Origin of the sequence: Yoonia sp. 72, assembly GCF_034652275.1 — a bacterium.
Taxonomy (GTDB): Bacteria; Pseudomonadota; Alphaproteobacteria; order Rhodobacterales; family Rhodobacteraceae; genus Yoonia.
Map to the genome: position 1 here is coordinate 333,848 of NZ_JAXIWG010000003.1, position 111,362 is coordinate 445,209.

General features: G+C 62.1%; 116 protein-coding genes (2 of these 116 running past the window's edge). 56 read left to right on the plus strand and 60 right to left on the minus strand.

The window, feature by feature from the left end:
- The 9 genes from lpdA to mdh form a co-directional block, all read right to left on the minus strand.
- Positions 1-789: the 5' portion of a dihydrolipoyl dehydrogenase gene (gene lpdA / locus VCK47_RS14010; protein ID WP_322890261.1), read on the minus strand. The gene continues 600 nt to the left of window position 1, outside the view; the window shows 789 of its 1,389 coding nt (coding positions 1-789); it begins with the start codon at positions 787-789; its stop codon lies off the left edge, out of view.
- A 16-nt stretch (positions 790-805) separates the two neighbouring features.
- Positions 806-1,216 carry an MAPEG family protein gene (locus tag VCK47_RS14015; RefSeq protein WP_322890260.1) on the minus strand — a complete coding sequence of 137 codons (411 nt, stop codon included), beginning with the start codon at positions 1,214-1,216 and terminating at the stop codon, positions 806-808.
- The gene (locus VCK47_RS14020) at positions 1,213-1,680 is read right to left on the minus strand and encodes a hypothetical protein (protein WP_322890259.1); all 468 of its coding nucleotides are present in this window, start codon (positions 1,678-1,680) and stop codon (positions 1,213-1,215) included. The genes VCK47_RS14015 and VCK47_RS14020 overlap by 4 nt, the downstream gene beginning before the upstream one ends.
- A gap of 25 nt (positions 1,681-1,705) precedes the next feature.
- Complete coding sequence (gene odhB / locus VCK47_RS14025; protein WP_322890258.1) at positions 1,706-2,923, minus strand: 2-oxoglutarate dehydrogenase complex dihydrolipoyllysine-residue succinyltransferase; 1,218 nt, start codon at positions 2,921-2,923, stop codon at positions 1,706-1,708.
- A complete protein-coding gene (locus VCK47_RS14030) occupies positions 2,920-5,883 on the minus strand; it encodes a 2-oxoglutarate dehydrogenase E1 component (RefSeq protein ID WP_322890257.1) in 2,964 nt (987 codons plus the stop codon). The genes odhB and VCK47_RS14030 overlap by 4 nt, the downstream gene beginning before the upstream one ends.
- Before the next feature lie 76 nt (positions 5,884-5,959).
- The gene (gene sucD / locus VCK47_RS14035) at positions 5,960-6,841 is read right to left on the minus strand and encodes a succinate--CoA ligase subunit alpha (RefSeq protein WP_322890256.1); all 882 of its coding nucleotides are present in this window, start codon (positions 6,839-6,841) and stop codon (positions 5,960-5,962) included.
- Between the two features lie 56 nt (positions 6,842-6,897).
- Entirely contained in the window at positions 6,898-8,091 is a 1,194-nt protein-coding gene (gene sucC, locus VCK47_RS14040; RefSeq protein WP_322890255.1) for an ADP-forming succinate--CoA ligase subunit beta, read from the minus strand.
- Between the two features lie 339 nt (positions 8,092-8,430).
- Positions 8,431-9,657 (minus strand): hypothetical protein, encoded by a 1,227-nt coding sequence (locus tag VCK47_RS14045; protein ID WP_322890254.1) that lies wholly within the window; start codon positions 9,655-9,657, stop codon positions 8,431-8,433.
- Positions 9,658-9,795: 138 nt separating this feature from the next.
- Positions 9,796-10,758 carry a malate dehydrogenase gene (gene mdh / locus VCK47_RS14050; protein WP_322890253.1) on the minus strand — a complete coding sequence of 321 codons (963 nt, stop codon included), beginning with the start codon at positions 10,756-10,758 and terminating at the stop codon, positions 9,796-9,798.
- A gap of 157 nt (positions 10,759-10,915) precedes the next feature.
- Between mdh and VCK47_RS14055 the strand changes: the two genes are divergently transcribed.
- Positions 10,916-11,671, plus strand: coding sequence for a sulfite exporter TauE/SafE family protein (locus VCK47_RS14055; RefSeq protein ID WP_322890252.1), 756 nt, complete (start codon positions 10,916-10,918; stop codon positions 11,669-11,671).
- Here VCK47_RS14055 and VCK47_RS14060 read toward each other — a convergent pair whose 3' ends face one another.
- A complete protein-coding gene (locus VCK47_RS14060; RefSeq protein ID WP_322890251.1) occupies positions 11,672-11,974 on the minus strand; it encodes a hypothetical protein in 303 nt (100 codons plus the stop codon).
- Positions 11,975-12,148: 174 nt separating this feature from the next.
- On the opposite strand from VCK47_RS14060, the gene VCK47_RS14065 reads away from it, so the two are divergent.
- The 8 genes from VCK47_RS14065 to VCK47_RS14100 all read left to right on the plus strand — a co-directional run bounded on the left by VCK47_RS14065 (position 12,149) and on the right by VCK47_RS14100 (position 17,857).
- The gene (locus VCK47_RS14065; protein WP_322890250.1) at positions 12,149-12,988 is read left to right on the plus strand and encodes a CoA ester lyase; all 840 of its coding nucleotides are present in this window, start codon (positions 12,149-12,151) and stop codon (positions 12,986-12,988) included.
- On the plus strand, positions 12,985-13,530 hold the full coding sequence (locus VCK47_RS14070) for an NnrU family protein (RefSeq protein ID WP_322890249.1): 546 nt from the start codon (positions 12,985-12,987) through the stop codon (positions 13,528-13,530). Before VCK47_RS14065 ends, VCK47_RS14070 begins: the two co-directional genes overlap by 4 nt.
- A 4-nt stretch (positions 13,531-13,534) precedes the next feature.
- Positions 13,535-13,738: a DUF1737 domain-containing protein gene (locus VCK47_RS14075; RefSeq protein ID WP_019954630.1), complete on the plus strand. Its 204-nt coding sequence runs from the start codon at positions 13,535-13,537 to the stop codon at positions 13,736-13,738.
- Positions 13,735-14,760: a MaoC family dehydratase gene (locus tag VCK47_RS14080; protein WP_322890248.1), complete on the plus strand. Its 1,026-nt coding sequence runs from the start codon at positions 13,735-13,737 to the stop codon at positions 14,758-14,760. The genes VCK47_RS14075 and VCK47_RS14080 overlap by 4 nt, the downstream gene beginning before the upstream one ends.
- Positions 14,761-14,990: 230 nt before the next feature.
- Positions 14,991-15,374, plus strand: a complete 384-nt coding sequence (sdhC, locus tag VCK47_RS14085; RefSeq protein WP_322890247.1) for a succinate dehydrogenase, cytochrome b556 subunit — start codon at positions 14,991-14,993, stop codon at positions 15,372-15,374.
- Positions 15,375-15,386: 12 nt separating this feature from the next.
- Positions 15,387-15,758 (plus strand): succinate dehydrogenase, hydrophobic membrane anchor protein, encoded by a 372-nt coding sequence (sdhD, locus tag VCK47_RS14090; protein WP_322890246.1) that lies wholly within the window; start codon positions 15,387-15,389, stop codon positions 15,756-15,758.
- Positions 15,759-15,776: 18 nt separating this feature from the next.
- Entirely contained in the window at positions 15,777-17,582 is a 1,806-nt protein-coding gene (gene sdhA / locus VCK47_RS14095) for a succinate dehydrogenase flavoprotein subunit (RefSeq protein ID WP_322892293.1), read from the plus strand.
- The gene (locus tag VCK47_RS14100) at positions 17,582-17,857 is read left to right on the plus strand and encodes a hypothetical protein (protein WP_322890244.1); all 276 of its coding nucleotides are present in this window, start codon (positions 17,582-17,584) and stop codon (positions 17,855-17,857) included. Before sdhA ends, VCK47_RS14100 begins: the two co-directional genes overlap by 1 nt.
- Positions 17,858-17,880: 23 nt before the next feature.
- On the opposite strand, the gene VCK47_RS14105 is transcribed toward VCK47_RS14100, so the two are convergent.
- The gene (locus VCK47_RS14105) at positions 17,881-18,675 is read right to left on the minus strand and encodes an FkbM family methyltransferase (RefSeq protein WP_322890243.1); all 795 of its coding nucleotides are present in this window, start codon (positions 18,673-18,675) and stop codon (positions 17,881-17,883) included.
- A 13-nt stretch (positions 18,676-18,688) separates the two neighbouring features.
- Positions 18,689-19,684: a glycosyltransferase family 4 protein gene (locus VCK47_RS14110; protein WP_322890242.1), complete on the minus strand. Its 996-nt coding sequence runs from the start codon at positions 19,682-19,684 to the stop codon at positions 18,689-18,691.
- Positions 19,685-19,927: 243 nt separating this feature from the next.
- On the opposite strand from VCK47_RS14110, the gene VCK47_RS14115 reads away from it, so the two are divergent.
- A complete protein-coding gene (locus tag VCK47_RS14115; protein WP_322890241.1) occupies positions 19,928-20,707 on the plus strand; it encodes a succinate dehydrogenase iron-sulfur subunit in 780 nt (259 codons plus the stop codon).
- A gap of 39 nt (positions 20,708-20,746) precedes the next feature.
- Positions 20,747-21,592 (plus strand): urea carboxylase-associated family protein, encoded by an 846-nt coding sequence (locus tag VCK47_RS14120; protein ID WP_322890240.1) that lies wholly within the window; start codon positions 20,747-20,749, stop codon positions 21,590-21,592.
- A gap of 45 nt (positions 21,593-21,637) precedes the next feature.
- On the opposite strand, the gene VCK47_RS14125 is transcribed toward VCK47_RS14120, so the two are convergent.
- From VCK47_RS14125 to VCK47_RS14140, 4 genes are all read right to left on the minus strand, one after another.
- A complete protein-coding gene (locus tag VCK47_RS14125) occupies positions 21,638-22,219 on the minus strand; it encodes a hypothetical protein (RefSeq protein ID WP_322890239.1) in 582 nt (193 codons plus the stop codon).
- Between the two features lie 119 nt (positions 22,220-22,338).
- Entirely contained in the window at positions 22,339-23,043 is a 705-nt protein-coding gene (gene deoD, locus VCK47_RS14130) for a purine-nucleoside phosphorylase (protein ID WP_322890238.1), read from the minus strand.
- A gap of 81 nt (positions 23,044-23,124) precedes the next feature.
- The gene (locus tag VCK47_RS14135; RefSeq protein WP_322890237.1) at positions 23,125-23,451 is read right to left on the minus strand and encodes an H-NS histone family protein; all 327 of its coding nucleotides are present in this window, start codon (positions 23,449-23,451) and stop codon (positions 23,125-23,127) included.
- Positions 23,452-23,547: 96 nt separating this feature from the next.
- On the minus strand, positions 23,548-25,515 hold the full coding sequence (locus tag VCK47_RS14140) for a protein meaA (RefSeq protein ID WP_322890236.1): 1,968 nt from the start codon (positions 25,513-25,515) through the stop codon (positions 23,548-23,550).
- Positions 25,516-25,653: 138 nt separating this feature from the next.
- Here VCK47_RS14140 and VCK47_RS14145 point away from each other — a divergent pair, with 138 nt between their 5' ends.
- From VCK47_RS14145 to VCK47_RS14160, 4 genes are all read left to right on the plus strand, one after another.
- Positions 25,654-27,051 carry a 1-acyl-sn-glycerol-3-phosphate acyltransferase gene (locus VCK47_RS14145; protein WP_322890235.1) on the plus strand — a complete coding sequence of 466 codons (1,398 nt, stop codon included), beginning with the start codon at positions 25,654-25,656 and terminating at the stop codon, positions 27,049-27,051.
- A gap of 115 nt (positions 27,052-27,166) precedes the next feature.
- Positions 27,167-28,462, plus strand: coding sequence for a crotonyl-CoA carboxylase/reductase (gene ccrA, locus VCK47_RS14150; protein ID WP_322890234.1), 1,296 nt, complete (start codon positions 27,167-27,169; stop codon positions 28,460-28,462).
- A gap of 133 nt (positions 28,463-28,595) precedes the next feature.
- Positions 28,596-30,122: an ATP-dependent DNA helicase gene (locus VCK47_RS14155; RefSeq protein ID WP_322890233.1), complete on the plus strand. Its 1,527-nt coding sequence runs from the start codon at positions 28,596-28,598 to the stop codon at positions 30,120-30,122.
- Complete coding sequence (locus VCK47_RS14160) at positions 30,119-30,829, plus strand: SDR family oxidoreductase (RefSeq protein ID WP_322890232.1); 711 nt, start codon at positions 30,119-30,121, stop codon at positions 30,827-30,829. The genes VCK47_RS14155 and VCK47_RS14160 overlap by 4 nt, the downstream gene beginning before the upstream one ends.
- On the opposite strand, the gene VCK47_RS14165 is transcribed toward VCK47_RS14160, so the two are convergent.
- From VCK47_RS14165 to trpS, 14 genes are all read right to left on the minus strand, one after another.
- On the minus strand, positions 30,826-31,575 hold the full coding sequence (locus tag VCK47_RS14165; protein ID WP_322890231.1) for a TIGR02186 family protein: 750 nt from the start codon (positions 31,573-31,575) through the stop codon (positions 30,826-30,828). The two genes, VCK47_RS14160 and VCK47_RS14165, sit on opposite strands and share 4 nt — an antisense overlap.
- Entirely contained in the window at positions 31,572-32,489 is a 918-nt protein-coding gene (locus VCK47_RS14170) for a sulfite exporter TauE/SafE family protein (protein WP_322890230.1), read from the minus strand. The genes VCK47_RS14165 and VCK47_RS14170 overlap by 4 nt, the downstream gene beginning before the upstream one ends.
- Before the next feature lie 120 nt (positions 32,490-32,609).
- Positions 32,610-33,416, minus strand: coding sequence for a purine-nucleoside phosphorylase (locus VCK47_RS14175; RefSeq protein ID WP_322890229.1), 807 nt, complete (start codon positions 33,414-33,416; stop codon positions 32,610-32,612).
- Positions 33,400-34,368 (minus strand): ABC transporter permease, encoded by a 969-nt coding sequence (locus tag VCK47_RS14180; protein WP_322890228.1) that lies wholly within the window; start codon positions 34,366-34,368, stop codon positions 33,400-33,402. Before VCK47_RS14180 ends, VCK47_RS14175 begins: the two co-directional genes overlap by 17 nt.
- Positions 34,369-34,788: a hypothetical protein gene (locus tag VCK47_RS14185; RefSeq protein ID WP_322892294.1), complete on the minus strand. Its 420-nt coding sequence runs from the start codon at positions 34,786-34,788 to the stop codon at positions 34,369-34,371.
- The gene (locus VCK47_RS14190; protein ID WP_322890227.1) at positions 34,788-35,882 is read right to left on the minus strand and encodes an ABC transporter permease; all 1,095 of its coding nucleotides are present in this window, start codon (positions 35,880-35,882) and stop codon (positions 34,788-34,790) included. Before VCK47_RS14190 ends, VCK47_RS14185 begins: the two co-directional genes overlap by 1 nt.
- A 2-nt stretch (positions 35,883-35,884) precedes the next feature.
- Positions 35,885-37,489, minus strand: a complete 1,605-nt coding sequence (locus tag VCK47_RS14195; RefSeq protein ID WP_322890226.1) for an ABC transporter ATP-binding protein — start codon at positions 37,487-37,489, stop codon at positions 35,885-35,887.
- 78 nt (positions 37,490-37,567) lie between these two features.
- Positions 37,568-38,563, minus strand: coding sequence for a BMP family ABC transporter substrate-binding protein (locus VCK47_RS14200; RefSeq protein WP_322890225.1), 996 nt, complete (start codon positions 38,561-38,563; stop codon positions 37,568-37,570).
- Between the two features lie 188 nt (positions 38,564-38,751).
- Complete coding sequence (locus VCK47_RS14205; protein ID WP_322890224.1) at positions 38,752-39,171, minus strand: GNAT family N-acetyltransferase; 420 nt, start codon at positions 39,169-39,171, stop codon at positions 38,752-38,754.
- Entirely contained in the window at positions 39,168-39,752 is a 585-nt protein-coding gene (gene tsaB, locus VCK47_RS14210) for a tRNA (adenosine(37)-N6)-threonylcarbamoyltransferase complex dimerization subunit type 1 TsaB (protein ID WP_322890223.1), read from the minus strand. Before tsaB ends, VCK47_RS14205 begins: the two co-directional genes overlap by 4 nt.
- Positions 39,742-40,305: a NifU family protein gene (locus tag VCK47_RS14215; protein WP_322890222.1), complete on the minus strand. Its 564-nt coding sequence runs from the start codon at positions 40,303-40,305 to the stop codon at positions 39,742-39,744. The genes tsaB and VCK47_RS14215 overlap by 11 nt, the downstream gene beginning before the upstream one ends.
- Before the next feature lie 86 nt (positions 40,306-40,391).
- A complete protein-coding gene (locus VCK47_RS14220) occupies positions 40,392-40,847 on the minus strand; it encodes a universal stress protein (RefSeq protein WP_322890221.1) in 456 nt (151 codons plus the stop codon).
- A 205-nt stretch (positions 40,848-41,052) separates the two neighbouring features.
- The gene (locus VCK47_RS14225; RefSeq protein ID WP_322890220.1) at positions 41,053-41,538 is read right to left on the minus strand and encodes a VOC family protein; all 486 of its coding nucleotides are present in this window, start codon (positions 41,536-41,538) and stop codon (positions 41,053-41,055) included.
- An 87-nt stretch (positions 41,539-41,625) separates the two neighbouring features.
- Entirely contained in the window at positions 41,626-42,642 is a 1,017-nt protein-coding gene (gene trpS / locus VCK47_RS14230; RefSeq protein ID WP_322890219.1) for a tryptophan--tRNA ligase, read from the minus strand.
- Between the two features lie 87 nt (positions 42,643-42,729).
- Here trpS and VCK47_RS14235 point away from each other — a divergent pair, with 87 nt between their 5' ends.
- Entirely contained in the window at positions 42,730-43,419 is a 690-nt protein-coding gene (locus VCK47_RS14235; RefSeq protein ID WP_322890218.1) for a rhomboid family intramembrane serine protease, read from the plus strand.
- 52 nt (positions 43,420-43,471) lie between these two features.
- Here the strand turns inward: VCK47_RS14235 and murJ are convergent, their stop codons facing one another.
- Genes murJ through VCK47_RS14250 form a run of 3 tightly spaced genes read right to left on the minus strand, consistent with a single transcriptional unit; the run spans position 43,472 to position 49,009 of the window.
- Entirely contained in the window at positions 43,472-45,034 is a 1,563-nt protein-coding gene (gene murJ, locus VCK47_RS14240; RefSeq protein WP_322890217.1) for a murein biosynthesis integral membrane protein MurJ, read from the minus strand.
- Between the two features lie 23 nt (positions 45,035-45,057).
- On the minus strand, positions 45,058-47,871 hold the full coding sequence (locus VCK47_RS14245) for a [protein-PII] uridylyltransferase (RefSeq protein ID WP_416236679.1): 2,814 nt from the start codon (positions 47,869-47,871) through the stop codon (positions 45,058-45,060).
- Complete coding sequence (locus tag VCK47_RS14250) at positions 47,831-49,009, minus strand: penicillin-binding protein activator (protein WP_322890216.1); 1,179 nt, start codon at positions 49,007-49,009, stop codon at positions 47,831-47,833. The genes VCK47_RS14245 and VCK47_RS14250 overlap by 41 nt, the downstream gene beginning before the upstream one ends.
- A gap of 104 nt (positions 49,010-49,113) precedes the next feature.
- On the opposite strand from VCK47_RS14250, the gene rsmI reads away from it, so the two are divergent.
- The 3 genes from rsmI (at position 49,114) to gshB (ending at position 51,348) form a co-directional block, all read left to right on the plus strand.
- The gene (rsmI, locus tag VCK47_RS14255; protein ID WP_322890215.1) at positions 49,114-49,974 is read left to right on the plus strand and encodes a 16S rRNA (cytidine(1402)-2'-O)-methyltransferase; all 861 of its coding nucleotides are present in this window, start codon (positions 49,114-49,116) and stop codon (positions 49,972-49,974) included.
- Positions 49,971-50,327 carry a YraN family protein gene (locus VCK47_RS14260; protein ID WP_322890214.1) on the plus strand — a complete coding sequence of 119 codons (357 nt, stop codon included), beginning with the start codon at positions 49,971-49,973 and terminating at the stop codon, positions 50,325-50,327. The genes rsmI and VCK47_RS14260 overlap by 4 nt, the downstream gene beginning before the upstream one ends.
- A gap of 67 nt (positions 50,328-50,394) precedes the next feature.
- On the plus strand, positions 50,395-51,348 hold the full coding sequence (gene gshB / locus VCK47_RS14265; protein ID WP_322890213.1) for a glutathione synthase: 954 nt from the start codon (positions 50,395-50,397) through the stop codon (positions 51,346-51,348).
- Between the two features lie 19 nt (positions 51,349-51,367).
- Here the strand turns inward: gshB and VCK47_RS14270 are convergent, their stop codons facing one another.
- Genes VCK47_RS14270 through cobU form a run of 4 tightly spaced genes read right to left on the minus strand, consistent with a single transcriptional unit; the run spans position 51,368 to position 54,763 of the window.
- On the minus strand, positions 51,368-52,882 hold the full coding sequence (locus tag VCK47_RS14270) for a YifB family Mg chelatase-like AAA ATPase (RefSeq protein ID WP_322890212.1): 1,515 nt from the start codon (positions 52,880-52,882) through the stop codon (positions 51,368-51,370).
- A 42-nt stretch (positions 52,883-52,924) separates the two neighbouring features.
- Positions 52,925-53,614, minus strand: a complete 690-nt coding sequence (locus VCK47_RS14275; RefSeq protein ID WP_322890211.1) for a glutathione S-transferase — start codon at positions 53,612-53,614, stop codon at positions 52,925-52,927.
- Between the two features lie 58 nt (positions 53,615-53,672).
- Positions 53,673-54,251: a histidine phosphatase family protein gene (locus VCK47_RS14280; RefSeq protein WP_322890210.1), complete on the minus strand. Its 579-nt coding sequence runs from the start codon at positions 54,249-54,251 to the stop codon at positions 53,673-53,675.
- Positions 54,248-54,763 (minus strand): bifunctional adenosylcobinamide kinase/adenosylcobinamide-phosphate guanylyltransferase, encoded by a 516-nt coding sequence (cobU, locus tag VCK47_RS14285; RefSeq protein ID WP_322890209.1) that lies wholly within the window; start codon positions 54,761-54,763, stop codon positions 54,248-54,250. The genes VCK47_RS14280 and cobU overlap by 4 nt, the downstream gene beginning before the upstream one ends.
- Positions 54,764-54,853: 90 nt before the next feature.
- Here cobU and VCK47_RS14290 point away from each other — a divergent pair, with 90 nt between their 5' ends.
- From VCK47_RS14290 to VCK47_RS14310, 5 genes are all read left to right on the plus strand, one after another.
- On the plus strand, positions 54,854-55,732 hold the full coding sequence (locus VCK47_RS14290) for an RNA polymerase factor sigma-32 (RefSeq protein ID WP_322890208.1): 879 nt from the start codon (positions 54,854-54,856) through the stop codon (positions 55,730-55,732).
- A gap of 66 nt (positions 55,733-55,798) precedes the next feature.
- A complete protein-coding gene (gene coaBC / locus VCK47_RS14295; protein WP_322890207.1) occupies positions 55,799-56,992 on the plus strand; it encodes a bifunctional phosphopantothenoylcysteine decarboxylase/phosphopantothenate--cysteine ligase CoaBC in 1,194 nt (397 codons plus the stop codon).
- Positions 56,989-57,444, plus strand: coding sequence for a dUTP diphosphatase (gene dut, locus VCK47_RS14300; protein WP_322890206.1), 456 nt, complete (start codon positions 56,989-56,991; stop codon positions 57,442-57,444). Before coaBC ends, dut begins: the two co-directional genes overlap by 4 nt.
- The gene (locus tag VCK47_RS14305) at positions 57,441-58,508 is read left to right on the plus strand and encodes a molybdopterin-synthase adenylyltransferase MoeB (protein WP_322890205.1); all 1,068 of its coding nucleotides are present in this window, start codon (positions 57,441-57,443) and stop codon (positions 58,506-58,508) included. The genes dut and VCK47_RS14305 overlap by 4 nt, the downstream gene beginning before the upstream one ends.
- A complete protein-coding gene (locus tag VCK47_RS14310; RefSeq protein ID WP_322890204.1) occupies positions 58,505-60,526 on the plus strand; it encodes a M3 family metallopeptidase in 2,022 nt (673 codons plus the stop codon). Before VCK47_RS14305 ends, VCK47_RS14310 begins: the two co-directional genes overlap by 4 nt.
- 66 nt (positions 60,527-60,592) lie before the next feature.
- On the opposite strand, the gene VCK47_RS14315 is transcribed toward VCK47_RS14310, so the two are convergent.
- Positions 60,593-61,501, minus strand: a complete 909-nt coding sequence (locus tag VCK47_RS14315; protein WP_322890203.1) for a cation diffusion facilitator family transporter — start codon at positions 61,499-61,501, stop codon at positions 60,593-60,595.
- Between the two features lie 45 nt (positions 61,502-61,546).
- The gene (locus VCK47_RS14320; protein WP_322890202.1) at positions 61,547-62,077 is read right to left on the minus strand and encodes an SH3 domain-containing protein; all 531 of its coding nucleotides are present in this window, start codon (positions 62,075-62,077) and stop codon (positions 61,547-61,549) included.
- Between the two features lie 107 nt (positions 62,078-62,184).
- Between VCK47_RS14320 and VCK47_RS14325 the strand changes: the two genes are divergently transcribed.
- From VCK47_RS14325 to VCK47_RS14335, 3 genes are all read left to right on the plus strand, one after another.
- Positions 62,185-63,171: a D-glycerate dehydrogenase gene (locus VCK47_RS14325; RefSeq protein WP_322890201.1), complete on the plus strand. Its 987-nt coding sequence runs from the start codon at positions 62,185-62,187 to the stop codon at positions 63,169-63,171.
- A gap of 107 nt (positions 63,172-63,278) precedes the next feature.
- Positions 63,279-64,490, plus strand: coding sequence for a hypothetical protein (locus VCK47_RS14330; protein ID WP_322890200.1), 1,212 nt, complete (start codon positions 63,279-63,281; stop codon positions 64,488-64,490).
- A 105-nt stretch (positions 64,491-64,595) separates the two neighbouring features.
- Positions 64,596-67,088: an FAD-dependent oxidoreductase gene (locus tag VCK47_RS14335; RefSeq protein ID WP_322890199.1), complete on the plus strand. Its 2,493-nt coding sequence runs from the start codon at positions 64,596-64,598 to the stop codon at positions 67,086-67,088.
- Here VCK47_RS14335 and VCK47_RS14340 read toward each other — a convergent pair.
- The 4 genes from VCK47_RS14340 to VCK47_RS14355 all read right to left on the minus strand — a co-directional run bounded on the left by VCK47_RS14340 (position 67,085) and on the right by VCK47_RS14355 (position 70,150).
- A complete protein-coding gene (locus tag VCK47_RS14340; RefSeq protein ID WP_322890198.1) occupies positions 67,085-67,312 on the minus strand; it encodes a hypothetical protein in 228 nt (75 codons plus the stop codon). The two genes, VCK47_RS14335 and VCK47_RS14340, sit on opposite strands and share 4 nt — an antisense overlap.
- A gap of 137 nt (positions 67,313-67,449) precedes the next feature.
- Positions 67,450-68,520, minus strand: a complete 1,071-nt coding sequence (locus VCK47_RS14345; RefSeq protein ID WP_322890197.1) for an FAD-dependent oxidoreductase — start codon at positions 68,518-68,520, stop codon at positions 67,450-67,452.
- Positions 68,517-69,449, minus strand: coding sequence for an aldo/keto reductase (locus tag VCK47_RS14350; protein ID WP_322890196.1), 933 nt, complete (start codon positions 69,447-69,449; stop codon positions 68,517-68,519). The genes VCK47_RS14345 and VCK47_RS14350 overlap by 4 nt, the downstream gene beginning before the upstream one ends.
- Positions 69,446-70,150, minus strand: a complete 705-nt coding sequence (locus VCK47_RS14355) for a DUF2306 domain-containing protein (protein WP_322892295.1) — start codon at positions 70,148-70,150, stop codon at positions 69,446-69,448. The genes VCK47_RS14350 and VCK47_RS14355 overlap by 4 nt, the downstream gene beginning before the upstream one ends.
- A gap of 83 nt (positions 70,151-70,233) precedes the next feature.
- Between VCK47_RS14355 and mgrA the strand changes: the two genes are divergently transcribed.
- Genes mgrA through dacB form a run of 5 tightly spaced genes read left to right on the plus strand, consistent with a single transcriptional unit; the run spans position 70,234 to position 75,791 of the window.
- Entirely contained in the window at positions 70,234-71,268 is a 1,035-nt protein-coding gene (gene mgrA / locus VCK47_RS14360; RefSeq protein ID WP_322890195.1) for an L-glyceraldehyde 3-phosphate reductase, read from the plus strand.
- The gene (locus tag VCK47_RS14365) at positions 71,265-72,851 is read left to right on the plus strand and encodes a glycoside hydrolase family 43 protein (RefSeq protein ID WP_322890194.1); all 1,587 of its coding nucleotides are present in this window, start codon (positions 71,265-71,267) and stop codon (positions 72,849-72,851) included. The genes mgrA and VCK47_RS14365 overlap by 4 nt, the downstream gene beginning before the upstream one ends.
- The gene (locus tag VCK47_RS14370; protein WP_322890193.1) at positions 72,851-73,669 is read left to right on the plus strand and encodes a hypothetical protein; all 819 of its coding nucleotides are present in this window, start codon (positions 72,851-72,853) and stop codon (positions 73,667-73,669) included. Before VCK47_RS14365 ends, VCK47_RS14370 begins: the two co-directional genes overlap by 1 nt.
- A gap of 44 nt (positions 73,670-73,713) precedes the next feature.
- The gene (locus VCK47_RS14375) at positions 73,714-74,325 is read left to right on the plus strand and encodes a nicotinate-nucleotide adenylyltransferase (protein WP_322890192.1); all 612 of its coding nucleotides are present in this window, start codon (positions 73,714-73,716) and stop codon (positions 74,323-74,325) included.
- Positions 74,325-75,791, plus strand: a complete 1,467-nt coding sequence (dacB, locus tag VCK47_RS14380; protein ID WP_322890191.1) for a D-alanyl-D-alanine carboxypeptidase/D-alanyl-D-alanine-endopeptidase — start codon at positions 74,325-74,327, stop codon at positions 75,789-75,791. Before VCK47_RS14375 ends, dacB begins: the two co-directional genes overlap by 1 nt.
- Before the next feature lie 52 nt (positions 75,792-75,843).
- On the opposite strand, the gene VCK47_RS14385 is transcribed toward dacB, so the two are convergent.
- The gene (locus tag VCK47_RS14385; protein ID WP_322890190.1) at positions 75,844-76,263 is read right to left on the minus strand and encodes a tellurite resistance TerB family protein; all 420 of its coding nucleotides are present in this window, start codon (positions 76,261-76,263) and stop codon (positions 75,844-75,846) included.
- 112 nt (positions 76,264-76,375) lie between these two features.
- Between VCK47_RS14385 and VCK47_RS14390 the strand changes: the two genes are divergently transcribed.
- From VCK47_RS14390 to ureG, 13 genes are all read left to right on the plus strand, one after another.
- The gene (locus tag VCK47_RS14390; RefSeq protein ID WP_322890189.1) at positions 76,376-77,950 is read left to right on the plus strand and encodes a lysine--tRNA ligase; all 1,575 of its coding nucleotides are present in this window, start codon (positions 76,376-76,378) and stop codon (positions 77,948-77,950) included.
- A gap of 126 nt (positions 77,951-78,076) precedes the next feature.
- Positions 78,077-78,481 (plus strand): DUF4864 domain-containing protein, encoded by a 405-nt coding sequence (locus VCK47_RS14395; protein ID WP_322890188.1) that lies wholly within the window; start codon positions 78,077-78,079, stop codon positions 78,479-78,481.
- A 102-nt stretch (positions 78,482-78,583) separates the two neighbouring features.
- Entirely contained in the window at positions 78,584-80,872 is a 2,289-nt protein-coding gene (locus tag VCK47_RS14400; RefSeq protein ID WP_322890187.1) for a glycosyl hydrolase family 28-related protein, read from the plus strand.
- A gap of 128 nt (positions 80,873-81,000) precedes the next feature.
- A complete protein-coding gene (locus VCK47_RS14405; protein WP_322890186.1) occupies positions 81,001-81,834 on the plus strand; it encodes an urease accessory protein UreD in 834 nt (277 codons plus the stop codon).
- A 3-nt stretch (positions 81,835-81,837) separates the two neighbouring features.
- Positions 81,838-82,140 (plus strand): urease subunit gamma, encoded by a 303-nt coding sequence (locus VCK47_RS14410; protein WP_322890185.1) that lies wholly within the window; start codon positions 81,838-81,840, stop codon positions 82,138-82,140.
- A gap of 45 nt (positions 82,141-82,185) precedes the next feature.
- Positions 82,186-82,491, plus strand: a complete 306-nt coding sequence (locus tag VCK47_RS14415; protein ID WP_322890184.1) for an urease subunit beta — start codon at positions 82,186-82,188, stop codon at positions 82,489-82,491.
- A 1-nt stretch (position 82,492) separates the two neighbouring features.
- Positions 82,493-84,253: an urease subunit alpha gene (ureC, locus tag VCK47_RS14420; protein WP_322890183.1), complete on the plus strand. Its 1,761-nt coding sequence runs from the start codon at positions 82,493-82,495 to the stop codon at positions 84,251-84,253.
- Between the two features lie 114 nt (positions 84,254-84,367).
- A complete protein-coding gene (locus VCK47_RS14425; RefSeq protein ID WP_322890182.1) occupies positions 84,368-84,592 on the plus strand; it encodes a DUF1127 domain-containing protein in 225 nt (74 codons plus the stop codon).
- 79 nt (positions 84,593-84,671) lie between these two features.
- Positions 84,672-85,265: a hypothetical protein gene (locus VCK47_RS14430; RefSeq protein ID WP_322890181.1), complete on the plus strand. Its 594-nt coding sequence runs from the start codon at positions 84,672-84,674 to the stop codon at positions 85,263-85,265.
- Positions 85,262-85,717, plus strand: coding sequence for an urease accessory protein UreE (locus VCK47_RS14435; RefSeq protein WP_322890180.1), 456 nt, complete (start codon positions 85,262-85,264; stop codon positions 85,715-85,717). Before VCK47_RS14430 ends, VCK47_RS14435 begins: the two co-directional genes overlap by 4 nt.
- Positions 85,710-86,345: an urease accessory protein UreF gene (locus VCK47_RS14440; protein ID WP_322890688.1), complete on the plus strand. Its 636-nt coding sequence runs from the start codon at positions 85,710-85,712 to the stop codon at positions 86,343-86,345. The genes VCK47_RS14435 and VCK47_RS14440 overlap by 8 nt, the downstream gene beginning before the upstream one ends.
- Entirely contained in the window at positions 86,342-86,743 is a 402-nt protein-coding gene (locus VCK47_RS14445) for a DUF3995 domain-containing protein (protein ID WP_322890179.1), read from the plus strand. Before VCK47_RS14440 ends, VCK47_RS14445 begins: the two co-directional genes overlap by 4 nt.
- On the plus strand, positions 86,744-87,352 hold the full coding sequence (gene ureG, locus VCK47_RS14450) for an urease accessory protein UreG (RefSeq protein ID WP_322890178.1): 609 nt from the start codon (positions 86,744-86,746) through the stop codon (positions 87,350-87,352).
- 89 nt (positions 87,353-87,441) lie between these two features.
- Here ureG and VCK47_RS14455 read toward each other — a convergent pair whose 3' ends face one another.
- Positions 87,442-87,756, minus strand: coding sequence for an HPF/RaiA family ribosome-associated protein (locus VCK47_RS14455; RefSeq protein WP_322890177.1), 315 nt, complete (start codon positions 87,754-87,756; stop codon positions 87,442-87,444).
- A 71-nt stretch (positions 87,757-87,827) separates the two neighbouring features.
- The gene (locus VCK47_RS14460) at positions 87,828-88,490 is read right to left on the minus strand and encodes a metalloregulator ArsR/SmtB family transcription factor (protein ID WP_322890176.1); all 663 of its coding nucleotides are present in this window, start codon (positions 88,488-88,490) and stop codon (positions 87,828-87,830) included.
- 82 nt (positions 88,491-88,572) lie between these two features.
- Between VCK47_RS14460 and VCK47_RS14465 the strand changes: the two genes are divergently transcribed.
- Positions 88,573-89,421 (plus strand): sterol desaturase family protein, encoded by an 849-nt coding sequence (locus tag VCK47_RS14465; protein WP_322890175.1) that lies wholly within the window; start codon positions 88,573-88,575, stop codon positions 89,419-89,421.
- Here the strand turns inward: VCK47_RS14465 and VCK47_RS14470 are convergent.
- Positions 89,418-90,785: a mechanosensitive ion channel family protein gene (locus tag VCK47_RS14470; RefSeq protein ID WP_322890174.1), complete on the minus strand. Its 1,368-nt coding sequence runs from the start codon at positions 90,783-90,785 to the stop codon at positions 89,418-89,420. The two genes, VCK47_RS14465 and VCK47_RS14470, sit on opposite strands and share 4 nt — an antisense overlap.
- Before the next feature lie 339 nt (positions 90,786-91,124).
- Here VCK47_RS14470 and leuC point away from each other — a divergent pair, with 339 nt between their 5' ends.
- From leuC to VCK47_RS14490, 4 genes are all read left to right on the plus strand, one after another.
- Positions 91,125-92,528: a 3-isopropylmalate dehydratase large subunit gene (gene leuC, locus VCK47_RS14475; RefSeq protein ID WP_322890173.1), complete on the plus strand. Its 1,404-nt coding sequence runs from the start codon at positions 91,125-91,127 to the stop codon at positions 92,526-92,528.
- The gene (leuD, locus tag VCK47_RS14480; protein ID WP_322890172.1) at positions 92,528-93,133 is read left to right on the plus strand and encodes a 3-isopropylmalate dehydratase small subunit; all 606 of its coding nucleotides are present in this window, start codon (positions 92,528-92,530) and stop codon (positions 93,131-93,133) included. Before leuC ends, leuD begins: the two co-directional genes overlap by 1 nt.
- 303 nt (positions 93,134-93,436) lie before the next feature.
- A complete protein-coding gene (locus VCK47_RS14485) occupies positions 93,437-94,228 on the plus strand; it encodes a hypothetical protein (protein WP_416236680.1) in 792 nt (263 codons plus the stop codon).
- An 89-nt stretch (positions 94,229-94,317) separates the two neighbouring features.
- Entirely contained in the window at positions 94,318-95,211 is an 894-nt protein-coding gene (locus VCK47_RS14490) for an endonuclease/exonuclease/phosphatase family protein (protein ID WP_416236681.1), read from the plus strand.
- Here the strand turns inward: VCK47_RS14490 and VCK47_RS14495 are convergent.
- On the minus strand, positions 95,149-96,057 hold the full coding sequence (locus VCK47_RS14495; RefSeq protein ID WP_322890170.1) for an NAD-dependent epimerase/dehydratase family protein: 909 nt from the start codon (positions 96,055-96,057) through the stop codon (positions 95,149-95,151). The two genes, VCK47_RS14490 and VCK47_RS14495, sit on opposite strands and share 63 nt — an antisense overlap.
- A 91-nt stretch (positions 96,058-96,148) precedes the next feature.
- Here VCK47_RS14495 and VCK47_RS14500 point away from each other — a divergent pair, with 91 nt between their 5' ends.
- The 3 genes from VCK47_RS14500 to VCK47_RS14510 are packed head-to-tail and all read left to right on the plus strand — an operon-like array spanning position 96,149 to position 99,182.
- Positions 96,149-97,045, plus strand: a complete 897-nt coding sequence (locus VCK47_RS14500) for a LysR family transcriptional regulator (protein ID WP_322890169.1) — start codon at positions 96,149-96,151, stop codon at positions 97,043-97,045.
- Between the two features lie 56 nt (positions 97,046-97,101).
- Entirely contained in the window at positions 97,102-98,205 is a 1,104-nt protein-coding gene (gene leuB, locus VCK47_RS14505; RefSeq protein WP_322890168.1) for a 3-isopropylmalate dehydrogenase, read from the plus strand.
- On the plus strand, positions 98,205-99,182 hold the full coding sequence (locus VCK47_RS14510) for a DMT family transporter (RefSeq protein WP_322890167.1): 978 nt from the start codon (positions 98,205-98,207) through the stop codon (positions 99,180-99,182). The genes leuB and VCK47_RS14510 overlap by 1 nt, the downstream gene beginning before the upstream one ends.
- A gap of 3 nt (positions 99,183-99,185) precedes the next feature.
- Here the strand turns inward: VCK47_RS14510 and VCK47_RS14515 are convergent, their stop codons facing one another.
- A complete protein-coding gene (locus tag VCK47_RS14515) occupies positions 99,186-99,995 on the minus strand; it encodes a division plane positioning ATPase MipZ (RefSeq protein ID WP_322890166.1) in 810 nt (269 codons plus the stop codon).
- A gap of 396 nt (positions 99,996-100,391) precedes the next feature.
- Here VCK47_RS14515 and VCK47_RS14520 point away from each other — a divergent pair, with 396 nt between their 5' ends.
- Positions 100,392-101,717, plus strand: coding sequence for a DEAD/DEAH box helicase (locus tag VCK47_RS14520; RefSeq protein WP_322890165.1), 1,326 nt, complete (start codon positions 100,392-100,394; stop codon positions 101,715-101,717).
- A gap of 298 nt (positions 101,718-102,015) precedes the next feature.
- On the opposite strand, the gene VCK47_RS14525 is transcribed toward VCK47_RS14520, so the two are convergent.
- From VCK47_RS14525 to VCK47_RS14575, 11 genes are all read right to left on the minus strand, one after another.
- Positions 102,016-103,818 carry a methyl-accepting chemotaxis protein gene (locus VCK47_RS14525; RefSeq protein ID WP_322890164.1) on the minus strand — a complete coding sequence of 601 codons (1,803 nt, stop codon included), beginning with the start codon at positions 103,816-103,818 and terminating at the stop codon, positions 102,016-102,018.
- A gap of 135 nt (positions 103,819-103,953) precedes the next feature.
- A complete protein-coding gene (gene rpmE / locus VCK47_RS14530) occupies positions 103,954-104,175 on the minus strand; it encodes a 50S ribosomal protein L31 (protein WP_322890163.1) in 222 nt (73 codons plus the stop codon).
- An 11-nt stretch (positions 104,176-104,186) separates the two neighbouring features.
- Entirely contained in the window at positions 104,187-104,570 is a 384-nt protein-coding gene (gene rplS / locus VCK47_RS14535; protein ID WP_019954536.1) for a 50S ribosomal protein L19, read from the minus strand.
- A 249-nt stretch (positions 104,571-104,819) separates the two neighbouring features.
- Positions 104,820-105,620, minus strand: a complete 801-nt coding sequence (gene trmD, locus VCK47_RS14540) for a tRNA (guanosine(37)-N1)-methyltransferase TrmD (RefSeq protein WP_322890162.1) — start codon at positions 105,618-105,620, stop codon at positions 104,820-104,822.
- Positions 105,613-106,128 (minus strand): ribosome maturation factor RimM, encoded by a 516-nt coding sequence (rimM, locus tag VCK47_RS14545; protein ID WP_322890161.1) that lies wholly within the window; start codon positions 106,126-106,128, stop codon positions 105,613-105,615. The genes trmD and rimM overlap by 8 nt, the downstream gene beginning before the upstream one ends.
- Positions 106,121-106,264 (minus strand): hypothetical protein, encoded by a 144-nt coding sequence (locus VCK47_RS14550; RefSeq protein ID WP_322890707.1) that lies wholly within the window; start codon positions 106,262-106,264, stop codon positions 106,121-106,123. The genes rimM and VCK47_RS14550 overlap by 8 nt, the downstream gene beginning before the upstream one ends.
- Before the next feature lie 60 nt (positions 106,265-106,324).
- The gene (gene rpsP / locus VCK47_RS14555; protein WP_322890160.1) at positions 106,325-106,711 is read right to left on the minus strand and encodes a 30S ribosomal protein S16; all 387 of its coding nucleotides are present in this window, start codon (positions 106,709-106,711) and stop codon (positions 106,325-106,327) included.
- Between the two features lie 48 nt (positions 106,712-106,759).
- On the minus strand, positions 106,760-107,056 hold the full coding sequence (locus VCK47_RS14560; protein WP_019954529.1) for a chorismate mutase: 297 nt from the start codon (positions 107,054-107,056) through the stop codon (positions 106,760-106,762).
- Positions 107,049-107,609, minus strand: coding sequence for a GNAT family N-acetyltransferase (locus VCK47_RS14565; RefSeq protein WP_322890159.1), 561 nt, complete (start codon positions 107,607-107,609; stop codon positions 107,049-107,051). Before VCK47_RS14565 ends, VCK47_RS14560 begins: the two co-directional genes overlap by 8 nt.
- On the minus strand, positions 107,606-109,096 hold the full coding sequence (gene ffh / locus VCK47_RS14570; RefSeq protein ID WP_322890158.1) for a signal recognition particle protein: 1,491 nt from the start codon (positions 109,094-109,096) through the stop codon (positions 107,606-107,608). The genes VCK47_RS14565 and ffh overlap by 4 nt, the downstream gene beginning before the upstream one ends.
- Positions 109,097-109,268: 172 nt before the next feature.
- Positions 109,269-109,640, minus strand: coding sequence for a hypothetical protein (locus VCK47_RS14575; RefSeq protein WP_322890157.1), 372 nt, complete (start codon positions 109,638-109,640; stop codon positions 109,269-109,271).
- 112 nt (positions 109,641-109,752) lie between these two features.
- On the opposite strand from VCK47_RS14575, the gene VCK47_RS14580 reads away from it, so the two are divergent.
- Together VCK47_RS14580 and VCK47_RS14585 are read left to right on the plus strand one after the other, a co-directional pair.
- Entirely contained in the window at positions 109,753-110,625 is an 873-nt protein-coding gene (locus tag VCK47_RS14580) for a LysR family transcriptional regulator (protein ID WP_322890156.1), read from the plus strand.
- On the plus strand, positions 110,622-111,362 hold the 5' portion of the coding sequence (locus tag VCK47_RS14585; protein WP_322890155.1) for a DMT family transporter. Its footprint extends 138 nt past the window's final position; only the first 741 of its 879 coding nucleotides appear in the window; it begins with the start codon at positions 110,622-110,624; its stop codon lies beyond the right edge, outside the window. Before VCK47_RS14580 ends, VCK47_RS14585 begins: the two co-directional genes overlap by 4 nt.

Consider the following 111,362-nt stretch of genomic DNA (forward strand, 5'->3'; position numbering starts at 1 on the left):
CACGGTGTCGGCGGTCATTTCGTGTTCGCTGTCGTCCTTGCGCAGCTTGAACGTCACAGTGGCCTTGCCGCCTTTGACGGTGACGCCCTGCACGGCGGCGCCAAGGGTGAATTTCAGCCCCTGTTTGGTCAGCACCTTCTGGAACTGGCGCGCGACTTCGGCATCCATGCCGGGTGTGATCGCGTCGAGATATTCGATCACGTTCACCTCTGCGCCGAGGCGTGCAAAGACCGACCCGAGTTCCAGCCCGATGACACCGGCACCGATCACGACCATCGTCTTGGGGATCTTGCCCAGCTCCAGCGCGCCGGTCGATGTGACGACGATCTTTTCGTCCACCTCGACACCCGGCAGGCTGGCCGACTGCGACCCTGTCGCGATCACGATATGCTTGGCGTCATGCACGTCGTCGCCGACCTTGACCTTGCCCGCTTCGGGGATGGTGGCCCAACCCTTGATCCAGTCGACCTTGTTCTTCTTGAACAGGAATTCGATGCCACCGGTGTTCTGGGCGATGGTTTCTTCCTTGTAGGTCAGCATCTGTTTCCAGTCGACCGTCGGCGCCTTGGCCTTCAGCCCCATGCCTGCGAAATTATGTTCCGCCTCATGCAGCATATGCGTGGCATGCAGCAGTGCCTTGGACGGGATGCAGCCGACGTTCAGGCAGGTGCCGCCCAAAGTGGCGCGCCCTTCGACGCAGGCGACCTTGAGGCCCAGTTGTGCCGCGCGGATCGCGCCGACATAGCCGCCGGGGCCGGACCCGATAAAGATGACATCATAGCTGGACATGGAAACTCCTTCAGATTCAGATCAGGGCCGAGACGATCATCAGCATGGTGGCCGCAAAACCGACCATCCAGATGACCGAACGCCAGGGCGTCAGGCCGAAATAGTATGCAGGCACATAAAGCACCCGCGCGCCAAGATAGACCCAGGCGCAGACCGCAGACAGACCCGTCGCCTTGTCGCCGAGCGTAACGACGACCACGGCGAGTGTGAACAGGATCAAACCTTCAAAATGGTTATTCAGCGCGCGGAACAGGCGGCCTGTCTTGGGGCTGACCTGTTCGATCAAGGGCTTGCCAAGGCGGCCGGGGTCGCGCGGCCCCGCTGTCTTGCCGAGCCCCAGTTCAAGGTTGGCGGGCACGGACAACAGGACGAATTGCAACCCTTGCAACAGACCCGCGAGGGCGAGGACGGTCAGTTCGGGGGTCATTGAGCCATTCCCTGTGTTGCTGCAAATGCTTTACCGATAACCAAGGAAATGAGTTCCCCCGTAGCTTTGTCACCCGCGTTTGAAATTAGACGTTTTAGCGTGCCACCGACGGTTTCCTGTTTGTCCGAAAGATTCAAGTTCAACACCGCTAACGACTTTGAAGACAAGACGTAGTCAAGCTTATAACCGCTGGTTGGATCTGGCCTGATGTAGTCCTCATCAACCATCCATAGCAGCATTTGCTTAGTATATAGCTTCCGCAATTCTTCGTTCTCCGACGCTTCAGTGACCGTAAGAACGCGGTGCCGCCGGTTGTACTTCAGCGCTAATACTCCGTCCTTGGCGATACTTTCAAATTCAGGCCAGATATCAACGTAAGTGATATGATACGCTGCCGGGAATGATGCCTGAAGTTGCTTCAATACAACTCCAAAGAAGACTTTGGCTGTATCGACATTTGTCATTTTACCATTCCCGACAGGCGCCAGCTCACAAATCCATCAACAAGCGGCGCGGATCTTCCAGCGCTTCTTTCACGCGCACAAGGAAGGTCACGGCCCCTTTGCCGTCCACGATCCGGTGGTCATAGGACAGCGCCAGATACATCATCGGCCGGATCACGACCTGACCGTTGATCGCCATCGGGCGGTCCTGGATCTTGTGCATGCCAAGGATACCCGACTGCGGGGGGTTCAGGATGGGCGAGGACATCAGCGAGCCGTAAACCCCACCGTTGGAGATGGTGAAGGTGCCGCCCTGCATTTCGGCCATCGACAGTTTGCCGTCGCGGGCTTTGGCGCCCATTTCGGCGATCGCTTTTTCGATAGCGGCGAATGACATCTGGTCGGCGTCGCGGATCACCGGCACCACAAGACCCGTGGGCGTGCCTGCGGCGATGCCCATATGGACGTAGTTTTTATAGACCACGTCGGTGCCGTCGATTTCGGCGTTCACTTCGGGGACTTCGTGCAGAGCGTGGATACAGGCCTTGGTGAAGAAGGACATGAAGCCCAGCTTCACGCCGTGTTTCTTGAAGAACAGGTCCTTGTAGGCGTCGCGCAGCGCCATCACCTCGGTCATGTCGACCTCGTTATAGGTGGTTAGCATCGCGGCGGTGTTCTGGCTGTCTTTCAGCCGCTTGGCGATGGTCTGACGCAGGCGGGTCATCTTGACGCGTTCTTCGCGGGCTTCGTCGCTGGCGGCCACAGGCGCGCGGGGGGCGGAGGCAGGGGCAGGGGCGTCAGACTTGGCAGTCAGCGCTTTCAGCACGTCCTCTTTCATCACGCGGCCGTCCTTGCCGGTGCCTTTGACATCCGAAAGTCCGTTGTCGGCCATCAGCTTTTTGGCCGAAGGCGCGTCTTCGGGATCGCGCGGTTTGGTCTCTTCGGGGCCTGCGTTGGTCTGGGTGGCGGCAGCTTCTGGCGCGGGTGCGGCTTTGGGGGCCTCTTTCACCGGGGCTGCGGCTGCGGCACCTTCGGAGATCTGGGCCAGCAGCGCATCGACGCCAACGGTTTCACCTTCGGCGGCGACGATTTCGGACAGGGTGCCGGCGACGGGGCTGGGCACCTCGACCGTGACCTTGTCGGTTTCCAGCTCGCACAGCATTTCGTCGACGGCGACGGCATCACCGGGTTTCTTGAACCACGTGGCGACGGTGGCCTCGGTCACGGATTCACCAAGCGTGGGGACGCGGACTTCGGTGCTCATTTCTTTGTTCCTTTGATGGTCAGCGCATCGTCAACCAGCGCTTCTTGTTCTGCTTTGTGCTTGCTTGCGAGGCCCGTCGCAGGGCTCGCCGCAGCGGCGCGGCCTGCATAGACAGGGCGGGTGTGCTTGGCCTTGATGCGGGTCAGCACCCATTCAAGGTTGGGTTCCATAAAGGCCCATGCGCCCTGGTTCTTGGGTTCTTCCTGACACCAGACCATTTCCGCGTTCTGGAACCGTTGCAGTTCCTTCATCGCGGATTGGGCGGGGAAGGGGTAGAATTGTTCGAACCGCAGGATATAGACATCGTCGATCCCGCGCGCATCGCGTTCTTCCAGAAGGTCGTAATAGACCTTGCCCGAACACATGATCACGCGCTTGATCTGGTCGTCTGCCACCAGCTTGGTTTCGGAATTGCCGTATTGCGCATCGTCCCACAGCACGCGGTGGAAGCTCGATCCTGTTGTGAACTCCTCTTTCTTGGACACGGCCAGTTTGTGCCGCAGCAAGGATTTCGGTGTCATCAGGATCAGCGGCTTGCGATAGGTCCGGTGCAGCTGGCGGCGCAGCAGGTGGAAATAGTTGGCTGGTGTGGTGCAATTGGCCACGATCCAGTTGTCGCCGCCACACATGGTCAGGAACCGTTCCAGACGCGCGCTGGAATGTTCCGGCCCTTGCCCTTCATAGCCATGCGGCAACAGGCAGACGAGGCCGGACATCCGCAACCATTTGCTTTCGCCCGACGAAATGAACTGGTCGAACATGATCTGCGCGCCGTTGGCGAAATCGCCGAACTGCGCTTCCCACAGGGTCAGGGCATTGGGTTCGGCCAGTGAATAGCCGTATTCAAAGCCCAGCACCGCATATTCCGACAGCATCGAATCGATGACTTCGTATTTGGCCTGACCTTCGCGGATGTTGTTCAGCGGGTAATAGCGGTCTTCGTTTTCCTGATTGATGAAAGCCGAATGCCGCTGGCTGAACGTGCCGCGCGTGCTGTCCTGACCGGACAGGCGGACAGGGAAGCCTTCCAGCAGCAAGGACCCGAACGCCAGCGCCTCGCCGGTGGCCCAGTCGATGCCGGTGCCATTTTCGAACATCTGCGCCTTGGCGTCGCGCAGGCGGTCGATGGTCTTATGCGTCGGGAAATTGTCCGGCAAAGTCGTCAACGCCTTGCCGACGGCGGCGAATGTGTCGTCGGAAATGGCGGTCTTGCCGCGCTGGTATTTCTTTTCCTTCATCCGGTCGAGATGTGACCAGCGCCCGTCCAGCCAGTCGGCCTTGTTGGGTTTATAGTTTTTGCCAGCCTCGAATTCCTCGTTCAGATGGGCCTGAAACGCGGCTTTCATATCCTCGATCTCGCCTTCGGGGATCAGGCCGTCCTTGACCAGACGCTCGGTATAAAGGGTCAGCGTGGTCTTTTGTTTCTTGATCTTTGTGTACATGACCGGGTTGGTGAACATCGGCTCGTCGCCTTCGTTGTGACCAAAGCGGCGGTAGCAGATGATATCCAGCACCACATCCTTGTGGAACTTCTGGCGGAATTCGGTTGCCACACGGGCGGCGTGAACCACGGCCTCTGGATCGTCGCCGTTGACGTGGAAAATCGGGGCTTCGACCATCAGCGCGATATCGGTGGGATAGGGGCTGGAGCGGCTGAAATGCGGCGCGGTGGTGAAACCGATCTGGTTGTTCACCACGATATGCATGGTGCCGCCGGTGCGGTGGCCGCGCAGACCGGACAGGCCGAACCCTTCGGCAACCACGCCTTGACCTGCGAATGCGGCATCGCCGTGCAGCAGGATCGCCATGACCTTGGTCTTGTCGGTGTCTTTCTTCTGGTCCTGCTTGGCGCGGACCTTGCCCAGAACAACGGGGTTTACCGCCTCCAGATGGCTGGGGTTGGCGGTCAACGACAGGTGCACGGTGTTGCCATCAAAGCTGCGGTCGTTGGATGCGCCGAGGTGGTATTTCACATCGCCCGATCCATCGACTTCTTCAGGTTTGAACGATCCGCCCTGGAATTCGTTGAAAATCGCGCGGTAGGGTTTCTGCATCACGTTGGCCAGAACCGACAACCGGCCACGGTGCGGCATCCCGATCACGATATCCTCAAGCCCCAGCTGGCCGCCGCGCTTGATGATCTGTTCCATCGCGGGGATCAGGCTTTCGCCGCCATCAAGGCCGAAACGCTTGGTCCCCATATATTTGACATGCAGGAACTTCTCGAACCCTTCGGCCTGCACGAGGCTGTTCAGGATCGCCTTGCGCCCGGTCTGGGTAAAGCTGATTTCCTTGCCGTAACCTTCGATGCGTTCTTTCAGCCAGCCCGCTTCTTCGGGGTTGGAGATATGCATGTATTGCAGCGCAAACGTGCCGCAATAGGTGCGCTGCACGATGGCGATGATCTCGGCCATCGTCGCGACTTCAAGGCCAAGCACGTTGTCGATGAAAATCGGACGGTCCATGTCCTTGGCGGTAAAGCCGTAATTCGCAGGGTCGAGTTCGGGATGCGGCACGGTTTCGCGCATGCCCAGCGGGTCAAGATCGGCGATCAGATGGCCGCGGATGCGGTAGGCGCGGATGATCATCAACGCGCGGATGCTGTCGAGCACGGCGTTGCGGACCTGCGCCTCTGACAGGCCGACGCCTTTTTCGGCTGCTTTCGCTTTGATCTTGTCTGCGGCGGCTGCGGGCTCCGCTGGCCACTGGCCATCAAGCGCTGCGGTCAGATCGTCATTGGGCACCGGCGGCCAGTCGCGGCGCGCCCAGCTTGGGCCTGCGGCCTCGGCCTGTGCGTCGGCGGGCGTATCGCCAAGGCTGCGGAAAAACGCCTGCCAGCTTTCATCGACCGCCCCCGGATTGTCGGCATAGCGCGCGTAAAGCTGTTCGACATAACCTGCATTGTGCCCCTGCAAAAAGCTGGAAGCGTGGAACAGGTCGTTGGGGGAGTGGTCGTTCATGACAAGGGACCTTTGTTGAATGTCGTCCGGCGGGGGCTGGCCCCCGCCGTAAAGTGGGTGTCGGGTGAACCCCGAGTTACCCGATGGCTTTCAGCACAGCCTCGCCCAGCGTCGCGGGGCTGTCGGCCACGATGATCCCTGCGGATTTCATCGCCTCGATCTTGCTTTCGGCGTCGCCTTTGCCGCCAGCGACGATCGCACCGGCATGGCCCATGCGACGGCCCGGAGGGGCGGTGCGGCCTGCGATGAAACCGGCGGTTGGTTTCCAACGGCCCTTTTTACGCTCGTCGGCAAGGAATTGCGCCGCTTCTTCTTCGGCGGACCCGCCGATTTCACCGATCATGATGATCGAATGTGTTTCTTCATCGGCCAGGAACATTTCGAGAATGTCGATATGTTCGGACCCTTTGATCGGATCGCCGCCGATACCGACAGCAGTGGACTGGCCAAGGCCGGAGTCGGAGGTCTGTTTCACAGCCTCATAGGTCAGCGTGCCAGAGCGCGACACAACACCGACCGACCCGCGGCGGTGGATGTGGCCCGGCATGATGCCGATCTTGCAGGCGTCGGGCGTGATGACACCGGGGCAGTTCGGCCCGATCAGGCGGGATTTGGACCCTTCCAGCGCGCGCTTGACCTTCATCATGTCGAGCACAGGGATGCCTTCGGTGATGCAGATGATCAGCTCCATTTCCGCATCGATGGCTTCCAGAATGGAGTCAGCGGCGAATGGCGGCGGCACATAGATCACGGAAGCATTGGCTTGCGTGACGTGGCGCGCTTCGTGGACCGAGTTGAAGACGGGCAGGTCCAGATGGGTGCTGCCGCCTTTGCCGGGGGTGACACCGCCGACCATCTTTGTGCCATAGGCGATGGCCTGTTCGGTGTGGAACGTGCCCTGCGAACCGGTCAGGCCCTGGCAGATCACGCGGGTGTTTTCGTTAACGAGAATGGCCATATTGGTGGCTCCTTGGGAAATCTGGGGGTGCGGCGGGGTGAACCCCGCCCTACGGGTTAACCTTTGACGGCTTTCACGATCTTCTGCGCGCCGTCTTTCAGGTCGTCGGCGGCGATCACGTCAAGGCCGGAATTGCGGATGATTTCCTTGCCCTTCTCGACGTTCGTCCCTTCAAGGCGGACGACCAGCGGCACTTTCAGCCCGACTTCTTTGACGGCGGCCAGCACGCCTTCGGCGATGACGTCGCAGCGCATGATGCCGCCGAAGATGTTGACCAGAATGCCTTTGACGTTGGGATCGGACGTGATGATCTTGAACGCCTCGGTGACCTTTTCCTTGGTCGCACCGCCGCCCACGTCAAGGAAGTTGGCAGGTTCGGCCCCGTAAAGCTTGATGATGTCCATCGTCGCCATGGCAAGGCCCGCGCCGTTCACCATACAGCCGATTTCACCGTCGAGCGCGATGTAGTTCAAATCGAACTTCGACGCAGCCAGTTCTTTTGAATCTTCTTCGGTCTCGTCGCGCAGGGCGGCGATATCAGCATGGCGGTACATCGCGTTGCCGTCGAACGACACCTTGGCATCCAGCACCTTCAGATCGCCCTTGTCGGTCACGATCAGCGGGTTGATTTCCAGCATCTCCATGTCTTTTTCGGTGAAGGCTTTGTAGAGCTGGCCCATCAGCGTGACGCATTGCTTGATCTGGTTGCCGGTCAGCCCCAGCGTGAACGCGACGCGGCGGCCGTGGAACGCCTGATAACCCGTGGCCGGATCAACGCTGAACGACAGGATCTTTTCGGGGGTCGCTTCTGCAACCTCTTCAATGTCCATGCCGCCTTCGGTCGAGACGACGAAACTGATCCGGCTGGTCTGGCGGTCCACCAGCAGGGCGAGGTACATTTCGGTCTCAATCCCCGAACCGTCCTCGATATAGATGCGGTTGACCTGCTTGCCTGCGGGGCCGGTCTGATGCGTGACCAGCGTGCGGCCCAGCATCTTTTTCGCCTCTTCGGCGGCTTCTTCCACGGACCGGCACAGGCGGACGCCGCCTTTGTCACCGGCATCGGCTTCTTTGAACTTGCCTTTGCCACGGCCACCGGCGTGGATCTGGGCCTTGACCACCCAGAGCGGGCCGTCAAGCTCGCCCGCGGCGGTTTTCGCGTCTTCGGCGCGGATCACGGGGCGGCCGTCGGAAACGGGCGCGCCGTAGCTGCGCAGCAAGGCTTTGGCCTGATATTCGTGGATATTCATAGGGCATGTCCAATTTGACTTCGGTTGGCACACCCTAAATCACATAAAAACAGGCTTTTCTAACTGAAAAGTGGGAAGGGTCCGGATAATCCGACATTTGTGATCACTTGTTTGAAAAGTGTGATCACAAAATTCGCACACGCATCGTTTCCGCGGATTTTGCACAATTTCGAAAGATTCGTGTCACCTGTAGCCTTGATCGTTCGCCTTGATGGAAAAGCGCGCGACAGGCGAAAACATCCGCAGCGGGTTTGCACCTTGCCGCAGTGAGAAAAACACTCTGTCGCGTTGCCGCATCCCATCCTCGGACAAGGACGGCGGTGCTGACGCCACGCGGACCTAGTTCAGCGTGAAAGCAAACAGTGCGAAATTGCCACCCGTCGCCGAAGAGAATTCGTTCATAGCTTCCGCAGAAGCAAGCGGCCCCCGTTCCATATACGGCGCAAGATCAGAGCCCGCGATAACGCCGATGACGTCCAGCGCGGACGGGTTTTGCAACCATTTGTTCAGGTTGATGCCGATGTTTTCGCCCGTGCGCCAGTGCGGGATCAGCAGTGTGCCTTCCAAGACTTGGGACACATCCATCAAAACGGCCTGCCATGCCGTGTCGATGTTCTGGGGGAACACCAAGCCAAGAGCGCTGACCTGCGATGCATTGGGAATGAATTCCATCTTGTTGTCGGTTTCCGCGCGCACCCTGTCCCAGAACACAAGGTTATGGGCAATCATCGCCCTGAAATCCGCAAGAGCGGCGCGGGTATGTGTGGCATCGGGTTCCTGTTCCAGCACCTTGAGCACGATTGTCACCAGATCGGCGATTGTCTCATCCTCTTGGGACAAGAAAAACGCGGGCCCCGGACCGTTGCGCATTTCAACGATGGCAGTGGCGTTGCTTTGGACCTCGGCGATGATGTCGGTCGGGTCAAACGCCATCACCATCTCGGCAGTGCCCGAAAAGACGTGGGTATAGGCCTGAAGCCAGGCTACGTCCGACGTGTCAAAGTTGATCGTCGGCGCCCCTCCAGCCGCAGCGAAATCGGCCAAGGTTTCGTCCACACGCCATGCGGGGACAAACAGCGGCACCATGATCGGCAGCAGGTCTTCGTTCGCATCCCGGGTGCCGTTTGCATTGATGTCGAACCAGATCTGGTTGAAATCCATCCTGACCAAGACAGTGTCATCGGATGTGATTGGTGCCAAAGTCTCTTGGGCGCGATCCATACGGGCCCCCAACTGCGTGAACAGGTTGATGATCACATCCGCAGTGAAGGGATCAGGGTCCGGATTGATCGCCAGATTTGTGCTCAGACCCGGCAGGTTGATGAAACTGTCGCCCAGCCCGACGCGGTAGCGTTCCTGAAAAGTTGTTTCGATCGCTTGCAGGAACAATGCGCCGCCAAGTGCAAAACGATCCGAGGCAGAGGGGTTTTGAATCGCAGCTAGCGCGTCTACGGTACCCGAAATCCCCAGTTCCCCGAACTGCGCGCTGTAATCCTGTGCCGCAGCGGCCTGTCCTGCCACGGCAAGGCAAAGTGCAACGGCGAATGATGGCATCAGGTGCGACATGTCATTTCTCCAACTAATCAATTTCTGAACGTAGTTCAGAAAATTGTGTGGGGAAAGAGGAAAGTTTGCCATCCCATTGCGCAAACCAAAACGGGCGCCCCGATCGGGACGCCCGCTCAATTGCTTGGGTTGCGCGGCTTATGCCAGCGAACCGTCGATACCTTTGCAAGCGTCGACGAGACCTTTGACGGCATCGACGGATTTGTCGAACATCGCCTGTTCGTCCTTGTTCATCTTGATCTCGACCACGCGCTCGATACCACCGGCACCGATCACGGTCGGCACGCCGACGTAGAACCCGTTGAGGCCGTAGGCACCGTCCACATGCGCGGCACAGGGCAGCACGCGTTTCTGGTCTTTCAGGAACGCCTCGGCCATCTCGATTGCAGAGGTTGCGGGGGCATAGAAGGCCGAACCGGTTTTCAGCAGGCCCACGATTTCGGCACCGCCGTCACGGGTGCGCTGCACGATCGCGTCCAGCTTGTCCTGCGTGGTCCAGCCCATCTCGACCAGATCGGGCAGGGGGATGCCTGCGACGGTGGAATAGCGCGTCAGTGGCACCATGGTGTCGCCATGGCCGCCAAGCACAAAGGCGGTCACATCACGCATCGAGACGTCGAATTCTTCGGCAAGGAAGTGGCGGAAGCGCGCCGAATCCAGCACGCCTGCCATGCCGCAGACCATGTGATGCGGCAGGCCGGAAAATTCGCGCAGCGCCCAGACCATCGCGTCCAGCGGGTTGGTGATGCAGATCACGAACGCATTCGGCGCGTGCGCGGCAATGCCTTCGCCCACGGATTTCATGACCTTTAGGTTGATCCCCAACAGATCGTCGCGCGACATGCCCGGCTTGCGCGGCACACCGGCGGTCACGATGCAGACATCGGCACCGGCGATATCGGCGTAATCGTTGGTGCCCTTGAAGCTGCCGTCGAATTTCGCGGCGGGGCCGGATTCGGCGATATCAAGCGCCTTGCCTTGCGGGATGCCTTCGGAAATGTCGAACAACACGACATCGCCGAGTTCTTTGACAGCCGCGAGGTGCGCGAGCGTGCCGCCGATCTGTCCGGCGCCGATAAGGGCGATCTTTGGTCTGGCCATGGGAATGGATCCTTTGGTGGTTTGGATTTGGCGCATTGGGTAAGCCTTTGCAGGCGCGCTGGCAAGTGTGCCGCGTCGCGGCATCACGGACGGGGTCATGGTCAGCATGGAACAAAGCCGCTAATCAGATCAAACAACAGGCATTTGGGGCAGTCGCGTGATCGCATTCGATTGGGTTTTCTTCGCGGTGGGCATCCCCGCGATCATTTTTGGCGGCATCTCCAAGGGTGGTTTCGGCTCTGGTGCGGCCTTTGTCGCGGGGGCGATTCTGGCGCTGGTGGTCCCGCCGGGGCTGGCCCTGGGGATCATCCTGCCATTGTTCATGCTGGTCGATGCGGCGACCTTGCGGCCTTATTGGGGGCAATGGCACTGGCCGTCGGCCAAGGGGATCATGCAGGGGGCCGTGCCGGGCTGCATCATCGGTGCGGTGCTTTACGCGCTGGTCGATGCCGATGTGTTCCGCCTGCTGATCGGGGTGATCTGTCTGGCTTTCGTGGCGTTCCAGATGGCGCGGTCGCTGGGCTGGCTGACGGTCCGGCACATGCCGTTTTCGCGCCCCTTCGCTTGGGCGGCAGGGCTTGTCGGCGGGTTCACCAGTTTTGTCAGCCATGCAGGTGGCCCGCCCACGGCGATTTTCCTGTTGTCGCAAGGGCTGAGCAAGACCGCGTTTCAGGCGACGACGGTGGTGTCGTTCTGGGCGATCAACTGGATGAAGGTCGTCCCCTACGCCTATCTGGGTATCTTCTCGCTCGAGACGCTGAAGGCCAGCGCGGTGCTTGCCCCCTTTGCGCTGATCGGCGCGTGGATCGGGGTCAGGGCGCACCGGCTGGTGCCGGAACGTGCGTTTTTTGCGCTGACCTATGTGCTGCTGGTGGCGACCGGCCTGCGGCTGATCTGGGTCGCGCTGGCCTGATTACGCATCACGCCCGAGGCTGAACAGCACGTCCTGCCAGTCAAAGGCCGCACCCGAGGCGACAAGGCAGGTCAAGCCATCCGGAAGGGTGATCGCGATGGTCCAGCTGCCGGTATCGGTGGCGGCGAACACCTCGGTCACAGCACCGTCGGGGCCGGGTGCCGCGAACTGCCTCCGTTCGCCATAGACCTGCGCCAGACGCTGCGCGACGACCGCATTGTCCGCGCAGGTCAGCGCCTGCGCCTGCGTCGCCCCGACAAAAGCCGCGAGGCAACCGAAACAGATGTAATACAAGTACCGCAAAATGATGCCCGCCTTCTGCCGGATGACCTATCCTTGCAGGTCTCACGTTCCGGCATAGGGTAAAGTGGTTAACATCCCGTAACCGGCCCCGGTGCTGCATCGCGGCAAGATCGGGGTTGAATCATCGGCACGACTCTGGCCATGTTCGCGCAATAATCTTGCGAGGAGGATTCGATGCACACCCGCCCCACACGGTCCGCGCTCTATATTCCGGGGTCGAAGGACCGCGCCCTCGAAAAGGCACGCAGCCTGCCCGTCGACGTGATCCTGTTCGATCTGGAGGACGCGGTCGCCCCCGACGCCAAGATCGCCGCGCGCGACACACTTTTTGCCGCGCTTGCAGGGGGCTATGGCCCGCGCCAGCGGATTGTGCGGATCAACGCGCTTGATACAGAGTGGGGCCGCGCCGATGCCGCAGCCGTCGCCGCGATGGACTGCGACGCGATCCTGCTGCCCAAAGTGAACAGCACGGCCGATGTCGATGCGCTGGCAGCCCTTGTCCCCGATCTGCCGATCTGGGCGATGATGGAAACCCCGCAAGGCGTGCTGAACGCCGCGAGCATCGCTGCCCATCCGCGCATGGCGGGGTTCGTGATGGGCACCAATGATCTGGCCAAGGATATGGGGTCGCGCGGGCGGCCTGCCTTGATGATGGCGTTGCAGATGTGTCTGCTGGCGGCCAAGGCGGCGGGGATCGCCGCACTCGACGGTGTCTACAACGCCTTTCAGGACGAGGACGGGCTGCGCGCCGAATGTGCCGAGGGACGCGACATGGGCTTTGACGGCAAGACGCTGATCCATCCCGCGCAGGTTGCTATCGCCAATGCCGCCTTCGGTCCGACCGAGGAGGAGATCGCCTTGGCCCACCGCCAGATCGCGGCCTTTGCCGAGGCTGCCGCACAAGGGCAGGGCGTCGCTGTCGTCGATGGCAAGATCGTCGAGAACTTGCATATCGTCACCGCAAAGGCGACTTTGGCCAAAGCAGAGGCCATCGCCGCATTGGAGAGCGCATGATTGTACTGATTCTGGGCCTTGCCCTTTGGTCGGGCGTCCATTTCTGGAAACGTCTTGCCCCTGCCAGCCGCGCGGGGTTTGGCGACAAGGGCAAGGGGATCGTCGCTGTTGGAGCAATCCTCGGGATCGTGCTGATGGTGATCGGTTACCGGATGGCTGATGGTGCGGTCTATTGGGGGCGCAGCCCCGCGATGACGGGCATCAACAACCTGCTGATGATCTTCGCGGTCTATCTTTACGCTGCAAGCGGCGCAAAAACGCGGATCACGCGCACCATCCGCCACCCCCAGCTGACCGCCGTCAAGGTCTGGGCGTTGGCGCATCTGCTGGTGAACGGGGATGTGCCGTCTTTCGTGCTGTTCGGCGGCTTGCTGGCCTGGGCCGTGGTCGAGGTGATCCTGATCAACCGCGCCAACCGCGACTGGACGCCGCCCCCTGTGGCACCCGCGAAAAAGGAAATCACCGCCATCGTGGCGACGGTGGTCGTTTATGCGATCATCGCGGCGATCCATGCATGGCTTGGCTATAACCCGTTTGGATAATCCGATGAAAATCTACCGCTTGCTGACTGAAGACGACACGTCCGCGTTCTGCCACAAAGTCTCCGAGGCTTTGTCCAAGGGCTGGGAGCTTTATGGCAGCCCGACCTATGCGTTCGATCAGGCCAATGGCGTGATGCGCTGCGGACAGGCCGTCACAAAAGACATCGACACGCCCTATTCCCCCGATATGAAACTGGGCCAGCAATGACCAAGACCAACGCGGGCCGGTTTTTCGAGGATTACGCCGTCGGTGATGTGATCACACATGCCGTGCCGCGCACGGTTCTGATGGGGGAAAGGGCGCTGTACCACGCGCTTTACCCTGCGCGGCATGCGCTGCATTCCTCGGATATGTTCGCGCAGGCCTGCGGTCTGCCGTTCAGCCCGCTCGATGATCTGGTGACGTTCCACACCGTGTTCGGCAAGACCGTGCCCGATGTGTCGCTGAACGCAGTCGCCAATCTTGGCTATGCGGAAGGGCGCTGGATCAACCCGCTCTGGCCCGGAGATACGATCACGGCAACATCCGAAGTGATCGGGATCAAGGAAAACTCGAACGGGACCTCGGGGGTTGTCTGGGTCCGCACGACGGGCCGCAACCAGCACGGCGAGGTGCTGTTGACCTATGTGCGCTGGGTGATGGTGCGCAAACGCGGGGCGGGACCCGCGCCAGAGGCGGTTGTGCCGGCGCTTGCGCCTGTCGTCGCGCCGTCCGATCTGGTAATCCCGGCGGGCCTCGATTTCAGCCGCTATGATTTCGCTCTGGCCGGCGAGCCGCACCGCTTGGGCGATTACGCCGTGGGCGAGGTGATCGACCATGTCGATGGCGTTACCATCGAAGAGGCCGAACATATGCTCGCCACCCGCCTGTGGCAGAACACCGCCAAGGTGCATTTCGACGCGACCAACCGTGCCGATGGCAAAAGGCTGATCTATGGCGGGCATGTCATATCGCTGGCGCGTGCTTTGTCGTTCAACGGGCTGGCCAATGCGCAGATGATCGTGGCGCTGAACGGCGGTGCGCATGCGAACCCCTGTTTTGCGGGGGATACAGTGCGCGCATGGTCGGAAGTGCTGGAGATTGCGCAGACCTCTGCCCCCGGCGTGGGCGCGATCCGGCTGCGACTGGTTGCGACCAAAGGGGTGGCTGGCGTGCTGCGCGGTGCGGACGGCAAATATGACGCGCATGTGCTGCTGGACCTTGATTACTGGGCCCTGATGCCGGTTTGACATCGCTGGCGCGATGCCAAGCCTCCGGCAGGGATATTTGGGCTCGAACGATGATGAGGGTGTGATCACACGCGAAAAATTCGTGATCACAAATCAAAAAAAGTGCCGGATCGCGGCAAATGGCCCGCAAAAAGCCCTTGTGCTGCGCGTGACTCTGGCACTGGAATGGTGCAAGTAGGAAGCCAATGCGCCGTCGAGCCGGACAGCGCGCGCCACTGAAGGGAACGACCATGGCCGATGTGAACCGGGGCAATCGCCCGCTTTCACCGCATCTGACGATCTATCGCCCGCAATGGACCTCGATCACCTCGATCCTTGTGCGGATCACGGGCAATGCCCTGCTGGTCGCGGGTCTGCTGATCGTGTGGTGGTTCGTCGCAGCCGCAACCGGCCCCGAGGCCTTTGAAGTTGCCGATGGCGTGCTGACCAGCTGGTTCGGCAAGCTGGTGATGCTCGGGTCGATCTGGGCGCTGTGGTATCACAGCCTTGGCGGGTTGCGGCATCTGGTCTGGGACAGCGGCCGGATGCTGGACGTGGCCAGTTCGGAACGCGCAGGTCAAGCGATGGTCGCCCTGTCGGTGGTGCTGACGGTCATCACCGTGATTATATTGTAAGGATCAACCGCTATGGCATTTTTGACAGATCGCAAACGCGCGGTGGGCATGGGGTCGGCCAAGACCGGCACGCATCATCATTGGCAGATGATGGTGACGTCGGTCGCCCTTCTGGTGCTGATCCCGCTGTTCGTTTTTACCTTCGGCATGATCCTTGGCGCGCCTTATGAAGACGTGATCGCCTATTATCAGCGCCCGTTTCCGGCGGTGGTGGCCATCCTGACGATGCTGGTGGGGTTTTTCCACTTCCGTCTGGGTGTCCAGACCGTGATCGAGGATTATGTTCATGGTTTCGCACGCAAGGCGGCGATCATTTTCATGATCTGCCTGTCTTATGCCGCGGCGGGGTTTGCGGTTTTCGCGATCATCCGCATCGCATTGTAATTTTCGGAGCAATACCAGATGGCCGCTTATGACTATGAGACACATACCTATGACGCGATCGTCGTAGGGGCGGGGGGCGCGGGACTGCGCGCGACTTTGGGGCTGGCCGAACAGGGCCTGCGCACCGCCTGTATCACCAAGGTGTTCCCGACACGGTCCCACACTGTTGCAGCCCAAGGCGGGATCGCTGCGTCATTGTCGAATATGGGCCCCGATCATTGGCAATGGCACATGTTCGACACGGTCAAAGGGTCGGATTATCTGGGCGATACGGATGCGATGGAATACCTTGCCCGTGAAGCGCCCAAGGCGGTTTACGAGCTCGAACATTACGGCGTGCCGTTCTCGCGCACCGAAGAAGGCAAGATCTACCAGCGCCCCTTTGGCGGGCACACAACCGAGTTCGGCGAAGGCCCCGCCGTGCAGCGCACCTGTGCTGCCGCCGACCGGACCGGCCACGCGATCCTGCACACGCTTTACGGTCAGTCGCTGAAACAGAAGGCCGAGTTCTATATCGAGTATTTCGCGCTGGACCTGATCATGTCCGATGACGGCGTGTGTCAGGGCGTGATCGCATGGAAGCTCGACGATGGCACCATGCATGTGTTCAACGCCAAGATGGTGGTGCTGGCCACGGGCGGCTATGGCCGCGCCTATTTCAGCGCGACATCCGCCCATACCTGCACCGGTGACGGTGGCGGCATGGTCGCGCGGCAGGGGCTGCCTTTGCAGGATATGGAATTCGTGCAGTTCCATCCCACCGGCATTTACGGCGCGGGCTGCCTGATCACCGAAGGCGCGCGCGGCGAAGGCGGCTATCTGACCAATTCCGAAGGCGAGCGGTTCATGGAACGCTATGCGCCGAACTACAAAGATCTGGCGCCGCGCGATTACGTCAGCCGCTGCATGACGATGGAAATTCGCGAAGGGCGCGGTGTGGGTGCGAATGGCGACCATATCCACCTGAATCTGAACCATCTGCCGAAAGAGGCCTTGGCCGAACGGCTGCCCGGTATTTCGGAAAGCGCCAAGATTTTCGCGGGCGTCGATGTGACCAAGGAACCGATACCCGTGCTGCCGACCGTGCATTACAACATGGGCGGTATCCCCACCAATTATCATGGCGAGGTGCTGAACCCGACCGCCGACAACCCGACCGCGATCGTGCCCGGCCTGATGGCCGTGGGCGAGGCGGGCTGTGCATCGGTCCATGGCGCGAACCGGCTGGGGTCGAACAGCCTCATCGATCTTGTGGTCTTTGGCCGCGCTGCCGCGATCCGGGATGGTCATGTCGTGGACCGAAAGGCTGCCAACCCCACGCTGAACAAAGTGTCGGTGGATGCAAGCTTTGCCCGCTTTGACCGCCTGCGCCATGCCAAGGGCAATGTCGGCACCGCCGAGCTGCGGCTGGAGATGCAGCGCGCGATGCAGGAAGACGCGGCCGTGTTCCGCACCGACAAGACGCTGGCCGAAGGTGTCGCCAAGATGACCGCGATTGCGGGCAAGATGGACGATCTGAAGGTCACCGACCGGTCTCTTGTCTGGAACAGCGACCTGATGGAAACGCTGGAGCTGGACAACCTGATGCCCAACGCGCTGGCAACGATTGTCGGGGCAGAGGCGCGCAAGGAAAGCCGTGGCGCGCATGCGCATGAGGATTACCCCGACCGCGACGACGCGAAATGGCGGGTCCACACGCTGGCCCATGTCGATGGCGCGAAAACCACGCTGAGCTATCGCCCTGTCATCACCAAGCCGCTCACCTCCGAGGCCGAAGGCGGCATCGCAGAAGACCGGATCAAGCCGAAAGTGCGGACCTTCTGATGCGCTGGGCGGCGGTTCTTTTGCTGGGGTTGGCGGCCTGCGGTCCGGTATCCCCGGAACGCGCCGCCGACCGCTGCGAGGAACGCGCCCGCGCAGCACAGGGGCCGACGGTAGGGTTGACGCTTGGTGCGAACAGCAACAGCGGGCCATTCGCCAGCGGCAGCATCGGGATCACGTCGGACGCGATCCGCGGGCGTGATCCACTGCAGCTCTATGATGAATGCGTGTTCCGGCTGACAGGCGAAATGCCGATCAGGCCGGTGCGGCTGCGGTAACGGGCCTGTTCATCCGTCTTCAATCAGAAATCGAAGCGATGACTATCGTATCGTGCGAAAAGAACGTCACAATCGACGGCATCGGGCCGTAAGGGGCGTAAGAAGTCTATCGGTTCAAACCCGCTTTCACCCATTTCGGCGATGAACTGGCTAAAGCGGTACCCATTGGCAAATCTGCGTTTGACCGACACTTCTGCAATGACGAATTCACATTTCGTCAGCATCGCGCGCGCGCCCTTGATGACTTCGAGCTCAAAACCTTCGGTGTCGATCTTGAGACCGAACGGGCCTTCGTAATTCTGTGCGATACTGTCGAGTGTCCGGATTTCCACGTCTCTTTGTTCGAACTGCGTAAACATGGAGGCGTTGGCATCGGTGAATGTGGCCAGCGATGCCCGTGCCAAACTCGTCTTGCCGGGGCGCATCGGAATATTGATCTGCATGCGCCCAGCCGCCGCCCCGACCCCGCAAACGAAAAAGTCGAAGTCGATCTTTTCTTTCCAAGGAGAGACGCGGTCGCGCGATTCCAGGACCGGATCGATCAGGACAAACTTTGCATCGGGAAAGGCGTCATAGATCAGCGGCGTGCCGGCATCGACACCGACGTCAAAGACGGTGGCAACCTGAAAGCCAAACTCTCTGAGGGCTTGGGTCGATGGCTTTGCCGTCTCAACCGTAAAACCTTGACGTTCCAGTTGGCGCAGCAGTGGTCGCGGCCTTTGATGCAGATCCTTTGCCTTCGCCGGATCTGTCGCAGCAAATTCTATGCCAAGCGCCTTCAAGGCGCGAAAAAAGGCAAAGGGATCGGCACGGCTCATGGAAACTTTCTTTCTAACTTTGAAGCGATCGCATCGTCTGGGTGAAAGCTTCGCATATCCTTTCGCTGCGGGTCTGGACAGCAAACTGCAAGCAGATCTCGCGCCGTTCCTGCAATTCATCATCAGGCATGTCGATCAGCCGCTTCATCATCTGGACCAGTGGCTTGGGCCGTTGGCCGTCATAAAGCAGGTCGTGGTTGGCAGGCGGCGTGATGGCGCGCATTTCTTCGCGGTCGGGTCCGATCACCGGCAGGCCGAAGGTTTGCGCTAGCATGACGCTGCCCGAGGTGAAGAAATCACCGAAAGGCGCCAGAAAAACCTGCCCCGCGGCAAAGATGGCGGGCACATCGGCATCGGGGATGAACCCGTCCCTGACGCTGACCTGCGGCAGATCAATCATTGGCTGCATCCGCCGCATCGCGCGGCGCATGGTCTTGCCTGCAATCAGCAGGTCAAAATCCGGCCGGTGTTTTGCCAGCCGCGCGATGGCCTCTGGCAGCAGTGCGATCCCCTTGTTGCCGCGCATCGTGCCAAAGAACACAAAGCGGCGGGTGGGCGAGGGCGGCAAAGGCCGCGCCAATGTGACCTCGGCGGGTTCGTAAGCGCCCAGATAGCTGGGATGGCGGATGATCCTGATCTTTTCAGGGGCGACGCCCCAATCCTCGATCATGTGACGGGCAGCATGCAGGGCATGGACATGCACCAGATCAGCCAATGCGCAAAGCTGGCCACGCCCCCAGGCAAAAGTCTCTGCATCCCGCTCGAAATGGGCGCGTTTGTTGTGGATCGTCCAAAAGATCTTGCCGCCTGCGTGCTTGAACGCTGTCAGGTGGTTGACCAGTGTTTGCGCGTGGGTCTGGTTCGCATCCGGCTCGTCATCGCGCCCGAACATCCGGTCGTCCCAATGCAGATGAAGAACGGGATTGTTCTGCCCTGCGGCATATTGTGCAAGCTGGCCCAGATCCTTGGCACCCGCCAGCGGAACATAAGGGCCGGCAGGTCCGTACAACAGCTTGTGATACGGGTTTCCATGCGCATAGGGTATGTTCAAGATACTGATAAGGATGATGAAATCCCGCTACCGGTGGCCCATGCTATCGCCGCTGGTCTGGCGTTGTCCAGCCGTCGCTCCCTCTGGCGGCTTCAGCTGTGATCACAGATCGAATACAGTACTTTTGATCCTGCTGGAAAGGTTATATATCATGCGAGACACCAGCAATCGACGATGACGACGCGGATAAAGGTCTGAAAAATGGTACAACTGACACTTCCCAAGAATTCCCGGATGACGACAGGCAAGACCTGGCCAAAGCCCGCGGGCGCGACCAATCTGCGCAAGGTGCAGATCTATCGCTGGAACCCCGAGGATGGGAAGAACCCGCAGCTTGATACCTATTTCGTCGATATGGACACCTGCGGGCCGATGGTTCTGGATGCGCTCATCAAGATCAAGAACGAGATCGACCCGACCCTGACATTCCGCCGGTCCTGCCGCGAGGGGATTTGCGGGTCCTGCGCGATGAACATCGACGGGATCAACACGCTGGCCTGTATCTATGGCATGGACGAGATCAAGGGCGACATCAAGATCTACCCCCTGCCGCATATGCCCGTCATCAAGGACCTGATCCCCGATCTGACGCATTTTTATGCCCAGCACGCCAGCATCATGCCGTGGCTGGAAACCAAGTCGAACACGCCTGCCAAGGAATGGAAGCAGTCGGTCGATGACCGCAAGAAGCTGGACGGCCTTTACGAATGCGTCATGTGTGCCTGCTGTTCGACATCCTGCCCGTCCTATTGGTGGAACGGCGACCGGTATCTGGGGCCAGCCGCGCTGCTGCATGCCTATCGCTGGATCGTGGACAGCCGTGACGAGGCCACGGGCGAGCGGCTCGACGAACTGGAAGATCCGTTCAAGCTCTATCGCTGCCACACGATCATGAACTGCGCCAAGACCTGCCCCAAGGGGTTGAACCCGGCCAAAGCCATTGCCAGCATCAAGGGCATGATGGTGGAGCGGGTCGTTTAAGAACTTTTTGCCTCCGGCGGGGATATTTAGGCTCGAACGATGATGAATATCCCCGATGATGCCGATGCGCGGCGCGCCGTCAAACCGGTGATCTGCTATCCGACCGATACTTTGCCGCGTCCTGACATGGCGCTGTTGCAGCGGGCGGCGGCAGGCGCGCAGGCTGGCGCGCGCGTGCTAGTTCCGCCACGTGATGCTGCCGCGATCCGCGTGCCTGCGGGGGCTGTGTTGCGGATTTCCTCGGTGGATGGGCCGCAGGTTGGCGATCTGAACCTCTTTGCTGCAGATAATCTCGACGAGCGGTTCTATTCGGGCAAGACCCGCGCGCTGCACGGAACCCATGTGACGACGGGCGACAGGCTGTGGTCGTCGTTTCCCTATCTGCGCCCCATGGCGACCATCGTAGCCGATACGCTGGGCTGGTACGGGATCGACGGTTTTGGCGGCTCGGTGCATGACGTGATCGGCACGCGCTGCGATCCTTACACGGGGCGGCTTTTGTCGGGCGTCGATTACCACCATTGCTGCCATTCCAACCTGACCCGCGCCTTGGCCGATGCGACAGAGCTGTCTTTGGCGCAGGCAGAGCGGCACGTGCATGACGTGCTGAATGTGTTCATGTGCACGGGCTTTACCCGCGACACCGGTCAGTATTTCATGAAAGCCAGCCCCGTGCGGCCGGGCGACTATCTTGATCTTTTTGCCGAGATCGACTTGCTCGCGGTGCTGAGCGCCTGTCCGGGAGGTGATTGCAGTGCCGAACATTCGTCGGACACGGCGGCCTGTTATCCGCTGCTGATGGAGGTCCGCACACCGCAGGCAGCGGACCTTGCCGGATGGGTGCCGCCCGCGGTCAACGCCTATGACGGGTCGCACGGGCGCTAGGCAGGATGGTCTTGCCGCGCCCGAGCGCGGCAAGACCCCTACTGCCTATCGTGGCGTGACGTAAAAGCCGCCCGCAAAGAGTTGCGTGGGTGATTCTCCGTGGAATGCCCCGACAGCCTTGTCGCCGCCGATGACACCGCGAAGATCGCCCGAGATACCCGAGTAGGTCACGTCACCTGACATTGTGTTGCCGACGAATGTCCCGTTCACCGCCAAGTTGCCCGATGTTCCACTGATCGTCCGCTCGGCGAAATTGACGCCGAGGCTGATGCTCCCGCTGACCGGGGTCTCTGTGCCCCGCAACAGTCCATTGTCCAGAGTGAACCCGCCCACACTCACCAGTCGGTATTGCCCAGCGTAAACGGTATTCCCGGTTGTCGGAATGGCCGTGACGGTGGTGCCGGGGATGATCCCGGCCACCGCGACGATGTCCTGATTGGACGCTACGCCTGCCTTGTACGCGAAGCCCTGGCCTGCGATGATGTAGTTCCGGTTCGTGCCGGAAGGGGAGCTGAACGTGCCGGCTGAGGATGGTGTCGCAAAGCGCGACACAGTCCTGTTGTCGATGATCTGGTCCGTGCAGCCTGATGCAAGTGCTATGGCAGCGATAGCAATTTTTACGCGCATGAGTTTAGTTCGTCCTTTTTTTGATATTAGCGCGTGTGTTTGAACAGGCAATTGTGTCGCGATCTGGACCATTTACCAGAAATGGCGATAAGGACGGTTTTTTCGAAGCTACGTCGCCTTCAGGCAAAAGCTGCCTGGAGCGCAATCTCCACCATGTCGCCGAAGCTGCGTTCGCGGTCCTCGGCGGGCAGGGCCTCGTGCGTGATGAGGTGGTCGCTGACGGTCAGCACAGCCAGCGCGCGGCGTTTGTAGCGCGCGGCGAGGATGTAGAGTTCGGCGGCCTCCATTTCGACGCCGAGGATGCCGTGGCGCATCATCTGTTCGTTCAGGTCGGGGCGTTCGTCGTAGAACACATCCGACGAATAAATCCCGCCGACATGGGTCGTTGTGCCTTTGGCACGGGCCGCCTGATGGGCTGCCGTCAAAAGGCCGAAATCGGCGCAGGGGGCAAAGTTCAGTTCCTTGAAGACGCCGCGCGAGGGGGTGGACAGCGTGGTCGCGGTCATGGCGAGAATCACGTCACGGATGCCGACATGGTCCTGCATACCACCGCAGGACCCGATACGAATCAGGGTTTGGGCGTCATAGTCGCGGATCAGTTCGTTGGCGTAGATCGACAGCGATGGCATCCCCATGCCTGACCCCTGGATCGTGACCGGATGGCCGCGCCATGTGCCGGTAAAGCCCAGCATGCCCCGCACCTGATTGATACAGCGCGCATCGTCGAGAAAGGTTTCAGCCGCCCATTTCGCGCGGTAGGGGTCGCCCGGCATCAGCACGGTCGGGGCGATATCGTCTTTTGCGGCACCAATATGAACTGTCATCAGCATCTCCTGTTATTGCGGGGACGCTAGCCTGCCGTGCCGGAAAGCGGGAGAGGGCAAAACCCTTTCCCGCGATTTTCTTCAGATTTCCATCGCTTCGGGCGATGTGCCATTGGCCAGCGCCTGCTTGAACCACGCAGGCTGGCGGCCTTTGCCGGTCCAGGTCTGGCTGGAATCGGAAGGATTGTGGTATTTCGCCGGTGCCGAGGATTTCGGGCCGGTCTTGCCCTTGCGAGCGGCACCGCCTGTGATTTCGGCCAAGGAAAAACCATGTTCGGCAGCGGCTTTTTCAGCGGCGGCCAAAGCGGCTTTTTTGTCTTTTTCTGCCACGTCAACCAAAGCTTTTTCGACTTGCCGCTTGAGCGTTTCCAGCTCGGTGCGTGTCATGGTGGAAAGGTCTTTATTCATCGATGCAATCCATTTTGGGTTTGTAACGCATCACATACAGATAATGGATTCCCGTGGAAATGAAAACGGATTGTGCATGTCCAAAAAGATATGGCCCTATTCCGCCGCTGTCGCCCGTGGATCGGCCAAAGTGATGATATCCGCCATGATCTTGTTCAGCTCGAAATCTTTTGGCGTATAGACTTTTGCGACACCCATGGCGCGCAATGCAATTGCGTCTTCGTCAGGAATAATGCCGCCAGCGACCACGGGAATGTCATCCAATCCCGCCGCGCGCAGTTTCGCCATCACATCACGCACAAGCGGGACATGCGATCCCGACAGGATCGACAGGCCGATCACATGGGCGCCGTTGTCGCGGGCCGAGGCGATGATTTCGTCAGGCGTCAGGCGGATGCCTTCATAGGCGATGTCCATGCCGCAATCGCGGGCGCGCGCGGCGATCTGTTCGGCCCCGTTGGAATGTCCGTCCAGCCCCGGTTTACCCATCATGAATTTCAACCGCCGTCCCAGTGCGGTGCTGACCTGATTGACCTGTTCGCGCAGATCATCCAGACCTTCGGTCCGGTTCGACGGATTGGCGCTGACCCCTGTGGGCGCGCGGTATTGGCCGAACACGGCGCGGATCACGTCGGCCCATTCGCCGGTCGTCACACCCGCGCGCGCGCAGGCGATCGAAGGGATCATAATGTTGGTGTCGCTCTTGGCCGCATCGCGCAACCCGGCCAGCGCGTCGCGCACCTGCCCGGGGTCGCGGGCGGCCTTCCATGCGGCAAGACGGGCAAGCTGGTCGGCCTCGGCCTCTGGATCGGCGATCATGATGGCGTCATCGCCCGCCGTCAGGGGCGAGGGTTCGCCCGCCTGCCATTTGTTCACGCCGACGACGGTCGTCGCGCCGCTTTCGATTCCCGCGATCCGCGCGGCATTGCTTTCGACCAGACGCGATTTCATATAGCCGATGGCATTCACCGCCCCGCCCATTCCGTCGATCTGTGCCAATTCGGCGCGCGCGCCTTCTTTCAATTCAGCGACCTTGCGGTCGATGGCCGGATTGCCGTCGAACAGATCGTCGAATTCCAGAAGGTCGGTTTCATAAGCCAGAATTTGTTGCATCCGCAAAGACCATTGCTGGTCCCAAGGGCGCGGCAGACCCAAGGCTTCGTTCCAAGCGGGCAATTGCACGGCGCGGGCGCGGGCGTTTTTCGACAAGGTCACGGCCAGCGTTTCCAGCAGAATGCGATAGACGTTGTTTTCCGGCTGCTGTTCGGTCAACCCAAGAGAGTTGACCTGTACGCCATATCGGAAGCGGCGGTATTTGGCATCCTCGACCCCGTAACGCGTGGCGCAGATTTCGTCCCACAATTCGACAAAGGCGCGCATCTTGCACAATTCGGTCACGAAACGGATGCCCGCATTCACGAAAAACGAAATGCGCCCGACCATTTCGGGGAAATGTTCGGCAGGCACCTTGCCGCGCAGATCGTCCAGCACGGCCGTGGCGGTGGCCAGCGCAAAGGCCAGTTCTTCTTCGGGCGTCGCACCCGCCTCTTGCAGGTGATAGGAACACACGTTCATCGGGTTCCATTTGGGCAGGTGTTCGCGGGTATAGGCGGCCACATCGGTAATCATGCGCAAGGATGGTTCCGGCGGGCAGATATAGGTCCCGCGCGAGAGGTATTCCTTGATGATGTCGTTCTGCACGGTGCCTTGCAGCGCGCTGACATCTGCGCCCTGTTCCTCGGCCACAGCGATATAAAGCGCCAGCAGCCACGGGGCGGTCGCGTTGATCGTCATCGAGGTGTTCATCTGATCCAGCGGGATATCCGCAAACAGCATCCGCATGTCGCCCAGATGCGCCACTGGCACGCCGACCTTGCCGACCTCGCCTTTGGCCAGAATATGGTCGCTGTCGTATCCTGTCTGCGTCGGCAGGTCGAAGGCCACCGACAGGCCGGTCTGCCCTTTCGCCAGATTGCCGCGATAGAGCGCGTTCGACGCCGCGGCGGTCGAATGGCCCGCATAGGTGCGGAACAGCCAAGGGCGGTCTTTTTGCATCTGCGACATCGGGCGTCTCTCCTGAATCATGTTGCGTAATTTAATTACGCGCTGGGCTATTTATCGGACATTTTGTGGCGCTGTCAATTCGCTGCGTTGCGGCATGACGGGATTTACCTTGGCACGGAACCCTGTCACTTTCGCCTGATGACGCAAACGATTTCCATGCCGGTCTGGGCTTTTGTCCTGATCATTCTGTTCGCGGGCGTCACGTTTGCGTCGCATTTCCTGTTTCCGTCTGTCCGCTGGTTTTTTCGCAAACGCGCCGAACGCGTGATTGCGCGGGTCAACAAGAAACTGCAACGCCCGATCGAGCCGTTCAAGCTCGCGCATCGTTATGACATGATCCAGCGCCTGATCTACGATCCAGAGGTCACGCAGGCCGTCGTGGACCATGCCCATGCCAACAACGTCCCCGAAAACGTGGCTTTCGAGAAGGCGCGCAGCTATGCCCGCGAGATCGTGCCGTCGTTTTCCGCGACCGCCTATTTCAGCATCGGGATCAGGCTGGCGCGGTGGCTGTCGAAATCGCTCTATCGCATCCAGCTTGGGCGTCTGGACCGCAAGCGCATGGCCGAGATCGACCCCGATGCGGCCGTGGTTTTCGTCATCAACCACCGCAGCAACATGGACTATGTGCTGGTGACCTATCTGGCCGCCAATGCAGGGGCGCTGTCTTATGCCGTGGGCGAATGGGCGCGGGTCTGGCCGTTGTCGCCGATCATCCGGTCGATGGGGGCCTATTTCATCCGGCGCAATTCGCGCGGCGCGCTCTATCGCAAGGTGCTTGCGCGCTATGTGCAGATGGCCACGCGCGCGGGCGTGACGCAGGCGGTGTTCCCCGAAGGTGGCCTGACGCTGGATGGCAGGCTGGCTGCGCCGCGCACAGGGCTGCTGAACTATATCGTCGAGGATTTCGACCCCGCACGGCGCGAGGTGATCTTTATTCCTGTTGCGCTGAACTATGACCGCGTTCTGGAGGATACAATCCTGATCTCGGCACATAAGGCGGGAAGACGGCGGTTCCGGCCGCCTTTGCTGAACGTGCTGCGGCGCGTGGTGCGGCATTTCTGGCAGCGGATCACGGGCCGGTTTCGCGGTTTCGGAACAGCTTCGGTCAGCTTCGGTGAACCGTTGGAGCTGTCCTCCTTTGTCGCGACCACAAAAGGTGACGTGACGCAGGCGCTGGCGGAAACGCTGATGCAGCGGATTGCCGAAGTGACACCGGTGCCCGGTGTGCCCCTTGTGGCGCGCCATTTGCTGGCTGCGGGGCCGATCACGGCGGACCAGTTGGTGCAGGATGTCACCGCATCGCTGGCGCTGTTGCAGGCGCGGCAGATACCCCGCCCGCGCCGCGCCCCCGAAGATATCGTCGCAGATGCATTGACCCGTCTAGAGGCACGCCGCCTGATTGCCCGCAACGGCAAGACCGTGCGCGTGACCGACCTTGGCGGACCGATCCTGACCTATTACGCCAATTCGATCGCGCATCATTTCGAAAGCGCTTTGGAGCCGGTGCCTGTTTCTGCGTCGCAGCAGACATAAAATTACAAAAAAGCTTCTTGTGGTGTTGCAATCTTGCGTAGCGCTTCGTATCAATCCGGTAAGCCCGCGTGATTCTGCACTGCGGCACACCGGATAGATCGCGATGGAGATGGAAATGGCCCTTGATCTGACCTCTGGCGAAGCGGCTTATGCGGCCGAACGCAAAGACCTTTATGCCATGGGCGAAATGCCCCCCTTGGGTCATCTGCCCGCGCAGATGCATGCCTGGGTGCTGCGGCGCGAACGGCATGGCGAACCTGAAACCGCGTTGCAGCTGGAAATCGTCGATTGCCCCAAGCCTGACAGCCACGAAGTCGTCATTCTGGTGATGGCGGCGGGGGTCAATTACAACGGCGTCTGGGCCTGTCTGGGCCAGCCTGTGTCGACCTTTGACGGCCACAAAGCCCCTTATGCGATCCTCGGGTCGGATGCTGCGGGCATCGTCTGGGCCGTGGGTGACAAGGTCAAGCGCTGGAAAGTCGGCGATGAGGTCGTGGTGCATTGCAATCAGGACGACGGCGACGACGAGGATTGCAACGGCGGCGACCCGATGTATTCGGCCAGCCAGCGGATCTGGGGCTATGAAACCGCCGACGGGTCATTCGCACAATTCACCCGCGTGCAATCACAGCAGCTGATGGCCCGTCCACAGCATCTGACATGGGAAGAAAGCGCCTGTTACACGCTGACGCTGGCTACCGCCTACCGGATGCTTTTCGGCCATGAACCGCATGACCTGAAACCCGGGCAGAACGTGTTGGTCTGGGGGGCGTCAGGCGGTCTGGGGTCTTATGCGATCCAGCTCATCAATACGGCGGGCGCGAATGCGATCGGTGTGATCAGCGACGAAAGCAAGCGCGAGTTTGTGATGTCGCTGGGTGCCAAAGGTGTCATCAATCGCAACGATTTTTCCTGCTGGGGGCAATTGCCCAAGGTCAACACCGCCGAATACGACGTCTGGCTGAAAGAGGCGCGTCGTTTCGGCAAGGCGATCTGGGACATCACCGGCAAAGGCAAGAACGTCGATATGGTGTTCGAACATCCGGGCGAGGCCACGTTCCCTGTCTCGTCGCTGGTCTGCAAGAAAGGCGGCATGGTCGTGATCTGCGCAGGCACCACGGGGTTCAACTGTACCTTTGACGTGCGGTACATGTGGATGCACCAGAAGCGGTTGCAGGGCAGCCATTTCGCCCATCTCAAGCAGGCGAGTGCGGCAAATAACCTGATGGTAGAACGCAGACTTGACCCCTGCATGTCGGAATGTTTCAGTTGGGCTGAAATTCCGCTGGCCCATGGCAAGATGCGCCGCAACGAACACAAGCCCGGCAATATGGCCGTGCTGGTACAGGCACCGGCGATGGGTCTGCGGACCTTTGCCGACACGATCGAAGCGTCACGGGAGGGGCGCTGAGATCACCCCCGCGCGCCATCGCCACCGGGTGGTGGCGCGCAAAGGGCAGGATGCGCTCCGCGCGGGGATATTTATGCTCGGAAGATGCGGAAGGCGGTGGTGACGGGGGGCGGGCGCGGCTAATGTCGCCGCCATGAACGCCCCCGTGATCACCTTTTCTGAAGACCAGGCCGAAGCCTGGGACAATGTCGCCATCGCCCTGCGTCAAGCGGGCGTCGATCTTGATGACCACCTGCTGCAACCGCCGCAAAGCGACAAATCCTCGGTTCTGGCCGTCATCGGCAAGGCGGGGTCGGGCAAGACCATGCTGCTGGCCCAGCTTTACAAGGCTTTGGCCGAGGCGGGCGTCGACGTGATTTCCGGCGATTGGGAAGGGCGCAAGCGCAAGGACCGCCGCACGCTCGCCATTCTTGCCCCCACCAACAAGGCGGCGAGCGTCTTGCGCAACCGCGGCGTGCCTGCGACCACGATCCACCGGATTCTTTACACCCCCGTCTATGACCCCGAATATGAAAAGATCGCCGAATGGCTGGCAGGGCAGGGCGAGAGGCCCGACATCGAAAGCCTGACCGATGTGGCGTTGGACCGCGCCTGGGCGTCCTATCAGGTCAATACCTCGGTGCCTGCGGCCCTTGCGGCGGCGGGTCTGCGGGGCAGCGATTTCATCACCGGCTGGAAACGGCGCGAAGAACCGCTGGATATCGGCTTTGTCGACGAAAGTTCCATGCTGGATGCCAAGCAGTTCGAGGACCTGAAAGAGATTTTCCCGACCCTGCTCTTGTTCGGTGATCCCGCGCAATTGCCGCCCGTGCAATCCAGCGGCGGCATGGTGTTCGAAACCCTGCCCAAATCCCGCGTGCTGACGCTGAGCCGGATTCACCGGCAGGATGCCGACAACCCGATCCTTGATCTGGCCCATGCCTTGGCCGATCCGATGCTGGATTTCTACGCCTTCGAGCGGATGGTGGCCGAGGCCGCCGCGCGGGACGAGCGTGTCGTCATGGCGCAACGGGTCGAGGCTGATCTGATGGCGCGCTCGCCCTGTCTGGTCTGGCGCAATGCGACGCGGATCAAGCTGATCCATGCATTCCGCGCCGCGTTCAACGCGCCACCCGATGCCTTGCTGCCGGGGGAACCCCTGATCTGCGACGGGATCGAATTGCCGTTAAAGCACCGTAAGAAACGGCTGGACCTTGAAGCGCGCGGGCTGATCAAAGGCGCGCAGGTCATCTATCTGGGACCCGGCCGCAAACCCGGCTTTTCGCGTCTTCATGTGATGGGCGCGGAAGACCCGCGCATTTCGGCGGCCAGCATCGTCAAGATCGAACTGGAAGGCGATGCAGAGCCGTTCATCCCCTTCGCCGCGCGGATGGGGGCAACGTTCCTGCACGGTGCTGCGGTCACGATCCACAAGGCGCAGGGGTCGCAATGGGACACGGTGCAGGTCTTTGCCCCCGATATCGAGGTAGCCAGCCGCATGGGCCGGATGGAGGCGGGCCAGCCCTTGTGGAAACGCCTTGCCTATGTCGCGATCACGCGGGCGGAAACGCAGTTGCGCTGGGTCGTGCGCAACCGGCTGGCGCGTCCCGACCTAGCGCTGGGGGTGGATGATCTGGACGTGCCGGTCTCGACACTGGAGTTGAAAGCGGAGGATTCATGAAAACCATCATCATCACCGGTGCGAGTGCGGGGATCGGGCGCGCCACGGCGCTGCATTTTCTGGATCAGGGCTGGCGGGTTGGCCTGATTGCCCGCAGGCCCGAGGTGCTGGCCGAAATGGCGCATCCCAATGCCGTGCCTTTGCCCTGTGATGTGACGGATGAGGGGGCTGTTGCTGCGGCCTTTACCGCGTTCGGTCATCTGGATGTCTTGTTCAACAACGCGGGCATGTTCGGCCCCCAGACCACGATTGACGAAATTGCGTTGGATGACTGGCGCGCGGTGCTGGATGTGAACCTGACGGGCATGTTCCTGTGCGCGCGCGCAGCCTTCCGCCAGATGCGCCACCAGACGCCGCAAGGCGGACGGATCATCAACAACGGGTCGATCTCCGCCCATACCCCGCGTGAAGGGTCGGTCTGCTATACCACCACCAAGCACGGCGTGTCAGGTCTGACCAAGACCCTGACCCTGGACGGGCGTGCGTTCGACATCGCCTGCGGGCAGATCGACATCGGCAATGCGCGCACCGAACTGGTGCAGGGGCTGGAGGTCAAGCGCGCCGCCGAAGGCTTGCCGCCTTTGCCGACAATGGCTGTGGAAGACGTGGCGCGCGCGGTGTTCCACATGGCATCACTGCCGCCCGAGGCCAATGTGCAGACCATGATGGTGATGGCCTCCAAGATGCCGCATATCGGGCGGGGTTAACGGCGCAGCAAGGTAAAGACGGCAGAGGCAAGCCAGCCCGCACCGATCGCGATCGCCAGCGACAGCAGGCCATAGATGAATGCCTGCTCATGCGCGAGATTGTATAGCCAGCGTTCCAGCCCGACCTTGTTGACCGGAATTGTGGTCGTGCAACTGTCGATCACGCTGCCATTGCGGGTCAGGTAGATGCGCACGTCATAATTGCCTTCGGTCAGGTTGGCGGGCATCGAAATCGCGCTGCGGAACAGCGTGTCCTGATCCAGCGTCACGGCACCTTCGCGCATCTGGTAGAGGTCCTGATCGGTCTTGACGCGGATCAGCGCCTCGGTGAAGGCAACGCTGTCCTCGACCACGGCCCCCGCCGACCGGATCGCGCGGGGAATCGTGATGCGGTGGCGCAGGTCCTCGACCTCGCGCAGGATTTCATTGATCGGGGCGCTGGTGGCGACCGCATAAAAGGACGGCGCGGAGTTGACGAAAACCGCGTCGGTGTTCACCCAGATGCCCATCTGTCGCGCCTTGCGCCGGACGGTGACGGGTTCGCTTGGGCCTGCGATGGTGACGATGACACCAAGGGTGCTGTCCTGTGGCGGAGGTGCCGTACGGCTGACCGCGCCGAAGACGATGATCTCTGACCCCTCGAACGTGACGGTAATGGCGACTTCGTCGCGGCTGAGGCCCAGTACGATTTCCTCGGCTTTGGCAGGCAGGGCAAGCAGCATCAAAATGGCAAACAGACGGATCATGAATGCCCCTCCACGCTGAGCGAATACAGCTCGGACGGCATCAGCAGAAGATCGAGAGCGATCTTGCCGCAGACGGCCAGCACCATGATCGCCAAGAGGATGCGCAGTTGTTCCGCCTTCATCTTGAGACCGATCCGCGTGCCAACCTGTGCGCCGATCACGCCACCGATCAGCAGCAAAAGCGCCAATAACACGTCAACTGTCTGGTTGGTCGTCGCATGCAGCATCGTGGTGAAACCCGCGACGAAGATGATCTGCAACAGCGACGTGCCGATCACGACCTTGGTCGGCATCCCGAGGATATAGATCATCGCAGGCACCATGATAAAGCCGCCGCCCACACCCATAACGGCGGCGAGGATCCCCACCAGCATCCCCACCATGACCGGCGGAATGACCGAGATATACAGCCCCGACACCCTGAATTTCATCTTGAAGGGCAGGTTGTGGACCCAGTTATGCTTGCGCCGCTGCGGCACGGCACTTGGCCCGCGGGACCGTCTGATCGCGCGCAGGCTTTCGACGAACATCAGTGTTCCGATAGCCCCCAGAAAGACGACATAGCACAGCTGCACCAGCAGATCGACCTGACCCAGCGATTTGAGGTAGTTGAAGATCACGATCCCGATCGCGGACCCGATCACCCCGCCGACCAGCAGCACCCCGCCCATGACCGGATCGACGGTCTTGCGCTTGAAATGCGCCAGCACGCCCGAAATGGACGACGCGACGATCTGGTTGGTGCTGGTGGCCACGGCGACCGCGGGCGGGATACCGATGAAAAACAGCAAAGGCGTGATCAGAAAGCCGCCGCCGACGCCGAACATGCCCGACAGCACGCCCACGATGCCGCCCAACCCGAGTAACAGGAAGGCATTCACCGAAACCTCGGCGATGGGAAGGTAGATGTACATGGGCTGTTCCGAGGGCTTGTGCCGCTGGCCGCACCAAAGACGACTCAAGGCCGCGTGTCAAACGCTCACATCGGTAAAAGGCGGCATTCGCTGCATTTCTGTCACGCGGCGGGGGTGGACCTAAGCCAGCCCGCGCAGATAGGCGCGCAGCACCGTTTCGAGCTTGGCCGCACCGATGGGTGCCATGGCCTTGGTATGTTCGTGGCTGATCGCCTCATCGCTTAATCCGGCGGCCATGTTGGTGATGGTGGAAATGGCGGCGGCTTTCAGGCCAAGGAAACGGGCAAGGATCACCTCTGGCACGGTGGACATGCCCACGGCATCTGCGCCCAGCATCGCAATGGCGCGGATTTCGGCAGGCGTTTCGAACGACGGGCCGGAGTACCATGCGTAAATCCCGTCAGCCATTTCGGTCCCGGTGCTGTCGGCCGCCGCGCGCAAGGCGGCGCGGATAGCAGGGTCATAGGCGTCCTTCATCGGGACAAAGCGCGCATCCGTGGGTTCCCCGATCAGCGGGTTCAGGCCGGAAAAGTTGATGTGATCGCTCAGGCACATGATCGACCCTGTGGGCATATCCGCCCGCATCGACCCTGCCGCATTGGTGGCGATCACCGCTTGCCCGCCAAGGGCGCGCAGCACTTCGAGCGGCAGGCGCATCACGTCGGGCACGCCCTTTTCATAGTAATGCGCGCGGCCGCCGAAGACCGCGACGCGCACACCTTCCAGATCACCGATGACCAGCTTGGGGTTATGCCCCGACACACCCGCATGGGGAAACCCCGGCAGATCGTCATAAGGGATCGCGACACCGTCCACGGCCTCTGCGATATGGCCAAGGCCGGAGCCGAGGATCAGGCCAAGCCGCACGGGCGCATCGCCCGCCAGCGCCTTGATCTGCGTGGCAAGGGCTTCAGCGTTCTTTGACATAGGGCGCGCCTCCGGCACGAGGTGGGATCGCCTTGCCGACAAAACCGGCAAGAATGATCACGGTCAGGATATAGGGCAGCACGTCAAGAAGTTGGCCATTGACGCGGAACCCGATCACGCCAGTGATGATATCGGGGCGCAGCGACAGGGCTTGCAGGAACCCGAACAGCAGGCAGGCGTAAAGCGCATACCACGGCCGCCACTTGGCAAAGATCAGCGCCGCCAGCGCGATATAGCCGCGCCCTGCGCTCATATCCTTGACGAAACCGGCCTGTAGCGCCGTCGCCAGATAGGCACCCGCGATGCCGCACAGCACGCCGCAAATGCCGACAGCGGCAAAGCGCAACCCCACCACCGACACGCCAGCTGTGTCGACAGCGGCTGGGTTTTCACCCACGGCGCGCAGGCGCAGGCCGAAACGGGTGCGATACAGCACCCACCACGTCAGCGGCACCGTCAAAAGCGCCACATAGACAAGGATCGTATGGCCGGAAATCAGCTCGAAATAGATCGGCCCAAGGATCGGCACATCGCGCAGCGTTTCCGCAAAGGGCAGGGTGATCGGGTTAAACCGCCCGTCGCCGGACAGTTGCGGGGTGCGCCCGCCTTGGCGGAACCAGCTTTGTGCGATCACAACGGTCAGACCGGCCGCCAGAAAATTGATCGCCACGCCTGAAATCAGCTGATTGCCGCGGAATGTGATTGACGCAACGCCATGCACCGCCGACAGGACCAGTGACGCGCCGATCCCCGCAAGAAGCCCCAGCCAGACATCGCCGGTGACGGCTGCAATCGCCGCCGACATAAAGGCGGCAGCCAGCATTTTCCCTTCCAGCCCGATATCGAAGATACCGGCCCGCTCTGAAAACAAACCGGCCAGACAGGCCAGCAAAAGCGGAGTTGCCAGACGCAATGTTGCGTCCAGCATCTGCAGAAGGGTCGCGAAATCCATTTAGGCAACAGCCTCCATCAGGAAAGGAAACAGCGCGAAGAAGCGGTCGGCGACTTCGGGGTTGCGGCGCAGGGCGGCCTCGGCCTCGGCTTGGGTGATGTCGTTCACCTGCGGCTTGTCGCGGCGCATGAAGAACTGCAAGCCCAGCATCGCGTCGAACCGGTCATCGGTGATGAACGGATCATGCGGGATGCGGCGCATCACGGCTTCGTTCGGGCGGAACACATTGGCGCGGTTCTTGACCGCGAGCAGTGCCACCAGATGCGGCGGCACGTCGCCACCGGGGGTTTGCGCGATCACATGGTGAATCCACTGGTGCAATTCGTCCATCGTGATCATACCAAGCGCCAGACAGCTCAGCACAAAGCCAAGGTCGGCGCCGGTGTCATCCTCGACACCGATCTTGAAAGGTCCTGCCATCATTGTTTTGCTCTCCTCATTGTCAGGAACAGCCGCTCGAGCGGCATACGCACCATATTGTCCAGTGCGCCCGTGAACAGGATCACCAAAGCCTGTATAACGATGATCAGTTCACGTGGAATCGACGTCCATAGGGCGAGTTCTGCGCCGCCTTGATACAGGAAGCCGAATAGAAGGGCCGCCAGCAGCACCCCGAAAGGATGGCTGCGCCCCATCAGTGCGACGGCGATGCCGATAAAGCCCGCCCCCTCCACTGCGTTCAGGACCAGCCGTTCGGCCTCGCCCTGCACGTTGTTGATGGCCATCATGCCGGCCAGTCCGCCGGAGATGAGCATGGTGACCATGATGATCTTGGTCGGGCTGATGCCCGCATATTTCGCGGCCGATTCCGAATGGCCGAAAGACCGCAATTCATACCCGAGCCGCGTGCGCCAGATCAGCGCCCAGATCGCGACGCAGGCGCCCACGGCCACGAAAAAGGTAACGTTGGCCGGTGCGCCACGGAAAAACGTGGTCTCGCCGAAATTGAACATTTCCTGAAACGACGGCAGGTTCGTGGCTGCGGGGAACCGTGCGGTGGCGGGTTCCATCGACCCTTGCATCTTGAGCGCGCCGATCAGCAGGTAGTTCAGCAGCGCCGCCGCGATGAAGTTGAACATGATCGTGGTGATCACGATATGGCTGCCGCGTTTGGCCTGCAAAAAGGCGGGGATCGCGGCCCAAGCCGCACCGAATGCCGCCGCCATCAGGCTTGCCCCCAGAAGTGCGACGGTCCAATGCGGCCAAGGGATGTAAAGACAGGCCAGCGCCACGCCCAAGCCGCCCAGCATGGCCTGACCTTCGCCGCCGATGTTGAACAGGCGCGCGTGGAACGCGACGGACACGGCAAGGCCCGTGAAGATGAAGTTCGTGGCGTAATAGAGCGTGTAGCCCCAGCCATAGGTGGACCCCAGCGCGCCTTCGACCATCAGCTTGAGCGCGGCCCACGGGTTTTCACCGATGGCAAGGATCACCACCGCCGACAGAACAGCCGCCAGCAGGATCGAGATCAGCGGGATCAGGATCACATCGGCCCATTTTGGCATCACGTCCATGCTCAGGCCCCCTTGCTGGCGTCGCCGCCTGCATAGGCAAGGTTTTCTGCTACCGCCTGAAAGGTATCGCCTGCAGGCTCGGTCGTCATGCCAGCCATGAGCAGACCCAGCTCTTTCTCATTCGTTTCTTGTGGCATCCGCTCGCCCATCATTTTTCCGTCAAACATAACGGCGATCCGGTCCGAAAGGGACAAAATTTCCTCTAATTCGACCGAAACCAGCAAGATTGCCTTGCCCTGATCCCTTAGTGCAACAATCTGCTGGTGGATGAACTCGATCGCGCCGATATCGACGCCGCGTGTGGGCTGGCCGATCAGCAACAGATCGGGGTTGCGCTCGATCTCGCGGGCAAGGACGATTTTCTGCTGGTTGCCGCCGGAAAAGTTCTTCGCGGCCAGTTTCGGATCAGGCGGGCGCACGTCGAAGCGGGCCATTTTTTCCTCGGTGTCCTTTAGGATCGCCTTATTATCCATGAACAGCTTTGATCGCTGATACCGCGCATCGTGGTGATAACCAAAGGCGGTGTTTTCCCATGCGTGGAAATCCATGATCAGCCCTTCGCGCTGGCGATCTTCGGGGACATGGGCGATGCCGTTGGCGCGCCTGCTTTGGCCGTCCGACCGCGCGCCGGTCAGGTCAATCTCGACCCCGTTCATCAGCACGGTGCCGGTGGCTTTTTCATATCCGCCTAGCACTTCGAGCAATTCGGACTGTCCGTTGCCCGCCACACCCGCGATGCCCAGAATTTCGCCTGCATGCACATCGAAACTGACATCCTTGACGCGGTGGACACCCTTGTTGTCGGTGACGTTCAGGTTGCGGACCTCGAGGATCTTGCGCCCGATCACGGGTGGCGTCTTGTCCACGCGCAGCAGAACCTTGCGGCCGACCATCAGTTCGGCCAGTTCGGCAGGGCTGGTTTCGGATGTCTTGACGGTCGCCGTCATCTCGCCACGGCGCATCACGCTGACGGTGTCGGTGATATCCATGATCTCGCGCAGTTTATGCGTGATCAGGATGATGGTCTTGCCTTCACGGCGCAGGTTTTCAAGGATGCGGAACAAATGGTCCGCCTCGGCGGGGGTCAGCACGCCGGTGGGTTCGTCCAGAATCAGGATGTCGGCCTGCCGGTAGAGCGCCTTGAGGATCTCGACACGCTGCTGCATGCCAACGCCCACATCCTCGATCACCGCATCGGGATCGACGTTGAGCTCGTATTCTTCCGCCAGCGCCTTCAATTCGCGCCGCGCGCGCGCCAGAGAGGGACGCAACAGTCCGCTGTCCTCGGCGCCAAGGATGATGTTTTCGAGAACGGTGAAGTTCTCGACCAGTTTGAAATGCTGGAACACCATGCCGATGCCCGCTGCGATGGCCGCTTGGCTGTCGGTGATGTTGGCCTTTTTGCCTGCGATGAAAATCTCGCCTTTGTCGGCCTTGTAGAACCCGTAAAGGATCGACATCAGCGTCGATTTGCCCGCGCCGTTTTCGCCGATGATCCCGTGGATCGTGCCGGGCATGACGCGGATGGAAATATCCTTGTTGGCCTGCACCGGGCCGAAGGCCTTGGAGATGCCTTTGAGTTCGATGGCGGGGGCTGTGGCGGTCATGCGGCACCTGTCTTTATGCAAAAAGGCCGCGCGGATGAATATCAGCGCGGCCCTGTCTGTTGTGGCCTGTCGGACGTCTTAGAACGTCAGGGCAGGGCAGGTTTCGTCGGATGTATAGTCATGCACGACCAGCGTGCCTGCCGCGATCTCGATGGCGGCTGCGTCGACAGCGGCCTGCATTTCAGCGGTGATCAGGTCTGCGTTGAATTCATCCAGCGCATAGCCCACGCCTTCGTTTGCAATGCCCATGACGTTAAAGCCTGTTTCCAGCTCGGTGCCTTGGGTAAAAGCGTCATAGACGGCGTTATCCACGCGCTTGAGCATGGAGGTCAGAACCTGGCCCGGATGCAGGAAGTTCTGGTTGGCATCGACGCCGATCGACAGGATGTCGCTGTCGGCGGCGGTTTGCAGAACGCCCACGCCGGTGCCGCCAGCGGCAGCGAAGACAACGTCAGACCCTTGGCTGATCTGTGCCAGCGTCAGTTCGGACCCGCGGACCGGATCGTTCCATGCGGCGGGTGTCGTGCCGGTCATGTTGGCGATGACGGTTGCATCGGGGTTCACGGCCATCACGCCCTGCGCATAGCCGCAGCCGAATTTGCGGATCAGCGGGATGTCCATGCCACCGATAAAGGATACGGTGCCGGATTCCGACGCCATCGCGGCCAGCATGCCGACCAGATAGGACCCTTCATGTTCATTGAACACGACGGAGCGGACGTTGGGCGCATCCACGACCATGTCGATGATCGCAAAGCGGGTGTCGGGGTAGTCCGGGGCGATCTGTTCCAGCGCGCTGGCCCATGCAAAGCCTGCCATAACGATCGGGTTAGCACCGGATTCGGCGAAACGGCGGATCGCCTGTTCACGCTGCGCATCGGACTGGATTTCAACCTCGGCATAGGTGCCGCCGGTTTCCTGTGCCCAACGCTCGGCTCCGTTGAAGGCGCTTTCGTTGAAGGATTTGTCGAACTTGCCGCCCAGATCGAACAGGATCGCAGGGTCGGCTGCCGCGGCACCCGCGGTCAGCGCCAGCGCCGCCGAAGCGCCAAGAAGTTTATGCATCATGGTCATTGTAGTCTCCCAAGTCGTTGTGCGAAGTCCAACCGGCTGTGCGCCCGCGCCTTCTGTTGATTACCGAGCCGATCATCGTCGGACCATCGCAAGATAAGGCATGGCCGCGCGGTGAAGATCAACAGGTTTTTGCGCGAAATCGGGCAGCTGTCACAGGATTGATCGCCCTTTTTCGGGCTGACGCGGCGTTAGCCTGCGGCAAGCGCCTTGCGCAGCACGAGTGCGGCGACTGGTGCTGCATCTTTGGGCAGATAATATCCCGGCCTGCGCCCGATCTGGGCATAGCCTGCCTGTTCATATAAGGCGCGCGCGGCATGGTTGTCTTCGGCCACCTCGAGAAAGATTTCGGTGGCCCCCGCCAGTTGTGCTGCTTGTTCGGCCTGCGCCAGTACGGCGCGCGCCAACCCCTTGCGACGATGCGCAGGTGCGGTGGCGATGGTCAGGATTTCCGCCTCGTCCAGCGTGATGCGCAGCAGGGCAAAGGCACGGTCATCGCCCGCAAGGATCGTACCCGGCTGACCTAGCAGGTTACGGAACTCCGCCGCCGACCATGATCGCGTGCTGGAAAACGCCTGCGCATGGATGTCCGCCAGTACCTCTGGCGTCATGGCAGGATCACGGGTGCTGCGTCACGCGCGGGGGCGGCATCGGCGGGGCGGACATAAAGCGGGGTAGGGCGGGGATTGTCCTCGCCAAGCCGGCGGGCCGCGATCTGCGCCATGCAGCCGATATGCGCCGCCGGGCTGTGTTCAGTCGAAAGCGCTACGGCGCCCAAGGCCGCAGAAGCGACGAGGACTGGCTTGGCCGCGCGGTCGAAATCCATCAGATAAGCCTGATCGCGCGGCGCAGGCACGGCGACCTGCGCCCAGCCAGACAGGTGCCGCGTGGTGTCAAACATCGACACACCCACCGCAGGCTTGCCCAGCCCCAAGGCCAGACCGCGCGCGGCACTGACCGAAATGCGGATACCCGTAAAATTGCCCGGCCCCGTGCCAACGCCGATCCCGTCCAGATCGCGCCATGTCAGTCCTTCGGCGGCGAGCATTTCCTCCAGCATCGGCATCAGATGTTCGGCCTGCCCTTTGGCCATGTCATCGACGCGGGTGACGATCCGGTCGCCCAACAACAAAGCGGCGGCGCAATGCGCCGCCGATGTGTCGAATGCGATCAGCTTGAGGTCAGGCCGCAACGGGCCGCACCTCGACCACCTCGGGGATGTAGTGGCGCAGCAGGTTCTCGATGCCCATCTTCAGCGTCAGCGTGGACGACGGACAGCCGGCACATGCGCCCTGCATATGCAGATAGACAATGCCACGGTCAAATCCGTGGAAGGTAATGTCGCCGCCGTCCTGCGCCACGGCAGGCCGCACGCGGGTGTCGAGCAATTCCTTGATCTGGGTGACGATCTCTGCGTCCTCGCCGCTGTGGTCTGCATGGCCACTGACGGGTTTGTGGTCTGCCGCCATCACCGATTGGCCGGACTGGTAGTGCTCCATGATCGCGCCAAGGATGCCGGGCTTGATATGGTCCCATTCCACGTCATCGGATTTGGTCACGGTGACAAAGTCGATCCCGAAGAACACGCCGGATACACCGCCCGCTGCAAAGATGCGCTTGGCCAGAGGCGAATTCTCGGCAGCCTCCACGCTGGGGAAATCGGCTGTGCCGACCTCCAGCACGTTCTGGCCGGGAAGGAATTTCAGCGTTGCGGGGTTCGGGGTCGATTCGGTCTGGATGAACATGGGGCCAACCTTTTCTGTCAGACTTTATATATGCGCGTCCGGCCAAGCGCTGTCAAGGTTTTGGAACGATTCTAAACTGCCTGCGGTCACGTGATCGATTCAAGCCGTTCCTTGGACAGATCGCCCGGCACGATGGTGATCGGCACGGGCAGACTGCCCGCCTGTCGGCTGAGCTGTGTCACCAGCGGGCCGGGGCCCTTGTTGTCGGTGCCTGCCCCCAGCACCAGAATACCGATTTCGGGGTTTTCGGTGATATGGGCGATAATTTCGTCAAGCGGTTCACCTTCACGGATCACCAGTTCGGGGTTCACATTCTGTTTGTCGCGCATCCATTTGGCGAAAACCTCGAAATGAACCTCGATCCGTTCGCGGGCTTCGGCGCGCATGATCTCGCCCACGCCGATCCAGTGGTTGAATTCATCGGGCGGAATCACTGAAAGGATCGTCACGCCCCCGCCTGTATGGGCCGCCCGCATTGCGGCGAACCGCATCGCGTTCAGACATTCGCGGCTGTCATCCAGCACCACCAGAAACTTGCGCATTATCACTCTCCCGTTCGGGGCATAGTGCAGCAGGACACTGGCACTGGCAACGGGCCTGTGTGTGGGCACCCGGTGCCGGGGAACACCGGGTGCCTGCAAGACCAAGGCGCCAAAGGGGCGGTATGACACCTAGCCGGGGCGGAGCAGAGCGAATCCATGCAGCGCACCGCCACCGTCCCACTGGCCGGATTCATTTTTGTGACAGCTATTGGGCGAGATCGACCAGCGCCTGCACGTTTAGCCTGTCGTTGACCATGCGCAATGCACCTGTCGCATCGCGCGGCCAGTCCGCCTGCGGCTTGTCGACATAAAGCTCGACCCCGTTCTGGTCCGGGTCGCGCAGGTAGACAGCCTCGCTCACGCCGTGATCGGCGGCACCGTCCAGCGGGATACCTGCCGCCAGCACCCGCGCGATGGCCGCACCCAGGGACGCGCGGTCAGGATACAGGATCGCCGTGTGATAAAGGCCCGTATGTCCGGCAGGTGGCGGCGTGGCCCCAAGGCTTTCCCATGTGTTCAGCCCGATATGGTGGTGATAATCGCCCGCCGCCAGAAAGGCCGCACCTGGCCCGTACCGCTGCGTGACGTGAAAACCCAGAACATCGCCATAAAAGGCGATCGCGCGGTCAAGGTCGGAGACACGCAGATGCACGTGTCCGATACGGGTGGTGGCGGGGGCGGACATGCTCATAATCCTTTCAGCTATGCTGTCAGGATAGGCATGTTCCGCCCTTTCGTCATCGGGCATGCAAACAGGGTGGCTGTGCGCCTTTGCAGATCAGCCGCGCAGCAGGCCCACGATGTCATAGGTCCGTTGCAACACCGGTTCCGCGATGGCGCGTGCCTTGTCCGCCCCTTGGGCAAGGATGCGGTCGATCTCGGCGGGGTCGTCCATGAACCGCGCCATGTCCTGCGAAATAGGGGCCAGTTTCGCCACCGCCAGATCGGCCAAGGCCGGCTTGAACGTGCCCCAGCCCGCGCCGGGATATTGCGCAATCACGGCCTCGGGCGTGGTGTCGTCAAGGGCTGCGTAGATTTCCACCAGATTGCGCGCCTCGGGGCGTGTTGCCAGCCCTTCGACGGTTTCAGGCAAAGGTTCGGGGTCGGTCTTGGCCTTCTTGAACTTCTTGGCGATCGTGTCGGCATCATCGAGCATGTTGATCCGTTCCATGTCGCTGTCGCCGGATTTGGACATTTTCTTGGTCCCGTCGCGCAGGTTCATCACCCGCGTGGCTGGTCCGTCGATCACGGGTTCGGTCAGCGGAAAGAAATCGACGCCGTAATCGTGGTTGAACTTGGCCGCGATGTCGCGGGTCAGTTCCACATGCTGTTTCTGGTCCTCGCCCACCGGCACATGGGTCGCGTGATAGAGCAGGATGTCGGCGGCCATCAGCGATGGATAGGCATAAAGCCCGAGCGACACCTTTTCCGCATTCGACCCTGCCTTGTCCTTGAACTGGGTCATGCGGTTCATCCAGCCCACGCGTGCGACGCAGTTGAAGATCCAGCCCAATTCGGCATGGGCGGACACACGGCTTTGGTTGAACAGGATGGATTTCGCAGGGTCCAGTCCGGCGGCCAGATAGCCCGCTGCGACTTCGCGTGTGCCGTGCGCCAGACCCTTGGGATCCTGCCAGACGGTGATTGCGTGCAGATCGACGACGCAATAGATCGTCTCCATCGTGCCCTGCATCCCGACAAAGCGCTTGATCGCGCCCAGATAATTGCCCAGTTGCAGGCCGCCCGAGGGTTTGATCCCGGAAAAGACGCGCGGGGTGAAGGTCGGCTGTGTCATAGGGCAACGTCCGGGCTGGATTTCGGGGCAAGCGTCGCATACCCATGCCAGACAGACCCGTCAACTTCAACTGCCCGAAGGTTCCCCATGTCCGACAACATGTCCGAGAAGCCGATCAATGACCTCTCGCCCGTCGTCATCGGGCTTGCCCTGCTGATCGTGGGCGCCGAGGTGGTGTTCCAGCTGGCCAATGCCGGGCTGATCGGCGGGCCGCGCGGCCTTGGCTGGCGGATGGAGGCGGTGGGCCGCTTCGGCTTTTCGCCCGCCGTACTGGACCGCGTGCTGGTGCAGGGCGATTGGTCGCCCGACATGCTGATGCGTTTTGTCACCTATCCTTTCGTCAATGGCGAGATCGTGCAGACCGCCTTTTGTGCCGCACTGACGCTGGCCTTGGGCAAGTTCACTTCGGAATATTTCGGCGGGCTGAAGGTGCTGGTGATCTATCTGGCCTGCGCGATCGCGGGCGCGATCGTCTACGGACTGCTGGTCACGGGCAATGCGCCGTTGCTTGGCGGGTTTACCCCTGTTTACGGCCTGATCGGGGCTTATACCTATGTGCTTTGGCTGCGGCTGGGGCAGGCGGGGCAGAACCAGTTGATGGCCTTCCGGTTGATCGGGTTCCTGCTGGCGCTGCAACTGGTGTTCGGGCTGATCTTTGGCGCAGGCCAGTCATGGATCGCGGAACTGGCAGGGTTCGCGGCTGGCTTCGTGCTGGCCGTGCCGCTGGCTCCGGGGGGCTGGGCCATGCTGCTGGCGCGGATGCGGGAGCGGTCGTAAAGGACTTTTAGGCCTCCGGCGGGGATATTTGTGCTCGGAAGATGAGGGGTGATCAGCGTTTCATCGCGCGGCGGAATTCGGCGAGTTTGAACGCGCCGATGATTTGACCTGTGCCAAAGTAGGTGGCGATGCCCGCGGCGATCAGGACCAGAAGCGCCAGATAGCGCCATGTCTGGATTTCGAAGAACGGTGCCATCACAGCGGCGAGTGCGGCCAGCACCAATCCCATGACGACCGAGGCCGCGATGATCCGTGGCAGGCGCGATTTGAACCTAGCATCGAAATCCGCGGCATCGCCCATGGTGCGGCTGCCACGCCAGAGCAGCCAGACCATCGCCCAAGCGGTGAGGCTGGTGCCCCATGCAGCGGCGATGAAGCCGATCAGGGGCGACAGCCCGATGGCAAGCGCCGCATTCAATACCAGCGCAACAAGGGCGTAATAGAACGGGCGCTTGGTGTCTTCACGCGCAAAGAACAAAGGTTGCAACGTCTTTTGCATTACGAAGGCAGGCAGGCCAAGGCCGTAGACCGCAACCGCGAGCGCCGTGGCGGCGGTGTCCGATGCGTCAAAGGCGCCGCGTTCGAACAGCACGCCGACCAAGGGCAGGGCGATGACCATCAGCGCCACGGCGGCGGGGATCGTCAGGGCGAGCGAGACTTCGCAGGCGCGGTTGAAGGCGTCCTTGCCACCCGCCATATCATTCGCGCGCAGACGGCGGGACAAGTCGGGCAGGAGCACGACACCGATCGCGATGCCGACGACGCCAAGCGGCAGTTGATACAGCCGGTCGGCATAGTTGAGCCATGCGACAGCGCCGTCGAAGTAGCTCGCGACCTGACGGCCCACCAGCAGGTTGATCTGCACCACACCGCCCGCCAGTGCTGCGGGGGCGGCGATGATGGCAAGCCGTTTCAGCGCGGGCGTCCAGCGTGGCTTGCCGATCCGCAGGGCAAAGCCTGCGCGTTTGGCGGCCCACCAGACCATCGCCAACTGCCCGATCCCCGCAAGTGGCACCGCATAGGCGAGCCAAAGACCCATCCGTTCGGGATTGTCGATCGCGGGGCCGTTGCCCGTTGCGGCCGCGATCAGCAAGGCCACGACGAAACCCGCGTTCAGGATCACGGGGGCGGCGGCGGCGGCGGTGAAACGGCCTGTCGCATTCAGCACGCCCGACAGAAGGGCCGTCAGCGAGATGAACAGGATATAGGGAAACGCGATCCGCCCGTAATAGACCGCGAGATCAAAGCGTTCGTCGCCGATGAACCCGCTGGCCATGGCGGCGACAAGGGCGGGCATCGCCACGATCCCGATCACGGTGAAAACCGACAGGATCACCCACATCGCCAGATAGGCATCCTGTGCAAACTGATGCGGGCCATCGTCGGCTTCGACCTTTTTGGCGAACATCGGCACAAAGGCCATGTTGAACGCCCCTTCGGCAAAGAACCGGCGAAAGAGGTTGGGCAGCGAGAAGGCGACCAGAAACGCCTCGGCCACGGGGCCTGTGCCCAGATAGGCCGCGATGAAGATATCGCGCACGAAGCCAGCGACACGGCTAAGCAGGGTCCAAAGCCCCACCGTGAAAAAGCCGGACATGAGACGCACCTGTTTCATTCAGTGCATCCGCAACGCAGCGATCACGAAATCGCCCGCTGCGCACCCTGCGTGATCGCATCGCGCAGTTTGCGTTCAAGGCTTTGGCGCTTGGCGTCCGAATAGTATTTCAACCCGACCATATCCTTGACGTAGAAGGTATCGACCACCTGTTCGCCGTAGGTCGCGATCACGGCGGATGCAATGTAGACATGCGCATTGGCCAAGGTCCGTGTCAGATCATAGAGCAGGCCGGGGCGGTCGCGGGTGTCGACCTCGATGATGGTGTAGATTTCGGACCCTTCGTTGTCGAAGGTGATTTTGGTATCCACCTTGAAGGCGCGTTCGCGTTTCTTGATCTTGTCCTTGTCTTTCAGCGCCTCGCGCGCCACGACCTCGCCGCGCAGGGTGCGCACGATCATCTGGCGCAGGCGTTGCAGGCGGCTTTCCTCGTAAGGATTGCCGTCGCCGTCCTGCACCCAGAACACCGCCGTCGCATAACCGTCCTTGGACGTGTAGGTGCGCGCATCGACGATATTGGCGCCCACCAGCGCGAGCGCGCCTGTCATCCGGCTGAAGAGGCCCGGATGGTCCACCATGGCGAAACAGGCGCGGGTCGCGTCGCGGTCGGCGTCGAGCATCAGGTCGATGCAGACCTGATTGTCGTCGATATCGCGCAACAGATTGGCAAAGATGACATGTGCGGCATTGGGCAGGCCCTGCCAATAGGGGCCGTAATGGCGGCCCACTTCGGTTTTCAATGCCTTTGCGTCCCATTCCGACAGGGCCGCGCGCAGGGCGCGTTTGGCCTCGGCCTCGCGGCTTTCGCGGTTGAGATCCTCAAGCCCGGTTTCAAGCGCGGCCTTGGTCGCCTTGTAGAGATTGCGGATCAGCACCGCTTTCCAGTTGTTCCATGTGCCGGGGCCAACGCCGCGGATGTCACAGACCGTCAGCACGGTCAAAAGGTCCAGCCGTTCCACCGATTTCACCGCATTGGCAAAGCCGCGCACGGTGCGCGGTTCGGCGATATCGCGTTTCTGTGCGACGTCCGACATCAGCAGGTGATAGCGGATCAGCCATTCGACCGTTTCGCATTCCTTCTTGTTCAACCCCAGCCGCGGACAGACTTTGCGCGCGATCTGCGCGCCTAGGATGGCGTGATCCTCGGGCCTGCCCTTGCCGATGTCGTGCAGCAAAAGCGCGACATAGAGCACCTTGCGGCTGATCCCGCGTTTGAGAATGCCAGAGGCGACCGGCAGTTCCTCGACCAGCTCGCCCCGTTCGATCTGGGCCAGGTTGCTGATGCACTGGATCGTGTGTTCGTCGACGGTGTAGTGGTGATACATATTGAACTGCATCATTGCGACGATCGGCGCGAATTCGGGCATGAAGGCCCCGAGCATCCCCAGTTCGTTCATCCGCCGCAGCCCGCGTTCAGGGTTGCCGTGCTTGAGCAGGATATCGAGGAAAATCCGGCTTGCCTCGCGGTTCTGGCGCAATTCGTCATCGACCAGATGCAGATGCGACGCGATCAGGCGCATGGCGTCCGGATGCAGCAGGGTGCCCGTGCGCAAGGCTTCCTCGAAGATACGCAGCATGTTCAGGTTGTCGGCAAAAAACGCTTTTTCATCGGCCACCGTCAGGCGGTTCTGCTTGATCGCATAGGGGGCCTTGGCGGCCTTGCGCCGCGCCAGCAGGCGGACCAGCATGGGTTCGGGCTTGGTATGTGTGGCCTCGAGTGCGGTCAGAAAGACGCGGGTCAGCTCTCCAACGCGGGTCGCTTCGCGGAAATAGGCCTGCATGAAGTGTTCGACCGCGCGCCTGCCGCCGTGATCGGTGTAGCCCATGGCGGAGGCCACCTCGACCTGCATGTCGAAGGTCAGTTGGTCGACCGCGCGGTTCGCGATCAGATGCAGGTGGCAGCGGACGGCCCACAGAAAATCCTCGGCCTTCACGAAAGTCTCGAATTCGTCCTGCGTGAACACGCCAAGGCCCACCAGTTCGGCGGCATCTTTCACGCCATTGACGTATTTGCTCATCCAAAACAGGGATTGCAGGTCGCGCAGCCCGCCTTTGCCTTCCTTGACGTTGGGTTCGACCATGTAGCGTTGGCCGCCTTGCTTGCGGTGCCGCTCGGCGCGTTCGGCCAGTTTCGCCTCGATGAAATCGCTGGCGGTGTTGCGGAAAAGATCCTGCCATAGCCGCTGGCCCAAAGATTTCGCCAGCGCCGCATCCCCCGCGAGATAGCGGTATTCGACCAGCGAGGTGCGGATCGTGTAATCCTCGCGGGCCAGACGCACGCAATCCTTCACGGTGCGGCTGGCATGGCCGATCTTCAGCTTGAGATCCCACAGCATGTAAAGCATGGATTCGATCACGCTCTCGGCCCAAGGGGTGATCTTGTAGGGCGTCAGGAACAGCAGATCGACGTCCGAATGGGGTGCCATCTCACCACGCCCGTAGCCGCCCACGGCAATCAGCGACAGCTTTTCCGCCTCGGTCGGGTTGGGGGCCGGATGCAGGCGGCGGGTGGCCACGTCAAGAATGATGGTGACGACCTGATCTGTCAGCCACGAATAAGCCCGCGTCGTGGGCCGCGAGGCAAAAGGCTGCATCGCAAAGGCGGTGCTGATCTCGGCCAGGCCCGCTTGCCGCGCCTCGGACAGGATGCGCACCGTGATGGCGCGCACCTCTTTTTCCGAAGCGACGCCGGCGGTTTCATCGTTGATGCGTGCGGTGACGGCGGCCGTGTCGAAAATCACGGACGCCGGACAGATCAATCCGTCCGGCGCTTCGACATGGCGGGCACGGACGGGCTCAGAGCCCGGCTGCGCCGAAGGTTCTAGGGGCTTGTTCAAGGATCACGACCTGATTTTGTTGGATGGTGGCAACGGCCAGCCCGCGTTCGTTCTGCCCGTTCGGCAGCAGGCGGAACACGCCCGAGGTGCCACGGAACCCTTGCGGTGTCGTCAGGGCAGAGCGTGTCAGCGCACCGTCGCCGGTCGCCATCAGCGCGCCGATCGCGGCGATCCCGTCATAGGCAAGACCCGCCAGCGGATGCGGCTGCGATCCATAGGTCGCGGCATAGCGGTTCTGGAACAGCGTCGCAGGTCCTTGATCTGGCATGGCGAAAAGCCCGCCTTGCACGCCCGGCAGCGAAAAGAGCTGCGGCACAGTATCCCAGCGCGTCAGCCCGACCAGCCGCGTTTCGGCGATGTCGAGGCCTGCTTCTGGCAGGCCGGTGGCGATAATCGGCAGGTCAGCATTTGCACCGGCTGTGGTAAAGATCGCCTGTGCACCATTCGAGTCTGCCGCACCCACCAGACGCCGCGTCGACGAGAAAATGCCCGCTTGCGACAGAGGATAGGATTCGGTGGCGACCACTTGCGATCCGTTCTGGCTGACCGCGCGGGCGATGGCATCGCGCCCCATCTCGCCGCCGATGTCCTGACCATGGGCGATCATGAACCGGTTCACGCCCTGCCGGCTGGCATATTGCACCAGTCTGCGGGCGGTATTGTCAAAGGTCTGGCCAAGGATAAAGACGTTGCCGCCCGCGATACTGGTGTTGTTGGAAAACGCGAGCACATTGACGTTGCTGCCCGCCACCGCGACGCCTGCCGCATTTGCGGCCTCGGCAAAGAGCGGCCCGAGAATGATCTGCGCGCCGTCATCGACGGCCATCCGCGCGACAGTGGCCGCCTGCGCCGGATCGGACCCCGTGTTGTAGACGCGCAGGTCGATCTGCGCGCCGTTGAGGTCCGCGATGGCCATACGCGCGGCATTTTCGAAATTCTGCGCCAGAAACGCGTCGCTACCGGCACTTGTCCCGCCTGGCACCAGCAGGGCTACCTGCACCGGCTGCGATGGATCGACCGTTGGGCCGACATCGGTTCCTTCCTGCAAGGTGGTTTCGCAAGCCGCGAGCCAAGCAAGGGACAAAAGGGCGAAAAGACGTGCTACCGGCTTGCAGGCCTGACGAAAAGGGGCGAACATCGTGGTATTCCTTCTGATTGCTGCACAAGGCGGCAGGTCCATCGGCCCGGCACGCTGCGCGTCGTTTGGGCGCATCATAAAGCAGGGGGGACAAGGGTCCAGCCATGAATCACCAGACCAAGCCACTCTCTGCCGGTCTTTACTTTGTCGCAACCCCGATCGGGTCGGCGCGCGACATCACGCTGCGCGCGCTCGATATCCTTGCGTCAGCCGACCTGATCGCGGCCGAGGATACGCGCACGGCCCGTAAACTGATGGAAATCCACGGCGTGCCGCTGAACGGACGCAAGGTCGTGGCCTTTCATGACCATAGCGGCGAAGGCGCGGTTGACCGGCTTGTTGCGGATATGGCGGCAGGCAGGTCTGTTGCCTATGTGTCAGAGGCGGGCACTCCGCTGGTCGCCGATCCGGGGTTCGAGCTGGGGCGCGCCGCCATCGCGGCAGGGGTGCCTGTCACGACGGCGCCGGGGGCTTCGGCGGTGCTTGCAGCCTTGACGGTATCCGGGCTGCCGACAGACAGGTTCGCCTTCGTGGGGTTCTTGCCCGCCGCGCGCCAGCAACGAGAAACCGATATCGCGGCCCTGCGCGACGTGCCCTTTACCTTGGTGTTTTATGAAAGCCCGAAACGCGTTGGGGAAATGTTAGCAAGTTTGCGCGATACATTGGGGGGTGAACGGCAGGCGGTCGTCTGCCGCGAACTGACCAAACGATTCGAGGAAACCACACGCGGCACGCTGGACGAGGTGGCACAGCATTATGCTGACCGCAGCGTCAAAGGCGAACTTGTCGTGCTGGTCGGGCGGGCCGGGGCCACGGATGTGGCCGACGGCGATGTGACAGAGGCATTGAAGGAAGCGATGAAAACCATGCGTGTGAAAGATGCAGCCACGGTCGTGGCGGGCGCGCTGGGTCTGCCACGGCGGCAGGTCTACCAGATCGCCTTGGGGCTGGGGTGCGAAGAGTGACAGGTCTGGTCAGCTATCACGGGGGTCTTGCCGCCGAAGATATCGTCGCGCGCGACTATGCTGCGCGTGCCCATCAGGTCGCGGCCCGGCGCTGGCGCGGCAAATCCGGTGAAATCGATCTGGTGATGCGCGATGGCGACACCGTCGTTTTCGTCGAGGTCAAGAAAAGCGCCAGTTTCGCGCAGGCTTCACTACGCATTGGGCGGCGGCAGATGGACCGACTTTGCGCAAGTGCGGCGGAATTTCTGGCAGGTGAACCGCGGGGCCAGCTCACCGATATGCGCTTTGATCTGGCGCTTGTCGATGGGCGTGGTGCCGTGAGTGTGATCGAAAACGCCTTCATGGAAGCCTGAACGCGGCATTGCACTGCGCTGCGCGCTGCGGCATGTAGCGGTATCACCCGCTGACAAAGGTTGCATCATGTCGTTGAAAGTTGCGTTCCAGATGGACCCGATCGGGCCGATCAACATCGATGCTGACAGCACGTTCCGCATCGCGGAAGAGGCGCAAGCGCGCGGGCATGAGTTGTTCTATTACACGCCTGACAAGCTGGCCTATGACCGCGGGCGCGTGATTGCGCGTGGTTGGCCGTTGCAGGTGCAGCGGATCAAGGGTGACCATTTCCGGCTGGGCGAGGCTGCCGAACTGGACCTGCGCGCCATGGATGTGGTCTGGTTGCGGCAGGACCCGCCCTTTGACATGGGCTATATCACGACGACGCATATTCTCGACATGATCCACCCCGCCACGTTGGTGGTGAATGACCCATTCTGGGTGCGCAATTCGCCTGAAAAACTGCTGGTGCTGAATTTCCCCGACCTAACGCCGCCCACGATGATCGCGCGTGATCTGCAGACCCTGCGTGCGTTCCGCGAGGAATATGGCGACGTGATCCTCAAGCCGCTTTACGGCAACGGCGGGGCGGGTGTGTTTAAGCTGGCGGGGGCGGACGCGAACCTTGCGTCGCTGCACGAACTTTTTTCGGGCATCAACCGCGAACCGCTGATCATGCAGCAATTCCTGCCCGCCGTGTCCAAGGGCGACAAGCGCATCATTCTTGTCGATGGGGAACCTGTGGGCGCGATCAACCGTGTGCCTGCCGCGGGCGAAACACGGTCCAACATGCATGTGGGCGGGCGGCCTGAAAAGGTCGCACTGACCGACCGCGACCGCGAAATCTGTGCCCGCATCGGGCCGCATTTGCGCGAAAAAGGGCAGGTTTTCGTTGGCATCGACGTGATCGGCGACTGGCTGACGGAAATCAACGTGACCTCGCCTACGGGTATTCAGGAACTGGAACGGTTTGACGGTGTCAACATCGCCGAAAAGATCTGGCAGGCGATCGAGAGCCGGCGCGCGCGCGATTTGACGTAATCCCGGGGGGGAGGTCTGCCTAGACCTCTTTCGCCATCGCCAGCCGGTAGCCGACAGCCTCGGCCACGTGGTTGCGGTGAACTTCGTCCGACCCGTCCAGATCGGCGATGGTGCGCGCCACGCGCAAAATCCGGTGATAACCGCGCGCTGACAGGCCGAATTTCTCGGCCACGCGCAACAACAGCACGCGCCCTTCGGCATCGGGTGTCGCGATCTGTTCGAGCAGGTGGCCTTCGGCATCGGCATTGACCCGCGCCTCGGTGTGCCCTGCGAACCGGGCCGCCTGCCGCCCCCGCGCTGCCGCTATGCGGGCCGCGATCACAGCAGAGCTGTCACCCGATTGCGGCAAATCGAGGTCCTGAAACGCGACCGGTGGTACCTCGACCCGCAGGTCGAAGCGGTCCATCAGGGGGCCGGAAATGCGGCCCATGTAATCCTCGCCGCAGACCGGCGCGCGGGTGCAGGCGCGGGCGGGGTCCGTCAAGTACCCGCATTTGCAGGGATTCGCGGCGGCGACCAGCATGAACCGGCAGGGATAGCGCACATGCGCATTCGCGCGGGCGACCACGACTTCGCCGGTCTCGATCGGCTGGCGCAGGGTTTCGAGCACGGTGCGGGGGAATTCGGGGAATTCGTCCATGAACAGCACGCCGTTATGCGCGAGCGAAATCTCGCCCGGTTTGGCACCACGTCCGCCGCCGACGATGGCCGCCATCGACGCCGTGTGATGCGGTTCGCGGAACGGGCGTTCGCGGTTGATTCCGCCATCGTCCAGTAACCCCGCCAGCGAATGGATCATCGAGGTTTCCAGCGCCTCGGCAGGGGACAGGGGTGGCAGGATACCCGCGATGCGCGCGGCGAGCATGGATTTGCCCGACCCCGGCGCGCCGACCAGCAACAGGTGATGCCGTCCGGCGGCCGCGATTTCCAGCGCGCGCTTGGCGCGTTCCTGGCCCTTCACTTCCGCGAAATCACGGCTGCGGCTGACCGTCTGCGCCTCGCCCGGGACCGAGGGCGCGATCACGCTTTGCCCCGTGAAATGGCGCACCATCGCGGCCAGACTACGGGGGGCGATGACATTCGCCTCTCCCACCCACGCTGCCTCTGCCCCGCAGGCGGCCGGACACAGCAGCATCCGCCCTTCGCTGGCCGCAGTCATCGCGGCGGGGAGGGCGCCCACGACCGGCACCAATGTACCGTCAAGCGACAATTCCCCCAAGGCCACGACCTGCGCCGCCTCGTCCCGCGGGATGATGTCAAGCGCCGCCAGCAGCGCCAGCGCGATGGGCAGGTCGAAATGCGACCCTTCCTTGGGCAGATCGGCGGGCGAGAGGTTGATGGTGATCCGCTTCGACGGCAGCGCGATGGCCATCGCGGTCAGGGCCGCGCGCACCCTTTCGCGGGCTTCAGAGACGGCCTTGTCCGGCAGGCCGACAATCGAAAAGGCGGGCACGCCGGGGGTGACGGCGCATTGCACCTCGACCAGACGGGCCTCGATCCCTTCAAAGGCCACTGTATAGGCGATGGCGACCATGCGCTGCTCCCCGCTTTTGGTTAACGGGTAGCCTGCGGCGGTTTACGAATGGTTAACGGGCCAGTCGCGGCGCGGGAGATCCATCGGATAGGGCCATGGATCGTGGATTTCTTCCAGCGCCGCGCGGCGCCAGTCCAGAAAAGCCGGATCGCGCAGATGGGCGTCGACATAGGCTTGCGCTGCCGCAGTGACCGGCAGACCGTAGGTGGTGATCCGCATCGCCACGGGGGCATAGAATACGTCCGCGAGCGTGTAGTCACCGAACAGCCACGGGCTGTCCGTGCTGTGCCGCGCGCGGGCCAGCGACCACAGCTCCTCGATCCGCGCCAGATCGGCTAGCACGGCGTCGGGCGGGGTGAACCCGTCCCAGACATGGGCAATCATATTCGGACATTCCCCGCGCAAGGCGCTGAAACCGCTGTGCATTTCGGCGCAGATCGACCGGGCCAGCGCGCGTGCTGCCGGATCGCGCGGATAAAGCGCTACGTCAGGATGGCGTTCCACCAATGTCTCGGCCATGGCAAGGCTGTCGGTCAAAACGAACCCTTCGGGCGTTGTCATCGCAGGCACGGTGCGTGCGGGGGCGATATGGGCCAGTTCCGCCGCCATTGTGCCCGCATAAAGCCCGACCATGCGGGTCTGGCAGGGCAGGCCGAATTTTTCCAGCATCAGCCAGCCGCGCAAGGACCAGCTGCTGAATGTCCGGTCACCGATGTAAACTGTATATGTCATGCGCAAAGGTTAGCAGCCAAGACGGGCACGGCAAAGCGACATCGCGTGATCCGGCCCATCACGGCAGATGATTGACCGCGCCCAAGGTCCAGCCCGCCCCGTCGCGCGCCACCTGTGTTACCGACAGATTGTCGATCTGATGCCCCAGCGCCTGATAAGCCGTGCTGCCCGATGCACGTTGAATCTGGGTCATGATGACGCCCATATGCGCGACCAGCACGATGTCGCGGCCTGCGAAACGCAGGGTCAGGTCATCGACCACGCGGGCGACGCGGGTGCTGACGTCGTTCCAGCTTTCGCCGTCAGGGGCGCGCAGATCGCCGGGTTCTTCCCAGAACCGGCGGCTGAGATCGGGGTCGCGCGCGGCGACGGCGCGCCAGTCCATCCCGTCCCAGATGCCGAAATCCATCTCGCGCAGGGCGGGCAAATCGGGCAGGCGGTGGCGCGTACGCCCGATCGCATCCGCCGTGGCCGAGGCGCGTTGCAGGTCGGACGCCACGATCACCGCATCGCTGGGCAGATGGTCCGCGACGCGCCCGATCAGGGCTGTGTCCGACAGATCGGCAGGCACATCGCGCCAGCCGACAAAGGATTTTTCATGCGTCGGCGCATGCCGCACCCACCAGAACCGCGTCATTTCAGGACCAGCGGCAGGCCCGCCATCACGACGACCACGCGGTCGGCCTGTGCCGCGATGGCTTGGTTGAGCGCGCCTTGCGCATTGCGGAACCGCCGCGCCAGCGCGTTGTCGGGAACAATGCCCTGTCCCACCTCGTTGGACACAACAACGACAGGGGCCGCGCAATCCGCAAGCGCCTGCACGAAAGCGGCCGCGGCGGCAGGCACGTCTTGGTCGGCCAGCATGACGTTCGTCAGCCACAAAGTCGCGCAATCGACCAGCACCGCGCTGTCCGGTCCGCGCTGCGACAAGATGGCACCCAAGTCCAGCGGCTCCTCGACCGTGGTCCAGCCGGTGCCGCGCAATTCCCTGTGCCGCGTGACCTTGGCCGCCATTTCATCGTCAAACACCTGTGCCGTGGCGATATAAACCTTTTCCAAACCGCTTTGTGCGATCAGGGCTTCGGCATAGCTGGATTTGCCGGAGGCGGCGCCGCCTAGGACAAGTGTGAGGTTCGGCAATGGTGTCATGAATATGCGAGTGATCCGTTTTCAGAATGCTCTCGTAACAAGGACATAAGGAAAAGTTAATCCGTTGCTCGACAATCTGGGAGAAGAATGATGGCCGTAAGTGGTTTTTCCGATCAAACACTGTCACGGACCGCAATGCGTGCCGAATTGCTGGATGCTGAAACCGAACTGCGCCTTGCCTATGCCTGGCGCGACCAGCGCGACGAAGAAGCGCTGCACCGCCTGATCACCGCCTATATGCGGCTGGCGATTTCCATGGCGTCGAAATTCAAACGCTACGGCGCCCCGATGAACGACCTGATCCAGGAAGCATCGGTTGGCCTGATGAAGGCCGCCGACAAATTCGACCCTGACCGTGGCGTGCGGTTTTCGACCTATGCGGTCTGGTGGATCAAGGCATCCATTCAAGATTACGTGATGCGCAACTGGTCCATGGTGCGCACAGGGTCCACATCGTCGCAGAAATCTTTGTTCTTCAACATGCGCCGCGTGCAGGCCCGTCTGGAACGTGAAGCCGCTGCCGAAGGCCGGACGCTGGAAACACACGAACTGCACGAAATGATCGCGATCGAGGTCGGCGTGCCGCTGCATGACGTACAGATGATGGATGGTCGCCTGTCGGGGTCGGATTTTTCGCTGAACGCCACGCAATCTGTCGATGACGAAGGCCGCGAATGGATCGACGCGCTGGAAGACGACGCGCCGCAAGCCGCCGAAAAGGTCGAGAATTCGCATGACACCGACACATTGCGCCAGTGGCTCGTCACGGCCCTGTCCGCGCTGAACGACCGCGAGCAGTTCATCGTGCGCGAACGCAAACTGCGCGACGAACCGCGCACGCTCGAAAGCCTCGGGTCGGAACTGGGCCTGTCCAAGGAACGCGTCCGCCAGCTGGAGGCTGCGGCCTTCGGCAAAATGCGCAAAAGCCTCGAGGCGCAAAGCAACGAAGTGCAATCCTTCTTCGCCTGACACGCCACATTGTCTTTCCGGTCGGTTCCGCCCTAAGGTCCGACTGGAATTGACCGGAGAAAGACCATGCTGGCGGGGCGACATATTCTGCTGATCGTGGGCGGCGGCATCGCCGCTTTCAAATCGCTCGACCTTGTGCGCCGCTTGCGCGATCAGGGCGCACGCGTGACGCCTGTGCTGACCAAGGCGGGGGCGGAATTCGTCACTCCGCTCAGCCTGTCGGCGCTGGCGGGATCGAAGGTCTATCAAGACCTGTTCGACCTGACGGACGAGGCCGAGATGGGCCATATCGAACTGTCCCGCGCTGCCGATCTGGTGGTCGTGGCTCCTGCCACTGCTGATCTGATGGCGAAAATGGCGGGCGGGCTGGCGAATGATCTGGCCTCGACCCTGCTTTTGGCGACAGACAAGCGCGTGCTGATCGTGCCTGCGATGAATGTGCGGATGTGGAACCACCCCGCGACACAGCGCAATCTGGCGACGTTGCAAGGCGATGGCGTGCTGGTGACCGGTCCCGATGAAGGTGTCATGGCCTGCGGCGAATTCGGCTCCGGCCGGATGGCCGAAGTCCCGCAGATCATCGCCGCAATAGGTGCCGCACTTGCCGATGGTCCGCTGAAAGGCAAGCATATCCTTGTCACGTCCGGCCCTACGCATGAACCGATTGACCCCGTGCGATATATCGCGAACCGGTCATCCGGCGCACAAGGCACGGCGATTGCCCGCGCGCTGGCGGGACTTGGGGCAGAGGTGACATTCATCACCGGCCCTGCCGATGTGCCCCCGCCTGACGGCGTACATGTGGTGCGCGTGCAGACCGCCGCCCAGATGCTGGCCGCCGTGCAGGCCGCAAAACCCGCCGCCGCGGCTATCTTTGCCGCCGCTGTTGCGGATTGGCGGGTCGCCAACGCAGGCCAGAGCAAGATCAAGAAAACCGCGTCCGGCCTGCCGCAACTGGAATTCGCCGAAAACCCCGACATTCTGGCGACCGTATCGCAGATGGGCGCAGGCCGCCCGCCGCTGGTCGTGGGGTTTGCCGCCGAAACCGATGATGTCATCGCCCATGCCACCGCCAAGCGGCTGCGCAAAGGCTGCGACTGGATCGTTGCAAATGATGTCTCGCCCGCGACCGGCATCATGGGTGGGTCCGAGAACGCGGTGACATTGATCACAGATCAGGGTGCCGAAAGCTGGCCGCGCATGACCAAGGATGAGGTCGCGCGCCAACTGGCCCAACGCATCGCGCAGGCGATCACATGACACCGCAGATCCGCCTGCTTTGGGACGAGGGGGCCGACACCACGCTCGGCCTGCCTGCCTATGCGACGGCCGGTGCCGCGGGTGCCGATCTTTGCGCCAATTTCGCGGACCGGCAGCCGCGCATCCTCGCCCCCGGCGCGCGGATGCTCATCCCCACCGGCCTGCGCATGGATATCCCCGCAGGGTTCGAGGTGCAGGTCAGGCCGCGTTCTGGCCTTGCGCTGAACCACGGGCTGACCCTGCTCAACAGCCCGGGCACGATCGACAGCGATTATCGCGGGCCGGTCGGGGTGATCGTCATCAACCACGGCATGGACAGTGTGACCATCACCCATGGCATACGGATCGCGCAGATGGTCGTGGCCCCCGTCGTGCAAGCGAGCTTCGCTTTGGTCGACGATCTGTCAGATACGGCGCGCGGCGCTGGCGGTTTCGGGTCCACCGGCACATGATCATGGTGGGTGCCATGGCCGCCGCCCTTTGGGGGATCGGCATCGCGATGAAAGCGCCCCATCAGGCGCGCTGGACGATGCTGGGCATCCTGCTGGTGGGTGTGATGATGCTGCATGTGGTGCTGCCTGCGGGCCACCCTTTGCGCATGGCGACAGGCGGTGATGCGCGGCTTTGGGGGCTGCTGATCGCCTTCGGTTTCATCGTCGCCGCCTATCGCCGTGGCCTTGCCCGGTTGCGCGCGCGGGTCACACCCGTCGCAGCCCCCGCCGCCAGACCCGGCAGCTTTTCGGACTCAGAACTGAACCGCTATGCCCGCCATATCGTGCTGCGCGAAATCGGCGGGCCGGGGCAAAAGGCTTTGCGCGACGCGCGCGTGCTGGTCGTGGGGGCAGGGGGGCTTGGCGCGCCCGCGCTGCAATATCTGGCCGCCGCCGGTGTCGGCACCATCGGGGTGATCGACGATGACAGCGTCGAGAACGCGAACCTGCAGCGGCAGGTGATCCACACCGACAAGAATATCGGCATGCCCAAGGTCCATTCCGCCGCCGCCGCGATGGTGGCGCAGAACCCGTTTGTGACCGTGCGCCCCTATCACCGCCGCCTGACCGCGGATGTCGCCGCCGACCTGTTTGCCGATTACGATCTGGTGCTGGACGGCAGCGACAATTTCGCGACCCGCTATCTGGTGAACGCAACCGCCGTGGCACAGGGCATCCCGCTGATCGCCGCCGCCCTGACGCAATGGGAAGGCCAGATCAGCCTCTACGATCCCGCGCATGGCACACCCTGCTACGCATGCGTGTTCCCGCAAGCGCCCGACCCCGCGCTGGTCCCCTCCTGCGCCGAGGCGGGCGTGCTTGGCCCCTTGCCCGGCGTCATCGGCGCGATGATGGCGGTCGAGGCGATCAAACAGATCACGCAGGCGGGTGACAGCCTTGCCGGACGGTTGCTGATCTACGACGCGCTTTACGCCCAGACCCGCACCATCACGATCAAGCCACGGCCCGATTGCGCCGTCTGCGCGGGCAAGGGTCTGACACCATCCAAAGGAGTTTCGCCATGACCAATCCCCTGTTGACCGACTGGGACACACCCTTTGGCCTGCCGCCTTTCGCCGCCATCGCGGATGATGATTTTGCACCTGCGGTCGATGCTGCATTGGCCCTGTCCCGCGCCAATATCGCCGCCATTGCGGACAATCCCGAAGCGCCCAGCTTTGCCAACACGATCGAGGCGCTGGAACAGGCCGATGCCACGCTGAACCGCGTCTTGGGCGCGTTCTACAGCCTTGCAGGGGCCGACAGTAACCCCGCGCGCGAAGCCTTGCAGCGCGATTTCGCGCCTTTGCTCAGCGCCTATTCCTCCGAGATTTCTGAAAACAAGGCGCTGTTCGCGCGGGTCGAGGCGCTCTGGACCGCGCGCGACACGCTCGACCTGACCGCCGAACAACAGCGCGTGCTGATGCTGACGCGGCGCGGCTTTGTGCGCTCGGGCGCTTTGCTGGAAGGCGACGCCGCCGCCCGCCTGCGCGCCGTCAAATCGCGGCTGTCGGTGCTGGGCACGCAATTCACTCAGAACCTGCTGGCCGATGAACGCAATTGGTTCATGCCGCTGGGCCCCGATGATCTGGACGGTCTGCCCGATTTCGTGCTGGCGACAGCGCGTGCTGCAGGGGCTGAAAAAGGCGCGGACGGTCCGGTCGTCACCCTGTCGCGGTCCCTGATCGTGCCGTTCCTGCAATTTTCCGCGCGCCGTGATCTGCGGCAAAAGGCATACCTCGCCTGGGGCGCACGCGGGGCCAATGGCGGGGCGACTGACAACCGCGCGATTGCGGCCGAAACGCTGGCCTTGCGGCAGGAACGGGCGGCGCTGCTCGGCTACGCGAGCTTTGCCGATTTCAAGCTGGAAACCGAAATGGCAGGCAATCCTGCGGCGGTGCGCGATCTGTTGATGCAGGTCTGGCACCCTGCCAAAGCCGCCGCCGAGGCCGATGCTGCGACACTCGAACAGATGTTGCACGCGGATGGTCACACAGGGCTGCTGGAACCCTGGGACTGGCGCTATTATTCCGAAAAGCGCCGCCGCGCGCTCCATGATCTGGACGAAGCCGCACTCAAACCCTACCTGCAACTCGACCGGATGATCGACGCGGCTTTCGCCTGTGCGCACAGGCTCTTCGGGCTGGATTTCACCCCGATCGACGGCCCTGTCTACCACGCGGATGTGCGGATGTGGGAGGTGACGCGCGACGGCCAGCATGTCGCGGTCTTTATCGGCGATTACTTCGCGCGCGGATCGAAACGGTCCGGCGCGTGGTGTTCGGCGATGCGGTCGCAACAGCGGCTGACAGGCGATATCCGCCCGCATGTCATCAACGTCTGCAACTTCGCCAAACCCGAGGCGGGCAAACCCGCGCTTTTGTCCTACGACGACGCGCGCACGCTGTTTCACGAATTCGGCCATGCATTGCACCAGATGCTGTCAGATGTGACCTATGAAAGCATCAGCGGCACCTCTGTCGCGCGCGATTTCGTGGAATTGCCCAGCCAGCTTTACGAACACTGGCTTGGTGTCCCCGCCGTCCTGTCCGAATTCGCGACCCATGCCGACACAGGCGCGCCAATGCCTGCCGATTTGCTGCACCGGATGCTCGGGGCTGCAAATTACGACATGGGTTTCCAGACGGTGGAATATGTGGCCTCGGCCCTTGTTGATCTGGGCTTTCATGACGGGCCTGCCCCCGCCGATCCGATGCAGCGGCAGGCGGAAATCCTTGCCGAAATCGGGATGCCGCGCGCCATCGGCATGCGCCATGCGACCCCGCATTTCGCGCATGTCTTTGCCGGCGACGGCTATTCCAGCGGCTATTACAGCTATATGTGGTCCGAGGTGATGGACGCCGACGCCTTCGCCGCCTTCGAGGAAACAGGCGATCCTTTCGATCCCGCCACCGCCGCCAAGCTGCAACAGACGGTGCTGTCCTCAGGCGGATCGGTCGATGCCGCCGATCTCTACACCGCTTTCCGGGGCCGGATGCCGGGGGTTGATGCCTTGCTGAAAGGCCGCGGTCTGGCCGCCTGATCATCTTCCGAGCCCAAATATCCCGGGGGAGCCCCGACAGGGGCGGGGGCAGCGCCCCCTGCGGCCTCAGCGGCGCGGATCGTCGGGATGCCGTTCCACGCCGACCGGGTCCTTGTGGATCAGCACATCGGCGCGCGGATAGGCTGCGATGATTTCGCGGCGCAGGCGCGCGCCGATGGCATGGGCGGCATCCAGCGATTGCGCGCCATCCAGCTCGATATGCAGGTTCACAAAGACACGGCTGCCCGCAACGCGGGTTTTCAGGTCGTGATGCCCGTGCACGCCGTCGCAGCCTTCCACGATCTGCCGGATGCCCGCGATCATCGCAGGATCAGCCTGCCGGTCCATCAGCGCGTCCCACGCTCCCTTGCCGATCCGCAGCGCACCGACCGCCAGAAAGGCCGCAGCCCCCAGCGCCACGACACTGTCGATCTGGAACAGCCCGAACCGCGCCGAGGCCCAAAGTGCCACAATCGCCCCGATATTGGGGATCAGATCCCCCATGTAGTGCAGGCTGTCGGCCAGCACGACCTTGTTGCCTGTGCGCCGCGCGACATGGCGCTGCCACGTCACCAACCCCAGCGTCACGATGATGGAAAACACCATGACCGCCATCCCGAAACCTTCGGATTGCGGCATGGCCGTGGTGTCGTCGAGCAGCCGCAGCACGGCGGCCACCGCGATCACAGCGGCCGAGACAAGGATGAACAGGGACTGCCCCAAGGCCGCCAGATCCTCGGCCGAGGTATGACCAAAGTTGTGGTCGTCATCGGCGGGTTTGGCGGCATAGGCGATGGCGGCCAGACCGCCCAGCGACATCATCAGGTCCAGCGCGCTGTCAGCCAGCGTCGCCGCGACCGCAAGTGATCCGGTTTCCGCCAGCGCCCAAAGCTTGGCCGCGACCAGCACAGCGGCGACCGTCACGGACAAAAGCCCGGCGGACAGGTTCAGGCGGGTGTCGTTTGGCGTGCTCATGCGCGGTGCTTAGGCAATCAGGCTACCGCTGGCAATGCGCAGTGCTTAGTCGCGCAATTCTTCCGGTGTGACGCCCCAGATGTCGGATTTCGGCACCCAGCCGCGATAGCCGCCCGCGTTCAGCTGGCACCAGTCCGGTTCGCATCGGCCAAGTCGCGCGATAACCCCCTGTTCGAGAATGGCGTTCTCGGTCGCGCTCGGGTCGGGGCGGGCGCGCAAGGCGGTGGTGGCTTCGTTGACAAGTACGGTGCGCGCGCCCGAAAGCAGCGTGTAATGAATCCACCCGCCCTGGCCGTCGCGGTCGATCACGCGCCGCCACTGGCCGTATTCCGCGACCAGTTGCAGCGGCATGTTGCGACGCTTGAACACCCAGTCGATCCGGTGCGACAGCGACGGGCCACGGCGCACATTGGCCTCGCCCGCGTTCAGCGACACGAACCGCGGCACCGGCAGGTTGGTTTCCGGCCCGATCGCAGGACCGTCGCTGGCCTCTTGCGCGACAGCGGCAGCACCGGCCAGCAGCACGGCACAAAGGGCCAGGCGCAATGTGCGGGACCACCGGACGAAACTGTTCATTTTCTGCCTTTTACTGCCCGTTTCGGGCGCGCCGTTCTTGTGCTGCGCGTCCCTTTGGAGCAACCTGCCACGCAGGACCGGATTTGAAAAGCCAAGAGGGACGAACCATGCCAGGAAAGCATCTTACTGTTGTCGTGACGCGACAATTGCCAGAGCAGGTCGAAACCCGGCTGAAGGAACTGTTCGACGTGCAGTTGCGCGATACTGACGCGCCGATGACACCGGATGAACTGGTCGATGCGATGCAATCCGCCGATGTGCTGGTCCCAACGATCACCGACCAGATCGATGCGAAAATCCTGGCCCGCGCGGGTGACAAGCTCAAGCTGATTGCCAATTACGGGGCAGGCGTGGACCATATCGATGTCGCCACCGCACGCCAGCGCGGCATTCATGTGTCCAACACGCCCGGCGTGATGACCGATGACACCGCCGATATGGTGATGGCGCTGATCCTTGGCGTGACGCGCCGGATGGGCGAGGGGATCAGGCTGGCGCAATCGGACACATGGCAAGGCTGGACACCCACCGCGATGATGGGTGGCCGGATCAAGGGGCGGCGTCTTGGGATTCTTGGCATGGGCCGGATCGGGCAGGCGGTCGCCCGCCGTGCGGCGGCTTTTGGCCTGCAGGTCCATTACCACAACCGCCGCCGCCTGCGCCCCGAAGTGGAAGAGGCGCTGGATGCGACCTATTGGGAAAGCCTCGATCAGATGGTCGCGCGTATGGACATCCTGTCGATCAACTGCCCGCATACGCCGTCCACCTTCCATCTGATGAACGCACGCCGGCTAAAACTGATGAAACCCTCTGCTGTGATCGTGAACACGTCCCGCGGCGAGGTGATCGACGAAAACGCCCTGACGCGGATGCTGCGCGCGGGTGAAATCGCAGGCGCGGGGCTGGATGTGTTCGAGCGCGGGCACCTGATCAACCCGCGTCTGAAGGAACTACCCAATGCGATCCTGCTGCCGCATATGGGGTCTGCCACGCTGGAAGGCCGGATCGAGATGGGCGAGAAAGTCATCCTCAATATCAAGACCTTCGCCGATGGGCATCGCCCGCCGGATCTGGTTGTGCCCAGCATGTTATGACGCTAATCTGACAGCACAACCAGTTCTGCCCGACTTTGGGACCATCCCCGACGCGGCGTTTTCTTTGTTTTTCAACATGAAACGTATTTGCAAAGGGGTTCAGCGTCATGCGCGTCCTGCTTCCTGTTCTTGGTGTGTTCATCCTCGTTTTTGCGGCCGCCATCCTGTTCTTTTTCAAGCAGGGTCTGGACAGCTATACCTTTGCCCGCAGTCTGCAATCTGTCACGATCACGCCGCCCGCCGGCTGGGATGCGGCCCCCTATCAGACCGCGGATGGCGAGGCGATTAGCGGCGCGCCGTTCGATCCTGCGCCAGTCGCAGCGACCACCACGAACGACATCCTTTTCGCCTTCGAAAGCGCACGGCTTGGCAATAATGACGGGGTTGCTACGACCTTTCGGTCCGGCGATGAAATGATCGCCCTGCGCATGCAGACCGTGACGTTCGTGCCGCGCCGCACCAGTTTCGCCGAGAGGCTGGGTTACGCTTCGGCGAAAACCGAGCCGGCCCCCGCGCTGGAGGTTTTCGGATCACTGGAGGCCGTGCCGTTCCATGTGAGCCCGCGCCAGTCCAGCGTGGATGGCAGCGCCGTGCCGGTGCCCGTGAACTACCGCTATCTGACCGCCACGGTCGGCGATCCCGAGGTCGCCGACACCGTCGCGATTTCCATTCTGACCAACAGCAGCGACGCAGCCCTTGCCGCCTTGCTGGACGGTTTCGATCTCGCGGCCGTCAACGACCGCTTGCCGCAACCGTCGGGCGACGTGTTGGCAGGTCTTGGCTTTGTGCCCCGCGCGGCGGGTCCCTTGTCGGACGCACCACCGCGCCCGACACCTGCCTACCGCGCGATGGCGATGCTGAACGACGGTAAACCGCTGGACCCGCTCAACCAGCAACTTGTGACACGGATCGCGACATTCGAGATCACCGACATGGCCGGCCTGCTGGTCAATTACCCCAGTCTCGATGTGATCCGGGGTGATGTGCTGCAATTGCTTGAAGATGGCAGCGCGGAAAACGCTGCGCGCGCCAATGCCCGCCTGATGGCCAACAGCGGGCGCGCATGGAACAGCCACGAATACTACGTCCTGTCCGAAGTCGGCAAACCCGGCACGTCACAGCAAAGCCTTGCGGCCTATCTGGCCAACGGATACGAGATCGCCCCCGAAGTGCTGGCGCTTGTCGCGCGGCTGCCCGAAACGGGCGTCGCCAGTGCGGCGGATGAAACGGGAGCACGTCCTGCCGCGCAGGGCGGTTTCAGCGTGCAGACCTGCACCTTGCAGAATGGCGTGCGGCGCTGCGTCGTCGGCGGCAACTAGACGGGCCCGCTGTCGCAATTAGACGACAAGGCGTCGGCTGGTTCTGACGTGCGTTGCGGCTTTCAAGCAGATTGCACCCAAAGCAGCGCCGAGGGAATCGTCAGCATGAAAACGCAAGTCAAAGCATTGGTCGTCGGTGGCGGTGCTGTGGGAACATCCATCGCCTATCATCTGGCCAAGGCCGGATGGGATGATGTCATGCTGCTGGAACGCGACGAGCTGACATCGGGCTCCACCTGGCACGCGGCGGGTCTGCTGCCCTTGTTCAACATGTCCTTTGCCACGACGCATATTCACAAATATTCGGTCGATTTCTACAAATCGCTGGAGGCGGAAACCGGCCTGAACGCAGGCTTCGCCGTCGTCGGTAACCTGCGCATGGCCCAGACGCAGGAGCGCATGGATGAATTCATGCTCTATGCCTCAACCGCCGAGACCTGCGACGTGCCTTACGTCTGGATGACCCCCGACGAGATCAAGGCGAAATGGCCGCTGATCCGCACCGACGATCTCAAAGGCGCGCTGTATCACCACACTGATGGCTACATTAACCCCGCCGATGTGACGCAGGCGATGGCCAAAGGTGCCCGCCAGCGCGGGGTAGAGATCGTGCGCAAATGGCAGGCCGATGCGTTCCACTGGAACGGTGACGCGTGGGAAGTGACCTGCACCAAGATGGTGGAAAAAGGCGGCAATCTGGTGCCGTCCGACGAACAGATCGTCGTTACCGCCGAACATGTCGTCACCGCCAGTGGCAACCACGCGCAGACGACTGCGAAAAAGCTTGGCATCAAGATCCCCGCGATCCCCGTCGAACACCAATTCATCGTGATGGATCAGGACCCCGCGCTGGTGCAGTTCCGCGCCGAGGGCAATGTCGAACACCCCGTGGTGCGCGACGCCGACGCGCAGTCCTATGTGCGCGAGGAACGCGGCGGCTGGATTTTGGGCGTCTACGAAAAGAACGCGCCTGCCGTGTTTGAATACGGTGTGCCGGACAGTTTCCGCGCCGATCTGTTCCCGCTCGATCTGGAACGGATCGAGGAACAGTATATGGCGATGATCCACCGGATTCCGTCCTGCGAAAACTCTGGCCTGAAGGACGATTTTAACGGCCCGATCTGTTACACCCCTGACGGCAATCCGCTGGTCGGCCCGGCGCCCGGCCTGCGCAATATGTGGCTGGCGGAAGGGTTCAGTTTCGGGATCACCGCCGCTGGTGGCACGGGCTATTACCTTGCCCAGATGATGGTGAAGGGCGAGGCCGAGATCGACATGGCATCGCTTGACCCCAAGCGTTACGGCAACTGGATGACCACCGAATTTGCCGCCCGCAAGAATGAGGAATGCTACGACCACGTCTACATCCTGCACCATCCGGATGAAGAACGCCCCGCCTGCCGCCCCCTGCGCACATCGCCCGCCTATGACCGCCAGGCCGCACGCGGCGCGCAATTCGGCTTTGTGAACGGCTGGGAACGGCCCAATTACTATGCCCCCGCAGGGTTCAACGACCATGACAGCCGGTCCTTCCGGCGCGGCGGCTGGTGGCAATATGCGGTGGAAGAGGCCAAGGCGATCCGCGAAGGCGTTGGCCTGATCGACGCCACCGCCTTTACCAAGCACCGGATCACTGGCGCGGGGGCGACGGCGTTTCTGGACTGGTTCACCACCAACAAACTGCCGAAAGTTGGCCGGATCAACCTGACCTATGCGCTGACCGCCCATGGCACGACGCGCACCGAATATACCATCGTCCGCAACGGCGAAAATGATTATTACCTCGTCTCTGCCGGGGCTTGGACTGCCTACGATCAGGATTACCTGTTCAAGGCGATCGAGGATATGGAACCCACCTTCGGCCGCATCAATGCGCAGGATGTGACCACACAATGGGGCGTTTTCGCCATCGCCGGCCCCAAATCCCGCGATGTGCTGGCCGCTGTCATCAAGGACGCCGACCCCGCGACCGCGCTGTCGAACAAACGCTTTCCGTGGCTGTCGGCGCGAAAGATCGAACTGGGGATGTGTCCCGTGAATGCGATCCGTGTCGCCTATACCGGCGAGCTGGGCTGGGAATTGCACCACCCGATCGAGATGCAGAATTACCTGTTCGATCTGCTGGAAAAGGCCGGTGCTGAGCATGGCATGAAACTGGTCGGCGCGCGCGCGCAAAACTGGTTGCGGCAGGAAAAATCATACCGCGCCTTTGGCAACGAACTGGGCCGCGACGCGACCCCGCTCGAGGCTGATTTGCCGCGCTTTGTGGACCTGTCCAAGGATTTCCACGGCAAGACGGCGATGCTGGAAAAGGGGATCCGCAGCAAATGCGTCACCCTGCTGATCGACGGGCCGGATGATGCCGATCCATGGGGCCGCGAGGCGCTCTATCATGGCGACACCCGTGTGGGGCGTCTGACCTCGGGTGGCTATTCGGTGGCTTTCGGCAAATCCATCGGCATGGGCTATGTAAAGCCTGAAATGGCGGTTGTCGGCACGCAGCTGCAGGTCAAGATGCTGGACCAGCTCTGGCCTGCCGAGATCGTCGAGGACAGCCCCTATGATCCGCAGAACGCGGCGATCAGGATTGACGGCTAGCCCCGCCAGCGCCGCCGCAAAAGATCAATCCGCCTGCGGCCCCGGATCAGGATACTGGTGACGGGGCCTTTCAGGGCGGGCACGTCGATGGCCAGCAGCAGCAGGCCAAGCGGGATCATCCAAAGACCAAACACGGGCAGGATCGCCAGAAATCCGCCGAGGATGAACGCGACGCCAAGCACGATCCGCGCAATCATCCAGCCGGGTTTGCGGATGCGGGCCATACCCGGCACATGCGGCGCTATCTTGCGATATTGTCGGTCAAATCGGGCACGGATACGGTCGCGTTTGCGGTTCATCGCGTGCAGGTAAGCGGTGGATCTGCGCTTTGTAAGGGTGGCATGACCGGGGGCGAAAATATTTATCGAAACCGGTCCGGCAGCAAAGCCGCGACCATGCCGGCATCAATGGCAGGGCGCGTGCCGCCGACCAGATCGGCCAGAAGTTGGCTGGCACCGGGCGAGGATTGCATCCCGTAGCCGCCTTGCCCCGCGCACCAGATGAAACCGGGATGCGCGGGGTCCGGCCCCAATACAAGGCCGCGATCCGGCGAAAATGTGCGCAGCCCCGCCCAAGACGCCAACAGGCGGGTGACAGGTGTGGTGACGTTGGCCTCGTACCGCGCAAGGCCTTCGGCCAACACCATGTCATCGGCATAAGCGTCATGGGGGGCTGTGGGGTCTTCCTCGGCGGGAGAGACGATCAGCGCGCCTGCGTCGGGTTTGGCATACCAACCTTCGCCCGCGCCAAAGACCATCGGCCAGGCGCGGACATCATGCCCGTCAGGTGCAGGAATCCGCGCCATTGACCGGCGCAATGGCTGGAACCCCAAGGGGGCGACCCCCGCCATCGCGGCGATCACATCGACCCACGCGCCAGCGGCATTGACCAGTTTACGCGCCTCGTAATCGCCAGCCTTTGTGCTGACAGCCCAGCCTTGCGCGGTGCGCGTGATCCCCGTCACCTCGGCCTTCGTCACGATCTGCGCGCCATTGCCGCGCGCGGTTTTCGCGAATGTCTGGATCAGCCTGTCGGTGTCGATGTCCCACGCACCCGGATCATAGGCCGCGCGGTCCACATGGGCGGGGTTCAGCACGGGGATCAGGCCCAAAGCCTCATCCATCGTGATCTCGGGCATCTGCATCGCGACGACGTCGGCGGCGAAAAGATCGGCCTCGGCCGCGCTGCCGACCAGCATCAACCCGCGCGGTGACAGCACATCGGCGCTGCGGTGAAAATCAAGGCTCGCACGGTTCAGCGCGACAGTCGACGGCTTGCCGTAATGTTCCTCGAACAAGGCGGCGGAGCGGCCGGAGGCGTGATAGGCGAGCGCATTCTCGCGTTCGAGCACGGTGACGCTGCCCAAGGCTGACAGCCGCGCTGCGGCGGAAAGGCCTGCGACACCGCCGCCAATGACGAGAAAATCAATCATGCTTCTTCCAGCCGGTCGGTGGCGGGTGGCGGCGCGGGGCTAAGTGCGGTGATCGCATCATAAAGTGCTGGTGACATCGTGAAATCCGCCGCTGCGAGCGATGGCCGCAACTGCGCCAGTGACCGCGCCGAGATGATGGGCGATGGCCGCGCCCCATTGGTCATGACCCATGCCACGGCAAGTGTTGCGGGGTCCGTGCCTGCGTCGCGGGCGAGTGCTGTCAGGCGGGTCGCCGTGTCATGCATCCAGCCTTGCCCGTAGCGCACGGCATAGCGTGGATCGTCCGTCAGCCGCCCCGTGCCACCGCTGGCATATTTGCCCGTCAGCAACCCGCCACCCAAAGGCGAATAGGGCACCAGCGCGATGCCTTGATCCTGCGCCATCGGGAAAATCTCGACCTCGGCCTGCCGTTTGACCAGCGAATACATCGGCTGCATCACATCAATCTTTGTGCCAAGGCTGCGCGCCACAGCCTGCGCTTTCATCACCTGCCAAGCGGCGTAGTTGGACACGCCGATCTGCCGGATCAGCCCCTGCGATTGCAGGTCAGCCATCGTGGCAAAGGTTTCTTCCAGCGGCGTGGCGTCATCGAAGCGATGCAGATAGAGCAGATCGACCTGATCCTGCTGCAACTGGCTGCGGCAGATGTCGAATTGCGCAAGGATATTGGCCCGCCCTGACCCGCCGGTATAGCCGACTTTGGTCGCCAGATAGATCTTGTCACGTTCATCCTTGATGAACTGGCCAAGGATCTTTTCCGCCGCCCCCTCGGTATAGCGGACCGCCGTGTCGAAATGATTGATGCCAACGCTGCGCGCGGCGTCATACATGGCCGCACTTTCGGCTGCATCGGCCTTGCCACCGAATTGCATCGTACCGAATGTCAGGCGGGAGACGGGGGTGCCGTCCGGTGTGGTCAGGTCATTCATGCGCGCAGCTTGGCACGGCCCTCGGGCGATGGAAAGCGGCGGCGCAGGTAAATCTCGACCCCGATCAGATAGGGCAGGTAAAAGGCGAAATTCTGCACCAGATCAAAGGCACCCGTGAACTCCGGCGTGGACCACAGCCCGTCCGTCGCCAGATACCACAGCCCGTAATGCACGCGGTAAAGCCACGACCCCAACACCAGCCAAAAAAGCCGCAGCGCCCAAGCGTTGTGCTGCGCGATGCGCCGCGCGCGGGCATGGCGATAGGTCTGGACCGCCGCCAGCAGCATCAGCGCGCCATAAAGCGTGAAGCCTGCATCCATCACCGCCCCGCCAATCGTGCCGCGTAAGGCGATATAGACCAGCCCGCCCAGCGCCGTGATCCCTGCCGCCAGCGTCAACAGTCGCCCGGTCCAGCGGTGCAGCGCGGGCAGGCGCACGCGCAAAGGCCGGATCAGTTGCAAAGGCACCAGCAGCGTGATCGCGGCCCCCAGCAGCATATGCGAAAAGATACCGGCATTGGCGGGGGCGCTTGCCGAGAACAGGTAATGCGGTGCGTCCATCGTGCCGCGCAAGCCGTCCCGACCGAAATCGGCGGCATAGAAAACAAAAGGCGCGGCCAGCAGCATCACCAGTAAAAGCCCGCCAGTCTGAAGATACGCCCTGCCCATGATCGCAAGGATAGCTGCGATCGGCCACGGCACAAGGTGTTGCGTCGCTCTGTGCGGCGGTTGACATCCTGCGGCACCCGTGATGCTTTCACGAAATCGATTTAGGAGGAAAGCCGATGACCTATACCCCCGCCGAAGACCGCTATGAGAAGATGATCTATCGCCGGTGCGGGGCATCGGGGGTGAAACTGCCTGCGATCTCCTTGGGCCTTTGGCACAATTTCGGCCATGACACCCCGCACCAGACCAAGCGGGACATCTGCCGCACGGCCTTTGACCACGGCATCACCCATTTCGATCTGGCAAACAACTATGGCCCGCCCCCCGGTTCGGCGGAAGAGGCGTTTGGCGATATCCTCGCCACGGATTTCCGCGGCTACCGCGATGAATTGATTATCAGCTCCAAGGCGGGCTACGGCATGTGGCCCGGACCCTACGGGGAATGGGGCAGCCGGAAATATCTGGTGGCCTCTTGCGATCAGTCGCTGAAACGGATGGGGCTGGATTACGTCGATATCTTCTATTCGCACCGCTTCGACCCCGACACCCCGCTGGAAGAAACGATGGGCGCGCTGGATTATATCGTCCGGTCGGGCCGCGCGCTTTATGCGGGCATCTCGTCCTATAATTCCGAGCGCACACGCGAGGCTGTGGCGATTCTGAAAGAGCTCGGCACGCCCTGCCTGATCCACCAGCCGTCTTATAACATGCTCAACCGCTGGGTCGAAAAGGACGGGTTGAAGGACACGCTGACAGACCTTGGCATCGGGTCCATCGCATTCACACCGCTGGCCCAAGGGATGCTGACCAACAAATACCTGGGCGGCATCCCCGAGGGCAGCCGCGCGGCACAGGACAAATCACTGTTTCCGTCGATGCTGACCGACAAGGCGATCGAGAACATCCGCAAGCTGAACGAGATTGCGCAAGGCCGGGGCCAGACGCTGGCGCAGATGGCGATTGCATGGGTCCTGCGCGATGGCGGCATCACGACCGCGCTGATCGGCGCGTCGAAACCGTCGCAGGTGACCGATTGCGCGGGTGCCATCGCCAACCTTGATTTCACCGCCGACGAACTGGCGCTGATCGACCGTTATGCCGATGAAGAACAGATTAACCTTTGGGCGCAATCGGCGGAGCTTGACGCATGATCCGCAACCCCATTCTGCCGGGCTTCAACCCCGACCCGTCGTTCTGTCGGGTGGGGAGTGATTACTACATCGCGACCTCCACCTTCGAATGGTATCCGGGCGTACAGATCCACCATTCGCGCGATCTGGTGAACTGGACGCTGGTGGCGCGCCCCTTGGCGCGGGCGGGCCTGCTGGATATGCGCGGCAATCCTGACAGCTGCGGCATCTGGGCCCCCTGTCTGAGCCATGCCGACGGCAAATTCTGGCTGGTCTACACGGATGTCAAACGGCTCGACGGTGCGTTCAAGGATGCGCCGAACTATGTCACGACCTGCGCCACCATCGACGGCGACTGGTCCGACCCGTGGTATGTCAATTCATCGGGCTTCGATCCGTCACTGTTTCACGATGACGACGGCACCAAGTATTTCATGAACATGCAATGGAGCCACCGTGGCCCCGGCACCGGCTGCAACCCCGCGCATGACGCTTTCGACGGCATCCTGTTGCAGGCGTGGTCGCCGGATCGCGGGCTTTACGGCCCCGTGCGCAATATCTACGCGGGCACATCGCGGGGTTTGACCGAGGCCCCGCATATCTTCAAGCGCAACGGCTATTACTATCTGACCACCGCCGAGGGCGGCACAGGCTATGACCATGCTGTCACTTTGGCGCGGTCGCGCGATATCTGGGGGCCCTATGAAAACCACCCCGATCTGCATGTGATCTGTGCCGCAGGCACCGATGGTCCCATCCAGCGCACGGGCCACGGCCAATATGTCGAAACCCATTGGGGCAAACACTACCACACCTTCCTGATGGGCCGCCCGCAAGAGGGGCGTTTCTGCCCGATGGGCCGCGAGACAGGGATCGAGGAAGTCGTCTGGCGCGATGACTGGCTTTACCTCGCCGCAGGCGGGATGGTCCCGCGAGAGGACGTGCCGTCGCCTGTCGCAGTGGACCCTGTGCCTGTTGCCGCCACGCGGCGTCGGTTCAGTGGCACCCTGCCGCTTGAATTCCAATGGCTGCGCACACCGCATCCTGACCGCATCTTCCGCATGGACGCCGATGCGCTGGTCCTGATCGGACGGCAAAGCATCGGCAACTGGTTCGAACAATCGCTCGTCGCGCGGCGGCAGGAACATGCCGCCTACGTTGCCGAAACCAGCTGCGATTTCGCGCCCGTGACCTACCAGCAGGCCGCAGGACTGACGACCTATTACAACCGCACCAAATTCCACGCCACCCTTGTGACCCATCTGCCCGATCAGGGCCGCGCCTTGCAGATCATGTCCTGCCTTGGCGACTGGCCGGGCGAGGGGCTGTCCTATCCTGCCGACCCTGTCGCGCTGGCGGATGGCCCTGTCGATCTGCGTGTGACGGTCGATGGCGCGGCCCAGCAATTCTGGTTCCGGCAAGGTGGGGACTGGCAAAAGCTGGGTCCGCAAATCGACGCCTCGCATATCTCGGACGAAGGCGGACGGGGCGAACATGCGTCCTTCACGGGTGCTTTCGTCGGCATGGTCGCCTTCGATCTGACAGGGCAGGGGGCAGAGGCGCGCTTTGCCCGCTTCGACTATATCCCCGACGGGACAGCGTGATGCGCAGCGAATTGTGCATCTATGATCTGGCGCAGGATCAGGTCACCGTCCTGCTCGACCACGACGGCCACATCGAGGCCCCGAACTGGCACCCCGACGGCTATCTGATCGTGAATGGCGGTGGGTTGCTCTATCGCGTGCCGCTGGATGCGCCCAAGCTGGAGCAGATCGACACCGGCTTTGCCGCCGCCTGCAACAACGACCACGGCATCAGCCCCGATGGCCGGACGCTGGTCATCAGTGACAAGACCGAAAATGGCCAAAGCTGCCTCTACAGGCTGCCCGTCAGCGGCGGTGTGCCCGAACGGGTGACGCAAAACGTACCCTCCTACTGGCACGGCTGGTCACCGGATGGCGCGACACTTGCCTATGTCGGCAAACGCGGCGGGCCGTTCGGGGTCTATACCTGCCCTGTCACAGGCGGGGACGAGACCTGCGTGACGGACGCTTTCGATCATTGCGACGGGCCGGACTACACACCCGACGGCGCATGGATCTGGTTCAATGGCGAAAGGGACGGTGCGGTCGATTTGTGGCGCATCCGCCCTGACGGCAGCGATCTGGAACAGATGACCGATGACGCGGCGGTCAACTGGTTCCCGCACCCCAGCCCTGACGGCCTGCACATCCTCTATCTCGCCTATCCCGCAGGGACCAAAGGCCATCCGGCCAATCTGGACGTCACCCTGCGCCTGATGCCTGCCACGGGCGGCACCCCGCACGATCTGGTGCATCTGCACGGTGGGCAAGGCACGATCAACGTGCCCTGCTGGGCACCCGACAGCCGCCGCTTTGCCTTCATGCGCTTTCTGACCTGACGGGGGGTTTACATTTGGCCGTCCAGCCTGCTTGTTGCGGCAAGATGGTATGGGGCAGGACCTTGCACGGCTTTCCGGTGGCAAAAACAGGACAGGTGATCGGGCTGCTCGGCGGCTCGTTCGATCCGCCGCACCACGGGCACGTCCATATCACCAAATCCGCGCTGACGCGGTTCGGGCTGGATCAGGTCTGGTGGCTGGTCAGCCCCGGCAATCCGCTCAAACGCAACGGACCCGCGCCGCTGGCCGACCGGATGCAGGCCGCCCGCGCATTGATGCGCCATCCCCGCGTGACGGTGACGGATATCGAGGCACGGCTTGGCACGCGCTATACCGCGCAAACGCTGGTGGCCTTGCGCCGCCGCTATCCCGGCGTGCGGTTTGTCTGGCTGATGGGGGCGGACAATCTGGCGCAGTTCCACCGTTGGCAGGACTGGCGCTGGATCATGGACAACGTGCCGGTAGGCGTGATCGCACGGCCCGACGACCGGATTTCGGCACGCCTGTCCAAAGCGGCCCGCATCTATGCGGCAGCACAATTGCCCGGCAGGGCCAGCCATATTTTGGGGCAAGCGACGGCCCCCGCTTGGTCTTTCATCAACCTGCCGATGTCGCACCAGTCATCATCGGCGATCCGCGCGCGGGGGGAATGGTGATGCGCTTGAACAGGCGTCAGATGCTTGCAGGGGCCATTGCGACGCTTGGCACCAGCGCCGGTGCCGAAGCACCGCTGCGGTCCTACCGCCCTGTCGCGCGCACCGCGCCGCGCGATGCGCTGGAGGGGATCATTGCCCGCGCAGGGCTGGCGGGTCAGGTCGGTGTGGTGCTGGGCGATCCGGCAACGGGCCGTGTGCTGGAAAGCTACAACGCCCGCACCAGCCTGCCGCCCGCCAGCGTGACCAAAGCCGTCACTGCGGTCTATGCGTTGGAAACGCTGGGGGCCGGACATCTGTTCACGACGCGCGTTCTGGCACAGGGCGCGCTGAACGGCGGGATACTCGAGGGCAATCTGATCCTTGCCGGTGGGGGTGACCCCGATCTTGTCACCGACAATCTGGCGGACCTCGTGCAGACGCTGCATGCAGCGGGCCTGCGCGAAGTCAGGGGTGACTTTCTGATCTGGGACGCCGCACTGCCCAAAGTGGACCAGATCGACCCGACCCAACTGCCCACGGCAGGGTACAATCCCACGATCGGCGGGCTGAACCTGAACTACAACCGCGTCCATTTCGAATGGCGGCGCGAGGGCGGTAATGTCTTGACGGCACTGGATGCCCGCAGCGACAACCACCGCCCGCCCGTCACCGTGGCACGGATGCAGATTGTGGACCGCGATGTGCCGGTCTTTACCCACGCGCGCGAAGGCGATGTCGATGCATGGACCGTTGCCCGCTCTGCGTTGAACGACAACGGGTCACGCTGGCTGCCGGTGCGCTCACCGGCGCTTTATGCCGCTGAAGTATTCGCAAATTTCGCGCGCAGCCGCGGGATCGTGCTGGGAGCGCCGCGGATCATCGCCAGCCTGCCTGCGACCGTGGAACTGGCGCGGCTGGACAGCAAACCGATGCCGGCGCTGTTGACGGACATGCTGCGCTATTCCACCAATATCACGGCCGAGGCATTGGGCCTGACCGCCAGCAGCAGGGTCGGCAGCCTGCCCCGCGATCTGGCAACATCGGCGCAAGGCATGTCCGTCTGGACGGCACAGCGCGCACAAGGCACGGCACCCGTCTTTGTCGATCATTCGGGGCTGGGGGATGGATCGCGGATCAGTGCCGCCGATATGGTGGCGTTTTTGCAGGCGCGCGATGTCATGCCCCGCCTGCGACCGCTGCTGCGCACTATCGCGCTGGTCGATGGCAACCAGAACCCGATCCGCGCCGGTCAAGCGGCAGTGCAGGCCAAGACCGGCACGCTCAACTTCGTCACCGCACTGGCAGGCTATCTGCGCAGTGCGGGCGGGCGCGACCTGAGCTTTGCGATTTTCGCCGCCGATCTGGACACCCGTGCGCGGACCCGCAATCTGTCAGACGAAGTCCCGCCCGGTGCGCGCAGCTGGGCCACAAGGGCGCGGCGGCTGCAGCAGGATATCCTGCAGCAATGGGCCCTGCGCGCCTATTAGGATTTTGACATCGTCCGAGCCTAAATATCCCCGCCGGGCGCCCGAATCTTTTCTACAGGGTCATATGCCGCGCGCGCGCGCCGCGCTCGATTGCCGCCGCGTAAAGCCGGTCAAGATCCAGCTCCTCGCGGATTTCCTCGAGCATCCGCGCCTCTTGTCCCGCGATGAGCCCGTCCGCCGCCGCCACATCACAGGACAGCGCATAGGCGGTTTCGAACAGGCGGGCGGGCAGGGCGTCGCGGATCAGGCCGAACAGCGCCTCCAGCCCGTCTTCTGGTTCCAGCAGATCGAAGACAAGCTGCGACATCTGCGGCACGCGTTCCACGTCATAACCCGCAAAGACCGGCAGGTTGTTGATCGCATTGCTGATCTTGACCAGTTCGGAGGTGCGGATATTGCCATCCGCGGCTGAAACGCTGATCATCAGGACGACCAGCGCGTCCTGAGCAGTCAATGGGCCGGCGTCTGACATGGTCTATCCTCTTGCGCTATATGTCCCATTTATTGACGCCCTGACCGTCTCGCAATAGGGAGTGTGTGTGCAGGCGCCATTTGGGGCGCCGCCTCTGACTGCGAGCAAGATTATGACCAACCTGCGTGACGCTGCGATGACATCCAAGGCCTGGCCTTTTGAAGAAGCGCGCGCCTTGCTCAAACGCTACGAATCCGGCCCGCCCGAAAAGGGATATGTCCTGTTCGAGACCGGCTATGGCCCGTCCGGTCTGCCGCATATCGGCACCTTTGGTGAAGTGCTGCGCACCACCATGATCCGCCGCGCGTTTTCGGTGATTTCCGATATCCCGACCAAGCTGATCTGCTTTTCGGACGATCTGGACGGGATGCGCAAAGTGCCGGGCAACGTGCCGCAGCAGGACATGCTGAAGCAACACATGCACAAGCCGCTGACATCGGTGCCGGACCCGTTTGGCGAATATGAAAGCTTTGGCCATTACAACAACGCGATGCTGCGCCGTTTTCTTGATACTTTCGGGTTCGAGTATGAGTTCTATTCGGCGCGCGAATTCTATCGCACGGGCCAGTTCGATGAAATCCTGCTGCGTGCCGCTGAACGCTATGACGCGCTGATGGAGGTCATGCTGAAATCCCTGCGCGAGGAACGGCAGGAGACTTACTCGATCTTCCTGCCGATCCACCCCGAAACCGGTCGCGTGCTATATGTGCCGATGAAGAACGTCGATGCGGTGCGCGGCGAGGTGACCTTCGACGACGAGGATGGCCGCGAATGGACCCTGCCGGTCACGGGCGGCAATGTGAAACTGCAATGGAAACCCGATTTCGGTGCGCGCTGGGCGGCACTCGACGTCGATTTCGAGATGTATGGCAAGGAACATGCCACCAACACCGCGATCTATGACCGCATCTGCGAGATCTTGGGCGGGCGCAAGCCGAACCATTTTTCCTATGAGCTGTTCTTGGACGAGAACGGCCAGAAGATTTCCAAATCATCCGGCAACGGGATTTCGATCGACGAATGGCTGACCTATGCGGCGACAGAATCGCTGAGCTATTTCATGTATCAAAAGCCCAAAACGGCCAAACGGATGCATTTCGACGTGATCCCCAAGGCCGTGGACGAATATCACCAGCAACTGCGCGCCTATGCCGATCAGGACGATGCAGGCCGCGCCAACAACCCCGTGTTCCATATCCACGGGCATAACGTGCCCGCGTCCGACATGGTGGTGCCGTTTGCGATGCTCTTGAACCTTGCATCCGTGTCGGGGGCCGAGGACAAGGATACGCTTTGGGGCTTTATCCGCCGTTATGCGCCGGAGGCGTCTGCGGAAAAGAACCCCCAGATGGATCAGGCGGCCGGTTTTGCCGTGCGCTATTACAACGACTTCGTGAAGCCCGACAAAACCTATCGCGCACCCACCGATCAGGAACGCGCGGCGCTGGACGATCTTGCCACGCGACTGCGCGGCTGGGATGGCGGGCTGGATGCCGAGGCGCTCCAGACGATGGTCTTCGCGGTGGGCAATGACCACGGGTTCGACCCCCTGCGCAACTGGTTCACAGCGCTTTACGAAGTGCTGCTCGGTGCCTCGCAAGGCCCGCGTTTTGGCGGGTTCATCGCGCTTTACGGTGTGGCTGAAACCATCGCCCTGATCGAGGCCCAGCTTTCCCGCGAGGTCTGAGGGTCCGCTGGCGCGGAGCCTCCGGCGGGGATATTTGGGCTCGAACGATGGGAGATGTCGTGCGAAAATGAAACTGATCGGCCTGTGACTGCGTATCTGAGACAGAGCAAACGCAGGGAGAGGACGATGAAGGGCATTTTTGTATTCATTCTGGGGCTCTGGTTTTCGGCCACCGCCCTTGCCGCACAGGACAATGCGGCGATCGAAGGGGTGATCGGCGATCAGTTGCAGGCCTTCAACGACCGCGATGTGGCGACGGCATGGTCCTATGCCAGCCCGAATATCAAGCGCCTGTTCGGCAACGAAGGCAACTTCGGCGCGATGGTCCAGCAAGGCTATCCGATGGTCTGGGACAATGCGGATGTGCGGTTTCTGGAATTGCGCGATGTGTCGGGGTTTCTCTGGCAGAAGGTCATGATCCGCGATGCGCAGGGCGGGCTGCATATTCTGGACTACCAGATGATCGAGACAGCGGAGGGGTGGCAGATCAACGGTGTAACGCTGTTGCCGGCACCTGACGTGGGCGCCTGACGCGCCCGTTGCGCGGCTGACCGTCACGGTGGGGTCAGCCGGTCTTTAGCCCTTTGGGGTATTCCCTTGGCCGTTGCGCAGCACAGCCTTTGGGGATCATCCATGAACAAAGCCATCACCGACGCCATCGTGTTCAATCCGTTGCCTTTTGCGGCGGGCCTTGGGGTTTGGTCCAGCGGCGACGGCACGCCGGGGTCCGACACCTATGCTGTCAGCGGGTCGGGCGTGTTTGTCGCGGCCGATCAGGATTTCGCGGGCTGTCTGGAAGTGTTGAAAGCCGGGCCCATCGCGCAGGTCCGCTATATGGGCGAAACGCCTGTGCTGCCCGGATGCTATCTGCGCGTGACCGCGCGTGTGAAGGCGGTGGCAGGGCCTTTGCCTGCGGTGCGCATCGCAGGCTGGCCGGGGCGCGCCAATGGCACGTTGCTGACGGGTGTGCCCACAACCGGCCCTGCGACGCAGCTGACCGCCTATGGCGCGGTCGTCACCATCAGCGCGATCATCGCCACCGCTGCGCGCACCGGCGTTGATCTGGTCTGGACCGGTGCGGCGTACGGCCATCTGGGACTGGACCTGACCGGACCGGCAGGCGGGCTCGTGCGCATTGATGACATCACGATCGAGGATGTCAGCAGCTTCTTTACCCGCGATCTGGTCAGCCTTGTCGATGTGCGCGATTTTGGTGCGAAGGGGGACGGGACGACGGATGACACCGCTGCCTTTATCGCCGCTGATATGGCGGCCAACGGGCGGACGATCATTGTCCCGGCCGGCGACTATCTGCTGGCAGGCAATGTCACGCTACAGAACAATACCCGTTTCGAAGGCCGGATCGTTCAAGCCGCCGAGCACCGGTTCATTTTGCAGAAAGGGTACAACTACGACAGCTATCTTGATGCGTTCAAGGACGAGGAGACGGCCTTCAAAAAGGCCTATCAGGCGCTGATCAATTTCGCCGACCATGAATCGCTGGACCTGTGCGGGCGGCGTATTCTGCTGACTGCACCCGTCGACATGCAGGCCTGCGACCCGATGCGGTTGCGGTTCGAGACCCGCCGCGTCATCCGCAACGGGCAGTTCCAGCCCGCCGACGGCGCGGCATGGGATACGTCCGTGGTCACCTCGCAGGCGACCTATGCGGCGGCCAACGACCGGCAACTGACCAATGTGACGGGGATCGCTAACATTGCAGTGGGCGCGCTTGTCACGGGGGCGGGTGTTGGGCGCGAGGTCTATGTCATGGCCGTGGACATCCCGCAGGCGCGGCTGACGCTGAGCAATCCGCTTTATGATGCGGAAGGCACGCAGGTTTTCACCTTTACCCGTTTTCGGTACCTGCTGGATTTCTCGGGCTATGAAAAACTAAGCCAGTTCATCCTGTCCGATATCGAGTTTCAGGGGCGCGGTGTCGCCAGCGGAATCATGATGGCCGCCGACGGCCTGACCTTTCACATCCGCGATTGTTTCATCAACCGGCCCCGCGACCGTGGCGTAACCTCGCCGGGTTACGGCTGTCAGGGGATGATGATCGACCGCTGCCAGTTCATCTCGGACGAACAATCATTGCCGGTCGCGGCGCGCGTCAGCATCGGGTTCAACGCCAATGCCAATGACGTCAAGATCCGCGACAACCGCACCAGCCGGTTTTTGCATTTCTGCGTGCTGGCAGGGTCGGGCAACCTGATCACGGCGAACCACTGGTTCCACGGCGATGACGAGCCGGGCAGCGTGCGCAAGGGCGGGATCGTGCTGACCTTGCCCAACCCCAAGAGTATTTTCACCGGCAATTACTGCGACAACAATTTCATCGAATGGACCAACGAACATTCCAGCAGCCCCGCGTTGGGCGCACAGTTTTCCTTTGGCGGGCTGACGATCACCGGCAACATGTTTACCACCAATGACGTCGCACCCTGGTTCAATTTCATTGTGATCAAACCCTATGGCCCTGGCCATTTCATCAACGGGTTCGCGGTTGTCGGCAATGTGTTCCGGTCAATCAACGGGCGCATCGACAGGGTCGAGATGGTGGACACGACCTTTGCCGATCTCGATTTCAGCCGCACCCGCAGTTTCGAATTCAGCGCCAACACGTTCCACAACGTCGATTTTCCGGTCGCGAACCCTGCTGTGCTGGCCCATACCCAGACGAGTGCTGCCGCCACTTGGGTGATGAACACGGGCGAATCCCTGCCTTTTGGCGGGCGCGCGCGGCATGTCGATTTCGTGATGCCCAGCGGCGCGATCACAACGGCATCCAATGTGGTGATCCGCGAACTGCCGTGGGCCGAAGGCGAACGTGGCACGAACCAGCGGTCGGTCCACCTGAACTGGAGCACGCCTGTGCGCGGGTCCGTCCGTTATCAGGTGCGGATGGACCGGGCGGGGTGATTTCGGGCGCTACTGCCTGAATTTTAAGCAGGTGACTGCGAAATCACGTTTTTTCGAGCGGTGATTTTGCGCCGCCGCTGGCACTGTGCTGCCGATCCTTGGCAAAAGAGGCCAAGGAAAGGCGGCACATGACCTATACCGCACAGATCGACATGGACCGGGCCGTGCCTTTGCAGCCTCGTGCGCAAGGCGCGCTGCGTCTTGTGGCCAAGCGCCGTGGCACGCAAAGCGTAATCGCCGATCTGCGCCAGCAAGGCGCGCTCAAGGCGCTGTTCCCGCGCAGCTATGGCCGCACGCTCGATGCGGTATTTCTCAACACATCGGGCGGGCTGACGGGCGGCGACCGGATGGCGCTGGACGTGGTGGCAGGTCCGGGCGCGCATGTGGTGCTGTCATCGCAGGCGGCGGAACGTGGCTATGCAGCCCTTGACGGTCATGTGGCGCGCGTCGCTGTGACCCTGCAGGTGGCGGAGGATGCGCGCATCGACTGGCTGCCGCAGGAAACCATCCTGTTCGATGCCGCAGCGCTCGAGCGGCGGATGACCGTCGATCTGGCGGGGTCCGCGCAATGCCTGATCGTTGAACCTGTCATCTTTGGCCGTGTTGCCATGGGTGAGGTCGTCCATACCCTGCATCTGCGGGAACAATGGCGCATAAGGCGCGACGGTGTGCCGGTCTTTGCCGATGCGATCCGCCTGATCGGCGATGCCGATGCGCTGCTGGCGCGCGCGGCTATCGCGGGCGGGGCAGGGGCGATCGCGACCATGCTGCTGGCGGCACCGCAGGCGGCGGCGCTGGCTGGCACGCTTGACCTGCCCGACACTGCCGGTGCCAGCCTTTTGGCCGATGACCTGTTGCTGATCCGCGTGCTGGCCAGTGACGGGTTCACCCTGCGCCGCGACCTTATTCCCTTGATCGAGGCGCTGTCGGCCGCGCCCATCCCCCGTGTCTGGAGATTGTGACCCATGCAACTGACCCCGCGTGAAAAAGACAAATTGCTGATCGCGATGGCCGCCGAAGTCGCGCGCAAGCGGCTCGCCCGTGGTGTGAAGCTGAACTATCCTGAGGCGATTGCGCTGATCACCGATGCCGTCGTCGAAGGCGCGCGCGACGGGCGGTCGGTCGCCGACATGATGCAGGCCGGCGCGCATGTCATCACGCGCGATCAGGTGATGGAGGGCATCGCCGAGATGATCCACGAGGTGCAGGTCGAGGCGACCTTTCCCGATGGCACCAAGCTGGTGACGGTCCATGATCCGATCCGTTGAAAAGAAGATGAGTATTTTTGGAAAAAAGAAGTTGGGGGTCATGCCATGAAACCGGGTGAAGTGATTGTGGCGGCGGGTGATCTGACGCTGAACGCCGGGGCAAAGGTGCTGGTGTTGCAGGTCGCCAATACCGGCGACCGGCCGGTGCAGGTGGGGTCGCATTTCCATTTTGCCGAAACCAATCCGGCGCTGGATTTCGACCGCGTTGCCGCGCGCGGCATGCGGCTGGATATCGCTGCTGGCACCGCCGTGCGGTTTGAGCCGGGGCAACGGCGCGATGTCAACCTGATCCCGCTGTCGGGCGCGCGCAAGGTCTATGGCTTCAATCAAGCCGTGATGGGGGATTTGTAGGATGCCCGCAACGATCAACCGCCGCGATTATGCGGCCATGTTCGGCCCCACGGTGGGCGACAAGGTGCGCCTTGCCGATACCGAATTGTTCATCGAGGTCGAACGCGATCTGACTGCCGAACTTGTCGGGCGCGCCACCACGGGCGGCACCGGCCCCAATGCGCTGGCCTACGGTGAAGAGGTGAAATTCGGCGGCGGCAAGGTGATCCGCGACGGGATGGGGCAGTCGCAGATCACACGCGCGGCGGGGGCGGTGGATACGGTCATCACCAATGCGCTGATCGTGGACTGGACCGGCATCATCAAGGCGGATGTGGGCCTCAAAGACGGGCGGATCGTCGCCATCGGCAAGGCGGGCAACCCTGACACCCAACCGGGCGTGAATATCATCATCGGACCGGGGACCGAGGCGATTGCCGGTGAAGGCCGCATCCTGACCGCAGGCGGGATCGACAGCCATATCCATTTCATCTGCCCCCAGCAGATCGAGGATGCGCTTTTTTCCGGCCTGACCACGATGATCGGCGGCGGCACCGGCCCTGCGCATGGGACGCTGGCCACCACCTGCACGCCCGGCCCGTGGCATATCGGCCGGATGTTGCAGGCGGCAGATGCATTTCCGATGAACCTTGCCTTTGCGGGCAAGGGGAATGCCAGCCTGCCTGCCGCGCTGGAGGAACAGGTGTTGGCGGGTGCGTCCTGTCTGAAACTGCACGAGGATTGGGGCACCACGCCCGCCGCCATCGATTGCTGCCTGTCGGTCGCCGATGCCTGGGACGTGCAGGTGATGATCCATACCGACACGCTGAACGAGGCGGGATTTGTCGAGAATACCGTTGCTGCCCTGAAAGGCCGCACGATCCACGCCTTCCACACCGAAGGGGCGGGGGGCGGCCATGCGCCGGACATTATCAAAATCTGCGGCCAGCCTAATGTGCTGCCGTCATCCACCAACCCGACGCGGCCTTTCACCGTCAACACGATTGACGAACATCTGGACATGCTGATGGTCTGCCACCATCTGGACAAATCCATCCCCGAGGATGTGGCCTTTGCCGAAAGCCGCATCCGGCGCGAGACGATTGCCGCCGAGGATATCCTGCACGACATGGGCGCGTTTTCGATCATTGCATCGGACAGTCAGGCGATGGGGCGTGTGGGCGAGGTCATCATCCGCACATGGCAGACCGCCCACAAGATGAAGGTCCAGCGCGGGCAGCTTGCAGAAGAGACCGGCAACAACGACAATATGCGCGTGCGCCGCTATATCGCGAAATACACGATCAATCCCGCGATTGCGCATGGCATTTCCGCCCATGTCGGATCAATCGAGGTCGGCAAACGCGCCGATCTGGTGCTGTGGAACCCTGCCTTTTTCGGGGTAAAGCCCGAGATGATCCTGATGGGCGGCACGATTGTTGCCGCACAGATGGGTGATCCCAACGCATCCATCCCCACGCCGCAGCCGGTTTACACGCGCCCCATGTTCGGCGCTTACGGGCGGTCGGTGGAACATTCCGCCGTGACGTTTGTCAGCGCAGCGGCGCAGGATGCGGGGATCAGGGGCAGTCTGGGGCTGGCCAAGCAGACGCTGCCGGTGGTCAATACCCGCAACATCGGCAAGGCGGATCTGAAGCTGAACACCGCCATGCCGCATGTCGAGGTGAACCCTGAAACCTACGAGGTCCGCGCCGATGGTGTGTTGCTGACCTGTGCGCCCGCCGATGTGCTGCCGATGGCGCAGAGGTACTTTCTTTTCTGATGCTGCGTTGCAGAAAACGCATAAGGGGATTGCAGATTGTGGCGTTGTTGACGGCGGGGTCGGGGACTAACTTGGGTGCAGGGAGGAAAGAGACACGCATTCAAGAGGTGCAACATGGCTTTCCAAACCGACAATACCCTGATCTCCACCCGCGAACTGATCATCGAACTGGCGCTGACGCCCTTGCGCGCGCTGGGCAGAGGGATCGTCTATCTGACCGAAAACAATTCCCGCGCGAAGACGCTGCGCGCGCTTTCGGCCATTTCCGACGAACAGCTGGCCGCGCGTGGCCTGACCCGCGCCGAGGTTGTGGCGATGGCGTTCCGGCACGACATCTGATTGCGCGCGTTCCACCTCCTCGCCTGATGACAAGCGCCGTCGCTGTCGCTAGCATCCGCACAAAATCCTGGAGGTGGTCATGATCGTTCGCGCAATTCTTTTGTCTTCTCTCGTTGCTGCCCCCGCTTGGGCGGCGTGCCCTGTGGCGGCTGACCTTACGACTGGCATCAGGCTTGTCGACCAGAACGGCGTCGTCGAAACCTACCGGACACTGCGGCCCCATGTCGTCGAACTGATCGTCGATTATGGGGACGACTATTCCGACCGTGTCTCGCTGGCGCGGGGTGTCTATACGCTTGATGTGGTCGAAGAATACAACGGCGTGCCGGATTTCGGGACCCGGTCGAGCTATGCCTATCAGGTCGCCCCGGAGGCAATGCCATTGCCCACACCGGGTGAGGTATGGCGCACACGTGCCCGCGTCGATGACACCTATGACGACAAGATGACAGCCAGCTGGGGCGACCCGATCACGATGACTTATGGTGATTGCACCTATGCCGTCATCCCCGGCGAACTCGTCTATACCGGTGAAGGATACAGCCAGACCGAGGGTCTGCATTATCTGCCGGAAATTGGTATTGCCTACCTGACGACCTTTTCCACGGACGCGGATGGGGTCGTTGACACCTATACGGTTGTCTCGATCACCGCGGTCGGTGACGGCGGATGACGGCGCGTGCGCTTGGTGTGCACTCCCACGCGCATGGCCCTGTCGCAGGCACGGTCAGCCTGACCTATGACGCCCGTCTGTTGCGCCGCAAACAGCTTGTGACTGACGCGGGAGAGCCGTTTCTGGTCGATTTGCCGCAGACGACATCGGTGGGCGCGGGCCATGTGTTCCTGTTCGAGGATGGCCGCCAGATTGCTGTCGTCGCCGCGACCGAGGCCCTGATGCGTGTCACCGGCGATCTGGTGCGTCTGGCATGGCATATCGGCAACCGGCACATGCCGTGCGCGATCCTGCCCGACGCGCTGGTCGTGCAGCGCGAAAAGGTGATGCGCGGGATGCTGGAACAGCTTGGCGCGGTGGTGACGGATTTTGACGGGCCTTTCACCCCCGAAGGCGGGGCCTATGGCCATGGCCGCACGATGGGTCACGACCACAGCCATTCCCATGCGTGACGCGCAGCTTCTGACCTTGGCGCAGTGGCTATCGCCTGCCTATCCGGTTGGGGCCTTTGCGTGGTCGCACGGGCTGGAACGGACCATCGGGCGCGGCGATCTGAGCGGCGCGGACGATCTGGCGCAGTGGCTGTCCGACGTGCTGGACCACGGGGCGGGGCGTGCCGATGCCATCCTGCTCTGCGCGGCCCATGCTGCCGATGACGTTGCCCCCGTGGCCGAATTGGCTGCCGTGCTGGCCCCAAGCCGTGAGCGCCGCATGGAGACTTTGCAGCAAGGGGCCGCCTTTGCCGCGACGACCCGTGCGGTCTGGGGGCTTGATCTGCCCGACATGGCCTATCCCGTGGCGGTGGGGCGCGCGGCGCGGCTGATGGACCTGCCCGTCGCGCCCGTCACGCAGCTTTGGCTGCAAAGCTTCGCAAGCAATCTGGTGCAGGCCGCACAGCGCCTGATGCCCTTGGGCCAGACCGAGGCGCAGCGGATACTGGCGAGCCTTGCTCCCCTGTGCATCCGCATTGGCGCAGAGGCGACAGTCGCCAGCCTCGACGATATCGGCAGCGCTGTCTTTGCGGTCGATACAGCCTCCATGCAGCACAGCAGCCAATACAGCCGGATTTTCCGGTCATGATTCCGTTTCTGACGCTGGCCCTTGTCACCATGGCGATGGTTCACGTCGCATGGGGGCTGCGGTTCTGGATCCCGATCCGGGAAGAAGCCCGCCTTGCCCGCGCTGTCGTGGGCGCGCAGGGCGTCACACAGATGCCGCCGCCGCTCTTGTGCTTTCTGGTCGCGGGGGCGCTGGGCGCGGTCGCGGTGGCGCTGGCGATGCTGCCATCCACTCTGGCGTGGCTCTTGCTGTGGTGCGCGGCACCCGTGTTCATCCTGCGCGGCGCGCTTGTCTATGTTCCGGCATGGCGGCGCCTGACGCCGGAAGAACCCTTCGCCACCAATGACCGGCATTATTTCGGCCCGCTTTGCGCGGCCATCGGTGTTGGTCTTGTCCTTGTCTTGCTGAGAGGTGTCTGAATGTCCCCCCACGGTCCTTTGCGCGTCGGGATCGGCGGCCCTGTCGGTGCCGGTAAAACCACGCTGACCGCCGCCCTTGCCCGCGCGCTGAAAGACGAACTGAGCCTGTGTGTCATCACCAACGACATCTACACACAGGAAGATGCAGAAGCGCTGATGCGAATGCAGATCCTGCCCGCCGACCGCGTGATGGGGGTGGAAACCGGCGGCTGTCCGCATACCGCGATCCGCGAGGATGCGTCGATCAACCTTGCGGCTGTCGCTGAAATGCGCGCGCGCCACCCCGATCTGGACCTGATCCTCATCGAAAGCGGCGGCGACAACCTGTCAGCCACCTACAGCCCCGAACTGGCGGACCTTACGATCTACGTGATCGACACCGCCGCGGGCGAGGATATCCCGCGCAAAGGTGGTCCCGCGATCACGCGGTCCGACATCCTTGTTGTCAATAAGACCGATCTGGCGCCTTATGTCGGCGCTTCGCTCGACGTGATGGCGGCGGACGCCGCACGGATGCGCGGCGACCGGCCGGTGGTTTTTGCAAGCTTGCGCAACGGGCAGGGCGTGGACGACATCATCGGCCTGATCCGCCGTATCGGCGGTCTCTGACCCTTCCATCGTTCGAGCCGGCGAATTCGCGCAAGCGCGATTTCACCTACATATCCCCCGCGGAGCGTTCCCCTGAGCCGCAGGGGAAATCAGCGCCGCCCGAGCTTGCCGAATTCGCTGTCCAGCAGCGCGCGCAGCTTTTTGGCCCCGCCGCGCAAGGCGGCTTCGACATTGGCGTCGTGATGGGTGACGGTCTGCGGCTGCATCCCCTCGGGGCGGCCTTCGACGGTGCATCTGATATCATCGGAGCCGCCTTTGCCCGCGTTCACATCGACGATATGCACCTCGATGCGTGTCAGGCGATCCGTTAGATGGCCCAATGCGCCGGTCACGATGGTCTCTGCGACTTCGGCAAGCCGGTCGTCGCCTTGAATATGCGCGTCGGTGTTCAGTTGGAATTGCATGACGGTCCTTTCGATCTTGTTGGTTTTGCCCTGCGTGTCAGGGACATTCCACAAGTATGAACGCCGCGCGCTCATTCCAAGGTTGCGACCGCCCGTCCATCTGCGCGCCATTCGGGCAGGCCACCTTCAAGGCGGCGCGCGTTCAGCCCAAGGCGGCGCAAGGCAGCCACCGCCTGATGGGCATAGATACAGTAAGGCCCGCGACAATAGGCGACGATTTCCGCCGCGGGATCGAGGCTGGCGGCGATCCGGTCCAGTGTGTCCATCGGTGTGTGGACTGCGCCCGGAATATGCGCGCTTGCGAATTCATCGACAGGGCGCATGTCCAGCACTGTGACCGATCCTTCGGCCAGCCGTGCGGCCAGTTCGGCGCGGCTGACCGGGTCCGGCATGTCCTGCCCGTCTGACAGGTCGCGCAGGATGACCGCGACCCGCGCTAGATTACGTTCGGCGACGATCCGCAGAGTATCCATCAGCGCCAGCGTGCGATTATCGGTCATCCGGTAGATCACGGCCTTGCCGTCCTTGCGGCTGGTGACCAGCCCTGCGCGGCGCAGCTGTTGCAAATGCTGCGAACAATTCGCCATCGACAGGCCGGTTTTGGCGGCCAGCCGGTCCACGCCGCTTTCGCCCTGCGCCAGATGTTCAAGGATCATCAGCCGCGCGGGTGCGGCCAGTGCCTGCGCCACAAGCGCATATTCCTCCAGCAAGGCTGCTTTGGGGCTGGTTGACATGCGCGCCTCTTCCCATCTAAACATTCAAGTGATCTATTGAATATAGAGTTGGTCAGGCTGGCACAAGCCGGAGGAGCCGAAAATGATCGACGCATTGCTGCTGAACGAACCCGTGATCCGCCTGTCCGTCTTTCTGGGCATCCTGACCGGCATGATGATCTGGGAACTGGCCGCACCCCGGCGTCGGCTCGAAGTGCCGCGCGTGATCCGCTGGACGAACAATCTGGCGCTGGTCGTCGTCGATACGGTCATCCTGCGACTGGCGTTTCCAGTGCTGGCCGTAGGTCTGGCGCTGGTCGCACAAGACCGTGGCTGGGGTTTGTTCAACAACATCGAGGTGCCGGTCTGGTTTGCGATCATCGCCGCGATGCTGCTGCTGGACCTTGCGATCTACCTGCAACACGTCATGTTCCACGCCATTCCGGGGCTTTGGCGGCTGCACCGGATGCACCATGCCGACCTCGATTTCGATGCGACGACAGGCCTGCGGTTCCACCCCGTGGAAATCATGATCTCGATGGGGATCAAGCTGGGCGTTGTCGCAGCCCTCGGCCCGCCTGCGGTTGCGGTTCTGTTGTTCGAGGTGGTCTTGAACGCCACCGCGCTGTTCAACCACGCCAATATCACCTTGCCGCGCTCTGTTGACCGCGTGCTGCGCCTGTTCGTCGTCACCCCCGACATGCACCGCGTCCACCATTCGGTTGACCCGCGCGAGACAAATTCCAACTATGGCTTCAACCTGCCTTGGTGGGACTGGTTGCTGGGCACCTATGTGGCGCAACCTGCCAAAGGGCATGACGGGATGGACATCGGGATCGAGCAGTTTCGCACCCACCGCGACCTCTGGCTCGACCGGATGCTGGTGCAACCGCTGCGCGGGCCAGCAAGCGGTCACGCGCTTGATCCGCAGAACGCCGCTAGGCGGGATTAATCGGCGGCGATGGGCATATCCTTGTCCAGCACCCGCACCTCGCGTTGGGGGAACGGGATGCTGATCCCGTTTTCGGCAAACGCATCCCACAGCGCAAGAAACACGTTGCCTCGAATGTTGGTCAGCCCTGCCGTCGGATCGCTGATCCAGAACCGCAGGATGTAATCGACCGAACTGTCACCGAAGCCCACGATGTGACAGACCGCAGGGCGCGACACCAGCACGCGGTCCACGCCTTGAGCAGCCTCGACGGCGATCTTGCGCACCAGATGGGGATTGTCGCCGTAGGACGTGCCGAAATGGATGTCGAGGCGCACGAATTCATTGGAATGGGACCAGTTGACGACCTGTCCGGTGATCAGATCCTCGTTCGGGATCAGGTATTCGCGCCCGTCGCGCGTGATGACGGACACATACCGCGCCCCCAGCGCGTTGATCCAGCCGAAGGTATCACCAAGGCTGATCACATCGCCGGGCTTGATCGACTTGTCGAGCAGGATGATCACGCCGGACACTAGGTTCGACACCACCTTTTGCAGGCCGAACCCGATGCCCACGCCGATCGCACCCGACAGCACGGCAAGCCCCGTCAGGTCGATGCCCAAGGCGCGCACGCCGATGAAAAAGGCGATGCCGTAGATCCCGATCTGCACCGCCTTGATCAGCAGCACCTGCATCGAGGGGCTGATATCGGCATTGCTGCTGATCCGTCGGGTCGTCGTGCGCATCACCAGCCTTGCCAGCGCCAGAAGCAGCGTCAGCACGACAAGCGACTGGATCAAAAGTAGCAGGGTAAAGCGGATCTCGCCGATGCTGAAGCCGATATTGTCGAGGATACGCGCCGCTTGATCCACCACCCCCAGAATATGCAATGTCACGTAGACCCATGCGCCATAGCGGATCGTGCGGCGTAGCGGCACGCTTTTGATCAGGCGGGTGGCGAAGGCGATCAGCAGCCATGCAAAGGCCAGTGTCCCCGCGATGGTCAAAAGGTAGCTGCGGCTTGGCCAAGTCAGTTCGCGCATGACCGCGATCACCAGCAACAAAAGGACGACAAAAAAGATGCCCCGCAGCCTCTGGTGGATCACGACCAAGACGCGCATCCGCCATTTCGGCCAGTTTTCGCGCGCGCCCATCCAGTCGCGGATGCGCGGCCCCAGCATGGCCCGCAACAGATGCGCCAGCACGAATAGCGCGAGAATGATCCCGATCTGATACAGATTCCACGGGCGCAGCAGGCTCACTGCAAAGCTTTGCGCTTGCGTGAATAGATCACCGGTAAGCGCAATGATCTGGTCGATCTCCTCGGATGGCAACGCGTCAGGCGAAACCTGTGCGCGCTGGAATGGGAGGAAGCGGGTCATGACATCCTTTGGTGAGTGCTGCTATGTGAGTGTGCACGCTTGGTCTTTGGCGTGCAAGGCACGTGGCGGCGGGACGATCCCGCGATGCGGGGCCGGAACGCTGCCCTAGATCCTTATCTTGCGGGCTGCCGAACCAGCAACTCCGCCTCCATCTGATCCCTTGCGGGCAAGGCGTGCAGCGTGTATCCACAGCGCCATGAAACAGGTTTTCGACATGGATGACCGCGCGCGCCTGCCTTGGCGGTTTTTCGGCGCGACTTGCACGGTTCTAGCCCGGGGCTGACCCCCCGCTGTTTCCGCACGCCTGCAAACATCTGAAATCCGATACGGGAGAGGACAATGTCCCCCAAAACGCTTTATGACAAAATCTGGGATGCGCATGTCGCGCATGAGGCCGAAGACGGCACCTGCCTGCTTTATATCGACCGGCATCTGGTGCACGAAGTCACCAGCCCGCAAGCCTTTGAAGGTCTGCGTCTGGCCGGTCGCAAGGTGCACGCGCCTGACAAGACCATCGCCGTGCCTGACCACAACGTGCCCACGACGCTTGACCGTGCCAATGGCGGGATGAACGAGGAATCGCGCATTCAGGTCGAGGCGCTGGATACAAACGCCAAGGATTTCGGGATCCATTACTATCCCGTCTCCGATGTGCGCCAAGGCATCGTGCATATCGTCGGCCCCGAACAGGGCTGGACATTGCCCGGCATGACCGTGGTCTGCGGCGACAGCCACACCGCAACGCATGGCGCGTTCGGCGCGCTGGCCCATGGCATCGGCACGTCCGAGGTGGAACACGTGCTGGCCACGCAAACGCTGATCCAGAAGAAATCCAAGAACATGAAGGTCGAAATCACCGGCAAACTGGCCCCCGGTGTGACTGCCAAGGACATCACCCTGTCGGTGATCGGCGCGACCGGCACCGCCGGCGGCAACGGTCATGTCATCGAATATTGCGGCGAAGCGATCCGTGATCTGAGCATGGAAGGGCGGATGACCGTCTGCAACATGGCCATCGAAGGCGGCGCGCGGGCAGGCATCATCGCGCCCGACGAAAAGACATTCGCATATTGCAAAGGCCGCCCCCACGCCCCCAAAGGCGCGCAATGGGAAGCGGCTGTCGCCTATTGGAAGACCCTGTTCACCGACGAAGGCGCGCATTTCGACAAGGTCGTCACCCTGCGCGGCGAAGACATCGCGCCCGTCGTGACATGGGGCACCTCGCCCGAGGATGTGCTGCCGATCACCGCGACCGTGCCTGCGGCCGATAGCTTTACGGGTGGCAAGGTCGGGGCGGCGCAACGCTCGCTTGATTACATGGCGCTGACGCCGGGCACGAAGCTGACCGATATCACGATCGACACTGTGTTCATCGGGTCCTGCACCAACGGCCGGATCGAGGATCTGCGCGCTGCGGCCGCGATCCTGAAAGGCAAAAAGAAAAAGGACGGGCTGCGCGCCATGGTCGTTCCCGGGTCCGGTCTGGTCCGTGCGCAGGCCGAAGAGGAAGGTCTGGCGCAGATCTTTATCGATGCCGGTTTTGAATGGCGTCTTGCCGGCTGTTCGATGTGCCTTGCGATGAACCCCGACCAGCTTGCCCCCGGCGAACGTTGCGCGGCCACATCCAACCGCAACTTTGAAGGCCGCCAAGGCCGCGGCGGTCGCACGCATCTGATGTCGCCCGCGATGGCGGCGGCAGCGGCGATCACCGGCAGACTGACCGACGTGCGGGAGATGATGTAATGCAAAAGTTCACCAAACTTTCGGGCATCGCTGCCCCCATGCCGCTGGTCAACATCGACACCGATATGATCATCCCCAAGCAGTTTTTGAAAACGATCAAACGCTCGGGCCTTGGCGTGCATCTGTTCGACGAGATGCGGCGTGATCAGGACGGTAACGAGATCGCCGATTTCGTACTGAACCAGCCGCAATACCGCGACGCCCAGATCCTTGTCGCGGGCGAGAATTTCGGCTGCGGGTCCAGCCGCGAACACGCGCCTTGGGCGATTGCCGATTTCGGCATCACCTGCGTGATCGCACCGAGCTATGCCGACATCTTCTACAACAACTGTTTCAAGAACGGCATCCTGCCAATCACCTTGCCGCAGGAACAGGTCGATGTGCTGATGAAGGACGCTGAAAAAGGGTCGAACGCGCGGATCGAAATCGATCTGGAGGCGCAGACGATTACCTCTTCGGATGGGGACGTGTTCCATTTCGAGGTGGATGCCTTCAAGAAGCATTGCCTGATGAACGGGCTCGACGATATCGGCCTGACGCTGGAAAAGGCCGATGCCATCGCGGGCTTCGAGACAAGAGCAAGCGCCGAACGACCCTGGGTCTGATCGGCACGTTATCGCAGGAAAGCCGCATCTTCGGGTGCGGCTTTCGTGTTTTCTGGGCAGGTGCAATGGTTGCAATCACGCACCAGTCCGGCCCTAAATCAGCGAACGCATTTCGCGAATGGTCCGCAGCCCTTGCGAAGCCAAGTCCGTTCAGGCCACATTAACCTTTGGGGGCTGGTTGTTGCGCAATGCGTAACAACCGGCAGAAACAAGCGATTGCAGGGCGCGCCTTGCGATCATCCGGGAGTGGTTGCAGTGTTGTTACGACTGCCAGCAGCAATTGTGCGGGCGATCCTTGTCGTTATGCTGGTTATCATGCCATCGGCGTTCCTGCTGGGTGGGGGCAATGATGCCACGCAGGTTGTCGTGCTGGTCGCGATTTTCGCCGCGCTTTTCACCATCGTCGAATATAGCGCCGCCAGCCCCAGCCTTGTGGAATTCCGCGATGCACCGCCCTTCAACCGCATGCGGTTTTCGGCGCTGTTTGCGACCGTGCTGTGCTTGTCGGTGATCTTTCGCGGCTATGACAACCCGTCGGACATGACCGCCATGTTCGAGGCCAGCGGCGAGGCGATCGGCCGTGTCATCGACTTTCCCTATTCGCCTGTCAGGTTGATGGTGCTGATGATGCCCGATGGCACCGACCCTGCCTTGCTGGACCGCATGCGCAATGCCGCAGGCCTGAGCTATTTAATCGCCTTGTTTTCTATCGTCTGGTTCATCGTGTTGTTGCGCCTGCAACGCTGGCCACGGCGCGAGGGTGCTTTTAATGTCTGGGTCAATCTGCCCACCTTCGACCCGACAGCGGGCGGGGACGTGGTGCTGCGCCTGCAACGGGACGGGCGCGTTAACATCATCTTAGGGGTTTTGCTGCCATTTCTGGTGCCAGCGGCATTCAAGCTGATCGCGGTGTTCGGCACCCCGATCGATCTGGAGAATCCGCACACCTTGATCTGGACGGTGACGGCATGGGCGTTTCTGCCTGCAAGTATCCTGATGCGCGGCGTGGCGTTGACCCGCGTTGCGGACATGATCCAGATGCAGCGCGAAAAGGCGCGCGATCGCGCGGCGACGGCGGCCTTGGGCGGGCTCTGATCCTCGGACTTTGGCCGCTTGCCTCTGCTGCTGACGAACTGCGCATTGCGACCTATGCCGCACCGCTGCACCGCGACGGGCCGGGGTTGCTGTTGCAGGACATCCTGCGCGACGACGATCCGCAGATTGGGGGAATCGCTGCCATCATTGCGCAGGCCGATCCCGATGTGCTGGTGCTGACGGATTTCGACTATGATCTCGATGGTATCGCGCTGGCGGCCTTCGCCGCACTCTTCGATCCGGCCTATCCGCATATCTTTGCGCTGCGCCCCAATACAGGCATGCCGACGGGGCAGGACATCGACCGCAACGGCCGTCTGGGCGAGCCGCGCGATGCCCAAGGCTACGGGCTGTTCAACGGCAACGGGGGCATGGCGATCCTGTCGCGCCTGCCCATCGACGCAAGCGGCGTCACCGATCTGTCCGCACTGTTGTGGCGCGACTTGGCCGATGCAGACCTGCCGATGCTCGATGGCGCGCCTTTCTTTACGCCCGCTGTGCTGGAGGTGCAGCGCCTGTCCACCACCGGCCACTGGATCGTGCCGGTTGTTCCGCCGGACGCGCCGCCTTTTGCGGTCATGGCGTTTTCAGCCAGCCCGCCTGCCTTTGACGGGGCAGAACGGCGCAATGTCCTGCGCAACCGTGATGAATTGCGGCTGTGGGAACAAGTGCTGGCGGGGGATTTCGGCCCCTTGCCGGATGATTTCCTGATCGCAGGCAATGCCAACCTTGACCCGCTTGGCGGTGATGGCGACCGCGCCGCAATGGCTGTATTCCTTGCGCATCCCTTGTTGCAGGACCCTTTGCCGGGACAGCCCACCGCAGACTGGCGCGACCTTGGTATCGGGATGCTGCGCGTCAGCTATGTCCTGCCGTCGCGTGGCTGGCAGGTGGTTGATGCCGGTGTGCTTTGGCCCGCCTCAGGCGGTGACGGACCGGATATCGGGGCGCATCATCTTGTCTGGGTGGATGTCCGCCGGTAGCCCCGCCAGCATCACGGACCGCAGGTCGGTCGCGCGGAAATCGGGCAGGAGTTCCGCAAAGCGTTTGCCGCTGATGCTGTGCGGCATCGCATAAAGATAGCTCATCTCGCGCATCTCATAGGCGAGCGGCCAGACAGGGCTAAGAGCTGTCATCAGCCACCACGGGAACGCCTGCAACGTGACGGGCCGCGCGCTGATCGTCTGGATCATGGCGCGCAGATCATCCGCGCTGAAGGCGTGACCGGGAAAGGGGATGTCCGCGAAATCGTCCAGAGTGTCCCGCTTTTCCGCGAGCATCACGGCCGCACGCGCCCAGTCGGGGACATAGCAATAGGCCTGCAACGCCGCAGGATCGCCGCCATGGGTGATCCGGCCCTTGGCGATGTCGCGCAGGACGAACAAGCGCATGATGTCGCCATTGCCCTCGGGGTCGATGAAATTGCCCGCCCGCAGCACGATGGTGCGCACCCCCGCCGCGCGATAGGCGGCTTCCATCGCGATTCTGATCCGGCCTTTGCGGGTGGTCGCCAGCTGCGGCGTGTTTTCGTCCAGCACACCGGGCTGGTTTCCGTAATTGTAGATATTGCCGGGGATGATGACGGTGGCCCCACTGGCCTTGGCGGCGGCGATGACCTGCGCCGTGATCGCGGGAATCTCCTGCGCCCAGTTGCGATAGCCTGCGGGGTTCATCCCGTTCACGATGACATCGCAGCCCATTGCGGCCGCCGTCATGTCGTCACGTGCGCGGTCGAACTGGCGGATCGTCCAGCCTGCGTTCCAGAACGCTTCAGCGGTATGGCTGCCGATCTTGCCGGACGCGCCAAGAATAAGAACTGTCTGCGGCATTGCCTGTCTCCTCATGGTGATGCCGCCAGATTTACCTATTCAGTGCGGGCCGAATATTGCCTAAATGTGTTGAACATGTATTCATTTATGAATGAATAAACCGCTCCACTCTCTTGACTGGTCTTTGGTGCAGGCGTTTCTGGCGGTGGCCGAAACCGGCAGCCTGTCAGCGGCGGCGCGCCAGTTGGGCACCAGCCAGCCGACCTTGGGGCGGCAGGTCCGGCAGATCGAACAGCAGCTGGAGGCGGAACTGTTCCACCGTCAGCCGCGCGGTCTGGCGCTGACCGATATCGGCGCTGCACTGGTCCCGCCCGCGACCGCGATGCGCGATGCCATGCAACGGATCACGCTGACGGCGGCGGGCAGACAGGCCAGCCTTGCAGGCACCGTGCGGATCACGGCCAGCGTGTCCACATCCGCCCTGCATCTGCCACCGATCATTGCCCGGATTCGTGCGCTGGAACCCCAGATCGCAATCGAGCTGGTGCCCAGCGACGACAGCCGCAACCTGCTTTACCGCGAGGCTGACATTGCCGTGCGCATGTACCGCCCGACGCAGCTTGACCTGATCACCCAGCATATCGGTGACATGACCTTGGGGGTGTTCGCCGCCAAGTCCTATCTAGCGGCGCGCGGCACACCACGCACGACCGCCGACCTGATGCAGCATGATTTCGTGGGCTACGACGCAAGCCCCGCCATCATCGACGGGTTCCGCGCCGCCGGAATCGACGTGGGGCGCGATTTCTTCAAGGTGCGCTGCGACGACAACATCGCCTATTGGGAACTGGTGCGCGCGGGCTGCGGGATCGGCTTTGCGCAGGCCACGGTCGGGCTGGCCGACCCGCTGGTTGCGCCACTGGATCTTGGGCTGCCGCTGCCTGTCCTGCCGATCTGGCTGACCGCGCATGAGGCGATGCGCCAGACACCGCGGATCAGGCGGGTCTGGGATCTTTTGGCGGTGGGGTTACGGCCTCTGGTGTCTTGAACCTTGGCGCGCGGCGCGTTACGCCAAGGCAACAATTTTTTGCAAGGAACACCCCAATGGCCAACCCATCCCTTCTGATCCTCGCCGGTGACGGCATCGGCCCCGAGGTCATGGACGAGGTCAAGCGCATCATCGGCTGGTTCGGTGCGAAACGCGATCTGGCCTTTGACGTGTCAGAGGATCTGGTAGGCGGTGCTGCCTATGACAAACACGGCGTGCCGCTGCACGACGACACGATGGCAAAGGCGCAGGCGGTCGATGCCGTGCTGCTCGGGGCCGTGGGTGGCCCGAAATACGACAACCTTGATTTCAGCGTGAAACCCGAACGCGGGCTGTTGCGCCTGCGCAAGGAAATGGACCTGTTCGCCAACCTGCGTCCTGCGCAGTGTTTCGACGCGCTCGCGGATTTTTCATCACTGAAAAAGGATATCGTTGCCGGCCTCGACATCATGATCGTGCGCGAACTGACCTCGGGCGTTTATTTCGGCGAACCGCGCGGCATCCATATGGAAGACAACATGCGCGTGGGCATCAACACCCAGCGCTATACCGAAGCCGAGATCGAACGCGGCGCGCGCGCGGCGTTTGAACTGGCGATGAAGCGCAATAAAAAGCTGTGTTCGATGGAAAAGGCCAACGTCATGGAAAGCGGCATCCTGTGGCGCGATGTCGTGACCGAGGTGCACCGCGACTATCCCGAGGTCGCGCTGTCACATATGTATGCCGACAACGGCGCGATGCAGCTTGTCCGCGCGCCCAAGCAGTTCGACGTGATCTATACCGACAACCTGTTCGGCGACATCCTGTCCGATTGCGCGGCGATGCTGACCGGCAGCCTTGGCATGTTGCCATCCGCCTCGCTTGGCCTGCCGATGGCCAATGGCCGGCCCAAGGCGATGTACGAACCCGTCCATGGCTCTGCCCCCGATATTGCAGGGCAGGGCAAGGCGAACCCGATTGCCTGCATCCTGTCCTTTGCCATGGCGCTGCGCTACTCCTTCGACCAAGGGACCGAGGCTGACCGTCTGGAAGCCGCCATCGAAAAGGTGCTCGCCGATGGCGCGCGCACGGCCGATCTGATGGGCCCCGAAGGCGGCGTGCCGTTGTCCACGACACAAATGGGTGACGCGATTCTGAACGCGCTCGACGCGAGCCTGTGATGACGCCGAACGCCAAAGGCGCGCTGATCGCGCTTGCCGCCTTTGGCGTCTTTGCCTCGCATGATGTCGTGGTTAAAATTCTGGGCGGGATCTATTCCCCCGTCCAGATCGTGTTTTTCTCGGTCCTGCTCAGCTTTCCGCTGGCAACGCTGATGCTGATGCGTGACAGCAAACCGGGCACCCTGATGCCGGTTCATCCGTGGTGGATGGCCACGCGCGCGGTGGCGACGGTCATCACGGGGTTCACGGCCTTCTATGCCTTTTCGGTGCTGCCACTCGCACAGGTCTATACGATCCTGTTCGCCTCGCCCTTGCTGATCACGGTCCTCGCGATCCCTGTGCTGGGCGAGATCGTGCGCATCCGGCGATGGGCGGCGGTGATCGTGGGGCTGATCGGCGTGCTGGTTGTGTTGCGCCCCGGATCGACGGAATTGTCGCTGGGGCATCTCGCGGCGCTAACCGCGGCCATCGGCGGGTCTGTCGCCTCGATCATCGTGCGCAAGATCGGGTCCGAGGAACGGCCTGTGGTCATGCTGCTTTACCCCATGGCGCTGAACTTCGTGGTCATGGCAGCGGCCTTGCCCTTCGTCTATGAACCCATGCCGATAGAGCATCTGGGGCTGATGGGCGTGATCGCGATCTTGGCGTGGATCGCCAGCCGCATGATCATTTCCGCCTATCAGGCGGGCGAGGCCGCGATCATCGCACCGATGCAGTATAGCCAGATCATCTGGGCGAGTATCTTTGGCTTCCTGTTCTTTGACGAACTGATCGACCTGAACACCGCCATCGGTGCCAGCATCATCATCGCCAGCGGCATGTATATCGTCCTGCGCGAAAGCCGCAGTGGCGCGTCCGAAAACACCCCCGTGCTACGGACCCGGTCACGGTCGGAAACTGGCATTATCCCGCGGATCAGCATGCTGGTGCGCATTTCGGGCAAGACCCTGCCGGGGCAGGAAAAGGCCCCCGACTAGTGGTCAGAACTGCGGCTTGACGCCCGGCAGGTCCAGTGCCTTGACAAGATCGCGCAATTCCTGCCGCGCGGCCACGTTCGAGATGTTCAGCCCCTTGACCCCGATGTCGCGCAGATCCAGCAGCGTCAGCCCGCGCGGGAACAATTCGCGGAAAATCACCCGTTCGTTGAAACCGGGTGCCGTGCGAAACCCGATCCGTTTGGCCAGCTTGTCGATCACGCGCTGCATCTTTTCCTTGTTGACCATGGCCTGCGCGCCCATCCGGTTGCGCACGACGACCCAGTCGATCGGCTTCAGCCCCGCCTGCGCGCGCAACTGCCGCGCATTCCAGACCATTTCCGAATAGATTGAGGGGCCGGTGATTTCCTCGCCTTCGCTGTCGACATGGGCCAGCAGGTCGAAATCGACGAAACTGTCATTGAGCGGCGTGATCAGCGTATCGGCAAGGCTATGCGCCACCTGGCTCAGCCGCGTATGCGACCCGGGGCAGTCGATCAGGATGAAATCACAGTCCTGCTCCAGCCGCGCAACGGCCATCGACAGGCGACGGTCAAAAGCATTCTCGCCCGGTTTCAGGCCATTCTCGTCGATATCGGGCAATTCGTGATAAACGGGTGTCGCCAGATCAAGGCCGGATTTGGCCAGAAAGGTCGTCCGGTTGCCCAGATACCGCGCCAGCGTGCGCTGCCGCAGGTCCAGATCAAGCACGCCGACCTTATGACCAAGCCGCGCAAGGGCGGTCGCGACATGCATGGAAACCGTGGACTTGCCCGCGCCGCCTTTTTCGTTTCCGACAACGATGATATGCGCCACGGTGAAATCCTTGTTCTGGCTGAATTGTCGCCACTATATGATGTGGAAAAGCCAAGGAAAAGCGCAGCATCGCGTATTTCCACGGTTTTTGGATTATGTGGTTTTTCTCCCATCTCGCCCGCCGCAGTCCGTGCCGCTTGACAAGCGCTGCGCAAGCGATCATGTGACATCCAACCGATGCAAGCTGCCGCGTGAGCAGAGCGGGTCACACCCGCAAGGCATCCGTTGAATTTCAGGTTCCCAGATCACGCAGGGGTCCCGCGCCACATCGGCGCCCGGACAATGCGGTTCAGGCAGTCAGCATATGGCGCAACTTCTGCTTTTGGCCTTTGGGGTTCGCCCAAGGGTCACACCCATATGTGCGGGCTGCGGTTCGCTGAAAACAGGATATCCACGATGGATTTTGACATGCTGGGCCTTGCGCCCCGACTGATTGCCGTTCTGAAAGAACAGGGCATCACCGACCCCACCCCCATTCAGACGCAGGCGATTCCGCATGCGATGAACGGCCGTGACGTGATGGGCCTTGCCCAGACCGGCACCGGCAAAACCGCGGCCTTCGGGCTGCCGATGATCCATGCGCTGATGAAGGCGGGTGTGAAACCCAACCCCAAGGCGGTGCGCGGTCTGGTGCTCGCACCGACACGCGAACTGGCCAAGCAGATTGCCGACAACCTGACCGCCTATACCAAGGGCAGCCATCTGAAGGTGGCACTTGTCGTCGGTGGTGCAGGGATCACCGCGCAGACCAAACGTCTGGCGGGCGGTGTGGACCTTTTGGTCGCCACACCGGGCCGGTTGATCGACCTGCTTGACCGTCGTGCTGTGCGCCTCGATGAAACCGTCTATCTGGTGCTGGACGAGGCCGACCAGATGCTCGACATGGGATTCATCCATGCGCTGCGCCGGATCGCGCCGCTGCTGGCCAAAGACCGCCAGACGATGATGTTCTCGGCCACCATGCCGAAACTGATGTCCGAACTGGCGGATGCCTTCCTGACCGATGCCGTGCGGGTGCAGGTTAACCCCCCGGGGCAGGCCGTCAAAAAGATTGCGCAATCGGTGCATTTCGTGGCGCAAGCGGCGAAAACCGACCTGCTGGTGGAACTGCTCGACAAACACCGGGACGAACTGGCGCTGGTCTTTGGCCGCACCAAACATGGCTGTGAAAAGCTGTATAAAACGCTCGAAGCCAAGGGGTTTGCCGCCGCCTCCATCCACGGCAACAAATCCCAAGGTCAGCGCGAACGCGCGATCGAGGCGTTCAAGGCCGGCAAGGTCCGCGTATTGGTGGCAACTGACGTCGCTGCGCGCGGCATCGACATTCCGGGCGTGCGGCATGTCTACAACTATGACCTGCCCAATGTGGCAGAAAACTATGTCCACCGGATCGGTCGGACCGCGCGTGCGGGGGCTGACGGATCGGCCATTGCGCTGGTCGCACCGGACGAAATGATCGAATTGCAGGACATCGAAAAAGCGATGAAGGAAACCATCCCCGTCGCGTCCGGTCGTCCTTGGGAGATCATGCCGGGTCAGAAAAAGCGCCCCAATGGCGGCGGTGCGGGGGGCGGTCGTCGCGGTGGTGGCGGCGGCGGCGGTGGGAACCGCTCTGCTGCGCCGCGTGCGGGTGGCAAACCTGCTGGCGGTGCTGGCAAACCGCAAGGTGGTCGCAAACCAGGGTCAGGTGGCGGTCGGTCGCGCGGACGTTCTGCTGCTTGAAACCTTGCTGACGAGCGGCCTCGCGGGTTTCCCGCGGGGGCGCAGGTCAACGTTGTTGCGCCAAGCTATTGTGCTTGGTCATTGGCCAACACGCTGATGATCCCATCTTATTTTCGTTTCAGTGTCCGACCAGTCTGGCGTTTGCCGGTTCTGGTTGGCCGGCCGAGGTATTTCATCCCGCCCATCCGTTCAGTGCGGCCAGATAGGGCAATGGAGCGGGCCTCACCGGCGTCAGCGCCGCCAAACAAAAGAAGCGCTGACGCAGATTGCCCGCGATCGCCTGTGAGCAAGCTACTGATCAGGCCGCACGGGCCACGCCCGCACGCGCTTGTGGGGTGTGGAACTGTCGCAGGGTCGCTGACAGGCGCTGGGCCTCGCCGCTAAGGGTGCTGCTGGCAGCGTTCGCCTCCTCTCCCAGTGCGGCGTTTTCCTGTGTCATCTGGTCCAGTTGCTGGACGCCGATGCTGACCTCGGTCTGGCCAATCGCCTGATCTTTCACTGATGCGGCAATCGCCTGAATCGTGATCCCCATCTGTTCGACCTGCGCCAGAACCTGGCTCAGAGCCGTGCCGGTGTTCTGGACCAGAACGGTCCCCTCACTGATTTTTGTCCGGCTGGCGGTGATCAGCGTCCGGATCTCGCGGGCCGACTGCGTGGCGCGCATCGACAGCGCCCGGACTTCTGACGCGACCACGGCAAAGCCCTTGCCTGCATCGCCTGCGCGCGCGGCCTCCACACCTGCGTTGAGGGCCAGAAGGTTGGTCTGGAATGCGATATCTTCGATCACAGAGATGATCTGGTTGATCTGGCCGGACGATTCCTCGATTTCCTGAATCGCCTGTGTCGCCTCAGTCAAAACCTGTCTGCTCTGGTTTGACAGGCTCAGGCTACGCTGTGCCATTTCGTCTGCTTCAGCAGCTTTGGCCGCGATCGCCTTGCCGCTCTGGCTCAGATTTTGCAGCGTCGCAGATGATTCTGCGAGCGTTGCTGCCTGCGTCTCGACCCGCCGTGCGAGCGAATCCGACATCGACGCGATTCCTGTGCTCGCGGTGCTGACTTCCTGCGCAATCTCGCTCATGTCGGACACGCTTTTCCCGAGGCTTGCGACCACCGCATTGAAATCCTCGCGCAGGGCCTCGTAAGCGGCGGGGAATGGGTCGGCGCGCGACGATTCGATCCGGTGCGTCAGGTCCAGCCGCGCCAGATGGGCCAATCCGGTGCGCAGCAACCCCATGACTTTCGTCTGTTCCTCATGGGCTTGCCGCCCTGATTCCTCCAGTTGGTGGTTGCGTTGCAGGTCGACCTTGAAAGCGGTCACACGGCGGGCGATTTCACCGATTTCGTCTTTCATATCCGCATGGGGCACGAAGGTTTCCAGGTCACCGCCTGCGATTTGGGCAATGGCGGTCGAGATTTGCGTGATCGGACGCGTCATCCGCACAGCCATCATCACGACGAGGCCAAGACCGAAGACGATCACGATTCCGGAAGCGATGACCATCGTCATCAGCCGGTCGAAGATCGCCGCATCGATATCCGTACGTTCGACGCCGACATAGAGAATGCCGATCACGTCGTTCCCCGCGCCGTAAACTGGCAAATACACGGTCAGATAGGGCTTGCCGAGAATGACAGCTTCACCGCGGAAGGTCTGACCTTGCAGCACAGCGCGATACACATCGTTGTCGCGGCCCAGATAAGTGCCGACCGCACGTTCGCCGTCAGGTCTGACGATATTGGTTGTCATGCGCTGAAAGTCGTTTTCCGCAGCGTCCCACTGAAAGAATGTCGCCGTTTCGCCCGAAACGCGCCCGACCTGATCGATCAGGTCATGTGTGTCGAATGTAGGAATATCGGTCCAGCTGGCGCGCGTGATCTGCCCGTCAGGGCCATAGCTGACTTGCAACCCGTCGAAGGCAGATTGGAAAACCGAGGCAATGATCCGCAGCGACAGGTCCTGCCGGTTCTGGACATCCGTCAGCATGGAATTCTGCGTCTGGCGCGCGGAAATCGACACAAGAACGGCGCAGACCGCCAGCATGATCACAGTCATCATGATGGCAAGGCGCAGTTTGAGGGACAGGGTAACAAAGCGTTTCACGGTAACCTCCGGACAGATGAGACCTCTGTCAGATACCGCCGAAAAACCAAGAATTCCTTAAAAGCCGCCACCGAAAAGGCGAAGGGCCACATGCGGATGCATATGGCCCTTGAGACAGTCGCACGGGTGGGGGGCTTAGAAGCCCAGACCGGCGTATTTGTTCTTGAACTTGGACACGCGGCCGCCGGCATCCATCAGACGGGTGCCGCCACCGGTCCATGCAGGGTGCACGGAAGGGTCGATTTCCAGCGACATCTGATCGCCTTCCTTGCCCCATGTCGATTTCATCTGCACAACAGTGCCGTCAGTGAACTTGACGTTGATGACGTGGTAATCGGGGTGAATTTCTTTTTTCATGGGACCCGTCCTTATGCCTGAGCGCCGGTAGGCGCCTTGTAGTTGGTGACTTCGGCGATACGTGCGGATTTACCGCGACGTGCGCGCAGGTAATACAGCTTGGCACGACGGACCTTGCCGCGACGGACGACTTCGATGCTGTCGATGTTGGTAGAATGCAGCGGGAACACGCGCTCCACGCCTTCGCCAAAGGAAATCTTGCGCACGGTGAACGATCCGGCGATGCCCGATCCGTTCTTGCGGGCGATGCAGACGCCTTCGTAGGCCTGCACACGGGTACGTGTGCCTTCGGTCACTTTGTAACCGACGCGGATGGTGTCACCCGCTTTGAAATCGGGGATGGTTTTCCCCAGCGCAGCGATCTGCTCCGCTTCGATCTGTGCGATCAGGTTCATCTGAAACGCTCCTTATGATGCTTGCGGTGGTCCGCAATGTTGTTGCCATGACGAAGAGCTCTGATCGTTACCGGGTCCGGCGCACCGCCCGTCAGAGATTGCGTCATCGTCTTTATTCCATTCGTCCGGCCCACCCGCGGGATCTGCCCCAACGCAAGGGCTGCCCGTGATCCGCGTGATCCATAAACAAATGGCCCGGAATCGGAACCGACCCAAGCCCGCGTCGTATAGGCCCAAGGGGGGCTGCGATCAAGTGCCGTCTTTGGCCTTGTACGCCGCCCAAAGATCGGGCCTGCGGCTTTCGGTGATCCGTTCGGACATCGCGCGCCGCCAAGCGGCAATTTTCGCGTGATTGCCCGACATCAGCACGTCAGGGATGGCGCGGCCCTGCCATTCGGCGGGCTTGGTATACTGCGGATGCTCCAGCAGGCCGTGGGAATGGCTTTCCTCGACAGCACTTTCGGCATTGCCCAGCACGCCGGGCAACAGCCGGACGGTAGCATCAATCATCGCCTGCGCCGCAATCTCGCCCCCTGTCAGGACGAAATCACCCAGCGAGACCTCGGTGATGCCGAAATGCTCGATCACGCGTTCATCAACGCCTTCGAACCGGCCGCAAAGCAGGGTGACCCCGTCCATGCGCGCCCAGTTGCGCGCCATCGTTTGGTCGAACCTGCGCCCGCGCGGGGACAGATAGACCAGCGGCATGATGCCCTTGGCGCTTGCGCGGGCTTCGAGGATGGCAGCTTCAAGCACATCAGGGCGCAGCACCATCCCCGCACCGCCGCCCGCGGGCGTGTCATCGACATTGCGGTGCTTGCCGATGCCAAACGTGCGCAGGTCATAGGTCTGCAACTGCCAGAGCCCGTCCTGCAACGCGCGACCCGTCAGGCTTTCGCCCAGCACGCCGGGGAACGCTTGAGGGAACAGTGTGATGATCTGCGCGGTCCATGCGCCCGCGAGCAGGGGCGTGTCGGTCATCAATTCGCGCGGTTTCAATGTCGCGCTGATCGACTTGCGGCCGATGGCGCGGGACGGTGTGTCAGTCATCGGTCGCAAAAAGCCCGGCAGGCGGGTCCGCGATGATGCGCCCCGCGGCCAGATCGACGGTCGGCACGGCGGCGCGGGTGAATGGCAACAGCACGGTGTCGGACTGGCCCGGCACATGCAGTTCCAAAAGCGCACCTGCGCCATGGTCCACGACGGATTTGACCTGCCCCAGTTTGCTGCCGCCGGTATCGAGCACGGCAAGTCCGATCAGGTCGGCATAGTAGTATTCGTCATCGGGCAGCGACGGCATTGCCGCGCGGTCGGCGTAAAGGGCGACGTTGCGCAGGGCGTCGGCATCTTCCTTGGTCACCACGCCGGACAGGCGCGCAGTGAACCCGCCTTTGAGCTGGCCAGTCAGCACCACCTGCGCGATGCTGTCGCCGTGTTCGGTGTAAAGCGGTGTGTAATCGGCGATGGCGGCGGGATCGGCGCAGAAGGATTTCAGCCGCACCTCGCCCTTGACCCCGAAAGAGCCGCCGATCATGCCTACGATAACGCGGTCAGTCATTGATCATCTCCGCTGCAAGACAGATGTTCTCGATCCACAGGCCGCCGCCAGCCTCGCAGGTCTCTTGGCGACCCTGCCGTTCATAGAGCATCCCCGCCACAAAGGCGAACATCACAAGGATGAGGGTGCGGAGCAAGCGGAACATCGGGGGTGAGGGGTGCAGCCCGGACCAAAGGTCCGGGCCACGGTCCGCCGCTTATTCGGCGGCGGCGTCTTCGGCGGGTGCGTTTGCAGCTTCAGCCGCGGCAGCGGCCTTGGCGGCTTTTTCTTCGGCGCGCTTGGTTGCGGCCTTGCCGGGGGTGCCTTTTTTCAGGTTGGCACGGTCTTTCTTCGGCATCACGCCAGCAGCTTCGAGCATGCGCGCGACGCGGTCGGTCGGCTGTGCGCCCTGACCCAGCCAGTGCTGGATGCGGTCCATGTCCATGCGGACGCGGTCTTCGCTGTCTTTGGGCAGCATCGGGGCATAGGTGCCCAGTTTCTCGATGAAGCGGCCATCGCGTGGCATGCGGCTGTCGGCAGCGACGATTGCATAGTGTGGGCGCTTCTTGGAACCGCCACGGGCGAGCCGGATTTTCATAGACATTGTGTTTCTCCTTTAAGAATGTCTGGGGGTGGCGGGGTGAACCCCGCCCTACGATTGATGTTGTTTGTGATGCTGGATCACTTCCTGAATGATGAAGTTCAGGAATTTCTTGGCGAATTCAGGGTCGAGATCGGCCTGTTCCGCAAGCTCGGTCAGCCGTGCGATCTGGGCGGCTTCGCGCGCCGGATCGGACGGGGGCAGGGCGTGTTCGGCTTTCAGCCGCCCCACGGCCTGTGTGTGTTTGAAACGCTCGCCCAAAGTATAGACGAGGATCGCATCCAGCCGGTCGATGCTGGCGCGATGCTCTTTCAGGATCTGCGCGGCGCGGGTGATGGCGTCAGACATGGGCCTGTCCTTTCGGATGTGGATGGCGGTAGACCAGCGTGTCGGGCTTCGGGCCGCGCGCCTGCGGGTCAAGGGCCGCGCCCAGCTTTTCGGCCAGCCGGATCGAGCGGGCGTTGTCGGGCGCGATATAGCTGACCACCGTGTCCCAGCCGAGGCTGTCATAGGCATGGGCAATCGCGGCGCGTGCGGCTTCGGTCGCGATGCCGGTGCCTTGCGCGGCATCCGACAGGATCATCCAGCCGATCTCGGTTTCGGGCCAGTCGGGGGGTGTCCACGGGCCGACAAGCCCGAGGGCCGTGTCGTCGTCATGCCGGGTGACCGCCCACATGCCATAGCCGAAAATCTCCCAATGTCCGAGTTCCGAGGCGAAGCTGCGAAAGGCGCGGCCCAGATCCTTGTGCCCGCCAAACGCGGTCGACCGGTCCGACATCATGAAATCATGAAAGGCAGGCCAGTCATCCGGCGTAGGGCGGCGCAGGGCCAGCCGGTCGGTTTTCAGGTTTTGGCAAACCTGAAGCCTCCGGCGGGGATATTTGGGCTCGGAAGATGTCATTTCTTCTTGCCGAACCCCGACAGACCGGCGGGCAGTTGCATCCCGCCACCCAGACCCGGCAGGCCGCCGCGCCCTTGCAGGGCTTTAGCGGCTTCGGCCATGGCTTTGGGATCGTTCATGTCGGGCATGCCTTCGGGCGCGCCGCCTTTGCCGAACATGCCTTTCATCGCCTGTTTCAGCATCCCGCCCTTGCCCATCTTTTTCATCATATCGGCCATCTGGCGGTGCTGTTTGATGAGCTTGTTGAGTTCGGACACCTCGAGCCCTGCACCCGCCGCGATGCGTTTCTTGCGGCTGGCTGCCAGCAGGTCGGGGTTGGCGCGTTCTTTCTTGGTCATCGAATTGATCAGCGCGATCTGGCGTTTGAGGATGCCGTCATCCATGCCTGCCGCCGCCATCTGTTTGCCCATCTTGGCGGCACCGGGCATCATGCCCATCATGCCTTCCATGCCGCCCATCTTGAGCATCTGTTCCAGCTGCATCTTGAGGTCGTTCATGTTGAACCGGCCCTGCTGGAACCGTTTCATCATGCGCGCGGCCTGTTCGGCCTCGATCGTTTCCTGCGCCTTTTCGACAAGTGCGACGATATCGCCCATGCCAAGGATGCGGCCCGCGATGCGCGAGGGTTCGAAGGTTTCGATCGCGTCCATCTTTTCGCCAAGGCCGACGAAACGGATTGGCTTGCCGGTGATCGCGCGCATCGATAGCGCCGCACCGCCGCGCCCGTCGCCGTCCATCCGCGTCAGGACCACGCCGGTGACGCCGATCTTGTCGTCGAATTCCTGCGCGACATTGACTGCATCCTGACCTGTCAGGCCATCGACGACCAGCAGCGTTTCGCGCGGATTGGCGATATCGCGCACGGCGGCGGCCTGCGCGATCAGTTCGGCGTCAATGTGCAACCGGCCCGCGGTGTCGAGCATATAGACGTCATAGCCGCCCAAAGACGCCTGCACCTTGGCGCGTTTGGCGATCTGGACGGGGGTTTCGCCCTTGACGATGGGCAGCGTATCCACGCCGATCTGCATCCCGAGGATCGCAAGCTGTTCCATCGCCGCAGGGCGGTTGGTGTCAAGCGAGGCCATCAGGACTTTCTTGCCTTCGCGTTCTTTCAAACGCTTGGCGAGCTTGGCCGTCGTGGTGGTTTTACCCGACCCTTGCAGACCGACCATTAGGATCGGCGCAGGCGGGTTGTCGATCTTCAGCGCGCCGGGATCTTCGTCGCCGGTTAGCACGCGCTGGAGTTCGTCATGCACGATCTTGACGACCTGCTGGCCGGGCGTGATGGACTTGGTGACGGCCTGACCTGTCGCCTTGGCCTGCACAGCAGCAACGAAATCGCGCGCGACGGGCAGCGACACGTCCGCCTCGAGCAAGGCGATGCGGACCTCGCGCAGGGCAGTTTTGACATCATCTTCGGACAGCGCACCCTGCTTGGTCAGCTTGTCGAAAACACCTGACAGGCGTTCGGAGAGATTTTCAAACATAGGCCACGGCCCTTTTGTCGTTTCGGTTGCGGCCCATCCTATAACAGACGTGCCAAAGCAGGAATGCCCCCGTGGGCGCAACGCGCTGACGGAGGGCGATCCCCTGAATGCGGGGACCGGAAAGCACAGGCATTCCGGAATATGGGGCGTTTATGCCGACTGGCAGCGCGAGTCAACTGCCCCGCAGTTGCGTGATCTTGTGCAGCGTGTTGGCGCGATAGGCATAGGCGACGGTGCCCGTGCCCGCGATCAGCGCCAGCATGTGCAGATAGGGTGGTCCGACCCAGATCAGCAGGGCCGACAGCCCGATAATCATGGTGGCCAGCAGCAACAGCCCCGCAACCCCTTCCCAGCCGCGCCACCAGAGCAGGGCAGCGCCCAGCACCTCGACCGAGCCGGTGATGTAGCGGGGAAACTGGCCAAAGCCGATCGCGTCATAAATGGCAATATCGGTGCTGTATCCGGTCAGCTTGCGCAGGCCGAAGTAAAGGAACGCGATGGTCAGGGCGGCGCGCAGGCCGGTCAGGATGGCAGACTGTGTCATGTCAAACAGCTAGGCCGCGCTACAGATTATCAAGGGTGCGTGTTTCCCCTTGCGCTGACGAACGGTTTGCAGGACTTTCGGTGCGGAATGTTTGTCAGCGCACGGAGCCGACATGGAGAACTGGGACGAAATCCGCACCGCCTTTCAGGTCGCGCGCAAAGGCACGGTGAGCGGTGCAGCCGAAGAGCTTGGCGTGCATCATGCCACCGTGATCCGCCATATCGACGCGCTCGAACAGCGGCTGGGTGTGAAACTGTTCCAACGCCATGCACGCGGCTATACTGCGACCGAGGCAGGGCAGGACCTGTTGCAGGTCGCGCAGGCGACGGACGACCAGTTCACCCAGCTTGCCGGCCGGATCAAGGGGCAGGGCGAGGGTGTCTCGGGCGATCTGGTGATCACCTCGCTTGACATGCTGTCGCAACGGCTGACCCCCGTGATGGTGGCGTTCCAGAACGAATATCCGCAGGTGCGCATCCGTTACCGCACCGGCGATCGCGTGTTCCGGCTGGAGTATGGCGAGGCGCATGTCGCGATCCGCGCAGGCGCGATGCCCGAAGAGCCCGACAATGTGGTGCAGCCTTTCATGTCGCAGCGGATGTCGCTGGTGGCATCTGCCGCCTATATCGACCGCTACGGTCTGCCGGATGGCGCCGACGACCTGCCGCACCACCGTTTCGTGATCAGCGACGATGAAAAATCCCGCGCCCCTTTCGAACGCTGGCTGCGCCACCGTGTGCCGGACGCGGCTTTGATGTACCGCGCTTCTGATCCGCGGAACATGCTGGACGCGATCCTTGCAGGGGCGGGGATCGGGTTTGTGATGCAGCAGGAATGCGCGGCCCACGGGTTGACCGAGGTGATCCCCAGCCTTGATGACTGGTCGGCGCCTTTGTGGCTTGTCACCCATGTCGATCTGCACCGCACGACCAAGGTGCAGGCCTTCCTGCGGTTTCTCAAGGATCAAATGAAGACCGCATCATGACACAGGCCCGCGCCGGGCATCTGGCGATGCTCGTGTTCTCGACGCTGGTGGCGGGGTCATTCGCGCTGGGCGCGCTTGCGGCCAATGATATCGCCCCCATCGCGCTGAACGCAGTGCGGTTCTGGATCGCGGTGCTGATCCTTGGCGCGGCGGTAGTGGCGACAGGCGGGATCACGCAGGGGGCTGTCGCAGCGCTTTGGCGTTATCCTTTGCTGGCGGCCTTCCTGACCACTTATTTCGTCGCGATGTTCGAAGGGTTGAAAACCGCGCCACCGGTCAGTGCCGCGGCCGTCTTTACCCTGACACCGCTGATGGCGGGGGTGTTCGGCTGGCTCTTGCTGGGCCAGCGGTTCACGCCGCGCATCCTGCTCGCGCTGGCGATCGGCGGGGCGGGCGCGCTCTGGGTGATCTTTCGCGCCGATGTCGCGGCCCTGTTGCGCTTCGAGATCGGGCGCGGAGAGCTGATCTATCTCGGCGGGTGCTTGGCCCATGCCGTCTATACGCCGCTCGTGCGGCGGCTGAACCGGGGCGAGCCTGCGCTGGTGTTCAGCTTCGGCGTGTTGCTGGCGGGGGCCATGCTGTTGACCGTGTTCGGCTGGGCCGATCTGCAGGCGACCGACTGGACAGCACTGCCCGCGATTGTCTGGATCACGATCCTTTACACGGCCCTGTTCGCCAGTGCCGCCACCTTCACCCTTCTGCAATTCGCCACGATGCGGCTGCCCAGCAGCAAGGTC

Excerpts from the sequence above, each read along its gene's own strand:
- VCK47_RS14305 (WP_322890205.1), top strand. The coding sequence starts at position 57,441 with ATGATCATGGTGGGTGCCATGGCCGCCGCCCTTTGGGGGATCGGCATC.
- VCK47_RS14290 (WP_322890208.1), top strand. The coding sequence starts at position 54,854 with ATGGCCGTAAGTGGTTTTTCCGATCAAACACTGTCACGGACCGCAATG.
- VCK47_RS14500 (WP_322890169.1), top strand. The coding sequence starts at position 96,149 with ATGAATAAACCGCTCCACTCTCTTGACTGGTCTTTGGTGCAGGCGTTT.
- VCK47_RS14445 (WP_322890179.1), top strand. The coding sequence starts at position 86,342 with ATGATTCCGTTTCTGACGCTGGCCCTTGTCACCATGGCGATGGTTCAC.
- murJ (WP_322890217.1), bottom strand. The coding sequence starts at position 45,034 with ATGAAACAGGTGCGTCTCATGTCCGGCTTTTTCACGGTGGGGCTTTGG.
- VCK47_RS14145 (WP_322890235.1), top strand. The coding sequence starts at position 25,654 with ATGACGCAAACGATTTCCATGCCGGTCTGGGCTTTTGTCCTGATCATT.
- VCK47_RS14160 (WP_322890232.1), top strand. The coding sequence starts at position 30,119 with ATGAAAACCATCATCATCACCGGTGCGAGTGCGGGGATCGGGCGCGCC.
- VCK47_RS14280 (WP_322890210.1), bottom strand. The coding sequence starts at position 54,251 with ATGACGCGGTTCTGGTGGGTGCGGCATGCGCCGACGCATGAAAAATCC.
- leuC (WP_322890173.1), top strand. The coding sequence starts at position 91,125 with ATGTCCCCCAAAACGCTTTATGACAAAATCTGGGATGCGCATGTCGCG.
- VCK47_RS14560 (WP_019954529.1), bottom strand. The coding sequence starts at position 107,056 with ATGTCTGACGCCATCACCCGCGCCGCGCAGATCCTGAAAGAGCATCGC.
- VCK47_RS14385 (WP_322890190.1), bottom strand. The coding sequence starts at position 76,263 with ATGTCAGACGCCGGCCCATTGACTGCTCAGGACGCGCTGGTCGTCCTG.
- VCK47_RS14075 (WP_019954630.1), top strand. The coding sequence starts at position 13,535 with ATGAAAATCTACCGCTTGCTGACTGAAGACGACACGTCCGCGTTCTGC.
- VCK47_RS14100 (WP_322890244.1), top strand. The coding sequence starts at position 17,582 with ATGCGCTGGGCGGCGGTTCTTTTGCTGGGGTTGGCGGCCTGCGGTCCG.
- deoD (WP_322890238.1), bottom strand. The coding sequence starts at position 23,043 with ATGACAGTTCATATTGGTGCCGCAAAAGACGATATCGCCCCGACCGTG.
- rpsP (WP_322890160.1), bottom strand. The coding sequence starts at position 106,711 with ATGTCTATGAAAATCCGGCTCGCCCGTGGCGGTTCCAAGAAGCGCCCA.
- VCK47_RS14375 (WP_322890192.1), top strand. The coding sequence starts at position 73,714 with ATGGTATGGGGCAGGACCTTGCACGGCTTTCCGGTGGCAAAAACAGGA.
- VCK47_RS14425 (WP_322890182.1), top strand. The coding sequence starts at position 84,368 with ATGGCTTTCCAAACCGACAATACCCTGATCTCCACCCGCGAACTGATC.
- VCK47_RS14455 (WP_322890177.1), bottom strand. The coding sequence starts at position 87,756 with ATGCAATTCCAACTGAACACCGACGCGCATATTCAAGGCGACGACCGG.
- VCK47_RS14365 (WP_322890194.1), top strand. The coding sequence starts at position 71,265 with ATGATCCGCAACCCCATTCTGCCGGGCTTCAACCCCGACCCGTCGTTC.
- VCK47_RS14465 (WP_322890175.1), top strand. The coding sequence starts at position 88,573 with ATGATCGACGCATTGCTGCTGAACGAACCCGTGATCCGCCTGTCCGTC.
- VCK47_RS14045 (WP_322890254.1), bottom strand. The coding sequence starts at position 9,657 with ATGTCGCACCTGATGCCATCATTCGCCGTTGCACTTTGCCTTGCCGTG.
- VCK47_RS14115 (WP_322890241.1), top strand. The coding sequence starts at position 19,928 with ATGGTACAACTGACACTTCCCAAGAATTCCCGGATGACGACAGGCAAG.
- VCK47_RS14310 (WP_322890204.1), top strand. The coding sequence starts at position 58,505 with ATGACCAATCCCCTGTTGACCGACTGGGACACACCCTTTGGCCTGCCG.
- VCK47_RS14275 (WP_322890211.1), bottom strand. The coding sequence starts at position 53,614 with ATGACATATACAGTTTACATCGGTGACCGGACATTCAGCAGCTGGTCC.
- VCK47_RS14325 (WP_322890201.1), top strand. The coding sequence starts at position 62,185 with ATGCCAGGAAAGCATCTTACTGTTGTCGTGACGCGACAATTGCCAGAG.
- VCK47_RS14070 (WP_322890249.1), top strand. The coding sequence starts at position 12,985 with ATGATTGTACTGATTCTGGGCCTTGCCCTTTGGTCGGGCGTCCATTTC.
- VCK47_RS14460 (WP_322890176.1), bottom strand. The coding sequence starts at position 88,490 with ATGTCAACCAGCCCCAAAGCAGCCTTGCTGGAGGAATATGCGCTTGTG.
- VCK47_RS14170 (WP_322890230.1), bottom strand. The coding sequence starts at position 32,489 with ATGTACATCTACCTTCCCATCGCCGAGGTTTCGGTGAATGCCTTCCTG.
- ffh (WP_322890158.1), bottom strand. The coding sequence starts at position 109,096 with ATGTTTGAAAATCTCTCCGAACGCCTGTCAGGTGTTTTCGACAAGCTG.
- sdhA (WP_322892293.1), top strand. The coding sequence starts at position 15,777 with ATGGCCGCTTATGACTATGAGACACATACCTATGACGCGATCGTCGTA.
- VCK47_RS14350 (WP_322890196.1), bottom strand. The coding sequence starts at position 69,449 with ATGAATGACCTGACCACACCGGACGGCACCCCCGTCTCCCGCCTGACA.
- VCK47_RS14315 (WP_322890203.1), bottom strand. The coding sequence starts at position 61,501 with ATGAGCACGCCAAACGACACCCGCCTGAACCTGTCCGCCGGGCTTTTG.
- VCK47_RS14340 (WP_322890198.1), bottom strand. The coding sequence starts at position 67,312 with ATGGCCCGCATCCGCAAACCCGGCTGGATGATTGCGCGGATCGTGCTT.
- VCK47_RS14470 (WP_322890174.1), bottom strand. The coding sequence starts at position 90,785 with ATGACCCGCTTCCTCCCATTCCAGCGCGCACAGGTTTCGCCTGACGCG.
- VCK47_RS14235 (WP_322890218.1), top strand. The coding sequence starts at position 42,730 with ATGTCCGACAACATGTCCGAGAAGCCGATCAATGACCTCTCGCCCGTC.
- VCK47_RS14485 (WP_416236680.1), top strand. The coding sequence starts at position 93,437 with ATGCTGGTTATCATGCCATCGGCGTTCCTGCTGGGTGGGGGCAATGAT.
- cobU (WP_322890209.1), bottom strand. The coding sequence starts at position 54,763 with ATGACACCATTGCCGAACCTCACACTTGTCCTAGGCGGCGCCGCCTCC.
- VCK47_RS14200 (WP_322890225.1), bottom strand. The coding sequence starts at position 38,563 with ATGACCATGATGCATAAACTTCTTGGCGCTTCGGCGGCGCTGGCGCTG.
- leuB (WP_322890168.1), top strand. The coding sequence starts at position 97,102 with ATGGCCAACCCATCCCTTCTGATCCTCGCCGGTGACGGCATCGGCCCC.
- VCK47_RS14180 (WP_322890228.1), bottom strand. The coding sequence starts at position 34,368 with ATGGATTTCGCGACCCTTCTGCAGATGCTGGACGCAACATTGCGTCTG.
- VCK47_RS14120 (WP_322890240.1), top strand. The coding sequence starts at position 20,747 with ATGATGAATATCCCCGATGATGCCGATGCGCGGCGCGCCGTCAAACCG.
- VCK47_RS14370 (WP_322890193.1), top strand. The coding sequence starts at position 72,851 with ATGCGCAGCGAATTGTGCATCTATGATCTGGCGCAGGATCAGGTCACC.
- VCK47_RS14565 (WP_322890159.1), bottom strand. The coding sequence starts at position 107,609 with ATGACATCTTCCGAGCCCAAATATCCCCGCCGGAGGCTTCAGGTTTGC.
- sdhD (WP_322890246.1), top strand. The coding sequence starts at position 15,387 with ATGGCATTTTTGACAGATCGCAAACGCGCGGTGGGCATGGGGTCGGCC.
- trpS (WP_322890219.1), bottom strand. The coding sequence starts at position 42,642 with ATGACACAGCCGACCTTCACCCCGCGCGTCTTTTCCGGGATCAAACCC.
- VCK47_RS14105 (WP_322890243.1), bottom strand. The coding sequence starts at position 18,675 with ATGAGCCGTGCCGATCCCTTTGCCTTTTTTCGCGCCTTGAAGGCGCTT.
- VCK47_RS14440 (WP_322890688.1), top strand. The coding sequence starts at position 85,710 with ATGCGTGACGCGCAGCTTCTGACCTTGGCGCAGTGGCTATCGCCTGCC.
- VCK47_RS14125 (WP_322890239.1), bottom strand. The coding sequence starts at position 22,219 with ATGCGCGTAAAAATTGCTATCGCTGCCATAGCACTTGCATCAGGCTGC.
- VCK47_RS14140 (WP_322890236.1), bottom strand. The coding sequence starts at position 25,515 with ATGTCGCAGATGCAAAAAGACCGCCCTTGGCTGTTCCGCACCTATGCG.
- VCK47_RS14020 (WP_322890259.1), bottom strand. The coding sequence starts at position 1,680 with ATGACAAATGTCGATACAGCCAAAGTCTTCTTTGGAGTTGTATTGAAG.
- sdhC (WP_322890247.1), top strand. The coding sequence starts at position 14,991 with ATGGCCGATGTGAACCGGGGCAATCGCCCGCTTTCACCGCATCTGACG.
- VCK47_RS14030 (WP_322890257.1), bottom strand. The coding sequence starts at position 5,883 with ATGAACGACCACTCCCCCAACGACCTGTTCCACGCTTCCAGCTTTTTG.
- rpmE (WP_322890163.1), bottom strand. The coding sequence starts at position 104,175 with ATGAAAAAAGAAATTCACCCCGATTACCACGTCATCAACGTCAAGTTC.
- VCK47_RS14015 (WP_322890260.1), bottom strand. The coding sequence starts at position 1,216 with ATGACCCCCGAACTGACCGTCCTCGCCCTCGCGGGTCTGTTGCAAGGG.
- VCK47_RS14390 (WP_322890189.1), top strand. The coding sequence starts at position 76,376 with ATGACCAACCTGCGTGACGCTGCGATGACATCCAAGGCCTGGCCTTTT.
- VCK47_RS14185 (WP_322892294.1), bottom strand. The coding sequence starts at position 34,788 with ATGGCAGGACCTTTCAAGATCGGTGTCGAGGATGACACCGGCGCCGAC.
- dacB (WP_322890191.1), top strand. The coding sequence starts at position 74,325 with ATGCGCTTGAACAGGCGTCAGATGCTTGCAGGGGCCATTGCGACGCTT.
- ccrA (WP_322890234.1), top strand. The coding sequence starts at position 27,167 with ATGGCCCTTGATCTGACCTCTGGCGAAGCGGCTTATGCGGCCGAACGC.
- VCK47_RS14175 (WP_322890229.1), bottom strand. The coding sequence starts at position 33,416 with ATGTCAAAGAACGCTGAAGCCCTTGCCACGCAGATCAAGGCGCTGGCG.
- VCK47_RS14580 (WP_322890156.1), top strand. The coding sequence starts at position 109,753 with ATGGAGAACTGGGACGAAATCCGCACCGCCTTTCAGGTCGCGCGCAAA.
- VCK47_RS14320 (WP_322890202.1), bottom strand. The coding sequence starts at position 62,077 with ATGAACAGTTTCGTCCGGTGGTCCCGCACATTGCGCCTGGCCCTTTGT.
- VCK47_RS14430 (WP_322890181.1), top strand. The coding sequence starts at position 84,672 with ATGATCGTTCGCGCAATTCTTTTGTCTTCTCTCGTTGCTGCCCCCGCT.
- VCK47_RS14575 (WP_322890157.1), bottom strand. The coding sequence starts at position 109,640 with ATGACACAGTCTGCCATCCTGACCGGCCTGCGCGCCGCCCTGACCATC.
- VCK47_RS14405 (WP_322890186.1), top strand. The coding sequence starts at position 81,001 with ATGACCTATACCGCACAGATCGACATGGACCGGGCCGTGCCTTTGCAG.
- mgrA (WP_322890195.1), top strand. The coding sequence starts at position 70,234 with ATGACCTATACCCCCGCCGAAGACCGCTATGAGAAGATGATCTATCGC.
- ureC (WP_322890183.1), top strand. The coding sequence starts at position 82,493 with ATGCCCGCAACGATCAACCGCCGCGATTATGCGGCCATGTTCGGCCCC.
- mdh (WP_322890253.1), bottom strand. The coding sequence starts at position 10,758 with ATGGCCAGACCAAAGATCGCCCTTATCGGCGCCGGACAGATCGGCGGC.
- VCK47_RS14135 (WP_322890237.1), bottom strand. The coding sequence starts at position 23,451 with ATGAATAAAGACCTTTCCACCATGACACGCACCGAGCTGGAAACGCTC.
- VCK47_RS14510 (WP_322890167.1), top strand. The coding sequence starts at position 98,205 with ATGACGCCGAACGCCAAAGGCGCGCTGATCGCGCTTGCCGCCTTTGGC.
- trmD (WP_322890162.1), bottom strand. The coding sequence starts at position 105,620 with ATGACTGACACACCGTCCCGCGCCATCGGCCGCAAGTCGATCAGCGCG.
- sucC (WP_322890255.1), bottom strand. The coding sequence starts at position 8,091 with ATGAATATCCACGAATATCAGGCCAAAGCCTTGCTGCGCAGCTACGGC.
- VCK47_RS14330 (WP_322890200.1), top strand. The coding sequence starts at position 63,279 with ATGCGCGTCCTGCTTCCTGTTCTTGGTGTGTTCATCCTCGTTTTTGCG.
- ureG (WP_322890178.1), top strand. The coding sequence starts at position 86,744 with ATGTCCCCCCACGGTCCTTTGCGCGTCGGGATCGGCGGCCCTGTCGGT.
- VCK47_RS14220 (WP_322890221.1), bottom strand. The coding sequence starts at position 40,847 with ATGCGCAAGTTTCTGGTGGTGCTGGATGACAGCCGCGAATGTCTGAAC.
- odhB (WP_322890258.1), bottom strand. The coding sequence starts at position 2,923 with ATGAGCACCGAAGTCCGCGTCCCCACGCTTGGTGAATCCGTGACCGAG.
- VCK47_RS14165 (WP_322890231.1), bottom strand. The coding sequence starts at position 31,575 with ATGATCCGTCTGTTTGCCATTTTGATGCTGCTTGCCCTGCCTGCCAAA.
- VCK47_RS14410 (WP_322890185.1), top strand. The coding sequence starts at position 81,838 with ATGCAACTGACCCCGCGTGAAAAAGACAAATTGCTGATCGCGATGGCC.
- VCK47_RS14155 (WP_322890233.1), top strand. The coding sequence starts at position 28,596 with ATGAACGCCCCCGTGATCACCTTTTCTGAAGACCAGGCCGAAGCCTGG.
- VCK47_RS14435 (WP_322890180.1), top strand. The coding sequence starts at position 85,262 with ATGACGGCGCGTGCGCTTGGTGTGCACTCCCACGCGCATGGCCCTGTC.
- VCK47_RS14415 (WP_322890184.1), top strand. The coding sequence starts at position 82,186 with ATGAAACCGGGTGAAGTGATTGTGGCGGCGGGTGATCTGACGCTGAAC.
- VCK47_RS14195 (WP_322890226.1), bottom strand. The coding sequence starts at position 37,489 with ATGACCGCCACAGCCCCCGCCATCGAACTCAAAGGCATCTCCAAGGCC.
- VCK47_RS14335 (WP_322890199.1), top strand. The coding sequence starts at position 64,596 with ATGAAAACGCAAGTCAAAGCATTGGTCGTCGGTGGCGGTGCTGTGGGA.
- rimM (WP_322890161.1), bottom strand. The coding sequence starts at position 106,128 with ATGACTGACCGCGTTATCGTAGGCATGATCGGCGGCTCTTTCGGGGTC.
- rplS (WP_019954536.1), bottom strand. The coding sequence starts at position 104,570 with ATGAACCTGATCGCACAGATCGAAGCGGAGCAGATCGCTGCGCTGGGG.
- VCK47_RS14495 (WP_322890170.1), bottom strand. The coding sequence starts at position 96,057 with ATGCCGCAGACAGTTCTTATTCTTGGCGCGTCCGGCAAGATCGGCAGC.
- VCK47_RS14215 (WP_322890222.1), bottom strand. The coding sequence starts at position 40,305 with ATGTTCATCCAGACCGAATCGACCCCGAACCCCGCAACGCTGAAATTC.
- VCK47_RS14065 (WP_322890250.1), top strand. The coding sequence starts at position 12,149 with ATGCACACCCGCCCCACACGGTCCGCGCTCTATATTCCGGGGTCGAAG.
- VCK47_RS14080 (WP_322890248.1), top strand. The coding sequence starts at position 13,735 with ATGACCAAGACCAACGCGGGCCGGTTTTTCGAGGATTACGCCGTCGGT.
- gshB (WP_322890213.1), top strand. The coding sequence starts at position 50,395 with ATGTCGTTGAAAGTTGCGTTCCAGATGGACCCGATCGGGCCGATCAAC.
- VCK47_RS14270 (WP_322890212.1), bottom strand. The coding sequence starts at position 52,882 with ATGGTCGCCATCGCCTATACAGTGGCCTTTGAAGGGATCGAGGCCCGT.
- VCK47_RS14225 (WP_322890220.1), bottom strand. The coding sequence starts at position 41,538 with ATGAGCATGTCCGCCCCCGCCACCACCCGTATCGGACACGTGCATCTG.
- VCK47_RS14345 (WP_322890197.1), bottom strand. The coding sequence starts at position 68,520 with ATGATTGATTTTCTCGTCATTGGCGGCGGTGTCGCAGGCCTTTCCGCC.
- VCK47_RS14395 (WP_322890188.1), top strand. The coding sequence starts at position 78,077 with ATGAAGGGCATTTTTGTATTCATTCTGGGGCTCTGGTTTTCGGCCACC.
- VCK47_RS14400 (WP_322890187.1), top strand. The coding sequence starts at position 78,584 with ATGAACAAAGCCATCACCGACGCCATCGTGTTCAATCCGTTGCCTTTT.
- VCK47_RS14190 (WP_322890227.1), bottom strand. The coding sequence starts at position 35,882 with ATGGACGTGATGCCAAAATGGGCCGATGTGATCCTGATCCCGCTGATC.
- VCK47_RS14205 (WP_322890224.1), bottom strand. The coding sequence starts at position 39,171 with ATGACGCCAGAGGTACTGGCGGACATCCATGCGCAGGCGTTTTCCAGC.
- VCK47_RS14250 (WP_322890216.1), bottom strand. The coding sequence starts at position 49,009 with ATGTTCGCCCCTTTTCGTCAGGCCTGCAAGCCGGTAGCACGTCTTTTC.
- VCK47_RS14520 (WP_322890165.1), top strand. The coding sequence starts at position 100,392 with ATGGATTTTGACATGCTGGGCCTTGCGCCCCGACTGATTGCCGTTCTG.
- dut (WP_322890206.1), top strand. The coding sequence starts at position 56,989 with ATGACACCGCAGATCCGCCTGCTTTGGGACGAGGGGGCCGACACCACG.
- sucD (WP_322890256.1), bottom strand. The coding sequence starts at position 6,841 with ATGGCCATTCTCGTTAACGAAAACACCCGCGTGATCTGCCAGGGCCTG.
- rsmI (WP_322890215.1), top strand. The coding sequence starts at position 49,114 with ATGAATCACCAGACCAAGCCACTCTCTGCCGGTCTTTACTTTGTCGCA.
- coaBC (WP_322890207.1), top strand. The coding sequence starts at position 55,799 with ATGCTGGCGGGGCGACATATTCTGCTGATCGTGGGCGGCGGCATCGCC.
- leuD (WP_322890172.1), top strand. The coding sequence starts at position 92,528 with ATGCAAAAGTTCACCAAACTTTCGGGCATCGCTGCCCCCATGCCGCTG.